The organism is Paenibacillus qinlingensis (assembly GCF_013204845.1).
Taxonomy (GTDB): Bacteria; Bacillota; Bacilli; order Paenibacillales; family NBRC-103111; genus Paenibacillus_E; species Paenibacillus_E qinlingensis.
In genome coordinates this window covers 56,875-172,217 of record NZ_JABMKY010000001.1, presented here as the reverse complement: position 1 = coordinate 172,217, position 115,343 = coordinate 56,875, and the positions used below count along the sequence as shown (strand labels likewise).

At 41.8% G+C, this 115,343-nt stretch carries 114 protein-coding genes (2 of these 114 only partly in view); 113 read left to right on the top strand and 1 reads right to left on the bottom strand.

Translation table 11 applies throughout. The features are described 5' to 3' along the window. From sucD to HQN88_RS00355, 103 genes are all read left to right on the top strand, one after another. Nucleotides 1–6, top strand: partial view of a succinate--CoA ligase subunit alpha gene (sucD, locus tag HQN88_RS00865; protein ID WP_173108403.1) — the end only. Its footprint begins 927 nt before the window's first position; 6 of the gene's 933 nt are visible here — the last part of the coding sequence; its start codon lies beyond the left edge, outside the window; the stop codon is at nucleotides 4–6. 116 nt (nucleotides 7–122) lie between these two features. After that, nucleotides 123–1,214: a DNA-processing protein DprA gene (dprA, locus tag HQN88_RS00860; RefSeq protein WP_173108402.1), complete on the top strand. Its 1,092-nt coding sequence runs from the start codon at nucleotides 123–125 to the stop codon at nucleotides 1,212–1,214. 70 nt (nucleotides 1,215–1,284) lie between these two features. Next, the gene (gene topA / locus HQN88_RS00855; protein ID WP_173108401.1) at nucleotides 1,285–3,393 is read left to right on the top strand and encodes a type I DNA topoisomerase; all 2,109 of its coding nucleotides are present in this window, start codon (nucleotides 1,285–1,287) and stop codon (nucleotides 3,391–3,393) included. Between the two features lie 12 nt (nucleotides 3,394–3,405). Continuing rightward, a complete protein-coding gene (trmFO, locus tag HQN88_RS00850; RefSeq protein WP_173108400.1) occupies nucleotides 3,406–4,722 on the top strand; it encodes an FADH(2)-oxidizing methylenetetrahydrofolate--tRNA-(uracil(54)-C(5))-methyltransferase TrmFO in 1,317 nt (438 codons plus the stop codon). 195 nt (nucleotides 4,723–4,917) lie between these two features. Further along, the gene (hslV, locus tag HQN88_RS00845) at nucleotides 4,918–5,472 is read left to right on the top strand and encodes an ATP-dependent protease subunit HslV (protein WP_173108399.1); all 555 of its coding nucleotides are present in this window, start codon (nucleotides 4,918–4,920) and stop codon (nucleotides 5,470–5,472) included. Nucleotides 5,473–5,559: 87 nt separating this feature from the next. Beyond that, nucleotides 5,560–6,957 carry an ATP-dependent protease ATPase subunit HslU gene (gene hslU / locus HQN88_RS00840; protein ID WP_173108398.1) on the top strand — a complete coding sequence of 466 codons (1,398 nt, stop codon included), beginning with the start codon at nucleotides 5,560–5,562 and terminating at the stop codon, nucleotides 6,955–6,957. A 36-nt stretch (nucleotides 6,958–6,993) separates the two neighbouring features. After that, entirely contained in the window at nucleotides 6,994–7,779 is a 786-nt protein-coding gene (gene codY, locus HQN88_RS00835; protein ID WP_056624907.1) for a GTP-sensing pleiotropic transcriptional regulator CodY, read from the top strand. A 221-nt stretch (nucleotides 7,780–8,000) separates the two neighbouring features. Further along, a complete protein-coding gene (gene flgB, locus HQN88_RS00830) occupies nucleotides 8,001–8,408 on the top strand; it encodes a flagellar basal body rod protein FlgB (RefSeq protein WP_173108397.1) in 408 nt (135 codons plus the stop codon). 6 nt (nucleotides 8,409–8,414) lie between these two features. Continuing rightward, nucleotides 8,415–8,864, top strand: coding sequence for a flagellar basal body rod protein FlgC (gene flgC, locus HQN88_RS00825; RefSeq protein ID WP_173108396.1), 450 nt, complete (start codon nucleotides 8,415–8,417; stop codon nucleotides 8,862–8,864). Between the two features lie 11 nt (nucleotides 8,865–8,875). Further along, nucleotides 8,876–9,184, top strand: coding sequence for a flagellar hook-basal body complex protein FliE (gene fliE / locus HQN88_RS00820; protein ID WP_173108395.1), 309 nt, complete (start codon nucleotides 8,876–8,878; stop codon nucleotides 9,182–9,184). Nucleotides 9,185–9,225: 41 nt separating this feature from the next. Continuing rightward, a complete protein-coding gene (gene fliF, locus HQN88_RS00815) occupies nucleotides 9,226–10,797 on the top strand; it encodes a flagellar basal-body MS-ring/collar protein FliF (RefSeq protein ID WP_173108394.1) in 1,572 nt (523 codons plus the stop codon). 12 nt (nucleotides 10,798–10,809) lie between these two features. After that, nucleotides 10,810–11,826, top strand: a complete 1,017-nt coding sequence (fliG, locus tag HQN88_RS00810; protein WP_173108393.1) for a flagellar motor switch protein FliG — start codon at nucleotides 10,810–10,812, stop codon at nucleotides 11,824–11,826. After that, nucleotides 11,819–12,643 carry a FliH/SctL family protein gene (locus HQN88_RS00805; protein WP_173108392.1) on the top strand — a complete coding sequence of 275 codons (825 nt, stop codon included), beginning with the start codon at nucleotides 11,819–11,821 and terminating at the stop codon, nucleotides 12,641–12,643. Before fliG ends, HQN88_RS00805 begins: the two co-directional genes overlap by 8 nt. Continuing rightward, the gene (gene fliI, locus HQN88_RS00800) at nucleotides 12,643–13,971 is read left to right on the top strand and encodes a flagellar protein export ATPase FliI (protein WP_173108391.1); all 1,329 of its coding nucleotides are present in this window, start codon (nucleotides 12,643–12,645) and stop codon (nucleotides 13,969–13,971) included. The genes HQN88_RS00805 and fliI overlap by 1 nt, the downstream gene beginning before the upstream one ends. Before the next feature lie 9 nt (nucleotides 13,972–13,980). Next, nucleotides 13,981–14,424 (top strand): flagellar export protein FliJ, encoded by a 444-nt coding sequence (fliJ, locus tag HQN88_RS00795; protein ID WP_173108390.1) that lies wholly within the window; start codon nucleotides 13,981–13,983, stop codon nucleotides 14,422–14,424. 23 nt (nucleotides 14,425–14,447) lie between these two features. Continuing rightward, nucleotides 14,448–15,365: a MotE family protein gene (locus tag HQN88_RS00790; RefSeq protein WP_173108389.1), complete on the top strand. Its 918-nt coding sequence runs from the start codon at nucleotides 14,448–14,450 to the stop codon at nucleotides 15,363–15,365. Nucleotides 15,366–15,397: 32 nt separating this feature from the next. Continuing rightward, nucleotides 15,398–16,852, top strand: a complete 1,455-nt coding sequence (locus HQN88_RS00785) for a flagellar hook-length control protein FliK (protein WP_173108388.1) — start codon at nucleotides 15,398–15,400, stop codon at nucleotides 16,850–16,852. Nucleotides 16,853–16,885: 33 nt separating this feature from the next. Continuing rightward, nucleotides 16,886–17,329 carry a flagellar hook capping FlgD N-terminal domain-containing protein gene (locus tag HQN88_RS00780; protein WP_173108387.1) on the top strand — a complete coding sequence of 148 codons (444 nt, stop codon included), beginning with the start codon at nucleotides 16,886–16,888 and terminating at the stop codon, nucleotides 17,327–17,329. Further along, entirely contained in the window at nucleotides 17,326–17,718 is a 393-nt protein-coding gene (locus HQN88_RS00775; RefSeq protein ID WP_173108386.1) for a TIGR02530 family flagellar biosynthesis protein, read from the top strand. The genes HQN88_RS00780 and HQN88_RS00775 overlap by 4 nt, the downstream gene beginning before the upstream one ends. A gap of 95 nt (nucleotides 17,719–17,813) precedes the next feature. Then, on the top strand, nucleotides 17,814–18,635 hold the full coding sequence (flgG, locus tag HQN88_RS00770) for a flagellar basal body rod protein FlgG (RefSeq protein WP_173108385.1): 822 nt from the start codon (nucleotides 17,814–17,816) through the stop codon (nucleotides 18,633–18,635). A 61-nt stretch (nucleotides 18,636–18,696) separates the two neighbouring features. Continuing rightward, a complete protein-coding gene (locus HQN88_RS00765) occupies nucleotides 18,697–18,918 on the top strand; it encodes a flagellar FlbD family protein (RefSeq protein ID WP_056624951.1) in 222 nt (73 codons plus the stop codon). After that, complete coding sequence (locus HQN88_RS00760; RefSeq protein WP_068662570.1) at nucleotides 18,919–19,404, top strand: flagellar basal body-associated FliL family protein; 486 nt, start codon at nucleotides 18,919–18,921, stop codon at nucleotides 19,402–19,404. A 34-nt stretch (nucleotides 19,405–19,438) separates the two neighbouring features. Beyond that, nucleotides 19,439–20,437: a flagellar motor switch protein FliM gene (gene fliM, locus HQN88_RS00755; RefSeq protein ID WP_173108384.1), complete on the top strand. Its 999-nt coding sequence runs from the start codon at nucleotides 19,439–19,441 to the stop codon at nucleotides 20,435–20,437. Beyond that, the gene (fliY, locus tag HQN88_RS00750) at nucleotides 20,430–21,698 is read left to right on the top strand and encodes a flagellar motor switch phosphatase FliY (protein WP_173108850.1); all 1,269 of its coding nucleotides are present in this window, start codon (nucleotides 20,430–20,432) and stop codon (nucleotides 21,696–21,698) included. Before fliM ends, fliY begins: the two co-directional genes overlap by 8 nt. A 24-nt stretch (nucleotides 21,699–21,722) precedes the next feature. Continuing rightward, a complete protein-coding gene (locus tag HQN88_RS00745) occupies nucleotides 21,723–22,085 on the top strand; it encodes a response regulator (RefSeq protein WP_028558282.1) in 363 nt (120 codons plus the stop codon). Nucleotides 22,086–22,133: 48 nt separating this feature from the next. Then, nucleotides 22,134–22,766 carry a flagellar biosynthetic protein FliO gene (locus HQN88_RS00740; protein ID WP_173108383.1) on the top strand — a complete coding sequence of 211 codons (633 nt, stop codon included), beginning with the start codon at nucleotides 22,134–22,136 and terminating at the stop codon, nucleotides 22,764–22,766. Then, entirely contained in the window at nucleotides 22,763–23,536 is a 774-nt protein-coding gene (gene fliP, locus HQN88_RS00735) for a flagellar type III secretion system pore protein FliP (protein ID WP_173108382.1), read from the top strand. Before HQN88_RS00740 ends, fliP begins: the two co-directional genes overlap by 4 nt. A 26-nt stretch (nucleotides 23,537–23,562) precedes the next feature. Further along, nucleotides 23,563–23,832: a flagellar biosynthesis protein FliQ gene (gene fliQ / locus HQN88_RS00730; protein WP_028558285.1), complete on the top strand. Its 270-nt coding sequence runs from the start codon at nucleotides 23,563–23,565 to the stop codon at nucleotides 23,830–23,832. A gap of 12 nt (nucleotides 23,833–23,844) precedes the next feature. Further along, the gene (gene fliR / locus HQN88_RS00725) at nucleotides 23,845–24,645 is read left to right on the top strand and encodes a flagellar biosynthetic protein FliR (RefSeq protein ID WP_173108381.1); all 801 of its coding nucleotides are present in this window, start codon (nucleotides 23,845–23,847) and stop codon (nucleotides 24,643–24,645) included. A gap of 10 nt (nucleotides 24,646–24,655) precedes the next feature. After that, a complete protein-coding gene (gene flhB / locus HQN88_RS00720; protein ID WP_173108380.1) occupies nucleotides 24,656–25,750 on the top strand; it encodes a flagellar biosynthesis protein FlhB in 1,095 nt (364 codons plus the stop codon). Nucleotides 25,751–25,771: 21 nt separating this feature from the next. Next, nucleotides 25,772–27,805: a flagellar biosynthesis protein FlhA gene (flhA, locus tag HQN88_RS00715; RefSeq protein ID WP_173108379.1), complete on the top strand. Its 2,034-nt coding sequence runs from the start codon at nucleotides 25,772–25,774 to the stop codon at nucleotides 27,803–27,805. Next, the gene (gene flhF / locus HQN88_RS00710) at nucleotides 27,802–29,109 is read left to right on the top strand and encodes a flagellar biosynthesis GTPase FlhF (RefSeq protein ID WP_173108378.1); all 1,308 of its coding nucleotides are present in this window, start codon (nucleotides 27,802–27,804) and stop codon (nucleotides 29,107–29,109) included. The genes flhA and flhF overlap by 4 nt, the downstream gene beginning before the upstream one ends. Continuing rightward, entirely contained in the window at nucleotides 29,106–29,975 is an 870-nt protein-coding gene (locus HQN88_RS00705) for a MinD/ParA family protein (protein WP_173108377.1), read from the top strand. Before flhF ends, HQN88_RS00705 begins: the two co-directional genes overlap by 4 nt. A 47-nt stretch (nucleotides 29,976–30,022) precedes the next feature. Further along, on the top strand, nucleotides 30,023–31,147 hold the full coding sequence (locus HQN88_RS00700) for a protein-glutamate methylesterase/protein-glutamine glutaminase (protein WP_173108376.1): 1,125 nt from the start codon (nucleotides 30,023–30,025) through the stop codon (nucleotides 31,145–31,147). 44 nt (nucleotides 31,148–31,191) lie between these two features. Continuing rightward, nucleotides 31,192–33,264 carry a chemotaxis protein CheA gene (locus HQN88_RS00695; RefSeq protein ID WP_173108375.1) on the top strand — a complete coding sequence of 691 codons (2,073 nt, stop codon included), beginning with the start codon at nucleotides 31,192–31,194 and terminating at the stop codon, nucleotides 33,262–33,264. 69 nt (nucleotides 33,265–33,333) lie between these two features. Continuing rightward, the gene (locus HQN88_RS00690; protein ID WP_173108374.1) at nucleotides 33,334–33,795 is read left to right on the top strand and encodes a chemotaxis protein CheW; all 462 of its coding nucleotides are present in this window, start codon (nucleotides 33,334–33,336) and stop codon (nucleotides 33,793–33,795) included. Nucleotides 33,796–33,798: 3 nt separating this feature from the next. Continuing rightward, nucleotides 33,799–34,419, top strand: coding sequence for a chemotaxis protein CheC (locus tag HQN88_RS00685; protein WP_173108373.1), 621 nt, complete (start codon nucleotides 33,799–33,801; stop codon nucleotides 34,417–34,419). Continuing rightward, nucleotides 34,416–34,910 (top strand): chemotaxis protein CheD, encoded by a 495-nt coding sequence (locus HQN88_RS00680; RefSeq protein WP_173108372.1) that lies wholly within the window; start codon nucleotides 34,416–34,418, stop codon nucleotides 34,908–34,910. The genes HQN88_RS00685 and HQN88_RS00680 overlap by 4 nt, the downstream gene beginning before the upstream one ends. Continuing rightward, nucleotides 34,910–35,341: a hypothetical protein gene (locus HQN88_RS00675; protein WP_173108371.1), complete on the top strand. Its 432-nt coding sequence runs from the start codon at nucleotides 34,910–34,912 to the stop codon at nucleotides 35,339–35,341. The genes HQN88_RS00680 and HQN88_RS00675 overlap by 1 nt, the downstream gene beginning before the upstream one ends. 19 nt (nucleotides 35,342–35,360) lie before the next feature. After that, nucleotides 35,361–36,149, top strand: a complete 789-nt coding sequence (locus tag HQN88_RS00670; protein ID WP_173108370.1) for a FliA/WhiG family RNA polymerase sigma factor — start codon at nucleotides 35,361–35,363, stop codon at nucleotides 36,147–36,149. Between the two features lie 28 nt (nucleotides 36,150–36,177). Then, nucleotides 36,178–37,593 carry a DUF342 domain-containing protein gene (locus HQN88_RS00665; protein ID WP_173108369.1) on the top strand — a complete coding sequence of 472 codons (1,416 nt, stop codon included), beginning with the start codon at nucleotides 36,178–36,180 and terminating at the stop codon, nucleotides 37,591–37,593. 19 nt (nucleotides 37,594–37,612) lie between these two features. Next, complete coding sequence (locus HQN88_RS00660; RefSeq protein ID WP_173108368.1) at nucleotides 37,613–37,933, top strand: hypothetical protein; 321 nt, start codon at nucleotides 37,613–37,615, stop codon at nucleotides 37,931–37,933. A gap of 25 nt (nucleotides 37,934–37,958) precedes the next feature. Continuing rightward, nucleotides 37,959–38,540 (top strand): hypothetical protein, encoded by a 582-nt coding sequence (locus HQN88_RS00655; protein ID WP_173108367.1) that lies wholly within the window; start codon nucleotides 37,959–37,961, stop codon nucleotides 38,538–38,540. Beyond that, on the top strand, nucleotides 38,533–39,057 hold the full coding sequence (locus HQN88_RS00650; protein WP_173108366.1) for a hypothetical protein: 525 nt from the start codon (nucleotides 38,533–38,535) through the stop codon (nucleotides 39,055–39,057). Before HQN88_RS00655 ends, HQN88_RS00650 begins: the two co-directional genes overlap by 8 nt. Before the next feature lie 244 nt (nucleotides 39,058–39,301). Then, on the top strand, nucleotides 39,302–40,000 hold the full coding sequence (rpsB, locus tag HQN88_RS00645) for a 30S ribosomal protein S2 (RefSeq protein ID WP_056625008.1): 699 nt from the start codon (nucleotides 39,302–39,304) through the stop codon (nucleotides 39,998–40,000). Nucleotides 40,001–40,116: 116 nt separating this feature from the next. After that, on the top strand, nucleotides 40,117–40,767 hold the full coding sequence (gene tsf, locus HQN88_RS00640; RefSeq protein WP_173108365.1) for a translation elongation factor Ts: 651 nt from the start codon (nucleotides 40,117–40,119) through the stop codon (nucleotides 40,765–40,767). Between the two features lie 91 nt (nucleotides 40,768–40,858). After that, a complete protein-coding gene (gene pyrH, locus HQN88_RS00635; protein WP_056625013.1) occupies nucleotides 40,859–41,584 on the top strand; it encodes a UMP kinase in 726 nt (241 codons plus the stop codon). 3 nt (nucleotides 41,585–41,587) lie between these two features. Continuing rightward, nucleotides 41,588–42,142: a ribosome recycling factor gene (gene frr / locus HQN88_RS00630; protein ID WP_056625017.1), complete on the top strand. Its 555-nt coding sequence runs from the start codon at nucleotides 41,588–41,590 to the stop codon at nucleotides 42,140–42,142. A 68-nt stretch (nucleotides 42,143–42,210) separates the two neighbouring features. Beyond that, nucleotides 42,211–42,984 carry an isoprenyl transferase gene (locus HQN88_RS00625; RefSeq protein WP_173108364.1) on the top strand — a complete coding sequence of 258 codons (774 nt, stop codon included), beginning with the start codon at nucleotides 42,211–42,213 and terminating at the stop codon, nucleotides 42,982–42,984. 74 nt (nucleotides 42,985–43,058) lie between these two features. Further along, nucleotides 43,059–43,853 (top strand): phosphatidate cytidylyltransferase, encoded by a 795-nt coding sequence (locus HQN88_RS00620; protein WP_173108363.1) that lies wholly within the window; start codon nucleotides 43,059–43,061, stop codon nucleotides 43,851–43,853. Between the two features lie 23 nt (nucleotides 43,854–43,876). After that, entirely contained in the window at nucleotides 43,877–45,022 is a 1,146-nt protein-coding gene (locus tag HQN88_RS00615) for a 1-deoxy-D-xylulose-5-phosphate reductoisomerase (protein WP_173108362.1), read from the top strand. Between the two features lie 273 nt (nucleotides 45,023–45,295). Then, nucleotides 45,296–46,555 (top strand): RIP metalloprotease RseP, encoded by a 1,260-nt coding sequence (rseP, locus tag HQN88_RS00610; RefSeq protein WP_173108361.1) that lies wholly within the window; start codon nucleotides 45,296–45,298, stop codon nucleotides 46,553–46,555. Between the two features lie 21 nt (nucleotides 46,556–46,576). Next, nucleotides 46,577–48,025 (top strand): proline--tRNA ligase, encoded by a 1,449-nt coding sequence (proS, locus tag HQN88_RS00605; protein ID WP_173108360.1) that lies wholly within the window; start codon nucleotides 46,577–46,579, stop codon nucleotides 48,023–48,025. 66 nt (nucleotides 48,026–48,091) lie between these two features. Beyond that, nucleotides 48,092–52,402, top strand: coding sequence for a PolC-type DNA polymerase III (locus HQN88_RS00600; RefSeq protein ID WP_173108359.1), 4,311 nt, complete (start codon nucleotides 48,092–48,094; stop codon nucleotides 52,400–52,402). 230 nt (nucleotides 52,403–52,632) lie between these two features. Then, entirely contained in the window at nucleotides 52,633–53,097 is a 465-nt protein-coding gene (rimP, locus tag HQN88_RS00595) for a ribosome maturation factor RimP (protein ID WP_274320005.1), read from the top strand. Between the two features lie 36 nt (nucleotides 53,098–53,133). After that, on the top strand, nucleotides 53,134–54,231 hold the full coding sequence (nusA, locus tag HQN88_RS00590; protein WP_028558311.1) for a transcription termination factor NusA: 1,098 nt from the start codon (nucleotides 53,134–53,136) through the stop codon (nucleotides 54,229–54,231). 29 nt (nucleotides 54,232–54,260) lie between these two features. After that, a complete protein-coding gene (gene rnpM / locus HQN88_RS00585; protein ID WP_057315666.1) occupies nucleotides 54,261–54,575 on the top strand; it encodes an RNase P modulator RnpM in 315 nt (104 codons plus the stop codon). After that, the gene (locus HQN88_RS00580; RefSeq protein ID WP_235550652.1) at nucleotides 54,565–54,894 is read left to right on the top strand and encodes a L7Ae/L30e/S12e/Gadd45 family ribosomal protein; all 330 of its coding nucleotides are present in this window, start codon (nucleotides 54,565–54,567) and stop codon (nucleotides 54,892–54,894) included. Before rnpM ends, HQN88_RS00580 begins: the two co-directional genes overlap by 11 nt. Beyond that, nucleotides 54,884–57,811 (top strand): translation initiation factor IF-2, encoded by a 2,928-nt coding sequence (infB, locus tag HQN88_RS00575; RefSeq protein ID WP_173108357.1) that lies wholly within the window; start codon nucleotides 54,884–54,886, stop codon nucleotides 57,809–57,811. Before HQN88_RS00580 ends, infB begins: the two co-directional genes overlap by 11 nt. A 6-nt stretch (nucleotides 57,812–57,817) precedes the next feature. Further along, nucleotides 57,818–58,177 (top strand): 30S ribosome-binding factor RbfA, encoded by a 360-nt coding sequence (gene rbfA / locus HQN88_RS00570; RefSeq protein ID WP_056625044.1) that lies wholly within the window; start codon nucleotides 57,818–57,820, stop codon nucleotides 58,175–58,177. After that, on the top strand, nucleotides 58,174–59,175 hold the full coding sequence (locus tag HQN88_RS00565) for a DHH family phosphoesterase (protein WP_246319993.1): 1,002 nt from the start codon (nucleotides 58,174–58,176) through the stop codon (nucleotides 59,173–59,175). The genes rbfA and HQN88_RS00565 overlap by 4 nt, the downstream gene beginning before the upstream one ends. Beyond that, entirely contained in the window at nucleotides 59,172–60,086 is a 915-nt protein-coding gene (gene truB / locus HQN88_RS00560; protein ID WP_173108356.1) for a tRNA pseudouridine(55) synthase TruB, read from the top strand. Before HQN88_RS00565 ends, truB begins: the two co-directional genes overlap by 4 nt. 47 nt (nucleotides 60,087–60,133) lie before the next feature. Continuing rightward, nucleotides 60,134–61,081 carry a bifunctional riboflavin kinase/FAD synthetase gene (locus HQN88_RS00555; RefSeq protein ID WP_173108355.1) on the top strand — a complete coding sequence of 316 codons (948 nt, stop codon included), beginning with the start codon at nucleotides 60,134–60,136 and terminating at the stop codon, nucleotides 61,079–61,081. 155 nt (nucleotides 61,082–61,236) lie between these two features. After that, complete coding sequence (rpsO, locus tag HQN88_RS00550) at nucleotides 61,237–61,506, top strand: 30S ribosomal protein S15 (RefSeq protein ID WP_028558319.1); 270 nt, start codon at nucleotides 61,237–61,239, stop codon at nucleotides 61,504–61,506. 266 nt (nucleotides 61,507–61,772) lie between these two features. Continuing rightward, on the top strand, nucleotides 61,773–63,875 hold the full coding sequence (gene pnp, locus HQN88_RS00545; RefSeq protein ID WP_173108354.1) for a polyribonucleotide nucleotidyltransferase: 2,103 nt from the start codon (nucleotides 61,773–61,775) through the stop codon (nucleotides 63,873–63,875). 151 nt (nucleotides 63,876–64,026) lie between these two features. Further along, nucleotides 64,027–65,046, top strand: coding sequence for a polysaccharide deacetylase family protein (locus HQN88_RS00540; protein ID WP_173108353.1), 1,020 nt, complete (start codon nucleotides 64,027–64,029; stop codon nucleotides 65,044–65,046). A 108-nt stretch (nucleotides 65,047–65,154) separates the two neighbouring features. Continuing rightward, entirely contained in the window at nucleotides 65,155–66,411 is a 1,257-nt protein-coding gene (locus tag HQN88_RS00535; RefSeq protein WP_173108352.1) for a M16 family metallopeptidase, read from the top strand. Then, nucleotides 66,398–66,853 carry a dUTP diphosphatase gene (gene dut / locus HQN88_RS00530; RefSeq protein WP_274319985.1) on the top strand — a complete coding sequence of 152 codons (456 nt, stop codon included), beginning with the start codon at nucleotides 66,398–66,400 and terminating at the stop codon, nucleotides 66,851–66,853. Before HQN88_RS00535 ends, dut begins: the two co-directional genes overlap by 14 nt. 152 nt (nucleotides 66,854–67,005) lie before the next feature. Next, nucleotides 67,006–67,905: a dipicolinate synthase subunit DpsA gene (gene dpsA, locus HQN88_RS00525; RefSeq protein WP_173108351.1), complete on the top strand. Its 900-nt coding sequence runs from the start codon at nucleotides 67,006–67,008 to the stop codon at nucleotides 67,903–67,905. Further along, nucleotides 67,902–68,495: a dipicolinate synthase subunit B gene (locus HQN88_RS00520; protein WP_056625070.1), complete on the top strand. Its 594-nt coding sequence runs from the start codon at nucleotides 67,902–67,904 to the stop codon at nucleotides 68,493–68,495. The genes dpsA and HQN88_RS00520 overlap by 4 nt, the downstream gene beginning before the upstream one ends. 36 nt (nucleotides 68,496–68,531) lie before the next feature. Beyond that, entirely contained in the window at nucleotides 68,532–69,572 is a 1,041-nt protein-coding gene (locus HQN88_RS00515) for an aspartate-semialdehyde dehydrogenase (RefSeq protein WP_173108350.1), read from the top strand. Between the two features lie 42 nt (nucleotides 69,573–69,614). Next, on the top strand, nucleotides 69,615–70,832 hold the full coding sequence (gene dapG / locus HQN88_RS00510) for an aspartate kinase (RefSeq protein WP_173108349.1): 1,218 nt from the start codon (nucleotides 69,615–69,617) through the stop codon (nucleotides 70,830–70,832). A 26-nt stretch (nucleotides 70,833–70,858) separates the two neighbouring features. After that, nucleotides 70,859–71,722, top strand: a complete 864-nt coding sequence (gene dapA, locus HQN88_RS00505; RefSeq protein WP_173108348.1) for a 4-hydroxy-tetrahydrodipicolinate synthase — start codon at nucleotides 70,859–70,861, stop codon at nucleotides 71,720–71,722. Nucleotides 71,723–71,893: 171 nt separating this feature from the next. After that, nucleotides 71,894–73,570, top strand: coding sequence for a ribonuclease J (locus HQN88_RS00500; RefSeq protein ID WP_068662532.1), 1,677 nt, complete (start codon nucleotides 71,894–71,896; stop codon nucleotides 73,568–73,570). A 173-nt stretch (nucleotides 73,571–73,743) separates the two neighbouring features. Continuing rightward, nucleotides 73,744–74,484 (top strand): ClpP family protease, encoded by a 741-nt coding sequence (locus HQN88_RS00495; RefSeq protein WP_173108347.1) that lies wholly within the window; start codon nucleotides 73,744–73,746, stop codon nucleotides 74,482–74,484. Then, complete coding sequence (locus tag HQN88_RS00490; RefSeq protein WP_173108346.1) at nucleotides 74,481–74,720, top strand: YlzJ-like family protein; 240 nt, start codon at nucleotides 74,481–74,483, stop codon at nucleotides 74,718–74,720. The genes HQN88_RS00495 and HQN88_RS00490 overlap by 4 nt, the downstream gene beginning before the upstream one ends. Before the next feature lie 63 nt (nucleotides 74,721–74,783). Continuing rightward, nucleotides 74,784–77,336 carry a DNA translocase FtsK gene (locus HQN88_RS00485; RefSeq protein WP_173108345.1) on the top strand — a complete coding sequence of 851 codons (2,553 nt, stop codon included), beginning with the start codon at nucleotides 74,784–74,786 and terminating at the stop codon, nucleotides 77,334–77,336. 115 nt (nucleotides 77,337–77,451) lie between these two features. After that, on the top strand, nucleotides 77,452–78,237 hold the full coding sequence (gene sleB, locus HQN88_RS00480; protein ID WP_173108344.1) for a spore cortex-lytic enzyme: 786 nt from the start codon (nucleotides 77,452–77,454) through the stop codon (nucleotides 78,235–78,237). Nucleotides 78,238–78,332: 95 nt separating this feature from the next. After that, on the top strand, nucleotides 78,333–79,613 hold the full coding sequence (gene yfmF / locus HQN88_RS00475; RefSeq protein WP_173108343.1) for an EF-P 5-aminopentanol modification-associated protein YfmF: 1,281 nt from the start codon (nucleotides 78,333–78,335) through the stop codon (nucleotides 79,611–79,613). A 3-nt stretch (nucleotides 79,614–79,616) separates the two neighbouring features. After that, nucleotides 79,617–80,906: an EF-P 5-aminopentanol modification-associated protein YfmH gene (gene yfmH, locus HQN88_RS00470; protein ID WP_173108341.1), complete on the top strand. Its 1,290-nt coding sequence runs from the start codon at nucleotides 79,617–79,619 to the stop codon at nucleotides 80,904–80,906. Further along, complete coding sequence (gene ymfI / locus HQN88_RS00465; protein WP_173108339.1) at nucleotides 80,903–81,658, top strand: elongation factor P 5-aminopentanone reductase; 756 nt, start codon at nucleotides 80,903–80,905, stop codon at nucleotides 81,656–81,658. Before yfmH ends, ymfI begins: the two co-directional genes overlap by 4 nt. A 105-nt stretch (nucleotides 81,659–81,763) precedes the next feature. Continuing rightward, nucleotides 81,764–82,015, top strand: a complete 252-nt coding sequence (locus tag HQN88_RS00460) for a DUF3243 domain-containing protein (RefSeq protein WP_068662524.1) — start codon at nucleotides 81,764–81,766, stop codon at nucleotides 82,013–82,015. A 93-nt stretch (nucleotides 82,016–82,108) separates the two neighbouring features. Further along, nucleotides 82,109–82,960, top strand: coding sequence for a hypothetical protein (locus tag HQN88_RS00455; protein WP_173108337.1), 852 nt, complete (start codon nucleotides 82,109–82,111; stop codon nucleotides 82,958–82,960). Nucleotides 82,961–83,104: 144 nt separating this feature from the next. Continuing rightward, entirely contained in the window at nucleotides 83,105–83,848 is a 744-nt protein-coding gene (locus tag HQN88_RS00450; RefSeq protein ID WP_376769543.1) for a DUF3388 domain-containing protein, read from the top strand. Between the two features lie 51 nt (nucleotides 83,849–83,899). Continuing rightward, complete coding sequence (locus tag HQN88_RS00445) at nucleotides 83,900–84,775, top strand: helix-turn-helix domain-containing protein (protein ID WP_173108335.1); 876 nt, start codon at nucleotides 83,900–83,902, stop codon at nucleotides 84,773–84,775. A 144-nt stretch (nucleotides 84,776–84,919) separates the two neighbouring features. Further along, nucleotides 84,920–85,411, top strand: a complete 492-nt coding sequence (locus tag HQN88_RS00440) for a YajQ family cyclic di-GMP-binding protein (protein WP_056625112.1) — start codon at nucleotides 84,920–84,922, stop codon at nucleotides 85,409–85,411. Nucleotides 85,412–85,539: 128 nt separating this feature from the next. Further along, complete coding sequence (gene rimO / locus HQN88_RS00435) at nucleotides 85,540–86,868, top strand: 30S ribosomal protein S12 methylthiotransferase RimO (RefSeq protein WP_171635878.1); 1,329 nt, start codon at nucleotides 85,540–85,542, stop codon at nucleotides 86,866–86,868. Next, on the top strand, nucleotides 86,865–87,449 hold the full coding sequence (pgsA, locus tag HQN88_RS00430; protein WP_056625118.1) for a CDP-diacylglycerol--glycerol-3-phosphate 3-phosphatidyltransferase: 585 nt from the start codon (nucleotides 86,865–86,867) through the stop codon (nucleotides 87,447–87,449). The genes rimO and pgsA overlap by 4 nt, the downstream gene beginning before the upstream one ends. A gap of 85 nt (nucleotides 87,450–87,534) precedes the next feature. Continuing rightward, complete coding sequence (locus tag HQN88_RS00425; RefSeq protein WP_173108333.1) at nucleotides 87,535–88,785, top strand: competence/damage-inducible protein A; 1,251 nt, start codon at nucleotides 87,535–87,537, stop codon at nucleotides 88,783–88,785. A gap of 170 nt (nucleotides 88,786–88,955) precedes the next feature. Then, the gene (recA, locus tag HQN88_RS00420; RefSeq protein WP_173108331.1) at nucleotides 88,956–89,999 is read left to right on the top strand and encodes a recombinase RecA; all 1,044 of its coding nucleotides are present in this window, start codon (nucleotides 88,956–88,958) and stop codon (nucleotides 89,997–89,999) included. Between the two features lie 75 nt (nucleotides 90,000–90,074). Continuing rightward, nucleotides 90,075–90,767, top strand: a complete 693-nt coding sequence (locus HQN88_RS00415) for a regulatory protein RecX (RefSeq protein WP_173108329.1) — start codon at nucleotides 90,075–90,077, stop codon at nucleotides 90,765–90,767. Nucleotides 90,768–91,148: 381 nt separating this feature from the next. Continuing rightward, entirely contained in the window at nucleotides 91,149–92,690 is a 1,542-nt protein-coding gene (gene rny, locus HQN88_RS00410; protein WP_056625130.1) for a ribonuclease Y, read from the top strand. Between the two features lie 118 nt (nucleotides 92,691–92,808). After that, nucleotides 92,809–93,603 (top strand): TIGR00282 family metallophosphoesterase, encoded by a 795-nt coding sequence (locus tag HQN88_RS00405; protein ID WP_173108327.1) that lies wholly within the window; start codon nucleotides 92,809–92,811, stop codon nucleotides 93,601–93,603. A gap of 113 nt (nucleotides 93,604–93,716) precedes the next feature. Beyond that, nucleotides 93,717–93,977, top strand: a complete 261-nt coding sequence (locus tag HQN88_RS00400; protein WP_028558349.1) for a stage V sporulation protein S — start codon at nucleotides 93,717–93,719, stop codon at nucleotides 93,975–93,977. Between the two features lie 141 nt (nucleotides 93,978–94,118). Next, complete coding sequence (locus HQN88_RS00395) at nucleotides 94,119–95,060, top strand: dipeptidase (protein ID WP_173108325.1); 942 nt, start codon at nucleotides 94,119–94,121, stop codon at nucleotides 95,058–95,060. A 208-nt stretch (nucleotides 95,061–95,268) separates the two neighbouring features. Next, nucleotides 95,269–97,017, top strand: a complete 1,749-nt coding sequence (locus tag HQN88_RS00390) for a 2-oxoacid:acceptor oxidoreductase subunit alpha (protein WP_173108323.1) — start codon at nucleotides 95,269–95,271, stop codon at nucleotides 97,015–97,017. After that, nucleotides 97,005–97,871: a 2-oxoacid:ferredoxin oxidoreductase subunit beta gene (locus tag HQN88_RS00385; RefSeq protein ID WP_173108321.1), complete on the top strand. Its 867-nt coding sequence runs from the start codon at nucleotides 97,005–97,007 to the stop codon at nucleotides 97,869–97,871. Before HQN88_RS00390 ends, HQN88_RS00385 begins: the two co-directional genes overlap by 13 nt. A 97-nt stretch (nucleotides 97,872–97,968) precedes the next feature. Next, a complete protein-coding gene (locus HQN88_RS00380; protein WP_246319991.1) occupies nucleotides 97,969–98,538 on the top strand; it encodes a phosphate propanoyltransferase in 570 nt (189 codons plus the stop codon). A gap of 284 nt (nucleotides 98,539–98,822) precedes the next feature. After that, complete coding sequence (locus HQN88_RS00375; protein WP_274319949.1) at nucleotides 98,823–101,261, top strand: bifunctional diguanylate cyclase/phosphodiesterase; 2,439 nt, start codon at nucleotides 98,823–98,825, stop codon at nucleotides 101,259–101,261. A gap of 148 nt (nucleotides 101,262–101,409) precedes the next feature. Then, nucleotides 101,410–102,996, top strand: a complete 1,587-nt coding sequence (miaB, locus tag HQN88_RS00370; RefSeq protein WP_173108317.1) for a tRNA (N6-isopentenyl adenosine(37)-C2)-methylthiotransferase MiaB — start codon at nucleotides 101,410–101,412, stop codon at nucleotides 102,994–102,996. 35 nt (nucleotides 102,997–103,031) lie between these two features. Continuing rightward, a complete protein-coding gene (locus HQN88_RS00365; protein WP_173108315.1) occupies nucleotides 103,032–103,496 on the top strand; it encodes a YlbF/YmcA family competence regulator in 465 nt (154 codons plus the stop codon). 116 nt (nucleotides 103,497–103,612) lie between these two features. Then, on the top strand, nucleotides 103,613–104,347 hold the full coding sequence (locus tag HQN88_RS00360) for a phosphonate ABC transporter ATP-binding protein (protein WP_173108313.1): 735 nt from the start codon (nucleotides 103,613–103,615) through the stop codon (nucleotides 104,345–104,347). Further along, a complete protein-coding gene (locus tag HQN88_RS00355) occupies nucleotides 104,344–104,832 on the top strand; it encodes a low molecular weight protein-tyrosine-phosphatase (protein WP_173108306.1) in 489 nt (162 codons plus the stop codon). Before HQN88_RS00360 ends, HQN88_RS00355 begins: the two co-directional genes overlap by 4 nt. 73 nt (nucleotides 104,833–104,905) lie before the next feature. Here HQN88_RS00355 and HQN88_RS00350 read toward each other — a convergent pair whose 3' ends face one another. Next, the gene (locus HQN88_RS00350; RefSeq protein WP_173108305.1) at nucleotides 104,906–106,153 is read right to left on the bottom strand and encodes a sensor histidine kinase; all 1,248 of its coding nucleotides are present in this window, start codon (nucleotides 106,151–106,153) and stop codon (nucleotides 104,906–104,908) included. A gap of 212 nt (nucleotides 106,154–106,365) precedes the next feature. On the opposite strand from HQN88_RS00350, the gene HQN88_RS00345 reads away from it, so the two are divergent. The 10 genes from HQN88_RS00345 to HQN88_RS00300 form a co-directional block, all read left to right on the top strand. Continuing rightward, complete coding sequence (locus HQN88_RS00345) at nucleotides 106,366–106,533, top strand: hypothetical protein (protein ID WP_173108304.1); 168 nt, start codon at nucleotides 106,366–106,368, stop codon at nucleotides 106,531–106,533. 113 nt (nucleotides 106,534–106,646) lie between these two features. Then, nucleotides 106,647–107,657: a 2-oxoacid:acceptor oxidoreductase family protein gene (locus tag HQN88_RS00340; protein ID WP_173108303.1), complete on the top strand. Its 1,011-nt coding sequence runs from the start codon at nucleotides 106,647–106,649 to the stop codon at nucleotides 107,655–107,657. A 34-nt stretch (nucleotides 107,658–107,691) separates the two neighbouring features. After that, on the top strand, nucleotides 107,692–109,995 hold the full coding sequence (locus tag HQN88_RS00335) for a thiamine pyrophosphate-dependent enzyme (protein ID WP_173108302.1): 2,304 nt from the start codon (nucleotides 107,692–107,694) through the stop codon (nucleotides 109,993–109,995). A 93-nt stretch (nucleotides 109,996–110,088) separates the two neighbouring features. After that, the gene (locus HQN88_RS00330) at nucleotides 110,089–110,385 is read left to right on the top strand and encodes a hypothetical protein (protein ID WP_173108301.1); all 297 of its coding nucleotides are present in this window, start codon (nucleotides 110,089–110,091) and stop codon (nucleotides 110,383–110,385) included. Between the two features lie 139 nt (nucleotides 110,386–110,524). After that, on the top strand, nucleotides 110,525–111,484 hold the full coding sequence (locus tag HQN88_RS00325) for a C40 family peptidase (protein WP_173108299.1): 960 nt from the start codon (nucleotides 110,525–110,527) through the stop codon (nucleotides 111,482–111,484). Between the two features lie 111 nt (nucleotides 111,485–111,595). After that, on the top strand, nucleotides 111,596–112,189 hold the full coding sequence (locus tag HQN88_RS00320; protein WP_246319990.1) for a ribonuclease H-like YkuK family protein: 594 nt from the start codon (nucleotides 111,596–111,598) through the stop codon (nucleotides 112,187–112,189). A gap of 163 nt (nucleotides 112,190–112,352) precedes the next feature. Beyond that, on the top strand, nucleotides 112,353–112,859 hold the full coding sequence (locus HQN88_RS00315; protein WP_173108297.1) for an ADP-heptose synthase: 507 nt from the start codon (nucleotides 112,353–112,355) through the stop codon (nucleotides 112,857–112,859). A 24-nt stretch (nucleotides 112,860–112,883) separates the two neighbouring features. Further along, on the top strand, nucleotides 112,884–113,909 hold the full coding sequence (locus HQN88_RS00310; RefSeq protein ID WP_173108295.1) for a phosphotransferase: 1,026 nt from the start codon (nucleotides 112,884–112,886) through the stop codon (nucleotides 113,907–113,909). A 181-nt stretch (nucleotides 113,910–114,090) separates the two neighbouring features. Further along, a complete protein-coding gene (gene mgrA / locus HQN88_RS00305) occupies nucleotides 114,091–115,080 on the top strand; it encodes an L-glyceraldehyde 3-phosphate reductase (protein WP_173108293.1) in 990 nt (329 codons plus the stop codon). Between the two features lie 183 nt (nucleotides 115,081–115,263). Beyond that, nucleotides 115,264–115,343: the start of a YjgB family protein gene (locus HQN88_RS00300; RefSeq protein WP_173108291.1), read on the top strand. The gene runs 595 nt beyond the window's last position; 80 of the gene's 675 nt are visible here — the first part of the coding sequence; its start codon is at nucleotides 115,264–115,266; its stop codon lies off the right edge, out of view.

The window sequence follows — 115,343 nt, the reverse complement described above, 5'->3', positions numbered from 1 at the left end:
AAATAAGCTTCGTTTCACGAAGGTAAGCAACCTTCCATTTCCCTTAATTGGGATTTGGGAGGTTTTTTTTATTTTCAGCTAGATGCATAGATTTGTCATTCTTGGAAGGAGTGTATATACTAATGGATAATCGCAACTGTTTAATTGGCTTGCACGAGCTTGAGGGGATTGGCTGGAAAACCATTTACCAACTCCTGAGTCGTTTCCCTGAACTTCATGTTTTAATCGGGATGACAGCAGGTGAGATCGCATCAAGTGGGATCCGAAGGGCAATAGCAGAAACCATTGCAATGCGGCTGACCCCTGCGTTTATTGAACAAAAGATACACCAATATAGAAGTCAATCCATTCGGATAATGACTCGACTTGATGTGGATTATCCGTTAATTCTGCAAGAAATTGCTCAACCACCATGGGTCTTATATGTGAAAGGAGATCCATCATTCTTACATGGGCGCTTGCTTGGAATTGTGGGTACTCGAACACCTACGCTGTATGGGAAGAAAATTGCTGAGGAGTGGGCAGCTTCACTTTCAAGAGCAGGCTTTGGGATTGTAAGTGGGTTAGCTAGAGGAATCGACAGCAAGGCGCATATTGGAGCACTTCAGGGAAAAGCGAAAACCATTGCTGTTCTTGGCTGTGCGATTAATACCATTTACCCACGTGAGAATGCGTTGTTGTACCGTCGTATTGAACAAGAAGGTGTAATTATTTCAGAGTACCCGATTGGTACAGGTATGCATCCAGGGATGTTTCCGCAGAGGAATCGAATTATCGCTGGATTATCTTTGGGTGTTACGGTTGTAGAAGCAGCAGAGGATAGTGGATCATTGATAACGGTTGAGTGTGCATTAGATTCTTCTCGGGATGTTTTCGCGGTACCGGGTCCAATTAACTCACGACAAAGCAGTGGTGTACACAAGCTTTTGCAGGATGGCGCGAAATTAGTCACATGTGCCCAAGAGATTGTCGAAGAATATAAACACATGATAAATCTAGATGAAATAAAGGTTGCTTTGAAGCAAAAAACGACGTTCATTTTCTCAGAAGATGAGGTCGAAATTGTTCGAAAGTTGTCAGATGATCCAGTCTCAATTGACACTCTATTAGAAGAGACGCAATTTACGTTTGGACATTTGCATGGAGTTCTGTTATCTTTGGTATTGAAAAAGGCGATTAAACAGCTTCCGGGTTCAACATACATTCGAGCATAGGCTAATCACGAAGTTTTGCTTCTCGCCAAGTAAACTTACCTTGAAACCAAGAGGGGAGGAAGGACGAACCATGGCAGATTCGTTAGTCATTGTAGAGTCACCAGCAAAAGCCAAAACCATCGGCAAATATTTAGGCAGTAAGTTCATCGTGAAAGCATCGATGGGTCATATTCGCGACCTTCCGAAAAGCCAAATTGGCGTAGAAGTCGATCGTAACTTTGAGCCTAAATACATAACGATACGTGGAAAAGGTTCTATCCTTAAAGAACTTAAAGACGCAAGTAAAAAAGTGAAAAAAATATATCTAGCGGCGGATCCGGATCGCGAAGGTGAAGCGATTGCTTGGCATTTAGCCCATTATCTAGACGTGGGACCAGATGAACTTTGTCGTGTTGTGTTTAATGAGATTACGAAAGAAGCCGTTAAAGATGCATTTAAAACGCCTAGACGCATCAATCAAGATTTAGTAAATGCTCAACAAGCACGCCGAATTCTGGATCGACTTGTTGGTTACAAAATCAGTCCTTTGCTTTGGAAAAAAGTAAAGAAAGGACTGTCAGCTGGTCGTGTACAATCGGTAGCGGTTAAGTTAATTCAAGACCGTGAGAATGAAATTAAAGCGTTTGAACCAGAAGAGTACTGGTCCATTACAGCAGTTCTTGATGCAGGCAAAACTGTATTTGAAGCTAAGTATCATAGTCATAATGGTGAGAAAAAAGAACTGCACTCACAAGAAGATGTGGATTTGATTCTTGCCGCAATGGGCAACGAAGCGTTTACCGTGAAAGAAGTAAAAGAGAAAGAACGTCAACGTAACCCTTCCCCGCCTTTTATTACAAGCTCCATGCAACAGGAAGCGGCACGTAAACTGAATTTCCGTGCTTCCAAAACGATGTCTGTGGCGCAGCAATTATATGAAGGTATCGATTTAGGAAAAGAAGGCACCGTCGGTTTAATTACCTATATGCGTACGGATTCTACGCGGATTTCTCCGATTGCCCAAGAAGAAGCCAAAGACTTTATTATGACGAAATACGGTCCGACTTTTTACCCTGAAACGCCTCGTCAGTATTTGAAGAAAAATGCGAATGCACAAGATGCGCATGAAGGGATTCGACCAACTTCCGTGCTTCGAGAACCTGATCAAATGAAAGCGTTCTTGAGTAAAGATCAGTACCGATTGTACAAGCTCGTATGGGATCGCTTTGTTGCAAGCCAAATGGCGTCCGCGATTCTGGATACAATGACGATTGATTTGAACGCAGGAGAGACCATATTTAGAGCGAATGGTTCCAAAATGAAATTCGCTGGCTTCATGAAAGTATATGTCGAAAGCAATGATGACGGGACAACAGAAGAAGATAAACTGCTGCCTCCACTGTCAAAAGGCGATTCATTGCCGAAGCAAAGCGTAGAACCGAAGCAGCACTTTACACAACCACCCCCAAGGTATACAGAGGCACGTTTAGTTCGTGCTCTTGAGGAAATGGGTATTGGGCGACCAAGTACGTACGCACCAACGTTAGAAACGATACAGAAGCGTGGCTATGTGGCGATCGAAGAGAAGAAATTCGTGCCGACAGAGCTAGGTGAACTCGTGATCCAATTGATGCAAGAGTTTTTCCCTGAAATTCTAGATATTGAGTTCACAGCACATATGGAAGAAGAGTTGGACTTTGTTGAAGAAGGGAAAGAGGATTGGGTTCGAGTCCTGGATACCTTCTATACTTCCTTTGAAAAGCGTTTAGAGTTTGCAGAAGAAGAAATGAAAGAAATTGAGATTCAAGATGAAGTTTCGGATGAAATATGCGAGAAATGCGGAAAGCATCTTGTATATAAAATGGGTCGTTTCGGTAAATTCCTAGCATGTTCTGGTTTCCCAGACTGCCGGAATACGAAACCAATCATTAAGGATATCGGCGTTACTTGCCCAACTTGTCACACTGGTAAAATAGTCGAGCGCAGAAGCAAAAAGGGGCGCGTATTCTACGGTTGTGATCAGTATCCAACTTGTGATTTTGTTTCCTGGGATAAACCGGTCAATCGGCCATGTCCAGTTTGCAGCTCAATGATGATTGAGAAGCGAAGCAAGAACGGGGTTATGATTCAATGTACACAATGTGATCATAAGGAAGAGGCTGTTGACGAATCCGATCACACAGATGATATGAAAGATTAGAGGTGTCTGATTTTGCCAGAAAATCAAAGAGTAACAGTCATCGGCGCAGGATTGGCAGGTAGTGAAGCCGCATGGCAAATTGCCCGTCAAGGCGTGCCTGTTACTTTATATGAAATGCGTAATGTAAGGAAAACTCCTGCTCATATAACGGATCAGTTCGCTGAACTTGTATGCAGCAACTCTCTACGGTCTAATGGACTGACGAATGCAGTTGGTGTTCTAAAAGAAGAGATGAGACGGATGGACTCTCTCATTCTAGCTTGTGCTGACGAGCATGCCGTACCTGCTGGAGGCGCTTTGGCGGTTGATCGTGATGGGTTCTCTCAAGCAGTAACCAACACATTACGCAATCACCCACTAATTGAAGTTCGCAATGAGGAGCTTCAAACACTGCCTGAGGGAATCACAGTAGTTGCCACAGGGCCACTGACATCACCTGATTTAGCTGCAGAACTCAAAGCTTTAATGGGTGAAGAGTATTTATACTTTTATGATGCGGCTGCACCTATTGTGGAGAAAGATTCCATAGATATGAATAAGGTATACCTAGCTTCTCGATATGACAAAGGGGAAGCGGCATACTTGAACTGTCCGATGACGGAAGAAGAGTTCAATGTGTTCTACGAGGCTCTTATTACAGCTGAAGTTGCAGAATTAAAGGAATTTGAGAAAGAGATTTATTTTGAAGGATGTATGCCATTAGAAGTAATGGCGAAACGCGGTAAACAAACTGTGTTGTTCGGACCGATGAAGCCTGTGGGCTTAATCAATCCGCATACGGGTAAAATGCCGCACGCCGTTGTGCAGCTTCGTCAAGATAATGCAGCTGGTACTCTATACAACTTGGTAGGTTTCCAAACGCATTTGAAGTGGGGAGAGCAGAAACGTGTGCTGCAGCTAATCCCTGGTTTAGAACAGGCTGAATTCGTCCGTTATGGCGTTATGCATCGTAATACGTTCATTAACTCGCCTAGGCTGTTAGAACCTACCTATCAATACAAGCGTCGTGAAAATCTTTTCTTTGCTGGTCAAATGACAGGTGTTGAGGGGTATGTTGAATCGGCTGCTTCGGGCTTGATTGCTGGACTAAATGCAGGTCGAATGGCGAAAGGACAAGATTGTGTAATCTTGCCAGCTGAAACGACATTAGGAAGTATGGCACAGTATATTACAACCGCAGACTTTAAACATTTCCAGCCGATGAATGCAAATTTTGGTTTGCTACCTGCTCTGCCAGAACGTATTCGGAATAAAAAAGAAAAATACGAAAAGCTGGCTAACCGTGCTTTGGAGAGTATTCAGAATTTTGAGAAAACAATCGCTGAATAAGTTGTCATGAGATGATGCACTGTGTTACTATAAATTAATGTTTTATTGCATTTTTCATTCGTTTAATCATACATTTACCTCTAGATGCGGTCTACTCAACCTTTAGACCTCGCTAGAGGTTTCTCTCATTTTTGCGACCCATAGGCATGGAGAGATCTCTTAACGGAACTGATTCTTATAGAGGGGTGAATCGAAATGGAACCCAATCAAGCAACGTTTCATGCGACAACGATTTTTGCAATTCGTCATCAAGGTAAGGGAGCTATAGCCGGTGATGGTCAAGTGACATTCGGCAATAGCATGATCATGAAGAGCACGGCCAAAAAAGTACGGCGTTTACATAGAGGGAAAGTCATTGCTGGTTTCGCCGGTTCGGTTGCGGATGCGATAACACTCTTTGAGAAGTTTGAAGGCAAGCTGGAAGAACACCATGGTAATCTTCAGCGTGCTGCAGTTGAGCTAACGAAAGATTGGCGTCAAGATCGTGTGTTGCGGAGACTGGAAGCCATGATGATCGTCATGGATGCTTCGGGACTTTTGCTGCTGTCCGGTAATGGAGAAGTTATTGAACCAGATGATGGCATCCTGGCCATTGGCTCTGGCGGTAGTTTTGCACTATCAGCAGGTAGAGCGCTCTATCGACATGCACCGCAACTGAGTGCGAAGGAAATTGCTCATGCAGCGTTGACGACAGCAGCTGAAATTTGTGTGTTTACCAACCATAATATTATTGTTGAAGAGATTGAATAGACTAGAACGTATGTTTACATAGGAAGATTAGCACACGCTCTCAATTGATCAATGAACTTTAGCCTACATTTAAGGAGGGTATCACATATGGCAAATAGCTCTCTTACCCCTAAGCAAATTGTCCAAGAACTGGATCGATACATTGTGGGGCAGAAAAAAGCAAAGAAATCTGTTGCGATCGCACTGCGGAACCGTTATCGGAGAAATCTGGTTGACGAAAGCATGAGAGATGAAATTGTACCGAAAAACATCCTCATGATTGGACCTACTGGAGTTGGGAAAACAGAAATTGCGCGGAGACTTGCGAAGCTGGTTGGCGCACCTTTTATTAAAGTTGAAGCGACGAAATTCACAGAAGTGGGCTATGTGGGCCGTGATGTAGAATCGATGGTACGTGACTTGGTTGAGACATCAGTACGTATGGTTAAAGCGGAACGAATGGAAAAGGTCAAGGATCGTGCAGAGAAGCTTGCTAATGAGCGATTAGTTACTTTACTTGCTCCGAGTCCTACACGTGCCAAAACACAGCGTAACCCGCTTGAGATGTTGTTTGGCGGGCAAAATAAAGATGAGCAAGAAGAGACGCCGCCTGATTCAAATCTGGCTTCTAAAAGAGCTCAAGTCGCCGAGCAATTATCCAATGGTAAATTAGAAAATGATCATGTGGAAATTGAAGTGGAAGACGCAACACCATCGATGCTTGATATGCTTGGCGGTCAAGGTAATGAACAAGCAGGAATGAATATGCAAGAAATGTTCGGAAGTCTGCTGCCCAAAAAGATGAAAAAACGAAAATTGCTTGTGAAAGAAGCTAGGAAAGTTCTAACACAAGAGGAAGCGCAGAAGTTAATTGATATGGATGATGTCATTCAGGAATCGATTAACCGTGCTGAGCAAAGTGGTATTATTTTTATAGATGAAATTGATAAAATAGCAAGCAGCAGCCGCGGCGGTAGTGGACCGGATATTTCGCGTGAGGGCGTTCAAAGGGACATCTTACCTATCGTAGAGGGTTCCACGGTTGTGACGAAGTACGGTTCTGTAAAAACGGATTATGTGTTATTTATTGGGGCAGGAGCTTTTCATATTGCCAAGCCATCTGATCTCATTCCGGAACTACAGGGCAGATTCCCAATTCGAGTCGAGCTAAGCGATTTAACATTAGAAGACTTTGTTTCAATTTTAACGGAGCCTAAAAATGCCTTGACTAAACAATATACAGCTTTGTTGCAAACTGAAGGTATAACGGTTGAGTTTGCAGAGGAAGCTATTTATGAAATTGCTCGTATTGCGGTTGAAGTAAATCAACAAACAGAAAATATTGGAGCTCGTCGTTTACATACAATTTTAGAAAAATTGCTGGAAGATTTATCTTTCGAAGCACCCGAAATCACATTAGAGTCACTAGTGATCAATCCAGCTTATGTACGCGAGAAACTAAGCAGTATTGTTCAAAATAGAGATTTAAGTCAGTATATCTTATAAGAAATAAGCAGGTTGCAGTTAGTAGGAGGCAGTTACATGAGTTTATTAAATAAAACAAGAAGGCTGAATCGTTTGCTCCAAAAAGAAGCGGGCAATGCGGTTAGCTTTATGGATATGGCAGAAGTACTAAGAGATGTCGTTATCGCAAATATATATGTGGTTAGCCGTAAAGGGAAAATTTTAGGCTACGCGGTTACGAATGATCCTGTATCTCCAGAAATGAATCAAACGATTCTAATCGAACGCAGATTTCCGATTGAATCTAATAATTTATTGCTGAAAATTGAAGAAACTTCATCTACATCAGAGCCAGACAGCCCGTATTTTTATTATACAGACCAGATGAAAGATATGTTTCCAGCGACGCATACAACTTTAGTGCCGATTATTGGTGGGGGCGATCGTTTGGGCACTTTGATTCTAAGTCGAAGCGAAGGTCACTTTATTGATGATGATCTGGTTCTTGCAGAATATGGTTCAACGGTAATTGCTATGGAGATATTGAGAGAACGCGCGGAAGAAATTGAAGAGGAAGCTCGCAGTAAAGCAGTGGTTCAAGTTGCCATTGGCTCATTGTCTTTCAGTGAAATGGAAGCTGTTGAACATATTTTTGAAGAGCTGGACGGCAAGGAAGGATTGCTGGTGGCGAGTAAAATTGCAGATCGTGTGGGTATAACTCGTTCTGTTATTGTAAATGCACTGCGTAAACTGGAAAGTGCTGGCGTGATTGAAACGCGATCACTAGGTATGAAAGGCACTTATATCCGTATTTTAAATGAACAACTGATGCAGAGTATCGAACAAATGAAGTCAAAATTATAATGTTAAATGGGAAAGCCCTATCTGGTAAAAAGATAGGGCTTTTTTCTTATTGTAACTTATCGTAATATCTTAGATGATAAAGAGTATAAGTCAAAGGTTTACAAAATTCTACATATAGAACTATTTTGTATCGGAATTCGAGAATAATGTCGAAATAAGAAGGAATCAAATCTTAGTCTGTTGAAGTACTTACTAACTATTATAAGTGAGGGGAATCGTTCATGTCTTTATTGGACAAGCCAAGTTGGAAATTAATGGAGCGTTCGCTGGATGCATCGACGCTAAGACAAAAGGTGGTAGCGAATAACATTGCCAATGTGGATACCCCTAACTTTAAACGTGCTGATGTTGTGTTTGAAGAGCTATTGCAAAATCAGATGAGTGCGGGAACTCCTGCTATATCAGGATATCGCACTGACCCCAGGCATTTCGTTATAGGTAATACATCAAAGTTACCGAATTCCGAAGTGAAAACAGACGATTCGACAGCAATCAACACAAACATGAATAATGTCGATATGGACTATGAAATGTCATTAATGGCTAAAAACCAGCTTAAATACAATGCAATGATTCAACAATTGAACAGCGACTTCAAAAAAATGCACACAGTCTTAGGGGGTAAGTAATAAGAAATGAGACTTACTAACGGATTTGACATAAGTTCATCAGCATTAACTGCACAACGATTGCGTATGGATGTTGTATCCTCCAATATAGCCAATGCCGATACTACGAGAGCGAAATTTGTAGATGGTAAATGGGTGCCATATACGAGAAAGTTAGTCTCATTTGAAACGAAGTCCCAACCCAGCTTTGCACAATCGCTTAACTCTGCAATGGCGGATGGAACGGGTGAGGGTGTAAGAGTAAATAAAATATTTGAAGATAACTCTCCATTAAAGCAAGTTTATAATCCTTCACATCCCGATGCAGATACGAATGGGTTTGTATATATGCCAAACGTAGATATTGCCAAAGAAATGGTTGATATGATCTCTGCAACGCGATCTTATGAAGCCAATGTAACAGCATTAAATGCAAGTAAATCGATGATTACTAAAGCATTGGAAATTGGTAGATAGGAGGTTACATAATGATTGACAAAATTAATTACAGTCCAATTAATATAATGAGTTCTATTACTCCCAAGGATAATACGGGTGAGGGAGCAGATGAGCTTGGTAAGAAATTTGGTTCATTTCTGAATGATGCTATGACTAATTTGAATGTGCAGCAAAAGCAGGTTGATCAGTTGAACGAAAGCTTCATTAAAGGTGAACTTTCCGATGTGCATCAATTGACAATTGCCTCTGAGAAAGCTTCATTGGGACTTGAACTTACAGTACAAGTCAGAAATAAGGTTTTAGAGGCGTACCAAGAAATCATGAGAATGCAGCTTTAAGTATAGAGATGCTGCTAAATTTGGGTCAATGAGGTGACTGAGTGAACGAGAACCTGCTCCAGTACTGGGAAAAGGTGAAGCAATACTGGAATCGTTATAATCAAACAACGAAAATTATTTTTATAGCTACTGTTTTCCTATTGATACTAACAGCTGCAATTATCAGTATTAATTTATCCAAGACTGACTATTCATTGGCCTATACAGAATTGCAACCGAGTGATGCTGCAAATATTAAATCATATCTGGATACAGCTAAAATCCCCTATCATTTGAGTGCGGATGGCAAAAGTATCGAAGTACCGACTAGTGAAGTCGCTAACGTAAAGCTTGCTGTCGAGTCGCAAGGATTGAATAAGAACGGCTCCTTGGGTTTTGAAGTTTTTAGCGGTAGCAGTTCATTCGGTATCACGGATAATGAATTTAAAGTGAAATACTTAAGTGCTATTCAAGGAGAGCTTCAACAACTTATTAATGCGAACCAAGCCATATCAAGTTCTAAGGTGAATATTTCGCTTCCAGAGGAAGGTCCTTTCTTACAACAACAAGCTGAGAAAGCGACTGCATCTGTTGTCCTGCAAATCAAACAGGGATATTCATTGGATCAACCTAAAGTAGATACGATTTACAATTTGGTCTCACACAGCATTAAAAATCTTCCGATTGAGAACATTTCCATATCTGATCAAAATTTACTCTCCTATAAGTTTAGTGGAGAATCTAATAATACTCAGGTGGGAAATACGGATATTAATACGCAGTTCAGAAATGATTTGCAGAAGAATATCAACTCTATGCTTGGCATGATGTTTGGTCGAGATAAAGTCAGCGTTAGCGTATTTACAACTATGAATTTTGATCAAAAGAAAACGAAGGAACAACTTGTCCGCGCACCTAATCAAGTTGATCAAAAGGGAATAGAAATCTCTCTGCAGGAAGCGAATGAGTCCTATCAAAACAAAGGTGCGGATAATGGCGGTGTACCTGGTACAGGCGAAACGGACGTTCCTGGCTATCCAGGAGCATCCAACTCAGGGAATTCCAATTCAGAGAAAAACAGTAAAACCGTCAATTATGAAGTGGACCGTATCACAAATGACATTATTTCAACACCTTATGTAGTGAAAGATGTAAGTATTAATGTCGGTATCGAGCCTCCAGTAAGAGATGATCCGAATTCGTTAACAGCAGAAACAAAAACAGCCATTCAGAATGCACTTGTGAATATCGTTAGAACTGCCCTTGCTGATAATAAGACTACTTATACAGACGATGAATTACAAAAAAAAGTTACTGTATTTGCACATTCTTTTGCTAGAACTTCGGATGCAAGTGCGACTAAGACATCAACGTACTTGACCTATGGAGCATTAGCTCTAGCAGCATTAGCTATAGGTGCTATCATCGGATTAGCAATTAGAAAACGTAAGAAAGCAGCGCAACAACTTCTAGACCAGGAAATGAATCTTGCCTCTCAGAAGGCTGAGCTTCCAACAATCGATATCGAGAATGTAACGAATGACAATCAAGTGCGCAAACAGCTTGAGACGCTTGCGAGAAAGCGGCCGGAAGAATTTGTTAACTTGCTGCGCACTTGGTTAGTAGACGAATAGAGGTGCACTTGTATGGCCAGAGCCGCTTTGCAAGGGTTGACCGGACGACAAAAGGCAGCTATTCTTTTGATCAGTTTAGGCCCTGAGGTTTCTGCACAAATTTTCAAACATTTACGTGAAGAAGAAATTGAACAATTAACGCTCGAGATAGCGAATGTGCGTAAAGTAGACACGTTGGAAAAGGACTCAATTCTAGCCGAGTTTCACCAAATTTGTTTGGCACAAGAATTTATTTCTCAAGGTGGTATTGCCTATGCCAAGGATATTTTGGAAAAGGCACTAGGTTCTCAAAAAGCGTTTGATATCATCAATCGCTTGACAGCTACACTTCAAGTAAGGCCTTTTGATTTTGCACGAAAAGCAGATCCAGCACAAATTCTTAATTTCATTCAAAATGAGAATTCGCAGACGATTGCACTCGTTTTATCCTATCTGCAACCTGAGCAAGCATCTATTATCTTGTCGTCACTCCAACAAGAGAAGCAGGCTGATGTTGCTAAGCGGATTGCACTCATGGACAGTACGTCACCGGAAGTTATTTCACAAGTTGAACGCGTATTAGAACAGAAGCTTTCATCGACTGTTACGCAGGATTACACAAATGCTGGTGGTATTGCTTCTATCGTTCAAATCTTGAATGGTGTAGACCGAGGAACGGAACGTACGATTCTCGACTCATTAGAAATACAAGATCCAGAACTTGCTGAAGAAATCAAGAAACGGATGTTCGTATTCGAGGATATCGTCAATATCGACAATCGTTCCATTCAACGAATTATCCGCGACATTGAAAATGCGGATTTGCAGCTATCTCTTAAAGTTGCAAGTGAAGAGGTGCGCGATGTGTTATTCAAAAACATGTCCAAGCGTATGGCGGATACTTTCAAAGAAGAAATGGAATTTATGGGACCTGTTCGATTGCGTGATGTCGAAGAAGCACAAACCCGTATTGTTGCTACGATTCGTCGTTTAGAAGAATCGGGTGAAATCATCATCGCACGTGGTGGAGGAGATGATATTATTGTCTAATGTCATTAAATCATTCGCGTATTATCCGCTTGAAGAAAAAAAGATTGTTGAATCGCTTGCAGCTTTTACTACAGTTAATTCGGACTCGCCACCTGCCGATGAAGGTTTTACTGAGGAAATGCAACTTGAGATTAATGATGCAACCTCATTAAAGAAACAAATTCTAGATGATGCAGAAGCATTTGCCAGTGAACAGATTGAAGAGGCAAAGCGAGAATGTGCATTAATTCGCCAAGAAACAGAATCCGACATTGCGAGTTGGTGGGAAAGTAAGCGAGCTGAAGATGTGGAGATAGCGAACGCATCAAAGCAAGTAGGATTTGATGAAGGTTATCGTGAAGGTGTTGCTCAAGCGGAGAGTGCTTTGCGAAAAGAATATGATGATATGTTGGCTGAAGCTAGATCTATACTTGAATCATCCTATAAGCTGAAACAACAAATTATCCAAGAATCGGAACCTTTTCTAATTGATTTAAGCACATCTATCGCAGAAAAAATTATTGTTCGTCAACTTTCTCTCGAGCCTGGTTGGGTAATTGAGTTCATTCAGAAAATACTCTCTCGCCGTCGTGAAAAGGGAATTATTACTTTATGTGTAGCGCCTTCACAGTTCGCGTTTATTCAGGATGCCAGAGAAGAATTGATTACGTCGATTGATTCACAAGCCGAACTCGAAATTATTCCGGATTCTTCTGTGCAAGATCAAGGTTGCGTAATTCGTTCATCATACGGAAGCATAGACGCAAGAATCGATACTCAGCTGAAAGAGATTAAGTCCGTGCTCCAGCAACTGGCCTTACAAAGTGAGGAATCATAATGGCACAGACATCGATCCCGAAGGTGGATAAATACAAAGAAGTCTTACAGACGATTGATCCAATTAGGGTAAACGGCAAAGTGACGCAAGTTATTGGACTTACAGTTGAATCTGAAGGTCCTGATGTAAGTATAGGTGATCTATGTTATATCTATCCGCATAAATCGAATAAGCCTTTAAAAGCGGAAGTGGTTGGTTTTCGAAGCAACAAAGTGATTCTAATGCCTCTTGGTGATCTCGATGCGATTGGGCCAGGTTGCGATGTTGTTGGTACAGGTAAACCATTAACAGTCCAGGTTGGACATGAGTTATTAGGAAAAGTTTTAGACGGCCTAGGTCAACCATTAGATGGTTCCTATTTACCGTCAAGGATGGCGCAGTATTCGACTAATAATTTACCAAGTAATCCGCTAACACGTCCGCGTGTACTCAATCCAATTTCTGTTGGTGTTCGTTGTATTGATGGATTATTAACAATTGGTAAAGGGCAGCGTGTTGGTATTTTTGCCGGGTCTGGTGTTGGGAAAAGTACTTTAATGGGTATGATAGCCCGCAATACTTCAGCCGATGTCAATGTTATTGCACTCATTGGAGAGCGTGGCAGGGAAGTGTTGGATTTCATTGAGCGTGATTTAGGTCCTGAAGGTTTGGCGAGATCGGTTGTCATTGTGGCAACATCTGACCAACCCGCATTAATTCGTATTAAAGGCGCTATGATTGCGACAAGTATTGCTGAGTATTTTAGAGATCGCGGTTTAAATGTCATGATGATGATGGATTCCGTAACACGATTTGCGATGGCACAACGTGAGGTGGGACTAGCCGTTGGTGAACCTCCAGCTACACGAGGATACACACCATCCGTATTCGCTATGTTGCCTAGGCTTCTAGAGCGCTCAGGTACAGGTGCGAAGGGCTCCATTACGGCATTTTACACGGTACTTGTCGACGGTGATGATATGAACGAGCCAATCGCAGATGCGGTCAGAGGGATTTTGGATGGTCATATCGTTTTGAATCGAAGTATTGCGAATAAAGGGCATTATCCTGCGATCGATGTCTTATCAAGTGTAAGCCGGGTTATGAAAGAAATTGTACCATCAGAACATATGGAAGCTGCCGACCAACTTAAGCGTCTTCTCTCTATTTATAAAGATTCGGAAGATCTTATCAATATAGGGGCGTATCAGAAAGGTTCTAATCCAAATATTGATATAGCGATGGAAAACATCGAAGCCATTTGGAATTTCACGAAACAACGAACAAGTGAAAAACTAACATACGAAGAAGCGCAAGAACGATTAATCCAAGAATTTTATAAGGGATGAGGGTCCTAGATGAGTTTTCGCTACTCTTTCCAGCAAATTGTCGATTTGAAAAATAATGAACGAACTCAAGCAGAATGGATTTTATCTGAGGCAATGGGGCAATTAAGGAATGAAGAAACGAGCTTAAATGGATTATTCGAGGAGAAGGAAAGCTTACACAATGAAATGATTCAAGCAACTAGCCATTCAGTGTCAATATCGAACATGCTTCTCATGCAGGGTTATATGAATCATGTGGATAAACAAATTGCTCGTAAGCATCAAGATGTTAAACAAGCAAAACATATCGTAACGGAGAAGCAAGAACATTTGTCAGTGAAAATGATAGATGAAAAAGTATGGACCAAAGCCAGAGAAAAAGCACATAACCAATTCCAAGTCATGATTGCAAAAAAAGAGCAGGATGCTCTTGATGAAATGGCTACGAATCGCTTCAGGCGGTTATCGTATTAAGCTAGAAAAGGAGGGACGAAGAGATGGCCGATACAAGCGTAGAGGGTGCATCTTATAGTGCACTGGAGCGATTTTTGATTTGGTTTGTCATCCCCTTTGTGTTTACGGCGGTTTTACTCTTCGTGCTGCTTTCAATTTTTGATTATGATATCAAAAGTAGTATTCAAAAAGCATTGCACAACACGCCTGTCGTTGGGTTAATAGTTCCTGCACCAAAAGAAGCTGCACCAGTGACGGCTGAAGGTAAAGCTGTATCATCTGAGCAAAGCGTAAAGCTTAAGGAAGATGAGATAGCAAAGCTAAATGCTCGTGTTAATGAATTAACAGCAGCATTGCAAAAAGCGGATTCGACGACTGAGAATAAAGACGTTTCGCTAAAAGCTTCAGTTGCGAAGGTTGCCGAACTTGAAGAGAAGTTAAAAGATAAAACGCAATCGGAAGAAGAATATACGAATCAAATCACACAGCTTGCCAATATGTACGCCAAGATGACTCCAAGTAAAGTTGCACCTATCATTGAGGCATTAACGCCTAGTGAGATGGTACTGGTGTTCTCTATGATGAAAGCAGATAACAGAGGAGCGATTCTTGAAAAAATGGATGCTGCAAAAGCAGCCGCTGCTTCCATCGGCTTGAAAGATATTGTGCCAGTTCGTGACAAACAAATTGCTGCTTTACAAGAAAGACTAGCCACGAATAACACGAAGGATGCCAAGTCAGCGACTAGCACGGTGAGTACTTCGGATCTTGGACAAACTTTTGCCAATATGACACCAAAAAGCGCTTCGAATGTTCTGCTAGAGATGAATAAATCAAATCCAGCAAAAGTTGTATCCATTTTAAGTGGAATGGATAATTCATCACGTTCTAAGGTTATGTCTGCCCTCTCAGATGCTAACAAGGAAATTGCAGCATCGATTGCTGCAAAGCTTGCTCCGTAACTAGCAAGTAATTACGAAGGGAGGTGAATACAATGGACGTACAGATGACTTCAGCACCGGTTGCGCAATCAGGAACAGCAACCACAACTGCTGCAGGCAGTAAAGCAGCTTCTAAAGGGAATGGAACGACAGATAGCTTTTCAGCACTTCTTTCAGACCAAACTGCACAAGAAAATGCAGCAATGGCTGAAGGGCAACCATCAGAAACTGAGCTTTCAATGAGTATGATGTTGCAAATGCTTCAAAGCTTGGTAATGCCGATTCAAACGGATGTAGCTCTAGAATCAAAAATGACTTCGTCCGATGGTACTTTGCCTGAATTGCTTCTAGAAGCAATGAATAGTAATCCTGAACTTGCTGACAAATTATTGCAAGATCCTAAAGTGAAAAAGTGGTTTGATAATGCAGAAGATTTGTTAGCTGCACTTAGTAATACACCAAACCCACTCGCGGCAGGAAATCTTGCCATGTGGCAACAGTCAACAACTAATTCAATGAGTCTGAAAGCACAGAATACTTTGTTAATACTGTCCACTTTATCCAAGCAGCAGCCAGACAATCCGATTCTAAACTTTTTGAATACAGAACTTGCTAGTGCAATCCAACCATTACTTCCAGAGATTTTAGCAGGAGTTGGAAATGCCAAGAAGATAACTAACAGTGATGTTTCCACGAGTTCAATTGAATCTAATGTGCCTTTCACAGGAGCTAAGGAACACACTTCACCGAATGGGAGAATTTCTTCCAACAAGTACATAAACAATCGTGATAATGACTCATCGCTTAATAACAATCTTTCCGTAAATCTGCAATCTCTACAACCTAAGCAAGAGAAATTTGCAATTAAGCATATTCCATTAGTTGTAACTGAACTGTCAAATGATATTTCGGAATCGACCATTCGACCACTCGTTGACTTGCCAATTGAGACAACTACGGGAACAAATACCGTCGTTACGATTGGTGATTTACAGAAAACTCAGCAAGTGACGCTTACAACTGATAAGACGCCAGTACCGGTATTAACTGCAGATAACTTCACGGAAGAGATGACTACACATGTATTGAAAAACATGAAGATTACGATGTCCGAAGGATTCTCAGAGGCTAAACTATCTTTGTTTCCTAAAAATTTAGGACATGTAGACGTGAAAATTTCCATGCATGATGGACAGTTATTTGCCCAGTTTGCAGCAGATACTTTAGCCGGCAAACAAATGTTAGAAAGCCAGTTGCCTCAATTACGTCAAGCACTACTTACGCAGGGCTTACAAGTTGAGAAATTGGAAGTTACACAAAGTCAAAACATGGCTTCAAATATGTTCCAAGAACAACGGCAACCGCAATCCTTTAATCAATCACAACGACAACCGAAAAATCGCTCGGGAGAACTTGAAGTGGATGCTATTGAGTTTAAAGAAGATATGGAGCAAATCGCACAGCTTCGCAATCAGGCAAACGGTAATTCCTTCGATGTCATTGCCTAAATTGAAGTAGAATGAATTGTTGGAGGTGAACGTATGGCTACAAATCCAATCGTTGGTAATGTTGCTGACCTGATTAATAAAGGGACTAGCGCGAAAACCAAGGAGAAGGACAGCACAACCCTGGGTAAGGATGATTTCCTGAAAATATTAATTACACAGCTTCAGAATCAGGATCCTACACAGCCTTTACAGGACAAAGAGTTTATCGCTCAAATGGCTCAATTTACATCTGTTGAGCAATTGACGAATATGGCTAGTGAAATGAAACTAATGAGACAATCATTAGGATTCGTGTCCGGATTAATTGGTAAGTCAATTTCATGGACGGGAACAGATGCATCAGGTGTTACAACTGAGATGTCTGGCGTAGTAGATTCAATAACTTTTAAAGATGGAAATCAATTTGCCACTGTGAATGGTGTGGAAGTTTCCCTTGATAAGTTAAAGAAAATTGAAAACGCTGGAGAAACAGAATGACAGAGCGAATATCCATAGGTCAACTTTATCCTAGCGCGGTTTCTCCCACTTCAACGAGAAGAACACCAACGCAGCAAGTAGTACCTAACGGGAATAACGTAAATCCTACTTTTCAGAAAATTTTCCAAGATCAATTTGTAAGGTTTAGTCATCATGCTGAGGTCAGATTAAAAGAACGCGGCATACAACTCAAACCGGAGCAAATTGAGAAAATGAACAATGCCATTGATAAAGCGGCATCCAAAGGTGCTAAAGACGCACTACTGATCTTAGCGGGGAATGGATATATTGTTAATGTGCCCAATCGAACCGTAGTGACTGCTTTAGATGGCCAAGCAATGAATGATCATGTGTTTACTCAGATCGATAGCGCCATGATAATTTCATAGGTTTACAGGGCTCGACCGTTTAGGAAGCCTGGAGTTGTGGATCGAAAGAAGCAACTCAATTTTTATACTTACATCCGATTTAGGAGGCCTATTTCATGTTAAGATCTTTGTACTCAGGCGTTTCAGGTATGCGTGGTTTTCAAACGAAGTTAGACGTTATTGGAAATAATATCGCTAACGTAAATACCATCGGATTTAAAGGTAGCCGTGTGATGTTTAAAGATATTCTTAGTCAGACGGTTTCAGGTGTAAGTGCGCCAGACGAGAACCGTGGTGGTGTGAATGCACAGCAAGTTGGTTTAGGTGTTAGTTTGGCGGCCATTGATACTGTGCATACAGCTGGTAGCGCAATGACAACAAATGTTCCAACTGATCTGCGTGTGAACGGCGATGGCTTCTTCGCTGTTGGAACGCTAGAGCAAGTAGATGCACCTTATTTGACAAGAGCAGGTAACTTTACAGTGGATCCTTCACGAAATCTTGTTAACGCTGAGGGGCTTCATGTTATGGGCCCTGATGGAGCAGGTCCGGTTGTCATTCCAGAGGATATCGTATCGTTCTCGATTGCTCAAAATGGTGAAATTATTGGCGTAAATGCGGATGGAGAAACGATTAATACAGGGCAACGAATTGGCGTTGTGAAAGTAACTAACCCAGCTGGTCTTGAGAAAATCGGTGGAAACTTGTATCAAATGACCGCAAACGCTAATACAGATGGTGAGATTGTAATTGGCGCTGCTGGTGATCCAGAAACGGGTACAGGTACACTCATTTCTGGGCAACTAGAAATGTCCAATGTTGACTTAACTGGAGAATTTACAGAGATGATTATTGCTCAGCGTGGTTTCCAAGCAAATTCCAGAATTATTACAACATCAGATGAAGTGCTTCAAGAAGTTGTTAATCTGAAGCGTTAATCAGTAGTTGAATGATAAAGGGGGAGCTGAGCTCCCCTTACTCTGATTCAGGAGGAGAACGATGATTTCTCTCACTCGTTTAAATGGCAGGCCGCTTATTTTGAATGCAATCCTAATTGAGCTTATCGAAGAAACTCCGGATACGATGATTACGTTGACGACAGGCAAGAAAATCACAGTTCTCGAAAAGGCAGAGGTTGTGGTAAGCTTAGTGCGGACCTACATGCAAGAAATTGGTTCCGTCCGAGCGACAATACAGTCCAGGGATACGGAGGGTTCATAAGTGTTTAAGAACAAAATATTTATACTCATTGTTTCCATCCTTATTGCTATCACACTAATTCTCACTGCAGCGTTCGTGTTGTGGAACTTTATGGAGAAGAATAATGAATCTACAGATCCTGCTGTGAAGGCTCAGGATGCTGTTGCGAGTGTGAAACCAACGAAAGCGCCATCAGCGGAGACCGTTAAGGCGAATACTTCAATCATTAAGGATATCTTAACAAACTTATCAGGTAGTCAGAATTTCATTAAAATAAGCTTCGCGTTTGAAATGGAAAATTCAAAGGCTAAGGTTGAGTTCGATAGTTTGCTCGATTCTGCTGTTAAGGGAACGATTGTCCAGATTCTTGGTGATATGACGAAAGAGCAAATTGAAGGAAGTAAAGGTTCAGATAGTTTAACTTCTACAATAATGAACAAACTAAACCCATTATTGCATGAAGGTAAAATTAAGCAAATTTGGATAACTGATAAAGTGCTGCAATAACTCATAATGATTTTGCTTAAAGGAGGTGACTCGAATGGTTGATGTTTTATCGCAAAATGAGATCGATGCCTTGCTGGCTGCGTTGTCCTCTGGGGAAATGGATGCCGATGAACTTAAGAAGGAGGATACTCAGAAGAAGGTAAGGGCTTATGATTTTAAGAGAGCTGTACGCTTCTCGAAAGATCATATTCGTAGCTTAACTCGGATTCATGAAAATTTCGCGAGATTTTTAACAACCTATTTCTCAGCGCAGCTGCGTACTTTCGTGCAAATCAGTGTAGTTCAGGTTGAACAATTGCCCTATGATGAATTTATTCGTTCGATCCCGAAAATGACCATTTTGAACATCTTTGAAGCAGAGCCTTTAGAGGGTCGAATGGTACTTGAGGTTCATCCGAATGTTGCCTTTGCTATGTTAGATCGATTACTAGGCGGAGCAGGTACGACGCCAACTAAAATTAATGCGTTAACTGAGATTGAAACAATTGTTATGGAGCGAATTTTCAGTCGAGCATTTGATAGCTTGCAGGAAGCATGGAAGTCCGTTATTGATATTCAACCTCGTTTAGAGGCACTAGAAACGAATCCGCAGTTTATGCAAATTGTTTCTCCCAATGAAACAATTGCATTAATATCGCTGAGCACCAAAATCGGGGACACAACAGGTATGATCAACTTATGTATTCCTCATGTTGTTATTGAACCTATCATGCCTCGGCTTTCTGTACATCACTGGTTTGTTTCCCAGAAGAAAACGAGAGCACCTGAAGAAGTGGAAGCACTTCAATCACGCTTGGAGAAAACCAAGCTACCTCTCATTGCAGAATTGGGATCGTCTGAAATTTCTATCCATGATTTCTTAGGTTTAACAATAGGCGATGTAATCCCTCTGCATAAATCCGTCGAAGATTCGCTTCAAGTCAAAGTGGGCGAGAAGCTGAAATATCTCGGAAGCCCTGGTACCGTAAAAGGGAAGATGGCTGTACAAATTACAGAAATCGTGAATGAAGGAGAAGAAGAATATGATGAATAACAGAGATTATTTGTCGCAGGAAGAGATCGACGCTTTATTGAGACAATCATCTGAAGAAAGTTCTGTCTCTTCATTTCATGGGCCTCCGCAAGTAGAAGATTTTTTATCCCCACTTGAGCAGGATGCATTAGGGGAAATTGGTAATATTACGTTCGGCAGCGCGGCGACAGCGTTATCGACGTTACTGGGCAAAAAAGTAGATATTACGACACCTAAAGTGTCTGTCATCGGTAAAGAAGAATTGGAAGAACAATTTCCAAGACCTCATGTTGCCGTACATGTGAACTATGTTGACGGCTTCGATGGTATTAACTTACTCGTTATCCAAACCAAAGATGCTCAAGTTATCGCCGATCTTATGATGGGTGGAGACGGCACTGGCGGTGATGAAAACCTTAGTGAAATTCACATCAGCGCGGTGCAAGAAGCTATGAATCAGATGATGGGTTCATCAGCTACATCCATGTCTACCATCTTTAATCGATTTGTCAATATCTCTCCACCAGGAATCGACATATTAAATTTGTCGAAAGGAGAAGGAAAACTGCCTGACGAGGACGTATTTATAAAGATATCGTTCCGACTTGCGATTGGCGATCTTATTGATTCCAATATTATGCAGTTATTGCCTGTTCCTTTCGCCAAAGAAATGGTATCGATTTTAATGGGTGGTGGTGATACTGAATCAGCAATGGAAGCTGCACCGGCGGCGCAAGCACCACCAGTAGTAGCTCCACCTGTGCAAGAAGCTCCTAAATCGCAACCAGCACCAGTGTATGAGCAACCTGTTTACCAACAACCGATGTATGAACAGCCGATGTATCAGCAGCCTCCAATGGGTCAGCCGATGTATCCACCACAACAACCGATGTATCCACCGCAGCAGCCAATGTATCAACAACAGCCTCCAGCTGCATTTGGCGGCATGCCAAATCGTAATGTGAATGTTCAACCTGTTCAGTTTGGTAGCTTGCAATCAGGCTCATATTCACAAGCAGATGATACAAACCTGAATTTACTTCTCGATATACCACTTAAGGTAACCGTAGAGTTAGGCAGAACGAATAAGGTGATTAAAGACATCTTAGAACTGTCTCAAGGGTCTATCATTGAATTGGACAAGCTTGCTGGTGAGCCGGTAGACATTTTGGTGAATAATAAGTTGATTGCCAAAGGTGAAGTTGTAGTTATCGATGAGAATTTTGGGGTTCGTGTTACCGACATTGTTAATCAATGGGAACGAATTCAAAAATTACAATAATTTAATTTTAGGGGGATATTTTCAATGGCTAACCGTATTCTAATTGTGGATGATGCAGCTTTTATGAGAATGATGATTCGTGATATTTTATCTAAAAATGGGTATGAAGTGTGTGGCGAGGCGAATGATGGCGCACAAGCTATCGAAAAATATAAAGAATTGAAACCTGATCTCATTACGATGGATATCACAATGCCTGAAATGGATGGGATTCAAGCTTTGAAAGAAATCAAGAAAATTGAACCAAACGCGAAAGTAATTATGTGTTCTGCGATGGGGCAACAAGCCATGGTTATTGATGCGATTCAAGCAGGGGCGAAAGACTTCATTGTTAAACCATTCCAAGCTGACCGTGTAATCGAAGCTATCAAAAAGACTCTAGGTTAAACCGTCCGGATTCGGTTGAGTCTTACATAAACCGAAAGGGTTGTTCTTATGAAAAGACTTCAATCGAATAAAGCATACTTAACGTTTCTCAGTTTAATTGCCATGCTCTACACTAGTAATAACGTACATGCGGAAACTGAACCCAATAAAGTTGATCCCATAACTGACTATCCAGATTCATTGGGCTCAGGGGACTCACTTTTGATGGTTGTTAAGGTGATTTTAGTACTTGCATTTATAATTATTCTTTTTTATGTGCTGATGAGATATGTGGCAAAGAAAAATAAAGGCACTATGTTTGGGAACTCGATTCGTTCTTTAGGTGGAGTTCCCCTTGGCCAAAACAAATCCATACAAATTGTGGAGATCGGGCGTTCCCTCTTCGTTGTTGGCGTCGGTGAGAATATTCAATTATTGGATAAAATCATTGACGCTGATGAAGTGGCTTATATCACAGATCTCTTACAATCCTCACAGGATGATCGAATGGGATTTGGCACAATAAGCAAGTGGATCAACAAGCTGCCACGAAAGAAGAACGATATAGAAGAGGAAGTAGAGATTACGACTTCGTTTCAACAAGTATTCCATGACAAATTAAAGCGTGTAACAGATCGAAATAAGCATGTAGAAGAATGGTTGTCTGATCAAAAACAAACAGATCGGTTGAATGAAGAATGAAAAGAAATAAATTAATTGGCTTATTACTGCTCACTGTGATATCCATGTTCCTACTGTCATTAACTGCTTCTGCTGCCGAAACTGATCTTACGAATCCGATTCCTGGATTAAACGTGAATATTGGGACGAGCACGGCAACAGGGGGTTCTTCGAATACTGTAACTCTCCTTTTGTTGTTAACAGTATTAAGTCTAGCTCCTTCAATTCTTATTTTAATGACAAGTTTTACACGTATTGTTATCGTATTGGGTTTTGTTCGAACGTCATTAGGAACTCAACAAATGCCACCTAATCAGGTTTTAATCGGACTCGCTCTGTTTTTAACCTTTTTTATTATGTCTCCAACTTTAGGGGAAGTTAATCAAACAGCACTTCAACCTTACTTAAAAGGTGAAATCAATCAAACGCAAGCTTTTCAGACGGCATCACTGCCCATGAAGAAGTTTATGTTTAAACATACGCGCCAGAAAGATTTGAAGTTGTTTCTTGACTATTCCAAAGCAAAAGCACCGACTGGTGTTGAAGATATACCTCTCACTTCATTAGTACCTGCCTATGCCATCAGTGAATTAAAATCTGCATTCCAGATGGGATTCATGATATTTATTCCGTTTTTGGTTATAGATATGGTGGTATCTAGTACATTAATGGCGATGGGGATGATGATGCTCCCGCCCGTGATGATTTCACTTCCATTCAAAATCCTTCTTTTTATTCTTGTAGATGGTTGGTATCTTGTGGTGAGATCGTTACTCTTAAGCTACGGTTAAAGACCAAGATATCGGAGGTAATCTAGATGGGATCGGAGTTTGTAATACGAATTGCTGGTGAGGCTGTTTATACCGTTCTTAAGGCTAGTGCGCCAATGCTGCTTATTGGATTAATCGTTGGTTTGGCCATCAGTATTTTTCAAGCCACGACACAGATTCAAGAGCAGACACTTGCCTTTGTTCCGAAAATTGTTGCTGTATTGCTTTCCATCCTTATTTTCGGATCATGGATTATGAATACATTAGTTGATTTTACCTTTAATCTACTCAACAATCTTTACAAATTCGTTGGTTAGGTTGTGAGTGAAATGCCAACTATTATTCAAGCGATCCCTATTTTTCTGCTTATTTTTTGTCGAATTACATCATTTTTTGTCGTGGTGCCTATTCTTTCTTCCAGAAATATTCCAATGATGTTCAAAGTAGGGCTCTCCGTATTTATATCATTGATTATTTTCGCGACATTGGGGATGGAGAAGTCCATGCCGATTGATGGTGTATATGTACTGTTAATTATTCGCGAGATGCTAATAGGTATCATATTAGGTTTTCTCGCTTATCTGTTTTTCACCGTTGTTCAAACGGCTGGTTCATTTATGGATATGCAAATTGGTTTCAGTATGGCGAGCGTTATTGATCCTTTATCGGGTGCTTCAACACCGATGCTCGGTAATTTAAAATATATGATTGCTGTCCTTTTGTTTCTATCGTTTGACGGTCATCATTACTTGATTAGAGCGATCATTGACAGTTATAAATGGGTGCCAATTGATAACGCACTATTTAGTCGCATTTACGAAGGGCAAATATCGGATTTCTTGTTTAAATCGCTCTCCAAAATGTTTTACCTGTCATTCCAACTCGCTGCTCCCATAGTAGCAGCATTGTTTCTAACTGATTTAGGTCTAGGACTTCTGACAAGGGTTGCACCGCAATTCAATATTTTTGTTATCGGCGCACCTCTTAAAATGATTCTAGGATTTTTCCTGCTCGTTATTATATTCCCAGGTTTAATTTCACAATTCCAGCAATTGTTCGGAACTATGTTTGACTATATGGAGCAAATGTTACATATTATGGGCGGTTCGCCGCAGACAACACCTAAGTAGGAGGAGTACCGTGTCCCAACAACTTCGTTTACAGCTTGATTTACAATGGTTTGCTGGGGAAAAAACGGAGCCTGCTACTGCCAAGAAAAGACAGGATGCCAGAAAAAAGGGTCAAGTTGCAAAAAGTATGGACTTGCCCGCGGCTTCCATTTTACTTTTTTCATTCGTGGCTTTTCTCATGTTTGGTTCTTTTATGAAAGGAAGGATTATTCATATCTTTCGGGATGTATATGAGAATCAATTAGGCATGGATGTAACCGTAGGGAACGTACAAGTGTTATTCACGGATTTAACGGTACAAGGCTTGATCATTTTGGCTCCAATCTTTATATTGGTAGTTTTAATCGCTTTTATATCGAACTACGCACAGGTTGGTTTTATGTTTATCGGTGAGCCCTTGATGATGAAGTTTGATAAGATAAATCCAATTAGTGGGTTTAAACGAATTTTTTCGATGCGAACAGTGGTGGACTTTTTAAAGTCGACTTTGAAAATGTTGATTATTGGTTATGCGGTTTATACCACTTTGATGGGGCAAAAAGCAAGGTTGTTAGGGTTAGGCCACACACCTTTAGAGAGCACATTTTCATTTATTGCTTCGGTTACGCTAACTTTGGGAATAAAAATCGGTGCTATTTTGATCGTACTAGCTATTTTTGATTTTATTTATCAGAAATACGAACATGAGAAAAGTCTCAAAATGTCCAAACAGGATATTAAGGATGAGTATAAGAAAAGTGAAGGCGATCCTCTCATCAAAGGGAAGATCCGTGCCAAACAACGTCAAATGGCCATGCAACGTATGATGCAGGAAGTTCCTAAGGCCGACGTTATTATTACCAACCCAACTCACTTCGCAGTTGCTTTGAAATATGATGCCCAAAATATGCAGGCCCCTACAGTAATTGCAAAAGGGGCAGATTATGTTGCATTAAAAATTAAGGAAGTCGCCAAACAGAATGGCGTCATGACGATGGAAAATAAGCCGCTTGCTCGAGCGATTTTTGCACAGGTGGAAATTGGTGATGCCATTCCAGCCGATCTATTCCAAGCTGTGGCAGAAGTACTAGCGTATGTATATAAGATGAAGGGTAAGACGAATTAATGTAGGGGGAGGTGCAATCTGATGAAAATCAAGGATTTATTAGTTCTAGTCGGTATTATTGGCATCGTGTTGATGATGATTGTGCCGGTTCCGATCCCTTTGCTGGACTTTTTACTTATTATTAATATTTCCATAGCATTAATGATTATATTGGTTGCTATGAATACACAGGAAGCACTCCAGTTCTCGATTTTCCCTTCCTTGTTATTGATTACAACACTCTTTCGATTGGCATTAAACGTGTCAACTACTCGTAATATTTTGGCGCATGCTGAAGCAGGCGACGTGGTCAGAACTTTTGGTTCGTTCGTTGCGCAGGGCAATATCGTCGTGGGATTCGTTGTGTTTCTCATCCTTGTCTTAGTGCAATTCATTGTTATTACCAAAGGTTCTGAGCGCGTGGCCGAGGTAGCGGCAAGGTTTACCTTAGACGCAATGCCTGGGAAGCAAATGAGTATTGATGCCGATTTGAATGCTGGTTTAATCAATGAGGTTCAAGCAAGAGAGAGACGACAAAAAATTGAGCGTGAGGCAGATTTCTATGGAGCCATGGATGGTGCCAGTAAATTTGTCAAAGGTGATGCGATTGCCGGGATTATTATCCTCGTTATCAACTTAATTGGCGGATTCATTATTGGGATGACCATGAAGGGGATGGATTTTGCAGAAGCTTTGCAAACGTTCTCGATATTAACTATCGGTGATGGATTGGTTAGCCAAATTCCAGCATTATTAATCTCAACAGCTGCAGGTATTATTGTTACTCGCGCATCATCTGAGGGTAACTTAGGCCATGATATTACAAAACAATTAACTGCACAACCGAAATTGATGTACATCGTTGCCGGTACATTAGTTATATTAGGTACGTTTACCCCAATCCATTGGTTTACAACATATCCGATTGCAGCCTTACTAGTGTATGCGGGATTCAAAATGCAAAAGAATTTGGAACGTGAAGCGATTAAAGAAGAACAATTGGTTGAAGAACAGCAGATCGAGGAAGTACGAAGTCCAGAAAGTGTTATTTCCTTATTACAAGTTGATCCGATCGAGTTTGAGTTTGGTTATGGATTAATCCCTCTTGCAGATACACAGCAAGGCGGGGATTTATTAGATCGGATTATTCTAATACGTCGTCAATGTGCATTAGAGCTCGGAGTTGTGGTTCCTGTCATTCGAATTCGTGACAATATCCAATTAAGGCCCAATGAGTATATCATCAAAATTAAAGGCAATACGGTTGCACGCGGCGAACTACTTTTAAATCACTATCTAGCCATGAGTCCTGGATTTGATGATGATTCGATATCAGGTATTGAAACTACGGAACCGGCATTCGGTTTACCCGCAATTTGGATTGATGAAGTAAACAAAGAGAGAGCAGAACTATCTGGTTATACAGTCGTAGATCCACCGTCAGTTGTGGCTACGCATTTAACTGAAATTATTAAGAAACACATTCACGAACTGCTGGGTCGTCAGGAAACGAAGGCACTTATCGAAAATGTAAGAGAATCGTACCCTGCGCTTGTTGATGATCTAATCCCTTCCGTTCTAGTTATTGGAGATATTCAGAAAGTTCTGTCCAAACTCCTGCGTGAGAAAATATCGGTTCGTGATTTGGTCACTATCTTAGAAACACTTGCGGATTATGGTACGTACACGAAAGATCCTGAGATTTTAACGGAATATGTGAGGCAGTCACTTTCACGACAAATCACACAGCAGTTCACTTCACATGGTGATTCACTCAAAGTAATTACAGTAGGCCCGTCGGTGGAGAAGAAAATTGCAGATTCCGTGCAACAATCAGATCAAGGTAGCTATTTGGCGTTAGATCCTTCATCATCACAAATTATTTATCATCGTGTAACAGAGCAAGTTACGAAATTAATCCAATCGGGACAGCAACCAGTCATTTTAACTTCACCAACGATTCGGATGTATGTTAGACAGCTTCTAGAACGAACTCTGCAAGATATACCGGTACTTTCGTATAGCGAATTAGAGCCTAGCGTTGAAATCCAGAGCATGGGGGTAGTCAATTTATGAGAGTAAAAAGATATGTTGTTGATTCCATGCCTGACGCTTTGCAAAAAATTCGGACGGATCTTGGTAAAGATGCGGTGATTCTAAATACGAAAGAAATTCGGACTGGCGGTTTTCTTGGTATGTTTGGCAAAAAGAAAATAGAAGTCATTGCGGCAATTGACGCTGCTAATGAGAAACCTGCGCCTGCTCCCCAACGAGTAGCACAGCAGATGCCACCGCAACCCAAGGTGAATAGTCAGGTAACTCAAATTAAAACTAGTTATCAATCGGATTTTCCAGATGTACCTGATGTATTAGCACCAGTAGCTATGAAGAGTGAACCAGTAGCGGTAGGTGCCGTTCCTCAACCGGACAGGCTTATGAATCCTGTAGCTGCGCATCAAGCTTATTCACCCTCGTCTGTTCAATCAACAGCCAGATCGTCGATCAAAGATGAACAAGTGATGGATGAGCTCAAACAAATGAAAGAAATGATGAAGAAGCTTACGCAAGCGACTGACGGAGATAAGCTTCCAGAAGCGTTGCAAAAGCTTGAGCAGAGACTGTATGACCAAGAAGTGAATCCAACACTTGTGAGACAGATTATGGATGAAGTTATGGCAGATTTTCAACTTGCAGATGAACCTGTTACAGAAGAAGCAGCGCATCAACTTGTTCGTTCGAAATTGGGCGAGATTCTACAAATAGATCATAGTAAGCATATATCTACTCAAACTCGCGTTGTTCATTTTGTTGGCCCTACGGGTGTTGGTAAAACGACTACGATAGCGAAATTAGCCGCGGAGCAAGTGTTGAAATACCATCGTAAAGTGGGATTTATTACTTCAGACACTTATCGAATTGCTGCGATTGAGCAGCTGAAAACATATGCTACTATTTTAAATGTGCCACTTGAAGTTGTATTTTCTCCGCAGGATTTGACAAAAGCCTTTCAAAATTTAGCCCAATGCGACATTATTTTCATGGATACGGCTGGACGTAATTTCCGTAATGAAATGTATGTTTCAGAGTTGAATTCTTTACTGAAAACGCAAGGAAATAGTGAAACCATACTCGTGTTAAGCTTAACGACCAAATATCGTGATCTACGAGCCATTACGAATAATTTTAGTAAATTCAAATTGGACAAAGTTCTCTTTACCAAAATGGATGAAACGGATTCCTATGGCGCCATTTTGAATGTTGTTCATGAGTTTTCTCTTAAGCTTTCGTATGTGACAACTGGGCAAAGTGTGCCTGATGATATTGCGGAAATGAACGAGTGGCAAATCATTGATTTGTTATTGGAGGAGCCTAGAACATGAAGGATCAAGCAGAAGGGTTGCGGAATCTGGTTCAAACACAAGTTGATAAAGGCACAAGAACAACCAGGATTATTACCGTAACCAGTGGAAAAGGTGGTGTAGGTAAATCCAATTTTACGCTAAACTTCGCTTTATCACTACAGTCTCTGGGTTATAAAGTGCTTGTTTTCGATGCAGATATAGGACTCGCAAACATTGATGTATTAATGGGTGTATCTTCAACGTATAGTCTATATCACCTTTTAAAGAAAGATAAGACGATTTGGGAAATTATCCAAAAGGGGTCTAATGGTTTAGAGTTCATCGCTGGTGGTTCTGGTTTTAATGACTTATTGCGATTAACGGAAGAAGAATTAGACTATTTTGCGGAACAAGTTATGCAATTAAACGGTTATGTGGATTTTATTATTTTCGATACGGGTGCAGGCCTATCCAAAGAAACGCTTAAATTCATACTTGCGGCAGAAGAAGCCATTGTGGTTACCACTCCTGAGCCAACATCTATTACAGATGCATATGCCATTATCAAGATGGTGAACTCAATGGGCCATGACGTTTCCTTTAAATTAGTTATTAATCGAGTTACAGATGAGCGAGAAGGAAAGCAAACAGCTGACAAAATTTCTTTAGTTGCTAAACAATTTTTGAATATTCATATTCCTACCGTAGGGTTTGTTGAGGATGATCCGGTTGTTTCTAAAGCAGTGAAGAGGCAAATTCCTTTCTCAATTGCATTTCCTTATTCAACGGCAACCAAGAGCATCAAAACGCTTACTGACAATTATATTAAGGGATATCGCGTTATTGAAACGCCTTCAACCGGTGTCAAGAGCTTTTTAAATAAAATGTTGAGACTTTTGAAATAGGATTTTTGAAAAACGTGTCGAATAAGCAAATAGAGGGGGGATGCAGCTTGGCAATATATAACATTCTTGTCGTAGATGACTCCGTCTTTATGCGAAAAATAGTAAGTGATTTAATTTCAGAGAATCCGCAACTTAAAGTCATTGGAACTGCTAAGAATGGTCAAGAAGCAATTGAACAAGTTAAGCTGCTTCGACCGGATGCTGTCACAATGGATATTGAAATGCCAGTCATGAATGGATTGGATGCGCTTAAACACATCATGGAAGAGCAGCCAACACCCGTTATTATGCTGAGCTCTTTAACACAAGAGGGAGCTTCTGAGACGATTAATGCATTGGAGTTGGGAGCAGTAGACTTTATTCGAAAGCCATCGGGTTCCATCTCTCTGGATTTGTATAAAGTTAAGCTATTGTTGCATGAGAAATTGCTAATTGCTGTACGTTCCAAAATGAGTGTCAGCCAATCTGCAAGTGTTCAATCACCTGTAACAAAGGTTAATCCCTTGTCTTTGAGATCCAAAATGATGAAAGACAATTTGAAACAGTCCGATTCCATTGCTCAGACTATCCCAACTACGACACATTTTAATCATGTAGTAGCCATAGGGACTTCAACTGGTGGTCCGAGAGCGTTACATCAAGTTATCTCCAATATTCCTGCAGGATTTCCAGCACCAATTTTAATAGTTCAGCATATGCCGCCAAACTTCACCAAATCACTAGCTCAACGTTTGAATGATATCTCTCAAATTAGTGTTGTGGAAGCTGCAGATGGAGATGTTCTTCAGACGGCTACTGCTTATGTGGCACCGGGTGGATGGCATATGGTTATTCACAAAGATCCGAACCGAACGTACAAAATTCGATTAACCAAAGATGAACCTGTTTCAGGTCATCGACCCTCAGTAGATGTGATGTTTGAATCCTTACTAAGCATGAATGAGTTGAAACGACATGTTGTTTTGATGACCGGAATGGGAAGTGATGGAGCCAAAGGAATGCTTGCGTTGAAACAATCGGGGGCAATCACAACTATTGCTGAAGCGGAAGAAACTTGCGTCGTATATGGGATGCCTAGAGCCGCTGTAGAAAATCAAGCTGCAATGCATGTATTACCTCAGCAGGAAATTGCGGTTCGTTTATCTAGGTGCGTACAGAATGAAATGATTTGAAGCAAACATAGGGTACTGGATGATTCTATTGGAGGTGTGTGGTAGTGGAACTTAGTCAATATCTATCGATGTTTATCGATGAATCAAAAGAGCATTTGCAATCATTGAATGAAAATCTTCTAAATTTAGAAAGTAATCCGAAAGATATAAGTATTGTACATAACATTTTTCGTTCAGCTCATACGTTAAAAGGGATGTCTGCAACAATGGGCTTCGAGGACATCGCAGCACTTACACATGAGATGGAGAATGTGCTTGACCTTGTCCGTAACAGCAAAATTGATATGGATCCTTACATTTTTGATTGTATTTTTAAAAGTTTGGATTCCTTGGAATCCATGGTTGAAGATATCATACAGGGTGGGACAGGTAAAGCGGATGTAAGTCCAATTGTTACCTCGCTCAGATCCATTGTAACAGGCGACTACAAAAAAGGCCAAGCCGCTGCAACTGTGGTTGCAGTAAAGGAACCAGCTAAAGGTATTGAAGTGGATGAGTTCCAATACTCAATTCTTCAACAGTCGATCGATTCAGGCTTTCTAGTTTTTTATATTGAAGTTAGTGTCAATGAAAACTGTGTGTTAAAAGCTGCACGTGCTTACATGGTTTTCGATGCTATGGAAAGAATGGGAGAAATTATTAAGTCGACGCCTTCTGTTCAAGAAATTGAGCAAGAGAAGTTTGACCGTTCGTTTTCATTGTACTTTATCTCCAAAGTTGATCAAGCAACACTTGAGAAAGAAATTCTAAATGTTTCTGAAATTGCTTCTGCTGTCATTATAACCGTGGATACGGAATCTCTTGCAGAATTATCCCGACCAATTGCAGAGATTGAAACAGCTCGTCAAGAAATTGCAGCTGCTGTTGCTGCTACAGTTTCAAGCCAAGAAGTAGCTGCGCCTAAAGCTTCAGAATTAGCTGCAAATGCCGGTGCTGTTAAACCAGCAGCAGGCGGAGCTCCTGTTGCAAGTCGCACGATTCGTGTCGATATTGAGCGTTTAGATACACTGATGAATTTATTCAGTGAGCTATTGATTGATCGTGTGCGACTCGAACAATTAGCGAGTGAAGTAAAACGAAATGACTTAACCGAGACCGTAGAGCATATGTCGCGTGTCAGCAGTGATTTGCAAAATATCGTTCTGAAGCTTCGCATGGTTCCAGTGGATTCCGTATTTAATAGATTCCCACGTATGATCAGAGATCTAGCTAAATCCTTAGACAAAAAAGTGGATCTTGTGATTACAGGTGCAGATACAGAACTAGATCGAACAGTTATTGATGAAATTGGTGATCCGTTAGTCCATTTATTACGAAATGCAGTTGATCACGGTATTGAATCGATCAGCGATCGTGTAGCCGTTGGTAAACCAGAACAAGGTACGATTCAACTTCGCGCATTCCACAGCGGGAATCATGTATTTATTGAAATCGAAGAAGATGGCAAAGGGATTTACCGAGATAAAGTTTTGAAAACTGCATTGAAAAATGGTCTCGTTACAGCGGAACAAGCAGCTAAATTAACAGATCATGAAGTGTATAACCTGCTCTTCGCATCAGGCTTTAGTACAGCGGAGAAAATTTCAGATATTTCTGGTCGTGGGGTTGGGTTAGATGTTGTTAAGACGAAGATTCAGATGCTTGGCGGTCATGTCCAAGTAGATTCTAAACCTGGCTTTGGAAGCAAGTTTTCCGTTCAGCTACCATTGACACTCTCGATTATCTCGGCGATGTTGGTGCGTTTGGGCAGCGAGAAATATGCGATTCCATTATCATCAATAGTTGAAACGTCAGCTATTCAGAAGTCGCAAATTCGCAGCATCCAAGGTACCAAAATGATCGATTACCGCAAAACGGTTATCCCTTTATTATCCTTGAGCACTTTATTCCAAGTGCCTGATTTTAACGAAGATTTGGAAGAAGAAACAGAAATTGTTGTTGTTCGCAAAGGCGATAAGCAAGTAGCACTTATGGTGGATGAATTTATTGGTCAACAAGAAATCGTGTTAAAAACATTAGGTAAGTATTTAACGGGTATTTTCGCAATTTCTGGAGCAACTATCTTGGGGGATGGGCAAGTTGCTTTGATTATTGATCCTAATGCATTGATTAAATAAACCATATTCGTTTAAAGCTGATGCTTACAAAGTCAGTTTTCTGACGAAAACTTTGAGGAGGATTTGACAATGGGAGAAGAAAAGAAAGTAATTGTCTTCGCGCTTGGATCGGAAGAGTATGGTGTAGAAGTAGAAAAGGTTAGAACGATCGAAAGAATGCAACCAATGACACGTGTACCTAAAGCACCAGAATTTATTAAAGGTGTTATTAATTTGCGTGGTATCGTAATTCCAATTATTGATCTACGTGCTAGATTTGGTCTTGAAGAGGTAGCTAGTACGGATGCAACACGTATTATTATCGTTTCTGCAGCTGAATTTGAAGTAGGTTTGATTGTTGATTCGGCCAATGATGTTATTGATGTCGATACAGATAATATTGATACACCGCCAGAAGTTGTTGGTGGCATTAAAGCGAAATACTTGGATGGAATTGCGCGTGTTGGCGAGAGTCGACTATTGGTACTTCTAAACCTAGAGCAAGTTTTGAATCGTAGTGAAATTCAGCAGCTAGAAAGATTTGAGGAATAGCTTGTGGATGTTTTTAGTCAATTAGAGGATTTTCAATTAGATGTGCTTAAGGAAGTAGGTAATATTGGTGCAGGGCATGCAGCGACTGCGCTTTCTACCTTACTAGATAAGCCAATCGATATGTTGGTTCCAAAAGTAAGAATGTTGCCTTTCGAAGAAATTTGCGAAAGCGTCGGCGGGGCTGAGACAGTTGTACTAGCCATTTTCTTACGTGTTGAAGGGGATGCCCCGGGAAATATGTTCTTCATTCTTGACCTAGATGCTGCCAAAAACATGCTTCTTGATTTGGTTGGTTTATCGATTACAGATCAAGAAGAGTATTCAGAGTTAGAATTATCAGCACTGAATGAAATTGGAAACATACTTGCCGGTTCTTATTTATCCTCACTTGCTGATTTTACGAATTTAAATATGCAGCCGACGGTTCCAGCGCTGGCGATCGACATGGCTGGTGCAATTTTAAGCTATGGTTTATTGCAATTTGGTCAAATGGGAGACCAGGCTCTTCTCATTGATACTAAATTTTTGGAAGGGGAGAATGAAGTGCAAGGGCACTTTTTCTTAATCCCTGATCCGGAATCGTTTGGTAAAATCTTTTCGGCATTAGGGGTAGTCTCTCCATGACGCTAGAAAACTTAATTAAAGTAGGTATGGCTGACTTGAATGTTGTTCATCAAATTGGTGTTTTGAAGACAACAGGATTAGGATCATGTGTAGGTGTCACCCTATACGACAGCCGATCAAAAGTAGCAGGAATGGCTCACGTCATGCTGCCTTCATCTGAAATAGCACGAGAAGGTTCATTAAATATAGCTAAGTATGCAGATACGGCTATTCCAGAGCTTATTTCGAGAATGGAAAAGCTAGGAGCCAATATAAGTAAGCTTGAAGCCAAGCTGGCTGGTGGTGCTCAAATGTTTGCATTTGCCGGAAATAATGATACGATGAGAATCGGACCGAGGAATGTAGAATCTTGTAAAGAAATGTTGAATCGTTACAAGATTCCAATTCTGGCAGAGGATACAGGAGCTAATTATGGTCGTACGATTGAATTCTTTAGTGCGACAGGAATCCTCCAGATCCGTAGTGTTCAATTGGGAGTAAAGGAAATTTAATGATGATTGGTACTATAAGAATAAATCTCATCGTAGCTTTGTTGGCTGGAATATTTACGTTTGCCTTATCAATAGGGAACAATCTATTTTTGTCATCCTGCATCAAAGCAGGATACAGCTTTCTCATTCTATTCGTTGTAACATTTGGTTTTAGATGGGTCTTAGGGTTGTTAATTGGACCTGTTTCTTCACTTGAGGATACACCACTCGAGAATTCCTCATCCGGGGTTGGTCAAAACTTAGATTTAAGTACACCCGATGAGGATGAGGAAACACGACAAATGATGAAGTCGATCCACGGGAATCAGACAAAAGATGCACATTCGAATGACATGCAATTTTCACCATTGAATCCACCTAAGCTAGTCACCAAGAATAATTTGGACCCTGAACAACTGGCGGGTGCCTTGAGGCGAATGTCTGAAGATTAAGGATGGTGTATCATAAATCATGATTGATCAGAAGCAAGTTCAACTTGCGAATATTGAATTGTGGAAGCAGTGGAAGGAACAAGGCCTAATTGCTGCGAGACAAGCACTCATTGAGAACTATTTACCATTAGTTGAGTATGTTTCAAGTAGATTAGCTATTGGTCTTCCTAAAAGTGTTTCCAAAGACGACCTGTCCAGCTTTGGCGTTATGGGTTTAATTGATGCTATTGAGAAGTTTGATTATGCACGTGGGTTGCAATTTGAAACCTATGCTTCTTGGAGAATTCGTGGGTCAATCATTGATGGATTACGACAAGGTGATTGGGTTCCAAGGTCTGTAAGAGAAAAAGCGAAAAAAGTAGAAGATGCTTATCAAAAGCTTGAACAGCAGTATCTTCGATCTGTAACGGATACGGAGATAAGCAATTTTTTGCAAATTAGCGAACAAGATTTTCAGCAAATGTTGCAAGACATCTCCGTGACGACGATTTGTTCCATTGATGATCCCATACGCGAAGAAGAGTCAGAGACCAGATTATCTCTTATCGTTGATGAGAAAGCCAAGAACCCAGAGTCGCAAGTGAACGAGTTTTATTTGAAAGAATCATTGGCGAAAGCAATAGATCGCTTGACAGAAAAAGAAAGAACCGTTGTTTCACTATTTTATTTCGAAGAGTTATCATTAAGTGAAATTGCTGAGGTCATGTGTTTATCACCATCTCGCATTTCTCAATTGCATTCAAAAGCGATCTTAAGACTTAAAGGTGTACTCGGACGATTTAAAAATCAACTTTTTCAAGATAATTAAACTTATTCTGAAAGTATGGAAAGGTGGTATGTCCGTGAGTGAAGGGAACATGCCTTTGGATTTCTTCATTGATATTACTGTATCAGATGATAAGTTATCTGCTCATCTACTTATCAGTAATACGGATGATGCGTTTAAAGTCTCGATTGGGCAATTATTAGACATGGTTCAAAAAAATCGTATTATACATGGAGTAAATCAAGTTGTGCTTGCAGAAATTGCAGCAAATCCAAAATCGTTTCTACTTAAGAAGACATTGATTGCGACGGGAACTAAACAGGTAGATGGTCAAAATGGGTATATTAAATTATCTTTTGACTTCGATGACAATGAAAAAAAACCTTTGGAGCTAGAAGACGGCCGGGTCAATTATAAAGAAGTCGTATCTATTCATAATGTTAGAAAAGGACAATTGATTGGTCAACGGTTTTTAGCTACTGCTGGTTCGCCTGGACGTGCAGTTACTGGTGAAACGCTTTTTTCCAAATCAGGAAAAGAAGCTAGATTCAAAGTAGGTAAAAATGTTGTTACAGATGCGGATCAGATGGGGCTATACGCAACAATTGATGGCATGGTTGTCCGAACGGATCGTGATAAAATAAATGTATTCCCTGTTTACGAGATTAATGGGGATATCGATTATAATATCGGAAACATTGATTTTATCGGTACAGTTGTTGTTAGAGGCAATGTTTTACCAGGGTTCAAAATTCGGGCAGCTGGAGACATTCGTGTTACCGGTGGTGTTGAAGCCGCGGAGCTTGAAGCAGAAGGATCGATTGAAATCTCAGCAGGTATTGTAGGGCAAAATAAAGCTTTTATCAAGGCTGGCAAGAATGTGAAGAGTTCTTTCATCCAAGATGCCACAATTGAAGTTATAGGCGAACTAAACGTTTCTCAAAGTATCATGCATTCGACGGTGAGAGCGGGCAAAAGTGTCAACTGTGTAGGGGCAAAAGGTTTAATCGTAGGCGGGACAATTCAAGCTGGAGAACGCGTTACGGCTCGAACAATTGGGAATTCAATGTCAACTGCAACGGTTATTGAAGTAGGAGTTCTGCCAGAATTGCGTAATGAAATGATTCAACTTCGTAATCAACTAAAGTCACTGTATGAGAATATGGAGAAGACGAGTAAAGCGCTTACTTTGTTGGATCAATTAGCTGCTGCGGGTCAGCTCAGTCCTGATAAACTAGCTATGCGTATTAAACTTAACAATACGAAGAAACAGTCGGTGGACGAACAAGTATCGATTAAGGAACGGATTTTGGAGATCGAGAAATCTCTAGAGGATTCTGAGAATGCCAAGGTTCAAGTTATTTCGACGATTTATGGTGGTACCAAAATTGTCATTGGTCGTTACACGAAATTTATTAAAGATCCAACTAATCGAATGACATTCCGATTAAGTGATGGCGATATTGTTATGAGCGCAAATGTGTAAGTGTGGGAGGGAGTAGACGATGAGTTTTAAAGCCATCGATTTACAATTCGCTGTACACAAGAACGATGAGGCTGGTATTAAGCAGAATCAATTGATGCAGAAGCCGCGGCAAGATGGAACGAATTTAGAAAATCAAGCCATACAAACCACGGAACGTGACCGAGGACGGGCGAGCAAACTTGAAGAGAGTGGGCGAGCTGATATCTTGGATCGTCGTGAACAGAAAAAAACGCAAATAGGTAAAAGTAAGACAAGAGGGCAATTAAACAACCTTTCTACGGATCCGGAACACCAACCGGACCATCCTTATAAAGGTCATCATATTGACTACTCCCTCTAACTTGCTATAGGAAAAGGTGAACTTTATGGTTATGCAGCCGGTGCTCTATGTCATCCTTCTTGGACTTGTGATGGTTGTTTATGCAAGATTTATACCGAAGGAACAAACGACGGCTTCATCCGCAAATGCTACGGTTGTACAGGAAATCGAAGATACGATAGAACATTTCGCGGCTGAGATGGATGAACAAAATCAAGCAATGCTTGATCTATTTTCAAAGACAAAGCAAGATTATGAAGTGGAGCTTGCTAAGCTAGCTGGCCGTTTGGAAACCTTGGAGCGTCAGAAGCATGAGCTGTCCAAAGAACTTACGACTCTACATGTGAATCAGCCACAAGTTCTTTCTCCGGCTGAGATGCTTAGTGCACTGAACACGCCTAATCATGGGATTCCTGCATCCGTGAACGTAACCGAGATTGATCCTGAACCTGTTCCTGTGGAGCCAGTCTATGTAGGATTAAGTATGAAGAGTAGATATTCCGAACTATTTACTTTACATGATCAAGGGAAAAGCGTGGAGGCTATTGCCAAAAAACTTACTATGAATAAAGGCGAGGTCAGTTTGATCCTTCAGCTTTCAAGACAGGAGGAACGGACCCGTGTTTAAAAATAGAGCTTTAGTTACTGGCATTGGGATAGGTATTATAGTTGGCGCTATTCTTCTTCAAGTGATGCTTACTCGTCCAAGCAGCCCGAGCAAGTCAGGTATATCCTTGGAGGAGATGGACCCACAGAAGCTCAAAGAAGAGGCCTCAAAATACTATTTAGTGCTTGAGAAAAATGTGAAAATGTACACGCAAGCGGAATTAGATTCAGCCATCCAGAAGAAGATAAAAGAGGAAACAGACAAGCTAGCTGCGGCTAAACCACAGCCACAAGATCAACCCAAAGCAACTGCACCCGCGGCGCCTTCCAAGATCGTCATTTATGTGCAGCCTCATCTCGATGCAACTGCTGTAGCAGATTTGCTTGTTAATTCAGGTGTCATTACGGATCGTAAAGCATTTATTTCGGAGCTGGATAAGCAAGGCGGAAGCACCAAAATTCAAGTTGGCTACCATGAGTTCGTAGGTGTTCTGGATGTACAAGCGATTGTAACGAACATCATAACCAAACAATCATAAGTTTGTTAAAAGGATCTTCTTTTTGAGATCTTTTTTGTTTGTTTCTACATAAACTATCCAATTCAAGGGAAGAATGACTTTCAGGATAAAAGGTTGCACCTTGTTTTCAGTTGTGGTATATTTATTCACGGTGTTAAAAACTCACGCCCGTCAATTTGCATAATGGTGCTTACTTCGGTAGGTTTTATGCAAAGATGCGAGGGGCGGCGGATACCAAATAAACCATTTAGAGGAGGGATTGGGGATGGCAGTTATCTCCATGAAACAGCTTTTAGAAGCTGGCGTACATTTCGGTCACCAAACACGTCGTTGGAACCCGAAAATGGACAAGTATATCTTTACTGAAAGAAACGGTATTTACATCATCGATCTTCAAAAAACGGTTAAAAAAGTTGAGGAAGCTTACAACTTTGTTAAATCCGTATCCGAAGACAATGGTACAATCCTTTTCGTAGGAACTAAAAAACAAGCCCAAGATTCAGTTGCTGAAGAAGCAGAACGTTGTGGCATGTACTTCATCAACCAACGTTGGTTGGGTGGTACATTGACTAACTTCCAAACCATTCAAAAACGTATCGATCGCTTGAAAACTCTTGAAAGATGGGAAGAGGACGGCACTTTCGAAGTTCTTCCTAAGAAAGAAGTTATCATTCTTCGCAAAGAAAAAGAGCGTCTTGAGAAATTCCTAGGCGGAATCAAGAACATGAAAGGTTTGCCAAGTGCACTTTTCATTATCGATCCTCGCAAAGAGCGTATTGCTGTAGCAGAAGCTCGTAAATTGGGTATCCCAATCGTTGGTATCGTTGATACAAACTGCGATCCAGACGAGATTGATTATGTGATTCCTGGTAACGATGATGCGATTCGCGCAGTTAAATTGTTAACAGCGAAAATTGCTGATGCAGTTATCGAAGCACACCAAGGCGAGCAAACAACAGCTTAAATTATAGCAATGTGAAAAGGGTGGTTGGAAGGTGTAACAGCCTGTCACCACCCTTTTTTTAAAGAATAAACTAGTGTTACATATAAACAATAACATTTAACAGGAGGTTTCTTCTAATGGCAGTTACAGCAGCACAAGTAAAAGAGTTACGTGAAAAAACAGGTGCAGGGATGTTAGATTGCAAGAAAGCACTTGAAGAAGCAAACGGCGATATCACTAAAGCAGGCGAACTTCTTCGTGAGAAAGGTCTTTCTGCAGCAGCTAACAAAGCTGGACGTATTGCTACAGAAGGCGCTGTAGAATCCTACATTCACGCTGGTGGTAAAGTAGGCGTTCTTGTTGAGATCAACTGTGAGACTGACTTCGTTGGTAAAACAGAGCAATTCAGAACGTTTTGTAGAGACATTGCTATGCACATCGCAGCAGCAAACCCATCGTATGTTCGTCGTGAAGAAGTACCAACAGAAGCTTTGGAAAAAGAAAAAGAAATTCTTCGTAACCAAGCTTTGAACGAAGGTAAACCAGAGAAAATCATCGACAAAATGGTTGAAGGCCGTATTGGTAAATACTACGAAGAGTTCTGTTTAATGGAGCAAGCATTCGTTAAAGATCCAGACAAAACAATCGACCAATTGTTGAACGAGAAAGTCGCTGCAATCGGGGAGAACATCACCATTCGTCGTTTCGTTCGTTTCGGACTTGGTGAAGGTCTTGAGAAAAAACAAGAAAACTTTGCGGAAGAAGTTATGTCCCAAGTTAAACTATAATAGGCATTCAAAAAAGATGGAACACTTGGTGTTCCTTCTTTTTTAGCCCTTAAAGATATGGATTTATGCATGGAAACGGAGGTCATACAAGTTGGGTCAACCTTTTTATAAAAGAATAGTGCTTAAATTGAGCGGCGAAGCTTTAGCCGGACAGCAGGGATATGGCATTGATTCAGAAGTGATTACCTCCATTGCTCAACAAGTGAAGGATGTTGTAGAGTTAAATGTTGAAGTTGCTATCGTTGTTGGTGGCGGGAATATCTGGCGTGGAATTGCGGGTAGTGAGAAAGGAATGGATCGTGCAACAGCGGATTACATGGGGATGCTTGCTACTGTCATGAATTCACTTGCTTTGCAGGATGCATTGGAGAACCTAGAGGTGCCAACAAGAGTCCAGTCCTCCATTACGATGCAACAAGTTGCTGAACCTTACATACGTAGGAGAGCTATGCGCCATTTAGAAAAGGGTAGAGTAGTTATTTTCGCAGCGGGAACAGGTAATCCCTATTTCTCGACCGATACAACGGCTGCCTTGAGAGCTGCAGAAATTGAAGCAGAAGTCATTCTTATGGCCAAAAATAAAGTGGATGGCGTTTATTCAGCTGATCCGTTCAAAGATCCAACAGCAAAGAAATTCGAGACGTTAACCTATATGGAAGTTATAAGCAATAACCTTGGTGTCATGGACTCCACTGCATCTTCCCTTTGTATGGATAACAACATTCCGTTGGTTGTGTTTAATATCACGGAAAAAGGGAATATCAAACGAGTGGTCCTTGGCGATAAAATTGGGACTACAGTTAAAGGGAGCGTATAAACCATGCCTCAATCAGTGAAGAAGAACGCAGAAGATCGGATGGATAAAGCAATTGGAGCTCTAAGAAGAGATTTGACTTCTCTTCGTGCGGGTCGTGCAACGCCATCGTTATTAGATCGTATTCAAGTGGAATACTATGGCGCAATGACGCCTGTTAATCAATTAGCTAATTTGACAACACCAGATTCACGTACTCTTCTCATTCAACCATGGGATAAGAGCTCTATGTCTTCTATTGAGAAGGCGATTATGAAGTCCGATTTAGGCTTAACACCATCGAATGACGGAATCGTTATTCGTATCGTTATTCCTGCATTAACAGAAGAGCGTCGTAGTGACTTGGTGAAAATGACGAAGAAATTTGGCGAAGAAGCCAAAATTGCGATTCGTAATATTCGCCGTGATGCGAATGACGAAATTAAAAAGCTTGAGAAAGCAGGAATTTCTGAGGATGAGTCCCGTAAGCATCAAGAGGACATTCAGAAATTTACTGATAAATTCGTAGCTGAAGTTGAGAAAGTTTTGGCTGCTAAAGAAAAAGAAATCATGGAAGTATAAGATAGATATGCCCCCGGGTATTCATTTGCTGGGGGTTTTTCATCTTTCCCTAGTTGGGAGGAACAACTGTGCTCAAGCTATTTAAGAAATGGTTAAATCCAACACGTAAGCCTGTGAATACATCAGCAGCTGATATAGAGCTGGACAAAGTACCTGCGCACGTTGCGATAATTATGGATGGAAATGGTCGATGGGCCAAACAAAGAGGCTTGCCTCGTGTAGCTGGTCATCACTCTGGTATGAAAAATGTAAAGAAGATTACAATGGCAGCCAATGATATTGGAGTCAAAGTACTAACTATGTATGCTTTTTCAACTGAAAATTGGAAACGCCCCAAAGAAGAAGTTGAGTTTCTAATGAAGCTTCCTCAAGAGTTTTTTCCTTTGGAAATTGAAGAATTAATTCAGAACAATGTGCGTATTCGAATGACCGGTTGGAAAGATGGTCTACCTGACTATACGCTGAAAGCTATAGAAGGTGCGATCGAGCGAACAAAAGATAACACGGGTCTTATTTTGAATTTTGCTTTAAATTATGGCGGACGTAAGGAAATCATTGCAGGTGTCCAGGATATGATGAAGGATCTGCAAAACGGAAACTTGAACCCGGATGAGTTGAATGAATCACTCTTTTCATCCTATATGTTAACGTCAGATTTGCCTGATCCCGATTTGTTGATTCGTACGAGTGGAGAATTGCGATTGAGCAACTTTTTACTATGGCAACTAGCATATTCGGAATTATGGTTCACAGATGCCTATTGGCCAGAATTCACAGAGGACTTATTTATGCAAGCCATTGCTGAATATCAGCGCCGCGCCAGAAGATACGGTGGTATTTAACATCTGATTGTGTAATCGTTTTTCACTAAAAGGATGTCTTAGAGATAAACGTTGTTCATCTAGGGGGATTCAACTTGAAACAAAGGATCATAACAGGCGTTATTGCCGGTCTTGCATTTATTACTCTTCTAGTCCTTGGCGATTTGTGGTATGCAGGCTTAATCGTACTCGTTTCTATTATTGGTTATCGCGAGTACTTACAAATGAATGGGTATATGCCATTTAAACTCACAGCTGTTGCAGGACTTCTAGCACTTTTATGTCTGACAATTCCATGGGGGTTGTTAGGTATAACGTGGACATTCTCTTTTACAGCTGTTATTTGGTTGGCTATGTTTGTACTGCTTTTCATTACAGTTGCTTCCAAGAATAAAATAACGATTGACCAAGTATCTGTGATTTTACTAGGTGTCGTTTATATTGGATTTGGTTTCAACTATATGATCGAGGCTCGTTTGGCGGATAATGGGTTGTTTTGGACGATCATGGTGTTTGTTTGTATATGGGCATCGGATGCAGGTGCATATTTTGTCGGTTCGAAGTTAGGTAAGCACCCCCTATGGCCACAAATTAGCCCTAAAAAGTCGATTGAAGGAGCACTTGGTGGAGTAGTTATTGCAATGATATTAGCAGTATGTTTTGCCTTGTACGCACCCGATCTCTTAAGTGTAGGGAAATCACTCTTATTAGGATTTGTTATTGCAGTAGTAGGACAAATTGGTGATTTAATTCAATCCGCTTATAAGCGTGTTAAAGGAATTAAAGACACGGGAACTTTGTTGCCAGGTCATGGTGGCGTACTCGATCGGATGGATAGTTGGTTAATTGTTTTCCCCTTTATCTATCTGCTCAATTTAATTCCTAACTAATTCTCATAAGCGGGGTTGAACATATGAAGAAAATTGCTATCTTGGGATCGACAGGATCCATTGGTACTCAAACATTGGATCTTGTACAGCATTCGCCAGAAAAGTTTCAGGTTGAGGCGATATCTGCAGGGTATAACAGTGATCTTGTCATTGAGCAGGCTAATCAATTCCGACCTAAGCTCGTTTCTGTTGCTACGAAGGAACTAGCTGAAACTGTTGCTAGTCAAATTCCATCAAATATTAAAGTGCTTTATGGTGAAGCTGGATTGTTGGAGGTCGCTGCTGCTACAGAAGCGGATTTGCTTGTAAGTGCATTAGTTGGGAGCCAAGGATTAATACCCACTTTAGCCGCGATTGAAGCAGGTAAAGATATTGGACTAGCCAACAAGGAAACCTTGGTGAGTGCAGGTCACATTGTAACTGAAGCTGTAACGCGTAAAGGTGTTGCCTTATTACCTATTGATAGCGAGCATTCTGCGATTTTTCAATGTTTAAATGGTGAGAAGCGGTCTCAAATTGCCCAGATCACGATTACGGCTTCAGGTGGTTCATTCCGTGATCGTACTCGGGAACAACTAGTAGGTGTTACCGTGGAAGATGCACTTAAGCATCCGAATTGGTCGATGGGGGCCAAAATCACGATTGACTCTGCAACCATGGTGAATAAAGGTCTCGAAGTGATGGAAGCACATTGGCTCTTTGGATTGGCATATGAGGATATTAAAGTGTTGCTTCATCCTGAAAGTGTCATTCACTCTTTCGTTGAGTTTGTTGATCATAGTGTCATCGCTCAGTTAGGTAATCCCGATATGAGGGTTCCCATACAGTATGCGTTAACGTATCCAGATCGCTATCCAACACCAACAACACGATTAGATTTAGCAGCAATTGGTAAACTTCATTTCCGTGAGATGGATTATACACGATTCCCTTGCCTGCGCATGGCGTTTGAAAGTGGTAAACAAAGTGGAATTACGCCTACTGTGTATAATGCAGCTAATGAAATTGCGGTGGCTCGTTTCCTAAAAGGTGATATTTCATTCCTACAAATTGAGGATATTATCGAAGCTTCTCTGCAAAAACATGAGTCATACGCTAACCCTACAATTGAGGTTATTCACGAACAAGATCAATGGGCTAGATCGTTTGCAGCGTCTATCCGTTTCTAGATGTAAGGAAGAGATGAGGTCAGCTTGCATGGCTCAGCTCTTCTTTTCAATTTCCGACACCGAGATTGTAAAGCGAAGTCTATATATTTCACTTAGTTCGTATAATGACCTGTATGGGCATAGCTTGTATTCAGCCGTTCAATAGTGGTAATCTAAGAACAAGAACAGCTGATCTGAAGTAGAGGCTTAGAAGGTAGGCTCATTTACCGAAAGCGCCGGGTCATTGCTACATAAGGTAGTTTTCTGAAGAAAACCCGAAGGAGGAAATACGACTTGTCGGCTATTGAAGTTGGGTTAAAGGTAATTCTGTTGTTTTTCGTTCTCGTTACGATTCATGAATGGGGTCATTTTTACTTTGCAAAACGTGCAGGTATTTTAGTTCGTGAATTTGCGATTGGCTTCGGTCCCAAAATATTTTCATATAAAAAAGGGGAGACCCGTTATACATTACGGATTTTACCGATTGGTGGATTTGTTCGTATGGCAGGGGAAGACCCGGAAATTGTCCAAGTTAATCCTGGGCAGACGGTTGCTATTAAATTAAATAAACAAAATGAAGTCACATTTTTATATCTAGATCAATTAGATCGTCGTTCTAACGTCATCATGGGTGTCGTGGAACAAATTGATTTAGAGAGAGCACTTCGTATATCCCTTGATGTCGACGGTGAGAAAGTGACTTATCCGATTGATCCGCAAGCCATGATGGTCACGAAGGGAACAGAAACGCAAATAGCTCCATATGATCGTCAATTTGGTTCAAAATCCGTAGGGAAACGTGCCATTGCTATCGTTATGGGTCCAGTCATGAATTTTATCTTGGCCATTGTCTTGTTCTTCATTGTGGTGATAATGTCTGGTGTGTTCACGAATGTAAAGCTGGATTCCGTTCTTGCCGGTAAAGCGGGTGAGAAAGCTGGATTGCATAAAGGTGACGTTATCATTTCCATAGATAAGCAACCAATTGGTGATGATAGAGAGAAGATGGTTACGGCGATTCAATCTTCAGCAGGGAAACCAATGACTTGGGTCATTGACCGCGCTGGTAATCCGCTTACACTTCAGGTTACACCTGAAATGGAAGATGGAGCTGGTAAACTTGGCGTTGTTATTAGTGGAGATCGTAGGAGTGCTACCTTTGGTGAGGTTTTCACAGGTACCTACGATTCAGTCGTTGGTACTACGATTGGCATTGTAACAGGCTTACAAAAACTTGTTATGCTTCAGTTTAAACTCGATGATTTAGGTGGACCAGTTCGGACTGCACAGGTATCTGCTCAATTTGCCAAAATGGGACTTAGCTCCTTAATTGCATGGGCTGCCACTTTAAGTTTGTATCTTGGAATATTTAATTTATTGCCAATCCCTGCACTAGACGGAAGCCGTCTGCTTTTCATGGGCTTAGAAGCATTGAGAGGAAAACCGATAGACCCGAACCGAGAGAGTATGGTTCATTTTGTTGGTTTTGCACTACTGATGCTGTTGATGGTAGCTGTTACATACAATGATATTTTACGATTGATTAAGGGTTAGTCCTAATCTGTGGGAGGGTTTATGTCAAACGAGAAACAGTTTGTTAAAGAAATTACACCGCAAGGAGAAGATTTCTCCCGTTGGTACATAGATGTTATTAAGAAAGCAGATCTAATGAGCTACTCACCTGTTCGCGGGTGTATCGTATTTAAACCGGACGGGTATGAAATTTGGGAAAATATTCAGCGTGAGTTGGATAGTAAATTTAAAGAAACGGGACATCGCAATGCCTACTTCCCGTTGTTTATCCCAGAAAGCTTTTTCCAAAAGGAAAAAGAACATGTCGAGGGTTTTAATCCAGAACTTCCGTGGGTCACTGAGGCAGGGGGAGAGAAACTAGAAGAGCGTTTGGCTATCCGTCCTACATCCGAAACAATGATTGGACATATGTATTCGGAGTGGATTAACTCCTACCGTGATCTTCCGTTGTTGATCAACCAATGGGCGAACGTGGTTCGTTGGGAGAAACGGACGTTGCCATTCCTTCGTACGACTGAGTTTTTATGGCAGGAAGGCCATACCGCTCATGAAGATGAGCAGGATGCCCGTCGCGAAACGATGCAAATGCTTGACGTCTATCGTCAATTTGCTGAAGAGTTCCTTGCTATTCCAGTTATCGTAGGTCAAAAAACACCATCTGAAAGATTCGCCGGTGCGATTGATACTTTCTCTATTGAAGCAATGATGAAAGACGGTAAAGCCGTTCAAGCTGGCACTTCGCATTACCTAGGAACCAAATTCGCTGTTGCTTTTGATATCAAATTCTTGGATCGTGAGAATCAGCACCAATTTGCACATACAACTTCATGGGGAGTTAGTACGCGTTTAATTGGAGCCCTCATTATGGTTCACGGTGATGATCGCGGATTAGTGTTACCACCAAAGGTTGCACCTACGCAAGTCATCATGATTCCAATCGGACCTCCAAAAACGCGCGAGCAAGTAATTGGACGCGTTGACGAGTTGTTTGCGGATCTGAAGAAAGCTGGCGTGCGCGTTAAAGTGGATGATCGTGCTGATCAAAGTCCAGGGTGGAAATTTAACGAGTACGAAATGCGCGGCGTTCCTATTCGCGTAGAGTTAGGTCCTCGTGACATGGAAAATGGCGTAGTTGTTCTTGTTTCACGCGTTAGTGGGGAAAAGAAAATTGTTCAACAGTCCGACTTTGTGCAAGAAGTTCAAAATTTACTTGCTGAGATTCATCAGCAGATGTATGATAAAGCGAAGCAATTCCGTGATGAGCATTACATTGCGGTAGATACGATCGATGAGTTTAAGACATTCTTGGAGACGAAACGTGGATTTGCCTTGGCTGGCTGGTGTGGATCTGACGCTTGTGAAACGCAAGTGAAGGAAGAAACAGGAGCAACAAGTCGTAATATCCCGTTCACACCATCCGAAACCAAATCGACTTGCCTTGTGTGTGGCGATCCTGCCAAGCATACAGTTGTCTTTGGTCGAAGCTATTAATTACAATCAAGGGCATATGGAGGTCTAACTCCATTGCCCTTGGTATGTTTTATGGGGAGGCTGTTCATGAGTAATTTGGCTGATAAACGGAATCGCTTTGAGCTTTTGATGCAGCAAGCCGAGATTCCAGCCGATGTTGTACGGTCATATTTTACAGAAGGCTACATTGATCAAGTAGAGATTAGTCGGAAAAATCGTGACTGGACGTTCTATTTAGTGAAAAATGACCTTGTGCCTCTGCATATTTATCGCTCATTTTGTAAAATGATTCAAGAGAAGTTTACGCAGATCGCAAAAATTCGGTTTATTTGGAAATACGAACAAGCAGAACCTGCTGCTCTCGTTGAGGAGTATTGGGGCTTATTTCTGGAATGGTTGCAACGAGAAGTTCCCTCCATCAATGGTTGGATGTTGAAAGCTAGGTTCGAGGTACATGGAAATGCCCTTTCGTTGATTATGTTAGATGCGATTGGTCTAGAATTGGCGAAGAAAAAGAATATCGATATGTTTATTCGGAATTTTTTTCATAATTTTTTTCAAACAGAACTTTCTGTTAAGTATGCAATAAGTGACACTACAGAAATCGTTGCGGAATATGAGAAGTTTGCAAAGCAGCGTGAGCAAGGTGAAAAAACATATACACAAGAAATCATGATGTCCATTGACATGGAGGAAGAAGAGTCATCCTTACCTGAAGGTGATCTGAAGCTTGTCATGGGCATTGATATAAAAGATGTTCCTACGCCACTTAAGGATATTCAAGAAGAAGAGAAGAAAATTGCTGTACAAGGAACTGTATTTGGCTTGGATGTCAAAGAATTAAGAAATGGTAATACGTTATTTACTTTTAATATTACGGATTTCAGTGATTCATTGGCTATGAAAGTTTTTGCGAAAACCAAGGACGATGTGAAGATCATGAGTCTTCTTGCGAATGGAACGTGGATTCGAGCAAGAGGAAAAGTTGAGTATGATCGTTTCATGCAAATTCCTGAGCTTGTGATGATTCCGAATGATCTATACGAAGTAATGGCACCTAGGGATCGTATGGATGACGCTGCTGAGAAGCGTGTAGAGTTTCATTTGCACACGACGATGAGCACGATGGATGCACTGACACCGATAGATCAGTATGTGAAAATGGCGGCCAAATGGGGACATAAAGCAATCGCTGTAACCGACCATAGCAATATTCAATGTTTCCCTGATGCCGGTAAAGCAGCTAAGAAACATGGGATTAAAGTGATTTATGGTGTTGAAGCGAACGTGGTCAATGATTCTGTTCCTATTGTTATGAATGGTCGAGATCTTGACTTGAAACAAGCGACTTACGTGATTTTTGACGTAGAGACTACAGGGCTTTCTGTCATAAATAATCGCATCATCGAGTTAGCTGGCGTGAAGATGCAGGACGGTAAAGAGATTGATCGCTTCGCCACTTTCATTAATCCGCACGAGAAAATTCCTTATAACATTCAGCAGTTAACGAATATTAATGATGATATGGTCAAGGATGCACCTGATATTGAGGACGAGCTTCCTAAGTTTATAGAGTTTATTGGGGATTGCGTACTAGTTGCGCATAATGCGCGTTTCGATATGGGCTTCCTTCAAACAAATTTAAAGCGTATGGGCCTGCCTGAGGTTACTAATTCGGTAGTCGATACATTAGAGCTTGCCAGATTTCTCTTCCCATCTATGAAAAATCATCGATTAAATACGTTGTCTGATAAATTTAAAGTAGGTCTCGATAACCATCACCGTGCGATTGATGACTCCATTGCGTTAGGTTATGTCCTCTATCATTTAATTAATGAGGCTAATGATCGGCAAATTACGAGCCTTGCCAAATTGAACGACTATGTGGGGAAAGATTTATCTAATCAGCGTCCATTTCATTGTTGTATTTATGCTTTAAACGCGGTTGGAAAGAAAAATTTATTCAAATTGATCTCAATGTCTCATACAACGTACTTGCAACGTGCAGCTACGATGCCTAAAAGTGTGCTAGTCGAACATAGGGAAGGTCTCTTGATCACCTCAGGCTGCGAAAAGGGTGAGTTTTTCGAGGCTGTTCTGAACAAATCAATTGAAGAGGCTGAGCAAGTTTCGGAATTCTATGACATTCTCGAAATTCAACCAGTTAGCTATAATATGCATCTTGTAGAAAAAGGCTTGGTTGGTTCTAAAGAAGATCTAGAGGATGCGGTTCGGCGTGTATGCGAAATCGGTTATAAAACAGGTAAACCGGTCATAGCGACAGGGAACGTTCATTATCTGAATCCACGTGAGAAAGTATGTCGTGATATTACGATCAACGGGATCACTGGCTTTAGTCCGCTGAAAGCGATGAAGAAACCTGATGCACATTTCCGTACAACCAAAGAGATGCTCGAAGAGTTTAAGTTTTTGGGTGAAGAGAAGGCGATTGAAGTTGTCATTCGCAGTACGAATGATCTTGCAGATCGGTTTGAATCTATTGAACTTTTCCCGGATAAGTTATTCACACCTATTATCGAAGGTGCTGACGAAGAAATTCGAACAACTTGCTATGATACTGCGAAAAGTATGTATGGGGAAGAGCTTCCCGAAGTCATAATTGCGCGTTTAGAGAAAGAACTAGTTCCGATCATTAAATTCGGATTCTCTGCCAACTATTTGATTTCGGAACGTCTCGTGAAAAAATCGAATGCGGATGGCTATCTCGTAGGTTCTCGGGGATCCGTTGGTTCTTCTGTCGTTGCAATGATGTTAGGAATTTCTGAGGTTAATCCTCTGCCGCCTCACTATATATGCCTTTCCTGCAGGCACAGTGAATGGTTCCTTGACGGTAGTGTACCGAGCGGATTCGATTTGCCGAACAAAGTATGTCCTTCCTGCGGCGGGAATTTAAAAGGGGATGGGCATGACATCCCGTTCGAAACATTCCTAGGATTTAAAGGGGACAAAGTTCCCGATATCGATTTGAACTTCTCAGGGGTATATCAGCCGGTTGCCCATAACTTCACGAAGGAGATCTTTGGACCTAAGAATGTATTCCGGGCAGGGACTATCGGAACTGTTGCTGAGAAAACGGCTTTCGGATTCGTGAAGAAGTATGAAGAAGAACAAGGCCAGAAATGGCGCGGTGCAGAAATTGCTCGTTTGGCATCAGGTTGTACCGGGGTCAAAAGAAGTACCGGGCAGCATCCAGGTGGGATTGTTGTTGTTCCTGATTACATTGAGGTTGATGATATTACACCGGTTCAATTCCCTGCAGATGATAAAAATTCAGAATGGATGACGACACATTTTGACTATCATGCTTTCGATGCGAACTTGCTCAAATTAGATATTCTGGGACACGACGATCCGACGATGATGAGGATGCTTCAAGATTTGACGGGGATCGATCCAACAACGATTCCTATGAATGATGCCAAGGCCATGAGTATCTTTAATTCCACGGATGCATTAGGTGTAAGACCTGATCAAATTCGTTCACCAGTAGCTACGTACGGCGTTCCCGAAATGGGTACTAAATTCGTTCGACAGATGCTTCAAGAAACACAACCTTCTTCTTTTGCCGATTTATTGCAAATTTCAGGCTTGTCCCACGGAACGGGTGTTTGGTTGGGGAATGCACAAGAGCTTATCAAAAAAGGGATTTGTAACATTAAGACAGTTATTGGCTGTCGGGATGATATCATGCTGTATCTGATTTACAAAGCGGGAATGGATGCAGGTCTTGCTTTTAAAATTACGGAGAGTGTACGTAAAGGAAAGGGTCTTACCGACGAATGGAAAGATGAGATGAAACGCTGTAATGTTCCCGCTTGGTATATTGAATCCTGCGAACGGATTGAGTATATGTTTCCAAAAGCGCATGCTGCAGCTTACGTTATCTCCGCTGTTCGTACAGCTTACTTCAAGGTGTATCATCCGATAGCTTACTATGCTACTTATTTTAGTGTTCGTGCGGCTGATTTTGATCTTGAATTGCTTTGCCAAGGGTATGATGCGATTCTCAGACAATTAGTAGAGATTGAAGCAAAAGGGTTCCAAGCTCTACCGAAAGAGAAAGCCATGGTTTCAATTCTTGAAATGTCTCTGGAAATGACGTCACGTGGTTTTAGTTTCAAGCCGATTGATATTTATCGTTCCGATGCAACGAAGTTTATCATTGATGGCAATTCCTTGATTCCACCATTTGCCGCGATGTCAGGAATTGGTGAAAATGCTGCTAAGAACATTGCTGCTGCTAAAGAGGAAGGCGATTTCTTATCCGTTGAGGATTTCCAGAATAAATCTAAGGCTTCTAAAACCGTCATTGAACTACTGACTTCTATGGGGTGCTTCCGTGGTATGCCTGAATCTAATCAGCTGTCCTTGTTCTAAAAGTAGATGCTTCCGAAGAGAGTTTTCTGAAGAAAACTTTAAGCTGTCAAGTGAAAATGATTAACAAGTTTGCTATTGTAATGCAAAGAATGGTTATGGTATAATTTTTATTGGCAATAATGAGGATATCATCTTGTGATTAAAGAGTGGGGAAACCCACTCTTTACATTTTGATATAGGACTTTTCGGGATACGACAAGGAGAAGTCAATTTAGGAGGTACACATATCTGTGGCTACACAAGAACAAATCAAATCCATCATTGAGGACATGCTGAAGGATTTTGTTGAACAAAATGGATTTGAAATCGTGGATATTGAATATGTCAAAGAAGGCAGCAATTGGTTCCTTCGCGTCTATGCTGACAAAGAAGGCGGAATTGATATAGATGATTGCGGCCGCATCAGTGAATACTTAAGTGTTCAATTGGATGAGAAAGATCCGATCACTGATGCTTATTTCTTAGAAGTTTCTTCTCCTGGAGCAGAACGTCCACTTAAGAAAACTCAAGATTTTTATAAAGCCGTAAATAGTCACGTATTTGTTACTTCTTATGAACCGATTGACGGTTCTAAGGAATTTGAAGGGTTGTTGCAATCTTATGACGAGGAAGTACTCGTAATCGAGATTGGTAAAAAGAAAATCAGCATTCCGGTTGCTAAAATAGCTAGTGCACGTCTCGCTATCGTATTTTAGTAGTCGTTACTTATTGAAGGGGGGGACTCAGTTCAAATGAACACGGATTTTATTGAAGCGCTGTCGGAAATTGAACGAGAGAAGGGTATCTCCAAGGAGCTACTCATTGATGCTATTGAAGCGGCGATGATTTCAAGTTATAAACGTAATTTCAACACGGCACAGAACGTTCGTGTAGATATCAATCGACATACGGGTCTTATTAAGGTTTATGCACGGAAGACCGTAACAGAGGAAGTATTGGATCCAAGATTGGAAATTTCTGTTCATGCATCGCGTGAAATTAATCCTAACTACCAATTGGAAGATATTGTTGAAATTGAAGTGACGCCTCGTGATTTTGGACGTATTGCTGCACAAACCGCTAAACAGGTTGTAACGCAACGAATCCGCGAAGCCGAGCGTGGCTTAATTTATAATGCGTTTATCGATAAAGAAGAAGATATCGTAACGGGTATCCTACAACGTCAAGACCAACGTAATATTTATGTTGACCTTGGCAAAGTAGAAGCTGTTCTTCCACTCACGGAGCTTATGCCTACGGATAAGTTCAAACAGGGAGATCGTATCAAAGCTTATATTACGAAAGTCGAGAACACGACAAAGGGGCCTCAAATTATTTTATCGAGAACACATCCAGGGTTGTTGAAGCGTCTATTTGAGCTTGAAGTACCTGAAATTTTCGATGGCGTAGTAGAGATTCGTTCCGTTGCACGTGAAGCAGGCTTCCGTTCGAAGATTGCTGTTCATTCTCGTAACCCAGAGGTGGATCCAGTCGGATCATGCGTGGGTCCTAAAGGACTCCGCGTACAAACGATTGTAACCGAGTTGCGCGGAGAGAAAATTGATATCGTTCGCTGGATGGAGAGTGTAGAAGAGTATGTAGCGAATGCGCTAAGCCCTTCTAAAGTGCTTGAAGTTCAGATTCATGAAAATGAAAAAATGGCACGAGTCATTGTACCTGATTATCAGCTTTCTTTGGCTATTGGGATTAAAGGACAGAACGCTCGTTTAGCTGCTAAGCTAACAGGCTGGAAAATCGATATCAAGAGCGAAACACAAGCAGAACAAGAATATGGCAGAGTGAAAACATATTCGGAAGAAATGCATCAAGATTCAATTAGCATCGATTAAGTTTTTGTATGGAACAAGGGGTGATCGGAATGAAGCAGAGAAAAATCCCTCTGAGAAAATGCGTTGCCTGTCAGGAAATGATGCCAAAGAGGGAATTGATCCGCGTCGTCAAAACGCCTGAGGATGACATTCTCATTGATCTTAAAGGGAAGAAGTCTGGGCGCGGTGCCTACCTGTGCGGTAAAGTTTCTTGTTTTAAATTGGCAAAGAAAAGCAAAGCCCTGGATAGAGCTCTGAAGCATGCTGTAGGCGCAGACATTTATGACCAACTGGAGCAAGATTTCATTCGTGTAGAAGATGAATTCCTTTCTTCGAAAGAGGAGGAATCAGAAGATGAATCCTAAATTTTTAAATCAATTAGGATTAGCGATGAGAGCCGGGAAACTCGTTACGGGTGACGAAGGTGTTTTCAAAGCCATTCGCTCGGGTGAGGCCAAGCTAGTTATAATGGCGGAAGACGCTTCTGCTAATACACGTAAGAAATTTCAAGATAAATGCCTATTTTATGGGGTTAAACTCATGGAAGTCGGTACGAAGTATGAATTGGGCCGCAGCATTGGGAAAGAAATGCGTGTCACCATAGGTGTATTGGACGGAGGCTTCGCGCAGATGCTGCAGAAGAGTCAAGAAAATCCTGCGGAGGTGAAACATATTGACCAATAAACAAGATAATAAAGACAAGACACGCGTGTACGAATACGCGAAGCAGCTCAATATGAGCAGCAAAGAAATTATTACCATTCTCAAACGATTAAATATACCTGTTAACAACCATATGAGTGTAATGGAGAATGACGCAGTTAGCAGTGTGGAAAAGTTTTTTAGAGATATCAAAGCTAATGCAGCTGCCAAACGAGCAGCTACGGACGGAGGAAATGTGAGTTCATCTACGACGAATCAGAATCCTGCATCGCAGGCTCCAGCACAAGAGAATAAAGGTGCAGTAACCCCGGCGGCTAAGCCAGTTACTACTGAGCAACAATCCACTAGTCAACCGACTACATCAACAGGAGCTACGTCTCCTCAACAAAGTCAGTCTACACAAAATACGTCAAGTCGCCCACCACAGTCACGCCCAAGTGGTCAAAGCAGTAATTATCAAGGTGGAAATCGCCCTAGCAATAGTCAAGGCGGTCAACGTACGGGCTATCAAGGATCTAATCCAAACGGTGGACGTCCTAGTGGTCAAGGTTCCAGCCAAGGTGGACAACGTACAGGTTACCAAGGTTCCAATCCTGGTGGACAGCGTCCTGCCGGTCAAGGCTCTAGCCAAGGCGGCCAACGTACTGGTGGTTACCAAGGTTCCAATCCTGGTGGACAACGTCCTTCAGGTGGAAGCAGCGGTGGATACAACAGCAGTCGTCCAGCTAATCAAGGTTACAGCCAAGGCGGCCAAGGACAAGGCGGAGCACCTCGCACGAATAGTAACTATGCAGGCTCACGTCCGAATCCAGGCACAGGCGGCGCTGGCGCAAGCAGTGGTCAAAGTGCAAACAGCGGGCGTCCGCAATCGAGTCCGAATCGCAGTGCTGGCCCTAATCGTCAGTCCAAACCTTTCGAGAACCGCAACAATAACCAAAGTGGAAGACCGGTTGTTCAAGAAGCGAAACCGCAATTCCACGTTGGCGCAACAGCAGCTGAGTTGGATGATGCAGCAGCAAAAGCTGGCGTAATCACAACGAAGAAATCCAAACCAACACCTAAACGTTTTGACGATAATCGATCTGGTGGTAACCGTGGTCCTGGTGGCAACAACAGAGGCAACCAACGCGGAAACAACAGAGGTCGTTACCAACAAGACATGGTTAAGAAAGAAAAAGTGGATAACACACCTAAGAAGATCATCGTTCGTGGTAATATGACTGTTGGTGAAACAGCTAAATTACTTCACAAAGATGCTTCTGAAGTAATTAAAAAGCTTTTATTCCTTGGCACAATGGCTACAATCAACCAAGAGCTAGATTTGGAAACTATTCAACTGATTGCGACCGAATTTGGTGTAGAAGTTGAAATCAAAATCAAAGTCGAAGAAGATAACTTCGAAACATTCGAAGAAATCGATGATGAGGCTGATTTGCTTGAACGTCCACCAGTTGTTACAATCATGGGTCACGTCGATCACGGTAAAACAACATTGCTTGATGCTATTCGTAAAACGAGTGTTACGGAAGGCGAAGCAGGCGGTATCACGCAACACATTGGTGCTTATCAAGTCGAAGTTAATCATAAGAAAATTACTTTCTTGGATACACCTGGTCACGAAGCGTTTACAACGATGCGTGCCCGCGGTGCTCAAGTTACGGATATTACTATTATCGTTGTTGCAGCAGATGACGGTGTAATGCCACAAACTGTAGAAGCGATTAGTCATGCTAAAGCGGCTGGCGTACCGATCATTGTAGCTGTGAACAAGATTGATAAAGAAGGCGCTAATCCAGACCAAATCAAGCAAGCTCTAACGGCTTATGAGTTAGTTCCGGAAGAGTGGGGCGGCGATACGATTTTCTGCGAAATTTCGGCAAAACAACGTATTGGTCTTGAAAACTTGCTTGAAATGATTTTGCTAGTAGCTGAAGTGCAGGAGTACAAAGCTAACCCGAACAAGCGCGCAAGAGCGACTGTTATTGAGGCTGAGTTGGATAAAGGAAGAGGCCCAGTGGCTAGAATCCTAATTCAACACGGTACGTTAAAAGTTGGAGATAGCTTCGTTGCCGGTGTATGCTTCGGTCGTGTTCGTGCGATCGTTAATGATAAAGGTAAACGTTTGAAAGAAGCAGGTCCTTCAACTCCGGTTGAAATTACGGGTCTGACAGAAGTTCCACAAGCTGGGGATCCATTCTTGGCTTATGAAGATGAGCGTAAAGCAAGAGACATTGCAGATCGTCGTGCGATTGCACTTCGTCAATCCGAGATGACAGCTAATTCACGTGTCACATTGGAAGACCTCTTTAAGCATATTAAAGACGGTGAAGTGAAAGATCTGAATGTTATTATCAAAGGTGACGTTCAAGGTTCTGTAGAAGCACTGAAAAGCTCTCTTGAGAAGATCGAAGTTGAAGGTGTTCGCGTTAAGATTCTTCATAATGGGGTTGGCGCAGTTACGGAATCTGATATTATTCTGGCTTCTGCTTCCAATGCGATTATTATCGGATTTAACGTTCGTCCTGAGCCTGCTGCGAAAGCAACAGCTGATCAAGAGAAAGTTGATATCCGTCTGCATAACATCATTTACAACGTAATCGAAGAAATCGAGCAAGCAATGAAAGGCATGCTGGATCCAATCTTCAAAGAAGTTGTTCTTGGTCAAGCTGAAGTACGTAATGTTTTCAAAATTACAGGTTCAGGAACGATTGCAGGTTGTTATGTAACTTCGGGTAAAATTGCTCGTAATGCACAAACTCGCTTAGTTCGTAGCGGTATTGTTGTTCACGAAGGCAAAATTGATTCCTTGAAACGATTCAAGGATGATCAAAAAGAAGTTGCACAGGGCTATGAGTGTGGTATATCTCTTGAGCGTTATCATGATATTAAAGAGGGCGACATCATCGAAGCCTTTATCATGGAGTCCGTTGAGAGGTGATTATAAATGGCTAGAGTTCGTGTAGGTCGAGTTGGCGAACAGATTAAGAAAGAGCTTAGTCAAATCATTCAAGCTGAACTGAAGGATCCTCGTATTGGTTTCATGACCGTTACAGGTGTTGAAGTGACGAATGATTTGTCCCTTGCTCGTGTTTATTTAAGCGTAATGGGAACTGAAGAAGAGAAAGCTGCCACCCTAAAGGCACTTTCTGTTGCTTCAGGATATATTCGCTCTGAATTAGGCAAGCGAATTCGCTTGCGGAAGATTCCAGAGCTTCAGTTTAAATTTGATGCTTCTATCGACTATGGTAGTCACATTGACCAATTGTTGTATAAGCTCAATCAGGAAGGAAATACAAACGTATGAATAACGGAATGAACCATGCCACCGAATACTGTCAGCAGCTGGCAGCAGCAGCTGCATTTATCGAGCAGCATGATGATTTCTTGGTTGTATCTCACATCCAACCAGATGGAGATGCCGCCAGTTCAACGTATGCAACAGGTTGGATTTTAAGTCAGCTTGGGAAGTCATTCACAATGATCAATGAGGGCGCTATGCCCTCTAAATTTTCCTACTTAGCAGGTAGTAAACATATCATTGATTATAGTGAACAGGCACCCAATCGACTTTATCAAACCATCATAAGTGTTGATTGTGCTGATTTCTCCAGAATGGGTAGGATCAGCACTCTTTTTGATGAGCAGGTAAACCTGCTCAATATCGACCATCATCCAACGAATGATCAATTTGGGTCTTGTCATTTAATTAAGCATGATGCCGCGGCAACCGTTCAAATTTTGTATGATTTGGCGTTACATATGAAACTGCAACCTGATGTGTATTTCGGTGAATGCATTTATACTGGCTTGCTTACAGATACAGGCGGCTTCCGATATTCAAATACTTCATCAGAGGTTATGAAAATTGGAGCTTCTATGTTGGAGTTAGGGGTCAAGGGTGCTGAAATCGCAGAGCATGTACTTGAACGAATGACGTACGCGCAGATTGTGCTTCTCCAAAAAGCGTTATCCACACTTTCCTTTGCCTATGATCGAAAGTTAGCTTGGCTTGCTGTGTCACTCGCAGATTTAGAGTTAACGGGTGCGTCGAGCGATGATTTGGATGGCTTAGTGAATTATCCTCGTAATGTTGAGGGTGTTGAAGTGGGGATGCTAATTAAAGAGAAGGCACCTGGAGTCATTAAAGTAAGTTTACGCTCCTCAGGACTAGTCGATGTTGCTGCAGTAGCACAGTCACTAGGCGGTGGAGGTCATGTTCGAGCGTCGGGATGTACAATCCATGGCACGCTAGATGAAGCAATTGCTAGAATGGTTGAGGAAGTAGGGGACAAGCTGAAATGACGCTAGAAGGCATACTGCCTGTTTGGAAACCAGCGGGCTTTACATCACATGATGTTGTCGCCAAAGTTAGAAGGATTCTAAGTATTAAAAGAATTGGTCATACGGGGACGCTTGATCCGCAAGTGACAGGTGTACTGCCACTTTGTATTGGACGAGCTACACGGATGGTTGAATATATTCAAGAGCTGCCGAAGGAATATGAAGCTGTTTTACGTATTGGCTTATCTACAGATACCGAAGATATGACTGGGACTGTCTTGGAGGAAGTGCCACAAGTGGCACTTACCGAAAGCCAAGTGCGTGAAGTGCTGGAATCATTCGTAGGAGACATCGAGCAAATTCCTCCTATGTTCTCTGCTGTTAAAATTGATGGCAAACGACTCTACGAGTTGGCGAGAGAAGGTAAGGAAGTTGAACGAAAAGCTAGGAAAGCGACCATCCATGAACTTGAGATTCTCGAGCTCAATTTGGATCAGAAGCACCCTGAGATTCGTTTCCGAGCTGTTTGCTCCAAAGGTACCTACATCAGAACGTTGTGTGTAGATTTAGGGAAAGCACTCGGATATCCGGCTGTTATGGTAAGTTTGATACGTACGTCAACAGGGAATATTCGTAAAGAGCAATGTTTAACCTTTGAACAAATTGTTCAATTGTTGGATGAAGGATCATTGCAACAGCACATGATTCCGATGGACATTGCCATCTCACATATTCCATCGATTTCCCTCACAGATCAAGAAGCACTTCATTCCTTGCAAGGTAAGAAAATAGCTCTAGCTGCGAATCGAGTGGCTCATGCAGATGCATCACAAACCATATTTCGGGCCTATTCACCAGATGAACGATTTCTCGGTCTGTTTGAATGGAAAAGCACTAGCCACGTCTTGGTCCCGGCCAAAGTATTCCTTTAATCATAACGTCACGGGACGGGTTGAAATGGGTAGGTGAACGAACTTTTATGCAAATAATACCAATATCATATCCGATGGATTTGGATCAGCTAGCACAGTTTGTAGGGAAACAAGTCGTGGCCATTGGTGACTTTGATGGTGTTCATTTAGGGCACCGTGAGGTTATTGGACGGTCTTTGCTTACGGCTAAGAATCTTGGTCTTAAGTCTGCCATCATGACCTTCTATCCTCATCCTAGAGCGGTAATGGGTCAAGATAAATACGTGGATCTATTGACTCCCATGAAAAAGAAGATGGAGATTTTTGAAAGCATGGGTGTAAATCATGCTTACATCGTAACGTTTGATGCTTCTCTTATGCGATTATCTCCTGAACAATTCGTCGATCAAGTCCTTGATCGTCTTGGCGTGGATAGCGTCATATGTGGTTTTGACTTTACCTTTGGTTTTCAAGGTAAAGGTACTCCGGATTCACTCTGTGAGTTGAGTCACGGAAAATTCTCTGTTGAAGTGGTGAGACCTTTTCATATGAATGGTGAAAAAGTGAGCAGTACGCGTATACGTGAAGCATTGCAGCTTGGGGAATTGGAAACTGTGACAAGGCTGCTAGGACGTCCATATAGCATTAGTGGTACTGTCGTAGATGGGGCGAAGAGAGGGAGAACACTTGGTTTTCCTACAGCAAATCTCCAATTGGAAGAACCGTATGTCAGTCCAACGAACGGCGTTTATGCTATCAAAGCAACCGTCCGCGGGGAAGTGTATCAAGGTGTCATGAACATTGGTGTGAAACCAACATTTGATACTGGAGAACTAAAACCATCATTTGAAGCGCATTTATTCGAATTTTCCGAGCAAATCTATGGAGAAACCGTCATGGTTGAGCTAATTGCTTTTCTACGACCAGAACGTAAGTTTGCTTCACTAGAAGATTTAGTTGCGCAAATAAAACTTGATGCAGAAGAAGCAAGACAGAAATTGACGTTAGAGACGTAATCATACATTTACTTCTACTAGTCAATTGTGATATACTGAGTAACGTTGTCGAATGGACGTGTTCATTTGGCATGAACCTTAGCTTGGATTGACGTTTTCATCGGCGCTTTCTAGGCTAGCGGGGATACTAATTAGAATTTAGGAGATGAACGATTATGGCAATTACGCAAGAGCGCAAAACGCAACTGATTCAAACACACAAAGTACACGATACCGACACAGGTTCACCTGAGGTACAAGTAGCAATCCTTACAGAAAACATTGTTAACCTTACAGACCACCTACGTACACACAAGAAAGATCACCACTCCCGTCGTGGTTTGCTTAAAATGGTTGGACAACGTCGTAAGTTGCTAGCATATGTTAAAAACAAAGATGTAAGCCGCTATAGTGCTTTGATTGCAAAGCTTGGTTTGCGTCGATAAAACCGACAATGAGAAGCAACCTGTTGCTCCTTTGCTAGGCTTAATAAAGCTCTGGCGGAGAGCAGCAAAAGGTTGCTTTTTCTTGTATTTTTAAAACGGGAAAAGAAGGAAATACTAGACATAACGCAGAAATAGAGGATAACTCCATAGCTTGTCTATTTTGCATACATACGGAGTAGATTCGGATTGGTCTCTGGATCTTTTGATTTCTGTACATGTTTATCAACACATAATTTGAAATTCAAACCATGCCTTAGGAGGATATTATGGAGACAAGGGTACAAATGGAACTTGGCGGTAAGCCGTTCATTCTTGAAACAGGCCGACTAGCCAAACAAGCCAATGCAGCAGTAACTGTTCGTTATGGCGATACGGTTGTGCTTAGCACAGTAACGGCTTCCAGCGGACCGAAAGATTTAGATTTCTTTCCGTTAACAGTGAACTATGAAGAAAGATTATACGCGGTAGGTAAGATTCCTGGTGGTTTTATCAAGCGTGAAGGACGTCCTAGTGAGAAAGCGATTCTTGCGAGCCGTTTGACGGATCGTCCGATTCGCCCACTTTTCCCTGAAGGCTTCCGTAATGATGTTCAAATCGTGTCGATCGTCATGAGCGTAGATCAAGAATGCCCACCTGAAATGGCTGCAATGATTGGTACGTCAGCAGCACTTGCCATTTCGGATGTTCCGTTTAATGGTCCAGTTGGTGGTGTCATTGTTGGTCGTGTAGATGGACAATTCGTTATCAATCCAACTGGTGAAGTTGCGGAGAAGAGTGATCTTCACTTAACAGTTGCTGGTACCAAAGATGCGATTATGATGGTTGAAGCTGGAGCGAAAGAAGTTTCAGAGGAAGTTGTCCTTGAAGCAATCATGTTCGGTCATGATGAAATACGTAAAATTGTTGCGATCATCGAGGAATTGGTTGAGCAAGTAGGTAAGCCGAAAATGGAAGTTAAACTTCATGCTGTCGATGCTGAAGTAAATAGCGCGGTGCGTGAATTTGCACAAGCAAGATTAGTTGATGCGATCAAAATTCCTGAGAAACATGCTCGTCAAGAAGCGATCGATGTTGTCAATGCGGATGCTGTTGGACATTTCACTGCTTTATACGTAGAAACACCTGGTCTTCTAGGTGATGTGAAAGAAACGCTTTATGATATCGTGAAAGAGGAAGTACGTCGCTTGATCACGCATGATAAAGTAAGACCGGATGGACGTAAACCAGATGAAATTCGCCCAATTGAGTGCGATGTCAACTTGTTGCCGCGTACACACGGCTCTGGTTTATTCACTCGTGGACAAACGCAAGCGCTTAGTATCTGTACATTAGGTGCGCTTGGCGATGTTCAAATCTTGGATGGTCTAGATCTGACAGAAACAAAACGTTTCATGCATCATTATAACTTCCCGCCATTCAGCGTTGGGGAAGCAAGACCGTTGCGTCCTCCAGGCCGTCGCGAAATTGGACATGGTGCATTAGGTGAACGAGCTATTGAGGCGATCATCCCGAATGAAATTGAGTTCCCTTACACAATTCGTCTTGTGTCTGAAGTGTTGGAATCGAATGGTTCAACTTCGCAAGCAAGTATTTGTGCAAGTATACTTGCACTTATGGATGCGGGTGTTCCGATTAAAGCACCAGTTGCAGGAATTGCAATGGGTCTTATCAAAGACGGCGATCATTTCTCCATTCTATCCGATATTCAAGGTATGGAAGATCACCTTGGCGATATGGATTTCAAGGTTGCAGGTACGGCTGAGGGCATCACAGCTTTACAAATGGATATCAAAATTGACGGCATCGACCGCAGCATTTTGCAACAATCGTTGCAACAAGCCAAAGAAGGCCGTTTGCACATCTTGAGCAAAATGGTATCTCGTATTTCTACACCTAACAAGAATCTTTCTCAATATGCGCCTAAAATTCTTACAATGAACATTAACCCGGATAAGATCCGTGATGTCATTGGAGCTGGTGGTAAAATCATCAATAAAATTATTGAGGAAACTGGCGTGAAGATCGACATCGAGCAAGACGGTCGCGTATTCATTGCATCGTCGAATCAAGAAATGAACGAGAAAGCTCGTTCCATTATTGAAGGTATCGTGCGTGAAGTCATCGTTGGCGAAACTTACCTAGGTACTGTAAAACGCGTAGAGAAATTCGGTGCATTCGTTGAGATTCTACCTGGTAAAGAAGGTCTTGTACACATTTCACAAATCTCTACTGAGCGTGTAGCAAAAGTAGAAGACGTTGTGAACGTTGGAGATCAAATTACAGTTAAAGTTACTGAGATTGATCAACAAGGAAGAGTTAATCTTTCTCGCAAAGCAACGTTAACTTCACAGGTCTCTGCACAAAGCTAGAGATTTGTGAGTGCGTTTCATTCATAGTTCAGGATAAAGAGTCAGATCTATCTGTCTCTTTTTTTGCTTTTCATAGTTGCGAGGACATGCACGGGTTCTACTCTTGTCCCAACCTTCATACAATCAGGAGATGAAGAAAGGGGACCTGTGTATGCTCCACAAAAAATGGATGTTGCTTGGGAGTTTTTTTGCTATGGTTCTATTTAGTGTGAATTCGATCCCAAGTGTTGAAACCTATATACAAAGTGTAAAGATTAACGAACTTCATGAAGGTCGTGATCATGTTGATACAAGAGTTGACATACGTCCAGTATTTGCTGCTTCCAATAAATCTACTTTATTAGAAACAATAACCAAAGAAGCAGAGAACCGTAAGGTCGCTCCAATTAATGCGAAAGTTGATTCCGTTTGGAAAGCTATCCCTGGCTATAATGGTCTTGAAGTGGATATTGAAGAGACATTGAAGTTAGCGGAACATCAATTGACACCAAATCAAATTAATTATGTGATGAAGGAAGTAGAGCCAAGAATTCAATTAGACGATCTTGCTCCTAATCCTGTATATAAAGGTAATTCGAAGAAACCAATGGTTTCTTTTATGATTAATGTCGCATGGGGTAATGAATTTTTGCCTAGCATGTTAGAAACACTGCGTAAAGAAAATGTTCACGCGACATTTTTCTTTGATGGTTCTTGGTTAAAGAAAAATACAGAAATGGCCAAACGTATTCTAAGTGAAGGACACGAGATATCGAATCACGCCTATTCACATAAAGACATGCGCACAATTTCACGGACTAAAGCAGTTGAAGAAATTTCGAAAACAGAAGAGTTGTTGAAGCAACTCGGTGTTAAAAACACATTATTTGCTCCTCCCTCAGGATACTTCAATCAAGAAACGATCCAAGTTGCCTCAGAATATAAGCTGCAAACAGTGTTGTGGACCTTTGATACGATAGATTGGAAAAATCCCGGAGCAGGTCGTATTCTAGAACGGTTATCTAATAATGTTGAACCTGGGACACTAATCCTAATGCACCCAACCGTTTCATCTCGAGATGCGTTGCCAGGAATGATCAGTATCATTAAGAAAAAAGGGTTGGTATTAGGTACAGTATCAGATCTTCTTTCTTCCAAAAGGATCACTGGACAAGGGCAAATCATGAATTAGTCATGATTTACTGGAGCTAATTTGAGTCCTAGGCACATTTTTGTTAGACTGAGGAAGTATAATAGGAGAATTGGACTTTTAGGTGTACCATTTCGAGGAGGAACCTTGGTGATCAAATATCGCTTACATAATGGCTTGAGAGTGGTTATGGAACAAATCCCCACATTTCGATCAGTAACATTTGGAATTTGGGTAAAAACAGGCTCACGTAATGAATCGCAAACGAACAATGGTATTTCTCATTTTATCGAGCACATGTTGTTCAAAGGTACGGAACGTCATTCAGCGAAAGATATCGCAGAAATCTTTGATGGCATCGGCGGTAATGTGAATGCTTTCACGTCCAAAGAATATACGTGCTATTATGCGAAGGTTCTAGATGAACATTTACCTTTAGCGATGGATGTACTTTCGGATATGTTCTTCAATTCAACCTTTGATGAAGGTGAGTTGGAAAAAGAGAAGAACGTCATTTACGAAGAAATCTCTATGTATGAAGATACACCGGATGATCTCGTACATGATTTGTTAGCGAAAGCTTCGTATGGCACGCATGCTCTGGGGTATACGATACTAGGCACGCAAGACAACTTGTCCAAAATGAAGTCTGACGATCTTCGTTCTCATCTCAAACAAAATTACAATACTGAGAATACTGTGCTGAGTATTGCTGGGAATATTGATGATAGTGTAAAGGATTTAATTGAAAAGCATTTTGGCGATTTCTCACAATCGGGTGTTGAAACAAGCTATGATGCACCTGATTTCCTTAGCGAGTTGATTTTCCATGCGAAGAAAACAGAACAAAATCATATTTGCCTGTCGTTACCTGGATTATCGCTGCAAGAGGAAAATTTGTATCCGATGGTTTTATTGAATAATGCCATTGGCGGGGGTATGAGTTCAAGGCTTTTCCAAGAAATTCGTGAGAAACGTGGATTAGCTTATTCCGTTTATTCCTATCACTCTTCTCATATTGATAGCGGGATGTTTACCATTTACACAGGAACGGCGCCTAAGCAAACAGAAGAGGTATTGAAAGTGACGATGGAGTTGCTTCATGATATTGCCATAAACGGAATGACTGATAATGAACTCAAGAAGGGCAAAGAGCAACTGAAAGGCAGCCTTATTCTGAGTTTAGAAAGCACTAGCAGCAGGATGAACCGTTTTGGTAAAAATGAATTGATGACAGGAAAACATTATAGCTTAGATGAAATGATTGAACGTATTGAAAGTGTGAACATGGACCATATTCGCCAACTGACGAAAAATTTATTTGCAACACCGTTTGCTCTGTCCATGGTCGGAAATGCGGATGATGTCATTAGCGGATTCAGGAGGGATCAGCTTGTCTCTCTTTGATTTTGAAGTACAAGTGAAAAGAATCGAAGGTCAAGAAGACATTCTCTTGCCTCAGAAAATGTCTGAAGCTGCTAGCGGCTATGATTTGCATGCTGCAGTTAGAGATCCAATTGTATTGGCACCTGGTGAGCGTCAATTGATTCCAACTGGCTTCGCACTTAGCATGCCTCCTGAATTAGAAGCACAGATTCGTCCAAGAAGCGGTCTTGCTTATAAACACGGTATTACAACGCTTAATTCACCTGGAACCATTGATGCGGATTACCGCGGTGAGGTTAAAGTGTTGCTGATTAATCATGGCCAAGAGCCATTCGTTATTCAGCGGAATGAACGAATTGCGCAGATGGTATTCCAACGTGTACCACAAATACAATTGACCGTTGTCAATGAGCTTTCAGAAACAGTACGTGGTTCAGGTGGTTTCGGTCACACAGGTCGCTAATCTACAGGTTACATAATACGGACAAGAAAGAACCTCTTCTTAGGAAGGGGTTCTTTCTTGTTTTAGAGGATACAAAGACGGAAGTCACCCATCCTTAGGCGAACGCATACTATAACGTATCGAAACGGACCGAGGAAGGGGTGTAAGCAAGAATGCTTACTGGGATTTCGGTTGCTATTATGGGGGGAGACGCCCGGCAACTTGAAGTAATTCAGAAATTTACTGAGCTAGACGCTACCGTTATATTACTCGGATTTGACAATCTCGGGAGGCAATTTCACGGTGTTACGAATGTGAAGTTAGATCCGGAATTGTTTGGGCATGTGGATGCACTTATATTGCCAGTTGTAGGTACGGATGAGACAGGACAAGTGGAATCTATTTTCTCAAGTGAAGAGATGATTTTGACAGATGAGCATATATCTTCATTGCCGAAACATGCCAAGGTATATACAGGTATGGCAAAGAGCTATTTGAAGAAGCTCGTTTTGGCACATAACATTGAGCTTGTAGAGTTATTAGATCGCGATGATATTGCCATCTATAACTCCATTCCAACTGCCGAGGGTGCGCTTATGATGGCCATCCAGAACACCGATATTACAATTCATGGATCCATATGTATGGTTTTGGGGTTTGGTCGTACAGGGTTTACAATGGCCAAAACTTTGCAAGGATTAGGGGCAACCGTCAAGGTTGGCGTCAGGAAACCGGAGCACTATGCAAGGGCGTGGGAGATGGGTTTTCAGCCTTTTTATACGAAGGATCTGTACCCGGAAGTGGGGAATATTGACTTGCTTTTTAACACAATTCCGACTATGATAGTCACAGCGCAAGTTATTACCAATATCCCACATCGCGCGCTTATTATCGATTTAGCTTCAAGACCCGGCGGAACGGACTTTCGATTTGCCGAGAAGAGAGGCATTAAAGCGATGCTAGCGCCCGGTTTACCTGGAATCGTCGCCCCCAAAACAGCTGGCCGTATTATGGCTAACACCTTAAGTCAGCTGATCGAGGAAGACTTCAAAGACAGGAGCGATGTGGAATGAATTGGCAAGGGAAAACAGTCGGTTATGCATTAACCGGTTCTCACTGTACACTTGAAGAGGTCATGCCTCAAATTAAGAGATTTGTAGATGCGGGTGCTCGTGTCATTCCGATTGTATCGAATACAATTATGACGACCGACACGCGTTTTGGTAAGTCTGCTGACTGGCAGCAAATGCTGAAAGATATTACGGGTAACGAAATTATTTCTACCATTGTAGATGCTGAACCGCTAGGTCCATCCAAGTTATTGGATGTGATGGTGATTGCTCCTTGTACGGGGAATACAACTAGCAAACTAGCAAATGCGATGACAGAAAGTCCCGTTCTTATGGCAGCTAAAGCACAAATGAGAAATTTGAGACCGCTCGTATTAGCGATTTCAACGAATGACGGTTTGGGTTTAAATGCAATGAATATTGCGAAACTTTTGATTACCAAAAATATTTACTTTGTGCCTTACGGTCAAGATGCGCCAGGAGCTAAACCAAATTCGTTGGTGGCTAGGATGGACTTGATTATGGAAGCTTGTGAAGCTGCGCTGGAAGGTAAACAATTGCAGCCTATGATTATTGAGAGATTTCAATACTAACAGATAGATGTCAACTTGAGGGGGAGAAACCAGCACATGTCCAACCAGAAGCTTTTCAACGTTGCAGTTGTAGGCGCTACAGGCGCTGTCGGCGAGCAAATCATCCGTCTACTAGAAGCACGGAATTTCCCCATCAAGGAATTGAAATTACTCTCTTCTGCACGTTCTGCTGGCGTAAAGATTGCATTTAAAGGCCAAGAAGTAGTTGTGCAAGAAGCAACTCCGGATAGCTTTCAAGGTGTAGATCTTGCGCTCTTTAGTGCAGGAGGCGATGTCACGAAAGCATTGGCTCCGCATGCAGTAGAAGCGGGTGCGATTTGTATTGATAATACAAGTGCATACCGAATGGACCCAGACACACCACTTGTTGTTCCTGAAGTAAATGTTGAGAAAATCAATGAACACAAAGGAATTATAGCGAACCCGAATTGTTCTACAATTCAAATGGTTGCAGCTCTGAAGCCGCTATATGACCGTTACGGGATTTCACGCATTATCGTTTCCACGTACCAAGCCGTTTCGGGTGCAGGTGCTAAAGCCATTAATGAAATGCTTAGACAGTCCAAAGAAGTACTAGCAGGTAATGAGGCAAAACCAGATATTTTACCAGTTGGGTCTTTGCCAGTAAAGCATCAAATTGCTTTCAATGCAATTCCGCAAATTGATAAATTTCTAGATAATGGATTTACAAACGAAGAAATGAAAATGATCCTTGAAACGAAGAAAATTATGGGCGATGAGTCCATTGAGGTTACAGCTACATGCGTTCGTATTCCAGTTGTTTACGGGCATTCTGAATCCGTGTATGTCGAATTGAAAGAAGATTTCGACATGGAAGACGTGAGAACACTACTCGCAAATGCTCCTGGAATTGTACTTGTTGACAATCCGGCAGAACAACAATATCCACTTGCTACAGATGCTGCAGGTAAGCTTGACACTTTTGTCGGGCGTGTGCGCCGCGATTTAAGTAACGCTAAAGCGCTTAACATGTGGATTGTTTCAGATAATTTGTTAAAAGGTGCTGCTTGGAATGCAGTGCAAATTGCTGAATATATTGCTATAGAGCAACAGTAATCAGCAAACTGCTTATTTGAGCAGTGAAAATGGGGGAAACTCATGCGAATTCTTGTTCAGAAATTCGGAGGTACTTCACTTTCCACCGCACAAGCTAGAGAACACGTTATTGGACATATTCAAGACGCACTAATTCAACATTATAAACTAGTTGTTGTTGTATCTGCGATGGGAAGAAAAGGGGAACCCTATGCGACTGATACGCTCTTAGACCTCGTTCGGAAGAATGGGGAGGGGCTACCCGAACGGGAACTCGATATGCTTATGGGCTGCGGAGAACTAATATCTGCGGTACTTTTGTGTAGTTTATTGAACAAAACAGGAATTCGATCCACGGTTTTGACGGGTGGGCAAGCAGGTCTGATCACGAATGAGAATCATGGTAATGCTCAGATCATTGCGATGAAGCCTAATCGGATACTTGAATTGTTAGAGCAAGATCAGGTTGTTATTGTTACTGGTTTTCAAGGGAAAACAAGTCATGATGAGTTGACTACATTAGGCCGCGGGGGCAGTGACACGTCAGCAACGGCACTTGGCGCTGCGCTTAAAGCAGAGATTGTGGATATCTTCACAGATGTTAATGGCATTTTGACAGCGGATCCAAGAATCGTTGAAGATGCTAAACCCTTACAACGTGTGAGCTTTAGTGAGATTTGCAATATGGCACACAATGGTGCCAAAGTGATTCACCCACGAGCTGTAGAAGTTGCTATGCAAGCGAATATCCCTATTCGTGTGAGATCAACTTTCACCAAGGAAGAAGGAACGCTAGTCACAGCTTCTGACAACACCTCAACAGATGTTAATCATGTTAAAGATCGCTTTGTTACGGGGATTGCACATTTCACGAATATTACACAGATCCAGGTTGCTGCCGTTGATGGCGAATTTGATCTTCAGCTTCGTGTATTCAAGACGATGGCGCAGCATCAGATTAGTGTTGATTTTATTAATGTGAATCCTTCAGGCGTTGTATATACGGTCTTTGATCATGAAGCTGAACGTGCAGTTCAATTACTTAAAGCGCAGGGTTACGAGCCCAAGTTTACGAGTGGCTGTGCGAAGGTGTCCGTGATTGGTGGCGGAATGAATGGTGTACCTGGTATTATGGCGCATATTGTTGAAGCATTAACTGTGGAAGATATTCGAATTCTGCAATCAGCTGATTCGAACACAACCATTTGGGTGCTTGTCCAAGGTGTCGACATGATCAAGTCTGTGCGTGCACTTCATCGAAAATTCAATTTATTTAAATAATTTAAGAAAGTCAGGAGGCGTACCAAGTGAGTTTTGGAAGAGTAGTCACGGCAATGGTTACTCCATTTGATGATCAGTTGCAGGTCAACTGGGACCAAGTAGAGCCATTAATTAATTATTTAATTGAAGAACAACATTCGGATAGCCTAGTGATTTGTGGGACGACAGGGGAGTCGCCAACATTATCTGAAGATGAAAAGTTGCGACTTATTGAACTTTCCGTTCATGTAGCGGCTGGTCGTTGCAAAATCATTGCAGGTACTGGAAGCAACGACACTGCTCATACAATCGCTTTTTCCCGCAAAGTAGAACAACTTGGTGTGGATGCACTTCTTCTCGTTGCACCTTATTACAACCGTCCTTCACAGGAAGGGTTATATCAGCATTTCAAAGCAATTGCTGAGGCTGTGAAGGCTCCAGTTGTAATTTATAACGTGCCTGGCCGAGCTGGTGTGAACCTGGATGCGGATACAACGATCCGTCTTTCCCAAATACCGAATATCGTGGCGACGAAAGATTGCTCGAATACGGATCAAATGACACGTATACTTACGCATGCTGCCCCTAATTTCCTCGTATATAGTGGAGATGATAGTAATACTCTGCCTTCTTTAGCTATTGGATGTGAAGGGATTATCAGCGTAGCGAGTCATGTGATTGGAAAAGAAATGCAAACTATGATAAAGTATTATCTAGAAGGCAACATTCAGCAAGCTGCTGAGCTTCATCGTAAGCTTCATCCTGTATTCACTGGAATCTTCTGTGCGCCGAGCCCTGCACCAATTAAGTATGCTTTGGCACTTAAGGGCATTGAAACAGGCGGCGTTCGACTTCCGTTAGTTCGTGTATCCGAGCAAGAAGGACAATTCATTCAATCACTTTTTGTATGATCATGCCTAATGAATCGGTGCTTCCGGCATCGGTTTTCTTTTTTTGGGAAATCTAAACGTATTCAGTATTAACTTGTATTTGCTGTTTTTTTTCATGTATAATGGTTGCAAGTGACTAGTTCGGTTTTTTCATTTAAAATTCGTCGTCCAATCTATGAAGGAGGTATATTCTTGTCCAAAAAAAATATTGATAAACTTTTGATCTTCGCTCTTGGCGGCGTGGGCGAAATCGGAAAAAATATGTATTGCGTTCAGTATGCGAACGATATTATTGTCATTGACAGTGGTTTGAAATTTCCAGAGGAGGACATGCTCGGAATTGACATTGTCATCCCAGATATCGGGTACTTGACAGAGAATCGGGATAAAGTACGCGGCATCATCATCACTCACGGCCATGAGGATCACATTGGTGGCTTACCTTACGTGCTTAAACACCTTAATGTTCCCCTCTATGCTACGAAGTTAACGATGGGTCTTATTGAAGCTAAGCTGAAGGAAGCGAACTTGCTCGGAACGACGAATCGAATTCTAATCAATTCGGAATCTGTTCTCCCCCTAGGCGTTCTTACGGCAACTTTCTTCAAAACCAATCATAGTATTCCGGATTCTGTAGGTGTCGCACTTGATACGCCAGAAGGTGTTGTTGTTCATACGGGAGATTTCAAGTTTGATCAGACTCCGGTGAATGAGCAATATGCAGATTTGCATCGTATGGCTGAGATCGGAAAGAAAGGCGTTCTTGCCTTGCTTTCAGATAGTACGAATGCAGAACGTCCTGGCTACACGGGCTCTGAGCGCGGCGTAGGGATTGAGATTGAAGAAGTGTTTCGTAAAGCGAAGCAAAGAGTTGTCATTGCGACATTTGCATCGAACATTCACCGTGTTCAACAGGTGTTTGATGCAGCTGCAGCAACGAACCGCAAAGTGACAGTAATTGGTCGCAGTATGGTCAACGTAGTTTCGATTGCTAGCGAGTTAGGCTACTTGCACATTCCAGATGGTATGCTAATTGAGCCAGAGGAAGTTAATAAGCTTGCAGCTGATCGTGTAGTTATCCTTTCTACGGGTAGCCAAGGCGAACCGATGTCTGCTCTAACAAGAATGGCACGTTCAACCCATCGTAAGATTGATATTTTACCAGGGGATACGGTTATTATTGCGGCAACTCCGATTCCAGGAAATGAGCGTTACGTTGGCAGAACGGTTGATGAGCTTATGCGCATCGGTGCCCACGTGATTTATGGACCAGGATCAGTAACTGGTGTTCACGTTTCAGGTCACGGTAGTCAGGAAGAATTAAAGCTAATGCTTAACCTGATGAAGCCTAAATACTTTATTCCAATTCATGGCGAATATCGCATGCTGCGTCAACACGCTATCCTTGCCGAAACTGTCGGCATTCCTAAAGAAGACATTTTCATGTGCGATATTGGTGATACGGTAGAAATTCAAAATGGATCTGCTCGCAAAGGATCAAAAGTCCAAAGCGGCAACATCCTAATTGATGGACTAGGTGTAGGGGATGTAGGCAATATCGTATTGCGTGATCGTAAATTACTGTCGCAAGATGGAATTCTAGTTGTCGTGGTTACACTTAGTAAACAAGATGGCAAAATTTTGTCCGGCCCAGATATTATTTCACGCGGATTTGTTTATGTTCGTGAATCCGAAGGACTTCTTGAAGAAGCCAATCGAATCGTAACAAATACGTTAACTAAACTTATGAATGAAAATGTAAATGAATGGGCATCTTTAAAAACAAATGTGAAAGATGTTCTCGGACGCTTTTTATATGAACAAACCAGAAGAAGACCAATGATTCTTCCTATCATTATGGAAGTTTAGGTACTCGAACAAGTCACTTGAGCCTATGCAAATAGTAAAGCTCTCTCCAATTGGAGGGAGCTTTTTCTTGTTGTCGCAATGAGAAGTATGCATGAAAGCGTACAAGTTTATTCATACTATGGGAGACATGGAAAGAACTTCAGTTCTACCATAATTTGAAAGGGGATAATGAAGTGGCATCAGCACCAGGCTCGAAAGAACAGGAACAAGAACCGGGGACAGAGGAAGTCAAGAAAAATGCGGTTCTCGAAAATATTCAACAATTAGGACAAACGAACACGGTTTCTGGTGAATCCAATATATTTTGTCTAACGATAATAGGACAGATTGAGGGACATATTGTGCTGCCACCTCAGAATAAAACGACCAAGTATGAACATCTGATTCCTCAACTTGTAGCCGCCGAGCAGAATTCCAAAATTGAAGGTGTCATGATCATATTAAACACGGTAGGGGGCGATGTGGAGGCTGGATTAGCTATTGCTGAAATGATCGCGACGTTATCGAAACCAACGATTGCATTAGTTTTGGGTGGTGGACATAGTATAGGCGTTCCAATCGCCGTATCAGCGGACTATTCGATCATCGCAGAAACAGCGACCATGACGATTCATCCTATTCGAATGAATGGCTTGGTAATCGGAGTGCCGCAAACCTTTGAATATTTAGATAAGATGCAAGAACGCGTTGTAAGGTTCGTAACGAAGCATTCTAACGTAACGGAAGAGAAGTTTAAAGAGCTGATGTTTAAGACGGGTGAACTAACGAGAGATATTGGCACAACGGTAATTGGTATTGATGCTGTTAAATATGGACTAATCAATCAAGTAGGTGGCATAGGTGATGCCATTCGTGAGCTGAACAGCCGGATCGAAGCAAAGAAAGCGTCTAGCTCTGGGGGGCTTGTTCAGTGATCCATTATTCTGTGATTCCGATGGAGGTTATATTTGAAGGATTCGATGCGTTTAGCCCACAATATTTAGATATTGAAGTAGACGGTATGATGATGCAGATTGAGCCGTTAAGTGGCTATCAAGCACGTATTGTAAGGTTGTATAGCTGTAATCCGCAAGATTATTTGAATGAACACTATATGCCTGGCAGTCTCATTTCCTATCAACCTCAACTAGCGGTCAATTCAGCTCATTAGGTCTTGTTCCCGTATCATCCCTCGAGTCAAATATGGTATAATGTGGACTTGGGGGTGACAATCTTGGCGAAACGCAGGAAAAAGACGAAGGCTGTAAAAACTAGCTTATTATTTGAGCTGTATGGAATCCTCATCTTGATTTTCTCGGTCATTGCCCTTGCACATCAAGGTCATGTCGGAAATTCATTGATTTATTTGTTTCGTTTTTTTGTGGGGACTTGGTATTCACTTATACCACTCATTTTCATTTACGTGGCTTTATACGCAATGATTAAGCGAGCTTGGCCACAAATGGTAACTCCCAAGAAAGCCGGCATTTTGTTGTTCATTCTTGGCTTATTAATCAAGAATCATATTGATTTATTTGCGCAGTTGTATCCTAACAACGATTTTACATCGGGTAAAGTCATTTCTTCGACATGGTCTGCGATGCTTGAAGGTTTGCACCCTACTGAAGCTGGAAGAGCTGCTTTAGAACATGGAATAGGCGGAGGAATGGTAGGCGCTTTTTTGTACAGTATCCTCTATTTCTTGTTTGATTACCTTGGAGCCAGGTTAATCCAATATATGCTTTTTGTTATGGGATTTATTCTAGCGACTGGTGTTTCTTATGTGGATCTAGGTAATATCGTGAAAGGTCGTTTCAGTAATGTAGGACAAAATTTTAAAGACAGAATGAAGGAATGGCTGCAAGATCGAGAAGGGCGTCAACCACAGGCCCAAGCAGTTTCAGCGGGAACTGCACCAACTAAGGTGAAGAAGCCAGCCTATGTACCTGTTGATGATGAATTTGATGAAGAAGTTTTTCAACCAGTTAAGCGGGCGAAGAAAACGCCATTGTTTATGGAACTCCTCCGACCCATTAAGGAGAACAGGAAGAAATCTGCAGCAAGAGAACGAGATGACATTGATGAGAATTTGTCAAATGGCGAAGTTGATGTGGTTGGGGAGGAAGTTGTTTATTCGAACAATGTACATCCAACGGCTGAACCCATACATAATCCAGGTGAACCCACTGGAGCACCGATTATTCGTGATTTTCAAGAACAAGTTATTCAAGAAGCACAACAAGTTGTTAGACCTGCAGCTCCTTCAGTATCCAATAGTACAACAACAGTTCCAACTAGTGTGGATGGAGATGAGAATGAGCCTGTAACAATTGAGTTTCAAGATGCTCCAGTCATCGTAACTCGTCCATATGAAATACCGTCACTTGATTTACTGGCAAGGCCCGCTCTAGGCAAAGGAAGCGAAATGGCGGATTACAAAGCCAATGCAAGGAAGCTGGAGGCAACATTAGAGAGCTTCGGAGTTCGAGCTAAGGTTCTTGAGGTAGTAAGAGGTCCTGCGGTAACGCGATATGAAATCCAACCTGATGTGGGTGTGAAGGTTAGCAGAATTGTGTCTTTAACCGATGATATTGCACTAGCACTTGCAGCAAAGGATATTCGGATGGAGGCACCTATACCAGGGAAATCTGCGATAGGTATCGAGGTACCAAACCTAGAAGTTTCGATTGTTACGATGCGAGAAGTCATGGAAACGACTGCTTTTCAGGAGTCAAGTTCACGACTATCCGTAGTTCTTGGGCGAGATATTTCGGGTCAGCCGATTGTTGGAAATCTGGCAAGAATGCCCCATTTACTAGTTGCTGGTGCGACAGGATCAGGTAAATCGGTTTGTATCAACGGGATTATCACAAGCATTTTGTATAAAGCAAAGCCAAATGAAGTGAAGTTCTTAATGATCGATCCAAAGATGGTTGAGTTGAATGTGTATAATGGCATTCCGCATCTATTAGCACCTGTAGTTACGGATCCGCGTCGAGCATCCTTAGCGCTTAAGAAAATCGTTGTCGAGATGGAGAAGCGCTATGAGCTATTCTCTAAGAGTGGGACGCGAAATATCGAAGGCTATAACGCAATGTTGACAGAGAGTGGCACTGCAGCACCGCTGCCATACTATGTGATTATTGTGGATGAGTTAGCAGATCTCATGATGGTAGCAGCTAATGACGTCGAGGATTCCATCTGTCGTCTTGCTCAGATGGCGCGAGCTGCGGGGATTCACTTAATTATTGCAACACAGCGTCCTTCCGTTGACGTTATTACTGGTGTTATCAAGGCCAACATTCCTTCGCGTATTGCTTTTGGTGTTTCGTCGCAAGTGGATTCGCGAACGATTTTGGATATGGTAGGAGCAGAGAAATTACTAGGGCGTGGTGATATGCTTTACTTGCCAGTTGGAGCATCCAAGCCTGTACGTATTCAAGGGGCATTCCTCTCCGATGGTGAAGTAGAACAAGTTGTTGGGTTCGTACGAACGCAGGAACAAGCAAATTATCGGGAAGAACTCGTTCCACAAGTTGAAGAAATGCCGGAGCAGCAGAATGAATTTGAGGACGAGCTATACGATCAAGCAGTTCAAATTGTTTTGGAAGCGAAGCAAGCATCCGTTTCCTTACTTCAACGGCGAATGAGAGTCGGTTATACACGTGCTGCTAGGCTTGTCGATGCGATGGAAGCTAAAGGGGTTGTTGGCCCCTATGAAGGCAGTAAACCGCGTGAAGTACTGATCTCACTTGAACAATATCATCATAACCGGATTAGCTCATAATCCACGTTAGACAAACACTCCCTTAGGGGAGTGTTTTATTTGTATAATCATGGACTCACTTTCTCATAATAAGCAAGAAAAGGTTGTAATTTGAAAAGTGAGGTTGAGAAGGGGAATGAATAAAAGACTAATTGTCATTACATTTTGTATCGTATTTGTCTTGGTAGTTTCTTTTCAATTGAAGGGCAAATTCAATCCGCCGACGGAAGAAACATTTAGTAAGAATGAAGTGCGTTATGGAGCCACTGGATCAGATGTTTATGAACTTCAAGGTAGGTTGAAATTCATTGGCTTTTATAATGGTGGTGTAGACGGCGACTATGGGTACAAGACATTAACCGCAGTTAAGCGATTCCAAGGAGAGTTTGGCATGAAGGTTGACGGTATCGTTGGACCGAAAACCAAACTGAAACTCTGGGAAGCAACGAAGAGCTGGAAACCTTCAGCGGGGGAAACGGCAAATGCTAATCAGGGTGCTAGCAATCCAGGTTCAGGAACGGGAACAGATACCCCAGCCAATCTAACTCCCTCCAACAATCTCGGTTATTCGGAACAGGATATTAACTTAATGGCTAATGCTGTCAATGGTGAAGCGCGTGGAGAACCATTCATAGGACAAGTTGCTGTAGCGGCAGTTATTTTAAATCGAGTGAAGTCGGCTAGTTTTCCGAACACTGTTTCTGGTGTTATTTTTCAACCAGGAGCCTTCACAGCTGTTGCTGATGGTCAAATATGGTTAACACCGAATGAATCATCCAAAAAAGCAGTGAGGGACGCTTTGAATGGACTAGACCCAACAGGTGGTTGTATCTATTACTTCAACCCAGAAACGGCAACATCCAAATGGATTTGGACAAGAAAACAAATTAAAAAAATTGGTAAACACATTTTCTGTGTGTAAAATGGACAAGGAGAAGGAACCACATGTGGTTGCTTCTCCTCTTCGTATAGGAATATAATGGATTTATTACACGGACATAGAAGGGAGACTGACCTTTGAAGCCTATTCAATTTGAACGTAGCAGTTGGAAACATATCCGAATACACGTTCTACCGACAGATCGTTTCAAAACATTTGCCATTTCTGTATACATAGGACGTCAATTAGATGAAGAGACGGTCACGAGTACCGCGGTAACACCTTTTATCCTTCGCAGAGGTACAGAGCTTCGTCCTGAAACGAAGCAATTCCGAGAGCATTTAGATGATTTGTACGGTGCAGGGTTTGGCTTTGATATTTATAAGCGAGGCGACTATCAAATTGTTCAATTACGAATGGATATTATCAATGATCGATTCGTGAAATCGGCGGATTCTTTGCTGAAACAAGGACTTGAATTTGTCGGAGAAACGTTAACTCGTCCAGCATTAGAGGATCAACATTTTCGTACTAAATATGTAGACGCAGAAAAACAAACACTTCGTAAACGAATTGAATCGGTCATAAATGATAAAATTCGCTATGCTGCTGAACGTTGTATGGAAGAAATGTGCAGTGGAGAACCTTATAGACTTCATCCATTAGGCAAAATAGAAGATCTCGACGGTATGAATGCGGAGCAGCTTTACGAACAATATAAAGAATGGCTCCAAACTTCGCCGATGGACATCTATGTTGTTGGAAACACAACGCTTAGCGAGGTAGAAGAAATTGTGAAGCAATCGTTTGCCATTGAGCGGAATACAGATGCTAACTATGTCACATCTGCTCCGCGCGGTGTAACAGGAGAAGTGAAAACGATCGTAGAACGATTGGATGTTAACCAAGGTAAGCTGAATATGGGGCTTCGTACAAACCTTTCATACAGCGACGATCAGTATCCGGCTGCACTTATGTATAATGGTGTCCTTGGCGGATATCCGCATTCCAAATTATTTACGAATGTTCGGGAGAAAGCGAGCTTAGCTTATTATGCTTCTTCTCGTTTTGATGGACATAAAGGCATTTTGACGATTCAGTCTGGTATTGAGATGGCTAACTATGAGAAAGCCGTTGATATCATACGTAAACAACTGAAAGCTTTGGAACAAGGAGAAATCACCGACATTGAATGGAGTCAAACGAGAGCGATGATTTCCAATCAATTGCGCGAAATACAAGATTCAGCGTTTGAGCTGATATCGTTTGATTTTAACGCTATTTTGTCAGGAAAAGAACGGACGGTTGCTGGGTTAATTTCTGCAGTCGAGCAAGTAGATATTCCAGCGATAGCAGAAGTAGCGAAACGAGTTCAATTGGACACGATATACTTTTTACGGGATCAGAAGGGGGAGTAAACCATGCAGAGTATGCCATATCCACATCTTGATGAAACCATTTATCATGAAAAACTTGATAATGGGCTGCATGTGTACGTGTTACCCAAACCAGGTTTCCAGAAAACGTATGCAACGTTTACAACCCAATATGGTTCTATTGATAACCATTTTCAAGTTCGAGGTAAAGATGAAGTGCGAGTACCTGATGGTATTGCGCATTTCTTAGAGCACAAAATGTTCGAGGAACCCGAAGGAGACATTTTTGCAACGTTTGCAACGAATGGCGCATCGGCCAATGCCTTTACAAGCTTTGACCGGACTGCTTATTTATTTTCATCGACAGATCGCTATTTAGAAAACTTAACGACATTAATTAATTTCGTACAAAACCCTTATTTTACGGATGAGAATGTTGAAAAGGAAAAAGGGATTATTGGGCAAGAGATTAAAATGTACGAGGACAATGCTGACTGGAGAAGTTACTACGGCTTAATTGAATCCTTGTATGCGAAGCATCCGATTCATATTGATATTGCGGGAACTGTTGCATCAATCGCAGAAATCACCAAAGAGACGTTATATGAGTGCTATAACACGTTCTATCACCCGAGCAACATGAGTTTATTCGTTGTAGGCGGGGTAGATCCGCAAGAAGTTATTACATTAGTCAAAGACAATCAAGCGGCCAAAACTTTTCCGCCACAAGGTGAGATCCAGAGGTTCTTCCCTGATGAGCCGATTGACGTCAAGGAATCCCGCAGGCTTATCTTACTTCCAGTTTCGTTGCCAAAATGTTTAATGGGCTTCAAGGAAGCCGCACCAGCGGTTACAGGTAAACCTTTGTTGGTAAGAGAATTGACGACCAAATTGATGTTGGATATCTTATTTAGCTCCAGCTCCGATATTTATCAAACGCTCTACGATGATCAGTTAATTTCTGATAATTTCGGTCATGAATACAACTGTAGTGATGGGTATGCTTTCTCCATAGTTGGGGGAGATACCAAGGATCCAGAACAACTTATTGCACGGATTCGTGACGAGGTTGAAAAAAGAAAAGAAGCGGGACTCGATAGTGTTACTTTCGAACGCAGTCGGAAGAAGAAGATTGGCAGTTTCCTGCGAATGATGAACTCACCTGAATCGATTGCGAACGAGTATACCAAATATCGGTTCAAAGGGATCGATCTTTTCGATATACTGCCGGTGTATGAACAGCTAACGCTTGAAGATGTGAATCGTCGTTTCCGTGAGCATTTTGATTGGAGTAAGCTTGCAGTTTCCATCGTACAGAGTCGTGAACCATCGTGAGTGTTGGTAAACCGTTTAGTGAACAGACCGTGCTGATTACGGGAGCTAGCAGGGGAATTGGCGCTGCAATAGCTCAACGTTTCGCCGCGGTAGGCATGCAGATTATCATTCATTATCGGGATTCACATGAAGCAGCTAATGAAATTGCCCGTTCTTGCATGAAGCAAGGGGCAACGGTATTAACGGTTTCCGCGGATATTCAATCGCATGAGCAGATTCTTAAAATGAGAGATAAGCTAGAACAAATGAATATGGTACCAGACATTATCGTTAATAATGCAGGTATTTCTCACTATGGGATGCTAGCTGATGTGACGGAAGAAGATTGGGATCGTGTCATGAATGTTAATCTCAAGGGTTCTTTCCTTTGTACGCAAGCTTTTATGTCCGCTATGGTTAAACAAAAGTATGGTCGAATCATTAACGTATCCTCGATATGGGGCATCTCAGGTGCTTCGTGCGAGGTCCTATATTCAACGGCCAAGGGTGGCCTTAATGCGTTTACGAAAGCGCTAGCCAAAGAACTCGCTCCATCAGGTGTTACGGTAAACGCCGTAGCACCTGGGGCAGTTCAGACCGATATGATGGCTGGTTTTCAGGCTGACGAAATCGATGCCATTACCAACGAAATTCCTGCTGGACGGCTCGCGTCTCCACATGAGGTCGCATCGCTTGTTTATTTTTTGGCCTTGCCTGAATCGGGATATATTACAGGTCAAATCATCTCACCCAACGGAGGCTGGCTTACGTAAGTACAAGAAATCGATGGCATAGAAGCCCACGCATAATTTTGTTTTGAGAAGTGCATATTACGTATGTAATGACCATTTCTCATAACTCAAAGGAGGCTTCTTACAATGGCTACTGTACTTAAGGTGTTCGACAAATGGAAAGAGTTTTTGGCTGAACGCGTGAGTCAGGCTGGACATGCAGGGATGAGTGATGAAACCATCTCCAAGCTGGCTTTTCAAATTGGGGAGTTTTTGGCAAACAAGGTGGATCCTCAAAATGAGCAAGAACGAGTTCTCAAAGAGTTGTGGGATGCTGGGGATGAACAGGAAAAACATACTCTTGCGCGCCTCATGGTAAAATTAGTAGACAAAGGTTAATAACCGTTTTACAATTCAATAGGGTATGATGTGAAAGCCTCCTCTTTCGGAGGCTTTTGCATGCTTTAGAAGCTGGAAAGGAATTATCAATGTATGCATAAGACGCGATTATTACTTATTTTTATCCTATTGTTATCAATTCTTACTGGTTGCGGGAATCGTGGTATCCCAGTTATTAAGCAAGAACTACTTGACCAGAAAATGTCTGTTCTGATGCTTTCTAGTAGCGGGTTATCTGCATCAGCAAAAGACGTGCTAGCTCAAACATTAAAAAATTGGCGAGACGGAAATTCGATTGCTTATGAGTGGGTTAAAGATTTGAATGCGCTGGATGATAATGTGGTTTCGAAACTAACATCGAAATCATATGATTACATATACGTTGTTGGAAATGAACTATTCCCTTCAGCCAACGAGAAGATAGCATTAGGTCTTACTACGAGCAAATGGACTTTTCTACAAAGTCAGCCATGGGCAGCGGGCAGCGCAGTTACTGTTAATGAGCAGGCATCTTTGTTCCAATTGGACCTACAACAGATGGAAACCATGAAGAATAAGGCGATTCAAGATCTTCTGTTTCAAAATGTGGTCATCGAATGGGTGACGCAAAGTGACCGTCCAATTCCATCTGCATGGGCGCCTTCAGAGGAAGCCGATCACATAGTTTTGCTAACCAACAACAACCAATGGTTCCAGCAGTTGACTTTCCAAGTACATCAACATCACGCAGCATGGGTTGTTTTTTACAGCCCAGTGAGTGAAGAGCAACTCCAGAAAGCGAAATCCTTAGGTGTGTCGGTAATGGATTTTTCAGGGGCGTTGACTGCGGATCTCAACTGGACGCAAATATTTGATAACCGTCTTGCTATGATGAAAACACATGCTTGGCAAAAAGGTACTCAAAACTACAATCCGCAAGAGCTAAAGGAACTAAAAATGAAATAATATCAGGGTTATTCGCTTTTCGAGAAGGATTATGGCGGAATTTGTAGAAATTAATTATAAGAACATGACAAGTCTGGTTCATTTGCAGATATGTGTGACAGAGATGATGATGAGGTGGAAGAATTGGACGTTAAAGAATGGTATATGGAATACAAAATTCACAAGAACCGTCCCGGTTTATTAGGTGATATAGCTTCATTAATGGGGATGCTTGATATTAACATCGTGACGATTAATGGGGTTGAAGATCGTACACGTGGCATGCTTCTACAAACAAATGATGAAGAAAAAATTGATTTAATGGGTAAAATGTTGAGAAAAGTAGATAATATTACTATTACTGCTTTGAGACCTCCTAAATTAGTGGATATTCTGGCTGTTCGCCATGGCAGGTATATAGAGCGCGACTCGGACGATCGCAAAACTTTTCGTTTTACGCGAGACGAGTTAGGCTTGTTAGTTGATTTCCTAGGTGAAATATTCAAACGTGAAGGAAATCAAGTTGTTGGACTTCGTGGCATGCCGCGTGTTGGTAAAACGGAATCTATTATTGCAGGCAGTGTTTGTGCGAACAAACGTTGGACTTTTGTTTCTTCGACTTTATTGAGACAAACCGTTCGCAGTCAGCTTTCTGAGGATGAAATGGCCCCAAACAATGTCTACATTATTGACGGTATTGTGTCGACGATTCGTTCCAACGAGAAGCATTACAGTCTTTTGCAAGATATTATGGGTCTGCCTTCAACAAAGGTTATCGAGCATCCAGACATTTTTATTCGTGAATCCGAATACACCTATAATCACTTCGATTATATTATTGAGCTCCGGAACAGCCCGGATGAAGAAATTAACTACGATTCATTTACGTATACGTCCGAACCTTTTTAATGTTTCAAACGTCAATAACAGGATGAATAATTCCTTCGGGGAGGTGACCATATGTCTGACTTAGGCTACATTTTGCGCAAAACTCGACTGGAAAAAAAGATTTCACTGGATGATCTCCAGGAAGTTACTAAGATCCGCAAGCGCTATCTAGAAGCCATTGAAGAAGGAAACTACAAAGTGCTGCCTGGAAGTTTCTATGTGAGGGCTTTTATTAAAAGTTATGCGGAAGCATTAGGGCTTGATCCGAATGAAGTTCTGAATATGTATCAGTCAACGCTTCCTGCCCCAACGATTGAGAAGCCTGTTGTGGAAGCGATTCGCAAGAATAGATCAAGTGTTCGCAACACAGAGAAGATGAGCCGCTGGGCTTCCAGCCTCATGTTTGTCTGTTTTATTTTGCTCATATTCGGGATCGTATACTATTATACATACAAGAATTATAAGGGAACGCCAGCGGATGAGAAGCCCGCGCAAACGCAATCGCCGCGAATTACAGATTCGACGAACCCTTCACCGAGTACGTCTGTTAACGCTACTGGGGATGGTAAAGCAACCGTGCTTTCAACGTCAACCCCTACACCAGCTCCGACGCCTACACCGCCTGCTGTGCAGGTGAAATTTAGTGCTACTGAGAAAGGTGTAGATAATTACATCATTACAGGTACTGCAAATTTGAATATTCAATTCAAAATTACTGGATCTTGTTGGATCGCTGTGAATGCACTTAGCCCTGAGGGTGAGAAGGGGACATTGCTAAGACAGAAGTTGTATAATAGCGGTGATACAGATACATTTGATTTAGCAAGTTCAGCATTTTTGAATGTTGGAGCAGCTAGTGCATTGCAGCTCATGGTCAATGGCACTCTCGTACCTGTTGGCGATACGCCGAATCCGAAGCGGGTTCAACTGAATTTGCAGAAAAGCTAGCAATTTGCCAGTTCCTGCGCTTTCCCGGGTAATGAAAATAGTTTGATGGGAAATATTCGATGCCATTGGCGGTTGGATATTTCCTTTTTTATGTGTTCTTGCTATAATGCTATTGTAATTTGATGGAAGGGATGTTGGGATGTAATGAGTTCAGAGAGTTCATTTGATATTGTATCCAAAGTGGATATGCAAGAACTAAATAATGCGATTCAACAAGCGGAGAAAGAGATGTTGACCCGTTTTGATTTTAAAGGAAGTAAAAGTAGTATTAAATTAGATAAAGATCAGCTTGTTGTCACTTCGGATGATGAGTTTAAGCTTCAGAACGTTCTTGATATTATGCATGCAAAAATGACCAAACGTGGAATTTCGATTAAAAATCTCGAATATTCCAAAGTAGAGCCAGCTGCTGGTTCCACCGTTAGACAGAAAATCAGTATGAAACAAGGTGTCGATCAAGACAACTCCAAGAAAATTAACATACTGATTCGTGATTCGAAATTGAAAGTGAAAACTCAAATTCAAGGGGATCAAATCCGTGTAACCGGGAAGAGCCGCGACGATTTACAGGCTGTTATCGCGTTGCTTCGGAAAGCAGATATTCCTTTGGATTTGCAGTTTGTTAATATGAAATAATCAGGAATATTAGGTTACTTGAAGGAAAACCCCCTAGATGCAGGGGGTTTTTACATTTTGACACCCCTATTAGCTTGTATTATACTGGTAGGGAGTGTTTTTTAGGACTATTGGAGGTTGTTTCTTTCATGACAGAAAAGGTTAAAGTAGTTACTCTCGGATGCGAGAAGAATTTAGTTGATTCCGAGATTATGTCAGGTTTAATTCATGGCCGTGGTTTCCAACTTGTTGACAACAAGGAAGATGCTACAGTCATTATCGTGAACACTTGCGGGTTCATTGATGCTGCTAAAGAAGAATCCGTAAATACAATTTTGGATATGGCAGAACTGAAGCAAACAGCGAATCTCAAGGCTTTAATCGTTTCAGGCTGTTTAACACAACGATACAAAAAGCAGTTAATGGAAGAAATGCCTGAGATCGATGGCATTGTTGGTACAGGTGATTTTGATAAAATTAATCACATTGTGGACGAAGCGCTTAGAGGGAAGAAACCGGTTCTAGTTGGGAATCCGGTATTTAACTATGACGCTGACCTGCCTAGATTGATGACGACACCTCGTTACACAGCCTATGTGAAAATTGCAGAAGGCTGCGATAACGCTTGTACATTCTGTTCCATTCCAATCATGCGCGGTGCTTTTAAAAGCAGAAGCATGGAATCGGTCGTTGCAGAGGTTGCTAACCTTGCGGCTCAAGGCGTTAAAGAAATAAGCTTAATTGCGCAAGATTCCACAAACTATGGAACGGATATCTATGATAGCTTCATGCTTCCTACTTTGCTGAACAAAGTAAGTGAAGTAGAAGGTATTGAGTGGGTGCGTCTGCACTATGCATACCCAGGCTTCTTCAGTGATGAATTGATTGAAGTCATGGCAACGAATCCTAAAGTGTGCAAGTACATTGATATGCCTTTGCAACATAGTGAAGATTCCATTCTTAAACGCATGCGCAGACCAGGTCGCCAGAAAGATACGCGCGAACTCGTTCGTAAAATTCGTGAATCCATTCCGGATGTTGCCCTGCGTACTTCTTTGATTGTTGGTTTCCCCGGTGAGACTGAACAAGATTTTGAGAATTTGAAACAATTCGTGCGTGATGTTCAGTTCGATCGCCTTGGTGTGTTTGCCTACTCCAAAGAGGATGATACGCCTGCAGCAAGATTGCCAGATCAAGTGCCGGATGATGTGAAAGAATACCGTGCGAATGCGATTATGGAAATTCAACGTGAAATTTCGAATATCCGTGGTGGTCGCCGAATTGGGCAAGAAATCGACGTGCTTATCGAAAGATACGATGGCAGAAGCGACGTTTATATCGGTCGTTCGCAATTCGACGCACCAGAAATCGATGGTGAAGTATTCGTTTCAAATGCCAAATTGAACATTGGTGAACTTGCGAAGGTTCGTGTTACCCACTCCTATGAGTTTGACTTATCCGGGGAGGTAATTGCATGAACTTAGCTAACCGCATCACCGTAGCGAGAATTTTATTAGTACCCATCATCATGTTCTTTTTGTTGATAAAGGTAAAATTTCCTCAAATACGGATAGAGGAGTTTAGCATAACGTATAATCAAATTATTGCTGCTTTAATTTTTATTATTGCTGCGAGTACAGATAGCTTAGATGGTTACATTGCTAGGAAACGTAATCTTGTTACGAATTTGGGCAAGCTTTTGGATCCTTTGGCAGACAAGCTGCTTGTTACCGCTGTACTTGTTTCACTAGTAGAAATGGATAAAGTTGATGCTTGGATCGTTATTGTCATTATTAGCAGAGAATGGGCTGTGACTGGACTTCGTCAAATTGCCCTCTTAGAGGGTACGGTTATGGCGGCCAGCAAATGGGGTAAAGCGAAGACCGCGGCTCAGATTACAGCCATTATCGCACTGCTGATTAATAATTTTCCATTTACGTTTCTAGATTTTCCCTTTGATGTTATAGCTAGTTGGGCTGCAGCAATTATTACCGTTTATTCTGGTGTGGAATATTTCGTTAAAAACAAACACGTCATAGACTTTTCAGAAAAGTCATAGTTCCATGTAACTTACCTCTAAACGCGGTCGATCAATAACAAGCGATCACGTTAGGGGTTTTCTCAATTTAAGGAGGACCCAGTCGATGAAAGCTGAAATCATTGCAGTAGGAACAGAGTTACTACTTGGACAAATCGTGAATACCAATGCGCAGTTTATTTCTAGGGAATGTGCAGCACTAGGGATTGATATGTACTTTCAAACGGTTGTTGGGGATAATGAACAGCGCTTGTTGGACAGCCTTCGATTAGCTGCATCTCGAGCTGATGTTGTGATTTGTACAGGAGGTTTAGGTCCAACGCAGGATGATCTGACTAAGGATGTATTAGCTACACTGACGGGACGTAATTTGGTGCTTCACGAGCCTTCTATGGAGGCTATTTCTGAGATGTTTGCTTCTAGAGGGATTCATATGGTGGAAAGCAATCGTCGTCAAGCACTTATGCTAGAAGGAAGCGATCCCTTACATAATGAGACTGGTCTGGCAGTGGGAAATGCGCTATCTTTCGAGGGGACACATTTCGTACTGTTACCGGGACCTCCTAAAGAAATGAAGCCAATGTTTACTAAATATGCGGTGCCATGGCTTCAAGTACGAATGACAGATGAAGTTCCTCTTTATTCGAAAATGTTAAAGTTTGCAGGTATAGGCGAGTCCAATTTGGAGCATCAGCTGCTAGATTTGATTCAATCGCAGTCCGACCCGACAATTGCCCCTTACGCCAAAGAAGGCGAAGTAACTATACGATTAACAACACGTGCTCATACAGCAGCAGAAGGTGAGTCGAAGTTACAAGCAACGGAGGCTGAAATCGCGAATCGCCTAAGTGAATATCTGTATGCAGATCAGGACGTCCCCATAGAGACAATTGTTTTGCAATTGCTGACAGCAAGTAAAAAGACTCTAACGGTTGCTGAAAGCTGCACAGGAGGTTTACTCAGTGATTTAATAACGACAGTACCCGGGAGCTCAGAATCTTTCTTAGGCGGCACTATCGTTTACTCAAACGCTTTAAAACATAACTTACTCGGTGTGCCAATGGATATTTTGGAGGGAGAAGGTGCTCCAGGTGCTGTTAGCAGCGAAACAGCAGTCATTCTAGCCGAACAGTTGCTAGTTAGGACAGGTAGTGACTTTGGTATCTCTGTGACCGGTGTGGCCGGTCCAAGCCCGTCTGAGGGGAAGCCTGTAGGGTTGGTCTATGTGGGATTAGCACAAAAACATGCAAAAACGGAAGTATTTACTCTCCAACTATCAGGCAATAGAGAGTCAATTAAACTAAGGGCTGCTAAGCGTGCACTCTATCAATTGTGGAAACAGTTGAAAGAAAACTAGAAATCCTCTATAATCAGAAATAGTTAACGGAAGAACCGTAGCAAAGCGATAACTTTGTTACGGTTTTTTGTTTGTTCGCAAAAAAAACGAATGTATGTTCGAAAAAATGCTTGGCAAACATGCCAAAACAAGTTATCATATACCTATAATGATAGAAGGAAGTGGTCGTTTTGTCAGATCGTCGTGCCGCGCTAGATAATGCATTACGTCAAATTGAGAAACAGTTCGGAAAAGGCTCCATTATGAAACTTGGAGAATCTACTCATATGCAAGTTGAAACGATCTCTTCGGGCGCACTTGCTCTGGATATCGCACTTGGAATAGGTGGATTCCCACGCGGAAGAATTATTGAAGTTTACGGACCAGAGTCATCAGGTAAAACGACTGTAGCTTTACATGCGATCGCTGAAGTTCAACGAGTGGGCGGACAAGCTGCCTTTATCGATGCTGAGCATGCGTTGGATCCTGCTTATGCAAGCAAGCTTGGTATTAATATAGATGAATTATTGCTTTCCCAACCAGATACAGGTGAGCAAGCACTTGAGATCGCGGAAGCGCTTGTTCGTAGTGGCGCGGTAGATATTATTGTTATTGACTCCGTTGCAGCCCTAGTACCGAAAGCAGAAATTGAAGGCGATATGGGGGATTCTCACGTAGGTCTTCAAGCCCGTTTGATGTCACAAGCGCTTCGTAAGCTATCTGGTGCGATCAATAAATCTAAAGTTATCGCTATTTTCATCAACCAATTGCGTGAAAAAGTTGGTGTTATGTTCGGGAATCCTGAGACAACTCCGGGTGGTCGTGCATTGAAATTCTATTCCTCCGTTCGATTGGATGTACGTCGTATTGAAACCATCAAACAAGGCAATGACATGGTTGGTAACCGTACGAGAATTAAGGTTGTTAAGAATAAAGTAGCACCTCCATTTAAACAAGCGGAAGTCGATATTATGTACGGAGAAGGTATCTCACGCGAAGGTAGCATTATTGATATCGGAACTGAGTTGGATATCGTGAATAAGAGCGGCGCTTGGTATTCTTATGAGGGTGAGCGTCTTGGCCAAGGACGTGAGAACGCGAAACAATTCTTGAAAGATAACAAAGCGATATCAGAAACGATTGAGCTAAGAATTAGAGAAAACAGCAACTTGATTAAAGTAGTTGGTCCGAACACGGATGAAGAAGAAGACGAGTTGGAAACAGCTTTTGAATAGGTTTGAAAAATAGGATGGATGAAGCACCTTAACCTTGTGTTGGGGTGTTTTTTTCCCATTTGGGGGATTTTTGAGATGAGTCACGAAGAGGAAGAATTACAAGTAATTACCAAAGTGGAAAAACAAAAGCAAGGTAGACATCGCTATAATATTTATCTGAATGAGGAGTATGCTTTCTCTGTTCATGAGGACATTCTGATCAAGCATCGTTTGAATAAAGGAGAATCCCTATACCAGCAAGCGATTGAAGCCATCATTTTAGATGAAGAACGAAATTTAGCCTATGTGAAGGCTCTCCATATGGTAGGAAGACGTCCTCATTCACTTTCAGAGATAAAACGTAAATTGAAAGAGAAGGGGTTTGAAGCACCTATTATTGATTGGGCGAGTGACAAACTTATTGAAAATAAATACGTTAATGATGAGGAATTCGCAAAGATGTGGACAGACAACCGAGTGATTTCTCAACGCAAAGGACGTAATCTGATTCGACAAGAACTTCAAAAAAAAGGGATTCATCAAGATGTGGTTAAAAGTACCATGGAGTCGATTAATCCGGAAGATGAGTACGTAGGTGCACTGAAAATAGCGCGAACAAAATGGAAACAAACCTCAGGGAAACTAATGGATAGAAAACGTAAGACTGCGGCATTTCTAATGCGAAGAGGTTACACAGGTGCCATTGTTACTAAGGTATTGGGGCTCATTAGCAATGAAACGGATGAGGAAGAGTTGGAATTTATGGATGATGAATTTGCAGATAATTAATGACATTAATTAATTTTCGATAAACTTAATGGCATTAATTATCGGAGCTTGGGGTTTGGGTCTAAATAATCAACTCTTGGACAATCGCTTGACAAGCTTCTTCGACAAAAGATAAAATAACAGTGTATATTTTCATAATGTATTCAAAATCATACTAATTTCATTGATTTTGAGAAGACAGATGTAAAAACCGCCAATTTTTACACTGTTGATTATGGATTATTAGCACTATAGTGCCCTAACGCACTGTGCGCATTCATTTAAAAGCCATACTCTTACATTTTAAGGGTATGTATGACTAGTCAAACAATTGAATCGGATTAAAAAACCGAAGGTACCCCAGGCTAACACCTTGGAGAAACCAACGAGGAGGTGAACAAGATGATGACTGCCATCTGGATCGCGATCATTCTCGTTGTTGGAGCTGCATGCTTAGGGATTGGTTATTTTATCCGTAAATCTCTTGCAGAAGCGAAAATTTCCAGTGCTGAAACAGCCGCTGAGCAGATAAAAGAATCTGCCAAAAAGGAAGCAGAAGCACTGAAAAAAGAAACGGTTCTGGAAGCAAAGGACGAAGTGCACAAACTACGATCCGAAGCTGAAAAAGACATTCGTGAACGTCGGAATGAAATTCAACGACAAGAAAGACGATTGTTGCAAAAAGAGGAATCGCTGGATAAAAAATTAGAGTCCCTCGAGCGTAAAGAAGAGCTAGTAGCCAACAAAGAGAAGCGAATCGAGGATACACAAACACAAATTGATCAGCTCTATAAAAGCCAAGTTTCCGAATTGGAACGAATTTCTGGTCTTACAATGGAAGAAGCTAAGAGTATTATTCTTACTAATGTAGAGCAAGAAGTACGTCATGAAACTGCGCAGCTAATTAAAGAGATTGAACAACAAGCCAAAGAAGAAGGCGATAAGAAAGCACGTGAAATCATCACACTCGCTATTCAGCGTTGTGCAGCAGATCACGTAGCGGAAACCACGGTATCCGTTGTCTCGTTGCCTAATGAAGAAATGAAAGGTCGCATTATCGGTCGTGAAGGTAGAAATATCCGAGCTTTGGAAACTTTGACCGGTATTGACCTTATTATTGATGATACGCCTGAAGCAGTAATCTTATCTGGTTTTGACCCAATCCGTCGTGAAATTGCTCGCACATCACTTGAGAAACTTGTGGCGGATGGACGTATTCATCCCGCACGTATCGAAGAGATGGTTGAGAAGTCTCGCAAAGAAGTGGACGAACGTATCCGCGAATATGGGGAACAAGCGACGTTTGAAGTTGGGGTACACGGTTTGCATCCTGACCTGATCAAAATTTTGGGGCGCCTAAAGTTCAGAACAAGTTACGGACAAAACGTGTTGAAACATTCCATGGAAGTAGCGTATCTGGCTGGTTTAATGGCCGGAGAGCTCGGGGTAGACGTAACTTTGGCGAAACGTGCCGGGCTGCTTCATGACATTGGTAAAGCGTTAGACCATGAAGTGGAAGGGTCTCACGTCGAAATCGGTGTTGAGATAGGCAAGAAATACAAAGAGCATCCAATCGTAATTAATAGTATTGCCTCACATCACGGTGATGTGGAAGCAACTTCCGTAATTGCTATGTTGGTCGGTGCTGCAGATGCATTGTCAGCGGCAAGACCTGGTGCTCGAAGAGAAACGCTAGAAACGTATATTAAGCGTCTGGAGAAGCTGGAAGAAATTTCAGAATCATTTGAAGGTGTTGAGAAGTCATACGCCATTCAAGCAGGTCGTGAAGTACGTGTCATGGTGCAGCCAGAGAAAGTGGATGACACTGAAGCGTTCCGTTTAGCCCGTGATATTACGAAGAAAATCGAGGGTGAACTCGATTATCCAGGACATATTAAGGTAACGGTTATTCGTGAAACTAGAGCAGTAGAATACGCTAAATAAGAACCAAATGCGAAAAGTGGCTATTATAGCCACTTTTCCTTATTTTCAAGGCTGAATGGAATAGTTCAGTAAGATAACCTAGTTAAATTGGGTCATATAAAGGAGCTCGTTTTACGTTATGAAAATTGTGTTTATTGGTGATATCGTAGGTTCTGTAGGAAGAAAAGCTTTGAAAAATATCATGCCAAGACTTAAACAGTTACATCCGCACGCGGTATTCATTGCTAACGGGGAAAATGCAGCTGCTGGTAAAGGGATTACGCAAGCAATTGCCAAAGAAATATATGAGATGGGCATTCAGGCCATTACGATGGGAAACCACACATGGGATCAGAAAGAAATCTTCGATTTTATAGATCGTGACGATAAAATGGTACGTCCTGCGAATTTCCCGCCAGGTACGCCGGGCAGAGGTCACACAGTGATTAAAGTGAAGGACCAAGAACTTCTTATTATTAATTTGCAAGGACGCACATTCTTGCCGCCAATTGACTGTCCATTCCGTAAAGTGGATGAAATCTTGGAAGCTGATAAGAAAAAACATAAATTTGTTTTTGTGGATTTCCACGCGGAAGCAACTTCGGAGAAAATCGCAATGGGTTGGCATTTGGATGGGAAGGTGTCTGCGGTCGTAGGAACCCATACACACGTTCAAACAAATGATAATCGTGTATTGCCTCAAGGTACTGCATATGTGACCGATGTAGGGATGGTAGGGCCTCGTGATGGCATTCTAGGGGTTGAACGTAACGCAGTGCTTCAGAAGTTTAAGACACAACTTCCCGTTCGCTTCATTACAGATGAAGGAAAATGGCATTTCCATGCCGTTGTTATAGAATTAAACGATCAGACTGGTCTAGCCAAAGGAATTAACTTGATTAGATATGATGAAGATCAGGTATTTATGGATTAGTTGTAAGAATCCTGCTGCTATCCGTATATATGGGATGAGGTAGCATGTTTCGTGTACCTGGTGAATATGATGGGTATTGGAAGCTATCCATCATTTCCGAGGAGGTACTATTCATGGATGTGTTAAAAGTTTCAGCAAAATCCAATCCAAACTCCGTAGCAGGTGCATTGGCAGGCGTATTGCGTGAGCGTGGAGCCGCTGAGCTTCAAGCGATAGGTGCAGGCGCATTGAACCAAGCCATCAAAGCAGTAGCTATCGCAAGAGGATTTGTGGCGCCTAGTGGAGTCGACTTAATATGTGTACCAGCCTTCACGGATATTGTTATTGATGGGGAGGACCGGACAGCTATTAAATTGATTGTCGAGCCTCGGTAGACGGTAAGGCAACTGTATAAGTGTTGACTTTCATGACTGACAGCCAGTTAAATCGAAATGTTATCACAGTACCTATGAAACCTCTGTATAGAGGTTTTTGTGCTGTTTGGACATAAAGTGCGATGCCAGGAGGCGGTTATAATGAAAATTGTAGATGGACATTGTGACGCATTAACGAAGCTATATCAGAATGACAAACTGGAATTTAACCAGGATGTATTAGAATTGGATGTTAGCTTTCCCAAACTTAAGCAGGCTGGTGTTAAAATCCAATGTTTTGCGATCTATCTTTCGGAATCAATCGCCAACCCTAACTTTGAACATATTCTGCAAATGGTAGATATTTTTCATCGAAAGATTATTAGCCACCCGCAAATGAGATTTGTTCGCTCGGCTTCAGATTGGTTAGATGTGGAGCAAACACAGGAGATTGGAGCTATTTTGACATTGGAAGGTATGGATGCGCTTGCTGGTAATCTAACCAACTTACGAATTCTCGATTACTTAGGTGTTCGTTGTGCAGGACTCACTTGGAATTACGCGAATTGGGCGGCAGATGGCATAATGGAACAGAGAAAAGGTGGGTTTACAAAAAAAGGGAAGCTCATGTTAAAAGAAATAGAAACTATGGGTATAATAGTAGATGTGTCCCATCTTTCCGTTGCGGGCTTCTGGGAGCTTGCAGAGGTTTACAAAAAACCGTTTATTGCCTCGCACTCAAACGCATATGAGTTATGCCCTCATCCAAGAAATTTATCAGACGATCAAATTAAAGCTATCATACAATGTAAAGGTTTAATGGGGATTACCTTTGTTCCATACTTTCTGGAGAACTTGAAAACAACAGTAGAGATTTCAGCAATTCTGAAACATATTGATCATATCTGTGCATTAGGCGGAGAGTCCCAAATAGGTTTTGGATCCGATTTTGATGGAATTGAGCAATGGGTAAAAGATTTAAGACATGTTGGAGATTACGGAAATATTATAGAAGCTTTGTGTAAAAACTATACAGAGTCGCAAGTGGAGGCGTTTTTGTATGGGAACTGGCGAAATTTCATGTTGCGGAACCTTCCGCAATGAATTAGTGAAAATCAATCTAATATTGATATGGATACAATCTAAAAACTCTATCTTTTAGAAACGGTGAAACCTCTTGCAATTTACTCTGTAAAGGCATAGAATTTGGATGACAAGTGAAAGAAATTTTTTATTGCAACATCTTAAATTACTAAACAATCAGCTATCAAATTTTCTTCACGCAGCTACAATTAAAAGGAGTGGACGTACGGTGATTAGTCAGTTATCTTGGAAAATCGGAGGTCAGCAGGGTGAAGGGGTCGAAAGTACAGACCGCATTTTCTCTACTGCATTGAACCGTCTCGGTTACTATTTGTATGGGTACCGTCATTTCTCTTCACGGATTAAGGGGGGGCATACAAATAACAAGATTCGCATCAGCACCAAACCGATTCGCGCAATTTCAGACGATTTGGATATTCTTGTTGCTTTCGACCAAGAAAGTATCGATTTCAATGCACACGAACTTCGCGACAATGGTGTTATCGTTGCGGACGCTAAATTTAACCCTGTTTTACCAGAAGGAATCAAAGCTAGATTGTTCCCAGTACCGATCACTGCAATTGCAGAGGAATTAGGAACGTCCCTATTTAAGAACATGGCCGCGTCAGGCGCTTCATGGGCTCTACTTGGCTTGCCGATTGACGTGTTTAATAAAGCTGTTGAAGAGGAATTTGGCCGTAAAGGCGCAGCAGTTGTTGAGAAGAATATTGAAGCAGTTCGCAAAGGTGCAGAATCCGTACTTGAACTTGCTGGCGGACCTATCGCTGACTTCCAACTTGAGCCTGCTGACGGACAACAAAAGTTGTTCATGATCGGAAATGATGCAATCGCTCTTGGGGCAGTTGCTGCAGGTTGCCGCTTCATGCCGGCTTATCCAATTACGCCAGCATCCGAAGTTATGGAGTATTTGCAAAAAGTACTTCCTAAATTGGGTGGAACTGTTATTCAAACGGAAGATGAAATTGCAGCATGTACAATGGCAATCGGCGCTAACTACGCTGGTGCTCGTGCGCTTACAGCTTCAGCAGGTCCAGGTTTGTCACTAATGATGGAAGCTATTGGCCTTGCAGGTATGACAGAGACTCCAGTAGTAATCGTTGATACGCAACGTGGTGGTCCAAGTACAGGACTTCCGACTAAACAAGAGCAATCTGACTTGAACGCAATGGTATACGGAACTCACGGTGAGATCCCGAAAATCGTATTGTCCCCAAGCACGATTGAAGAGTGTTTCTACGATACAATCGAAGCTTTCAACCTAGCTGAGCAATACCAAGTACCAGTTATCTTGATGACAGATCTTCAACTTTCACTAGGTAAACAATCCGCAGAAATGTTGGATTACAACCGCATCGTCATTGACCGCGGCGCACTAGTAACTGAAGCACCTGAACAAGAGCCTAATCAGTTATTCAAACGTTATGAGTTCACGGAGAAAGGTGTTTCTCCTCGTGTAATCCCAGGTGTTAAGAATGGTATTCACCATGTTACAGGTGTAGAGCATGACCAAACAGGTCGTCCTTCCGAGAGCACTGAAAATCGTCAACGTATGATGGATAAGCGTCTTGAGAAGTTGAAACATATTCAAGTAACTGACGCTATCAAATTTGATGCTCCTCACGAGAATCCAGATCTTCTTATTATCGGTATGGGTTCCACTGGTGGAACAATTGATGAAGCGAGAAGTCGTGTTGAATTGGAAGGTATCAAAACCAACCATGCAACTGTGCGCTTGATTCATCCGTTCCCAGCTGACCAACTTCGCCCGCTTGTTGAAAAAGCGAAACAAGTAATCGTTGTAGAAAACAACGCTACAGGTCAATTGGCAGATCAAATTAAATTGCATGTTGGCCACGCAGATAAAATCAAAAATGTACTTAAATACAACGGTAACCCGTTCTTACCAGCAGAAATCGAACAAAAATGTAAGGAGTTGACTTTAGCATGGCAACATTAAAAGACTTTCGTAACAATGTAAAGCCTAACTGGTGTCCTGGATGCGGAGATTTCTCCGTACAAGCGGCTATTCAGCGTGCTTCAGCTAACGTTGGTTTAGAGCCAGAAAACTTAGCAATCGTTTCAGGTATCGGATGTTCCGGACGTATTTCTGGTTACATCAATGCATACGGATTCCATGGTATTCACGGAAGATCCCTGCCAATCGCACAAGGCGTGAAAATGGCTAACCGCGATTTGACAGTTATTGCATCTGGTGGAGACGGAGACGGTTTTGCAATTGGTATGGGGCACACTGTTCATGCTATTCGCCGTAACATTGATGTTACTTACATTGTAATGGACAACCAAATCTACGGTTTGACAAAAGGTCAAGCATCTCCACGTAGTGCGGAAGGCTTCAAAACGAAAAGTGTACCATCCGGTACGATTGAGTCCGCAATTTCACCACTTGAAATTGCAATGGCTGCTGGTGCTTCTTTCGTAGCACAATCATTCTCCAGTAACTTGAAACAGTTAACAGCAGTAATTGAAGCTGGTTTGAATCACAAAGGTTTCTCCTTGATCAACGTATTCAGCCCTTGTGTTACTTTTAACAAAGTAAACACATATGACTGGTTCAAAGAGAATATCGTTGATTTGGATGAGATTCCAGATTATGATTACACGAACCGCGTGATGGCGATGACAAAGATCATGGAAACAAACTCCATGTTGACAGGTATCATCTACCAAAACAAAGATAAAAAGAGCTATGAAGATTCCATTCCTAGCTTTGCTAAAGAAGGTCTAACGAAACAAGAGCTTAAACTTTCCGAAGCTGAGTTCAGTAAACTACTTACTGAATTTAAATAACAATTTCTAAAAAAGGCATACGGTGAATTTCCGTATGCCTTTTTTGCTGAGCGGTAATACTGACAAATAGGATCGAAATGAGAGGATGAGTACTACCATGCCCATGATACCAATTGGAGTTTCAGCAAGACATATACATCTTTCACAAACCGATTTATTTTCACTTTTCGGCGAGGGGTATGAGCTTTCCAGTTTCAAGGATCTTTCGCAGCCTGGTCAATTCGCAGCACAAGAAACGGTTGCTATACTAGGGCCGAAAGGACAGTTCGATAAGGTGCGGATTCTTGGTCCGGTTCGACCGCAAACGCAAATCGAGGTCTCGCGCACAGATGCTTTCACACTGGGCATCCATCCACCAGTACGCGAATCAGGTCATATTGAAGGAACACCTGGATTGCGCGTCTTTGGCCCTAAAGGGGAAGTTACATTGGAGCAGGGAGTCATTGTTGCAGCTAGACATATTCACTTCCATACCTCTGATGCAAATCAATGGGGGATTCAAGATAAACAGCTTCTACGCGTTCAGTTGCGGGGAGAGAGGCCATTAATATTTGAAGATGTGATTGCCCGAGTGTCGGACCAATTTGCGTTGGATATGCATATTGATACAGACGAAGGAAATGCAGCAGGTGTGAAGACAGGTGACAATGCGGAGCTCTTATTATAATATTAATGACATTAATTATTAATGAGGCTAATGTTTACAAATAAACATCCTTTACACATCTATGTAAAGGATGTTTATTTGTGCATTTTATGCATGAAAATTACGTTGAGATGTAAGTTTTTCATTTTTCGAGTATATTCGACGTAAACGTATAGAGGCACTAAGAAAATCATGGTAAAATGGATGTTAATAGATTCAAATATAAATATTTGTAAAGCTCATCGATCTGATTCAATGGCTCCTGTAGATATCATAATCATTGCCTTAAGTTAGGAGACATCACTGTGGAAATTATCTCAAGTACGTATCACATCCCCTTTGTCATTTTTTCTATTCTCATTGCTATCATCGCATCATTTGCTGCATTGGATCTCGGAATTCGAATTCATAAAGCCAAAAGTTCAGCTAGGCAAGCGTGGTTGGCTGGCGGTGCATTTGCAATGGGAATGGGTATATGGTCGATGCATTTTGTTGCGATGTTAGCTTTTCATTTACCTATATCTGTCTCGTACCAATTATCAACTGTGATTTATTCAATCGTTCCAGCGTTGCTTGCATCTTGGTTAGCTTTATATATTATCAGTAGACCGATTATGCGCAAACCACATGTGTTTATTGGAGCTACTTTTATTGCTACCGGGGTCGTATCCATGCATTACATCGGCATGGAAGCCATGGTGATGGGTGCGACGATTGAATATAATCCCTATCTATGGGCTCTTTCTGCCATCATTGCATACGTTGTCTCTTTAGTTGCACTCCTATTGCTATTCTCGGTAAAACAAAACGCGAGCTCACCTCGTATTATGCTAAGGAAGCTAGTTAGTTCTTTGGTCATGGGAATAGCAATAAGTGGTATGCACTATACAGGTATGGCAGCAGCAACCTTCAAGCATGATCATGCGCATATCGCCTCAGACCTTACGTTTGATTCGAAACTGTTGGCCTATTTGATAGGTTTTGGCATTTTATTCATTTTAGGGCTAGCCTTCATCAGTACATTCATTGATAGACGATTTGAATCACAGATGATGATGTCCGAGAAAAGATTCCGTTCCGTTGTAGAGTCAGCACATGATGCCATTATCTTAGCTGATCATAATAGAACCATTATCTCTTGGAATAAAGGTGCACAACTCATTTTTGGCTATGAAGAACTAGAGCTTATTGGAGAAAGATTGCATCGTATTTTCCCAGAACGGTTTATAGCATCTCATAAAGAACGTTTGGAGAAATTCCTAGCCACTGCCACAGTTGATGCGAATGAGATTGGAATGACTTATGAATTACTAGGGTTACGCAAAGATCAAACCGAGTTTCCGATGGAACTTTCACTGGCAGTTTGGAAAGAAGAAGATGGCATGTGTTTTAGCTGTATCATTCGAGATATCTCTGAAAGAAAAAGGACAGAGGAACGAATTAATCGGATGGTATATCGAGATCCATTAACGGGTCTACCTAATCGGCTTTTATTAAATGACCGTCTTGAGCTAGCGTTAGACCAAGCACATGAAAACCAACAAAGCATGGGAATCATGTTCATTGATTTAGATCGATTTAAATTTATTAATGACACGCTTGGCCATGCGATGGGAGATAAATTATTGATCGAGGTGGCTAAACGGTTCGAAGCATGTATTGGTAAAGGTGACACTGTTTCTCGACAGGGTGGCGACGAATTTATTATCCTTTGGGCGCATACAACGGCTGATGAGATGATAAAAAATGCGACTAAAATTGTGCGTATTTTCTCGCAATCCTTTACCATTCTTGAACACGAGTTGTTCGTTACGCCTTCCATTGGTATTAGTCTCTATCCATCTGATGGAGGCGATATAGAGACACTAATTAAAAATGCAGATACCGCGATGTATCGTGTAAAAGAACAAGGTAAAAATAATTTTCAGTTCTATACACCAGAGATGAATGTAGCAGTCACCAAAAAAATGCAAATGGAAATTGGGCTGCGCAAAGCGTTAGAGCGAAATGAATTTAAAGTATTTTATCAACCTCAGATTGATGTGAATACGGGAAAGATTACTGGTGCAGAAGCATTAATTCGTTGGCAGCACCCCGAGTGGGGGCCGATATCACCAGCCGAATTTATTCCACTAGCTGAAGAAACCGGATTAATTATTCCGATTGGAGAATGGGTTCTAAATGAGGCTTGCCGCCAAAATAAAGAATGGCAGAATCAAGGCCATGCACCATTTCGTATTGCTGTAAATATTTCTTCTAGACAATTTAAGCAAAGTAATTTAATTGAAATGGTGAGTAATGCGTTAGACGAGTCTGGGCTAGATAATCAGTATCTAGAACTTGAACTAACCGAAAGTATTATTCAAGATTCCAAATACGCTATTGAGACAATGCATAGGCTAAAAGCTATGGGTATCTTTTTATCGATCGACGATTTTGGAACGGGATATTCATCTTTGAATTATTTGAAATTGTTCCCAATTGATAGTTTAAAGATTGACCAATCGTTTACGCGAAATATGTTTGAAGATGCGAAAGATGCTGCACTCGTACATACGATCATTTCAATGGCACATAATTTGGATCTGAAGGTAATAGCAGAAGGGGTAGAAACGAAGGAACAACTTCAATTTTTGCTACTCAAAGAATGCAACGAAGCGCAAGGGTACTTATTTAGCCGCCCAATTCCTGCTCAGGAGATGACGGGTATCATTAAGCAGCAATATTCATTTGGGAAACATTGATTTTAGAGCCTTCTCTTAGGAGAAGGTTTTTCTGTTTATTCTGAAACGGAAGCCAATATGGATATACAGGTATCTTTTGTGCTATAATTTGATATTGGGTTAATACAAGTTAGAGCTATATTTATAGATAAAGGGAAGTGAATTCACCATGTCAAAGGAGAACCAAAATACATCGGACTTAAAATCCGACAAGGTTAAGGATTACTCCAAATACTTTGACTTCTCGGATGCGAAAGTGTTAAGCCAAGAAGAGGGTAAAACGACGTATCGAATTAAAGGTAGAAACATCCAAATTAATTCTGCGCCGAACTACAAGGACGAGAAGCAACGTGGTAAAGAGGACATTCAGGTTCACTACGATTTTGCGATTCCAGAAGATATGCAGGAATTTGGTAAGGACAAATATTATTTGATCACGACATACGGATGTCAGATGAATGAACATGATACCGAAGTCATGAGAGGTCTTTTTGAGCAAATGGGCTATACGGCTACGGATGACAAGCAGATCGCAGATGTGATCCTTCTCAATACGTGTGCGATTCGTGAGAATGCCGAAGACAAGGTGTTCGGAGAACTTGGTCATTTGAAAACGTTGAAAGCACAGAAGCCAGGACTTATTCTTGGTGTATGTGGTTGTATGTCCCAAGAGGAATCCGTGGTACATCGTATTATGCAGAAACATGCTTTTGTCGATATGATTTTCGGAACACACAATATTCATCGTTTGCCAAGCCTATTGAAGGATGCCTTCTTCAACAAAGAAATGGTTGTGGAGGTATGGTCAAAGGAAGGCGATATCGTAGAAAATCTCCCCAAAAAACGGGAAGGTATCCGTGCTTGGGTTAACATTATGTACGGCTGTGATAAGTTCTGTACTTACTGTATTGTTCCCTATACACGTGGCAAGGAACGAAGCCGTAGACCGCAGGACGTCCTGGCAGAAGTCAGAGATTTGGCTCGTCAAGGCTTTCAGGAAATTACGCTACTTGGACAGAATGTCAATGCCTATGGCAAAGACTTTGATGATATAACGTACACTTTCGCTGATCTGATGGACGATATTCGTAAGATTGATGTTCCACGTATCCGGTTTACAACCTCACATCCGCGAGATTTCGATGATCGTTTGATTGAGGTATTAGGGAAGCGTGGTAATCTCGTCGAGCACATCCATTTACCTGTGCAAGCTGGTAACACAGATGTCTTAAAACGAATGAGCCGGAAGTACTCGAGAGATCATTATTTGCAGCTAGCGAGTAAAATCAAGGCTACGATGCCTGATGTCGTATTAACGACAGATATTATCGTTGGTTTTCCCGGTGAGACCGATGAGCAATTCGAGGATACGATGACGCTGTACGAGGAAGTTGGATTCGATTTTGCATTTACTTTTATCTATTCACCGCGAGTAGGTACGCCTGCAGCTGAGATGGAAGATAATGTTCCGATGGAAGTGAAGAAACAGCGTTTGTATAGGCTGAATGAGCTTGTTAATAAGCTGAGTAAAGACAGCAATGAACGTTTGCTAGATCAAACTGTTGAAGTCTTAGTAGAAGGCGAAAGTAAGAACAATACAGATGTACTTGCTGGCCGAACACGGACGAATAAGCTGATTCACTTCACTGGAAATCCATCCTTAATAGGTCAAATGGTTCATGTCAAAGTTACTCATGCACAAACTTGGATTTTGAAGGGTGAAATTGTTCATCAACCTCTTCAGATGTCTGTATAAATTTACGAACATGATAAATAGGAGCGTGTTAAGAAATGTCCCAATGTGATCATGCACATGATGATAACCAACCTCATGCCTTTAAAGTAGAGGAATTTACGAATACAGAAATGATCGTACGCGATGATATTCTGGCGAAAGCGAAGGAACTAGCTGCTTTGCTTACAACTTCCAATGAAGTTCAATTCTATCAAAAAGCTGAAAAGCAAATTGCAACGAATCCTGATATTCAAGGGTTGATTAGTTCGATTAAGAAGAAGCAAAAAGAGATTGTTGCTTTTGAAACGTTCCAAAATAAGAAAATGGTGGAAAAAATTGAGAATGAAATCGAAGTTCTGCAAGATGAATTAGATGGAATTCCCATCGTTAATGAGTTCAAGCAAACCCAAGAAGATATCAATTATTTACTTCAGCTTGTTATGTCCGTAGTTAGAGACACGATTTCGGACAAAATTAATGTTGAAGCTGGCGCGGCAGAAGCACCAACTTCATGCGATTAATTTTGACATGTAAATGAGAAGGGATCGCCCTCAACGAGCAGGTCAATGGCCCTCGTTGAGCGGCGATTTACTATTTCTTATGAATGACCACTAGGCTTACGTGAAGGAGAGTTGTCATGCTGACAGTTCGAAATTTGAGTAAAGTATTCCCTCCGGACAATCAAGTCCTATCGCAAATTAGCTTTCAAGTAGATGCAGGAGAGTTTATCGCGGTAATCGGCAGCAGTGGTAGTGGGAAAACAACGCTGCTTCGTTGTATTAGTCATCAAGAGAAATGGACAAGCGGTCAGCTCATTTATAACTCGAATGATATAACGAAGCCAGGTCCGTGGGACCGGTTCAAATTGGGTAAGGATTTTGCTTACCTGGAAGAGAAGCCTTTTCTAAATCGGAATAAAAGCGCTGTCAAAAATGTGTTGATGGGTAGGGTATATCAGGCTCCACTTCGGATGGTTACAGGCTTATCGTCAAGAAATGAGAAAATCGATAGCATGGAGTTCTTGGAGAAAGTTGGTCTGCTAGATAAAGGTGAAAAGAAAGTTGGTCAGCTTAGCGGTGGGGAGCAGCAACGTGTCGCCATTGCCAAAGCGCTGATTCTTGGGCCCAAAGTTCTAGTAGCTGATGAACCTGTATCTGGTCTTGATCCTAAATCAACAGAATATATCCTCCAAGATTTGAAATCGTTATGCAAAGAACGGAACATGAGCGTGATAGCGACGCTTCATAAGGTCGAACTCGCCGAGCGGTTTGCCACACGTATTTGGGGGGTATCGGAAGGTCGGATCGTTTTGGACATTCCAGCTAGACCGCTCACGTTGAACGAGAAAATGCTTGTTTTTGGTCAAATATGATTAAGGTCTTATTCGTTTGTTTGGGTAACATTTGCCGATCACCAATGGCGGAAGCGGTGTTTCGTCATCAAGTGAAGGAAGCCGGTCTTGAAGATATCATTTCAATTGATTCTGCGGGTACTGGGGATTGGCATATCGGCCATCCTCCTCATCAAGGTACACGGGATATTCTTGACCGCTATCAAATTGCTTATGAGGGGCTAAAAGCTAGACAGGTTCGCCCAGATGATTTCTATCAATTTACGTATATTATCGCTATGGATGAAAGTAATCTCGTGAACTTAGCTGCATTCGCTCCAGAATTTGCGGGTAACGAGAACCGTGCATCGATATATAAATTGTTGGACTTTTCAAGTAATCAGACAATTACTGAAGTACCTGATCCGTACTATACGGGGAAATTTCAAGAAGTATATGAGATGGTCGAGGAAAGTTGTAGTCGGTTGCTTGCGCATATCGTGGAACAACATGGATTAATTAAGTAAGTGGCATACAACACAATAAAAAGCAAGTTAGCTAAGAGCGTACCTCTTGTCTAGCTTGCTTTTTTGGGTTTGTTCAGTATTGCTGAAAAATAATAGAACATTGCGTGCCACAATTGAGGCTGCTAGTGAATGAAATTTTGCCATTCATTTTCTTGATTAGACTCATGACGACGACAAGTCCAAGTCCAGTGCCGTGTTGTTTGGTCGTGTAGAAAGGCTTGCCCAGTGAATTCAATTGTTTGCTAGTCATACCAACTCCGGTGTCTGTAATCGAGATTTGAACGGCACTAGGATGTTTGTAAGTACGTAAGGATAGCTTTCCGCCATTGGGCATGGATTCAATAGCATTCTTAATCAGATTAAGTAAACATTGGCGAAGCTTCTGAGACTCTCCAAGAATATAAAGAGGTGTATCACATTCATGTGAAATATCAATCGTAATTTGAAAATCAATTGCATAGGGTGTAATAAATCGAATCGTATGTTCCAGTTCTTCCTTAATATCAAGTTGCTCTTTCCTGTCAACGGAGGGTTTCGCATAATTAAGGAAATCCGTCAATATCGTTATGGCTTGATCCACGCCTGATAACGCATGATCGACATAACGCCGACGATCCAGAGGAGTAAGATCCGATCTTGCCAGTAATTGCAGAAATCCACGAGTTGACGTAAGCGGATTGCGAATTTCATGTGAAACTGTAGCCGACAATTCGGCAAGCATGCGATTTTTTTCTAGATGAGCGATATGAGTTCTTTGAATTTCATATTTATTAATAAAAAAAAGTAATGATATCATAATCCAAAGTGAGATAAAAGCAAGGGCTAAAACAAAGCCAGTATATAAGGAAAATGGTGCTAAGACATAAGGAGCAAGTGGTGCATACAATAGTTCATATATGATCAGGATTCCGGTTGCATACATGAGTTTCACTATCAAAACGGCATTAGCTACGCGATTTCGAACTAGAATTCCTAACATCAGTAAGAACGTACTGCTTAGTAGCGCGGGCTCCCAATAATAGTTCAAGACGAACATACAACCGATATTAAATATGATCCAAGTCATGATCGAAGGCGCAATGCCAACACCTAGTGTCACAAAAAGCAAGCAGACAGGGACTAATTGTAAGGAGTAGATTAAGGGATCAATATCCGCAAAGTTCCAATAGAGGAGGATGAAACTTCCTAGAATTAAAGAGAAGAAGATATTTAAGTGCTTTTCTTTATGCATGAAATGAGGAGCAAGAATAAGATGGAGCAGAGCAGCGCTCATGATGTAGAACAGGTTTTGAAGTTCATTGGCAATAATGAAATGAAGCAATGCTATGCATCCTTTCCATATTTCGACAATCTGGCAATTATTTCTACATTATCTCATAAATGTAGTTTGAATCAAGTGAATTGGTCAATTCGGAATGCTAAAGATTTCATAAAGACTTATAGTCATTGAAGTATAAACCGCTGTATAATAAAGAAAACATAGTTTGCAAACGTTTACAATATTGAGGGATTTGAAGCCGAGGAGAGATGTGAATGCGGTTGTGCTCACAGGTGTGCGGTGTTGTGTTTAATCCGATTGAAGACGATTATGTAGACGTTTGTGAAGATTGTGAGTCAAGGGAGAATGACATTGAAGTGGAACGGGAATCGTTAAGTTTCTATTTGGGCAAATGCGGACTCATCATTGATTATTTACTTTGAATGGCTGATTTAAAAAAAGGTTGATTACCAGCCATTTCTTGTTACAATAATAGTAGATTTATTATTCACACTATTCACTCTATATGCGGTTCATTTTTGAAAGGAGACCAAGCATGGTAACTTTACCTAAATTGAACGATCTCGGATTTTTCGAGATAAGACTGGAATCCATCGGCGGTCTAGGCGCGAATCTGGCAGGTAAAATGCTGGCTGAAGCAGGAGTCGTTGGCGTTGGTTTGAACGGTGTCAGTTTCTCATCCTATGGGTCTGAGAAGAAAGGATCGGCAGTAAAAGCACATATTCGCTTTTGTGACATGGATACGAAGATTCGGGATACATCACCCGTTGAACGACCGCATGTTGTAGGTGTTTTTCATGAGTCTCTTTCCAAAACTGTAAACGTTATCAGTGGCATCTATGAGGATAGTACCGTGTTAGTAAATTCAACGAAAACGCCTGATGAATTAAAGGAGAAGATGAAACTCAGGGGGGGAACGATTGCAGTCATTGACGCAATTGGTATCTCGCTCGAGGAGAAGAATCGTGTTAATATGGCCATGCTTGGAGCCATGTTCCGGTTATGTGATTTTTTGGATCCAGATGTCATGCGTGGTGTCATTAGAAAGTCTTTAGAGAAGAAATACCCGCTTGCAGTCGCACCAGCGTTACGTACATTTGATCGTGGATATAACGAAGTCGTTTTCCAAACGTATGCGCTTCCAGAAGGGGAATCCATGCCAGATTTTGTGCGGTATGATACTCCAGTACTGGGCTTTGCTACACAACCTATCGGTGGTGTCGTTACGAACCCTGGTAATAGTATACTTAAAGATTTAAGTATTTCCCGTGCTGGGATGATGCCTCATTTCCATGAAGATTCCTGTATTCATTGCGCTTCATGCGATAATGTGTGTCCTGACTTTTGTTTCGTATGGGATGAGTTCCCTGACAAAAAAGGGCGTCCCCAAATGTTCCTGCAAGGCATAGACTATCAATACTGTAAAGGTTGCCTTAAATGTGTACAAGCTTGTCCAACCGATGCGCTCTCCAGTGAGCGTGAAGAAGATGGTTATGCAGATTTAAATCGCATGCCTCATCGTTTCAATCTAGCTATAAACTCTTAGAGAGTATTTATGGGAGAAGGGTGGAACTACACGCATGTCCATTGATATCAAGCAGGAATTTGGGGTAGCGAAAGTCGAACAGCGCATCGTGTATGAATCAGGGAATGAAATGGCTGCCTATGCCGCACATCAAATAAATTATCATGTCATGGGATACTTCCCAATTTCACCATCCACGGAAGTAGCTCAGTTTCTAGATCTCATGAAGTCCAATGGACAACATGACATTGTATTAATTCCTGCCGACGGTGAACATGGTTCAGCGGGTATATGTTATGGCGCATCAACTGCTGGCGGCCGCGTATTTAACGCGACAAGCGCCAACGGTTATTTGTATATGTTGGAGCAAATGCCGGTACAATCAGGCACACGTTTTCCGATGGTTATGAATTTGGTTTGCCGTTCCGTTTCGGGACCGCTGAATATTCATGGTGATCATTCAGATCTTTATTATGCTCTAAATACAGGTTGGCCGATTGTTATGTGTCGTGATCCGCAAGCTGTATATGATATGAATATTATGGCGCTGAAATTAGCAGAGGATCCTGAGGTGCGTTTGCCGGTAATGGTCGCATCCGATGGGTATTTCACCTCTCACCAAAAGCGCAGAGTGCAAACCTTCGCACATCGGGCTGATGTGCAGGCATTCGTAGGTGAGAAGCCACAGGGCTTCCCAGATACCTTAGATCGTAATAATCCGATTACCGTCGGACCTTATATGAATGAGCCGGATTACATTAATAATTGTTATCAACAGTCGATGGCGATGTATAACGCCGAAGGTGTATATGACCGTATTCGGCAGGAGTATGCCGAATTGACGGGCCGTGACTATCCGATTCTAGAGCTATATCGGATGGAGGACGCGGAAGTCGCGGTATTCCTGATGAATTCGGCTTCCGAAATCATCAAGGATGTCGTCGACCAGCTCCGCGAGAAGGGCATTAAAGCAGGTTCGATTGCACCGAACCTGATCCGACCTTTCCCAGCGAAGCAGATTGCAGAGGCGCTGAAGAACGTGAAAGCGATCACCGTAGGCGATCGCGCGGATTCCTATGGCGGACATGGCGGCAACATGGTCAATGAAATTAAAGCGGCGCTGTTCACAAACGGGAACAGAGACACGCTTGTCATAAGCCGAATCTATGGCTTAGGTGGCAAAGACTTTTATGCCGAGGATGGGCATAATCTGTTCCAATTCGCCATTGACGCGATGGAGAGCGGCAAGGTGGAAGTGCCTTTCGATTACTACGGCCATACGCCGGGGGATCCCTCGAAAGCACCGAAGCGAGTATTGACGCCGATGAAGTATGAAGATCTGAAGACGGGTCTCATCACCGTTACCCCTGATGAGAATACAGGGAAATTAAATGTACGCATCCCACCGCTTCGATCCTTGACGAAAAAGCCGAAGCGGATTGCACCAGGTCATGGCGCTTGTCCTGGCTGCGGTATTTTCTCAGGACTCGAATTGTTTTTCAAAGGAATTGAGGGAGATATTGTCTCTATTTTCCATACAGGCTGTGCGATGGTTGTAACAACGGGTTATCCGTACTCGGCGCATAAAGCTACTTACATCCACAATCTGTTCCAGAATGGCGCAGCAACGTTGTCAGGTGTTGTAGAGATGTTCTGGGAGCGGAAGCGCCGTGGAGAACTTGATCATCTAGGATTGAAGGATGATTTCACTTTCGTCATGATTACTGGCGATGGCGGTATGGATATCGGAATGGGGCCGGCCATCGGTGCTGCACTTCGAAATCATAAAATGATTATTCTAGAGTACGATAATGAAGGTTATATGAACACTGGTGCACAGTTGTCGTATTCAACGCCGATGGGACACCGGACTTCGACCTCTAATGTCGGTAAACATCAAGGTGGGAAAGTATTCCATCATAAAGATACGGCACAAATTATGGCAGCGACGCATATTCCATATGTCTTTACGGGATCTGAAGCGTATCCGCAAGATCTGGTCAAGAAAGCGGCGAAGGCGCAATGGTATGCGCAGCATGAGGGCTTGGTGTATGGCAAAATTCTCATTGCATGCCCATTGAACTGGCTGTCTGATGACCAAGAGGGCTCCAACATCGTTGGTGCTGCTGTGGATTCCTGTTTCTTCCCACTTTATGAGGTGGAGCATGGGGTTACTTCAATTACCTACAATCCGGAAGATAAGAGTAAGAAGATTCCGTTATCCGACTGGTTGAAAACGATGGGGAAAACGAAACATCTTACGAAACCCGAGTATGAAGGTTCACTGAAATCGTTCGAGACGGAAGTTGAGCGTCGTTGGAATATGCTTAAAGCTAAGCATGAGAATGCTTATTTATAAGTTGGCGTGACCGTTATCTGATAAGCTTGTTCTACAAACGAAGGCCCATTCCCGTTATGGCGAATGGGCCTTCTCAACAGGAGGTATAGGGAAATGCCTTATGTACTGCAGCAGAAAGAGTCCGAGCAAATTTATACAACTACACTGGTTAACCACTATGGACTCGCTTACTATGGTGTGAAGTTCTGGAATGAGCAAGAGGAAGCGAACGAGCACGCTTTGGCCTTTTTAGAATCGCAAGCCGTTCAAGATCCTGGCAGTTGGCAAGTTATTGAATTGGAAGAGAATGAGATGAAAATAGGGAATGTAAAACTTAAGAATTCCCATCAGTGGCGCCTCTTTTGGTCAACAATAACGCGCAAAGCTGAAGTACGGAAATTGGAAAATTAAACCTAGCCGTCAATAGGCTGATCGCCACGCATGGAATGGCAATAATCGCTACCATTCACCTATATTCGCGTTAGACCCCCACAATCTATAATAAGGTTACGAAAGAAAATTTTAACATCAAGAGGTGGAGGGTAAGACGATGAATAAGTTGGCAATGGTTATCGCGGTATTGATGGTATCATTCATGGCTCTACTTCCTAAAGATACACAAGCTGAAGAGAGTGTCATAACGAAAGCTCAGATTGTAGCAGGTGTAAGCTTTCGAGATCAACCAAGTACATCGAGTAATGTCATACGCATGTTGAAAACAGGCGAAGTGGTCAAGGTGACTGACTACACGACAGCAAATTGGTTCAAAATTAAGGATGCGCAAGGTGTAAGTGGATACGTATCGACAAATAGTAAATACATAACGATTGTAAGTAATGCACAAATCAATTATGGCGTTAATTTCCGTACATTGCCGTCATCAGATGCAAGTTCAGGTTCGAAGGTGATTCGAATGCTGAGCAAAGGGGAAGAAGTTCTCGTCACCGATAAAGTGAATGATAGTTGGTACAAAGTAAAAGATGCTGATGGTGTCAGTGGCTATATGAGCTCTAGTTCCAAATACATTACAGCGGATTTCACTGTTATCAAGCCTAATAGGCCTGTAGCTGATGAGATCGAAGCGGTGATTGATGCGGGAGAAGTATACATAGGGACTCCATATGAATTTGGTTCTGAGCGTAATGATCCCACTACTTTCGATTGCTCAGACTTTGTGCAAACAATGTACTGGGATGCGCTCCGTCTATCCTTGCCAAGTGATTCTGCTGCGCAAGGCAGTTATGTGAGATCATTGGGGTCGATTGTGAAGGATTGGACGAAGCTAAAACGCGGGGATCTTCTATTTTTCAGCAGTTATAAAGGTTCGAAACCATCTGATTACGATGGTATTAATGTATTGACAGAGCCGATTACCCATGTTGGTTTATACTTAGGCAACGGTCAAATGCTGCATACCTATTCCGTTGAATCAGGCGGCGTTCGTGTGGATACGATTGATGGAAAGCAGTGGGAAAATCGATTTTTGTACGGTGGCCCTGTTTTAAAATAAGTTGATGGTTCGAACAGGCAAGGTTTGCCATATACTATAGAAGAGGCGGGTGCTGCCCTCAGCATCCGCCTTTTTTTCTCACAGTTTATGGAGAAAGGGAGAGCCTTATCTTTGAAACCTTCTGCGACGAACCAACCACTGGAATTTAGGAACACAACGGAAAGAGGACTTAACCTGGATACCGTACACGAGCGTATTCTTCATTTCATGCGTCTTGACCCCGTTGCAACCTATAAATTCATTATAGGGACGGATTGTCAGGTACACACAGGTCATACGAAATTCATTACCGGCGTAGTGATCCAGCGGCTAGGGAAAGGAGCGTGGGCATGTTATCGTCAAGTCATCGTACCAAGGGCACTTCACTCGATCAAAGAAAAGCTTTCGATGGAAACGACGTTAAGTGAAGAGATTGCGATGTATTTTGACGAAAACAAGCGATTAGATATGGAAAATATTGTTCTTCCTCATCTGTATCAAGGTGCCACTTTCGATATGTTCATTCATATTGATGCGGGAGATGACGAGAATAGAAATCGGACGGCAAAATTCGTCCAAGAAATGGTGAGACGTGTGGAATCTGTCGGTATGGTTCCGGTCATTAAGCCTGATTGCTATGTGGCATCCGCCTATGCGAATCGCTTTTCTAAGAAACCCTATCGACCTCTTTATGAAGACAATGAGGTGTTCGATGGCAGTTTATAAGCTTGGATTATCAACCGTTAGCTCGAATGGTCAAAGTGATCTTAGGGGCTAACGGTTTAGTTTTTATGGCAAGGGTAGGATGTGTTTCTATTTAAAAAAAGGGTTTCCGAGTATTCTTAGCGAAGTATTGCTGAATGATGATTGTAGCATTAGGGGGGACTCCATGAGCAAAACATTTATTATCGAAGCGGTGATGTTAGCCGTGCATGGCCAGCTCATGCTGCCATCAAAGCCTGTGACTTATTTGATTCCTTATACAACTATTCAAGAATTATATGAACTGCATAGCAGCCCTGAACCAATTATGTTAGAGCAAGAAGATGATGGCTTTGTCAAACAAATGATAGGGGAACTCATTGCCTTTTTTGAAGAATCTTTTAATAAGAAAAAAATAGAAAAAGCGTTGTCTATTCCATGGGGAAAAAGCCCTCCGTTACCCATTAATGAGCATGTGACATTGAAAATTGTGTATGCAATAGATAATGAAGCTTATGGAGATCAATTTGACCCTATTGAAACGGAATTAATTTTGACCTCGTTGAAGGAACAAGCTGTATTATTAACGGATCAGTTCGATTTTATTGAGCGATTAGTGGAATATGCCATACCTGTTGAGGCTTTCGATGTAGAGGATTTTGAATTCGCGGTTGAAGGCGACAACCAAGTATAAGAAGAGGAGCTGGGTCAGGGTATTATGCGAGTCATTGAAAAAGAGGAACAATTAGCAGAACTACCAGCTAATTGGTTCGGGGACCAAACATGGACGCTTCGTGTTGGTGCAGGCGGGATGAATAATACAACACGATTCGTTGAGGTTGAGGATCGTACATATGTTCTACGACTGTATGAGACGCATCGTGACCGGAACAAAATTAAGTTTGAGCATAGTGTATTGCTTCGTTTAGCAGAAATGAAGGAGGAGCTTCCTTTTGAAATTCCAATGCCACTAGAACTGCCAACTGGGGGAACTGTGGTGACGTTAGGGGATGATGATGGGAAGCTTGCTGCTTTGTTTACTTTTACAGAAGGTCATAATCCTATCGAATTAGGTTTACATCAACTGAAAGAGATGGGGAGATCAGCAGGACAACTATCGGTTTCCTTAGCCCAAATTGCAATTGCAGATAAACCGGAGTACGCTCCTTACTATGAAATAGAACATATTCATCCTAGCTGCAAGCCAGATGCGATTCGAGCGTTCGCGATGCAACCGCCAGAGCCGTTCATCGCACAGCAGGACGAACTTGCTTATATATTTGATCGATACATGGCCCTGTACAGCGCAATTCCAACCATTCGTCAGTTGCCGCATCAACTGGTTCATGGCGATATTAACGGATCTAACATGCTGGTAGATGACGAGGGACGCTTTGTAGCTATTCTCGATTTTGAGTTTGTAACGACCGATGCGAGAGTTATGGAACTTGCCGTTTGTTTATCCGATCTCATAGATCCTATGCTTTCCGAGGATAGACTCAGCAGGAATTGCAAAGCATTTTATGAAGGTTATCGTGAATTTGTCCAATTATCTCCAGAAGAAATCAAGATTTTACCTTTGTTAATTGAGCTTCGTAGGTTAGATGTTTTCATTCATTTCCTTGGACGTTACTTGGATGGGGTAGATCCGCAAGGTGTGTTGGTCGATATTATTGGCAATACCTATGAGAAAACGAAATGGCTCCAAGAGCACAATACCTTACTACATTTTGATCTGAATTAATCACTAAAGCGTGCCATACTAACCTCAAGGTTAGTAAGACACGTTTTTTTCAGTTCTTTTTTTGTTGTTAGGCTTGAACTATACTGTTACATAGGAAGCAGGGTATTTGTGAAAACTTTAGTGAATACATATGTTTCTCGCCTAATAACAACGTTACTTAGAAATATGGAGGAGGACAATCATGGTCTATCAAGCAAGTTCAACACGCTATGCAGAAATGAAATATAATCGTACAGGGAAATCGGGGCTAAAGTTGCCGGCTATTTCACTTGGCATGTGGCATAATTTCGGAGGTTTAGATTTACATGAGAACGGCAGAGCTATGCTGCTTCGTTCATTTGATTTAGGTATTACTCACTTTGACTTAGCGAACAACTATGGTCCGCCGCCAGGATCAGCAGAAGAATTGATGGGGCGTGTGCTGAAAAGTGACCTAGGAGCATATCGCGATGAATTGATCATCTCGACAAAGTCTGGTTACCACATGTGGGAAGGTCCTTATGGCGAGTGGGGATCCAAGAAAAACATGGTGTCCAGCTTAGATCAAAGCTTGAAAAGAATGGGTCTAGAGTATGTAGATATTTTCTACTCTCACCGTCCAGATCCGAACACACCGTTCGAAGAAACAATGGCGACATTGGATCTTATCGTCCGTCAAGGAAAGGCACTCTATGTCGGTCTGTCTAATTACTCAGCTGAGCAAACGAAAGAAGCGGCTACGATTCTCAAAGGATTGGGAACACCTCTTCTTATACATCAACCCGCCTACAGCATGATGAATCGCTGGATTGAGGATGGCTTACAAGATGTATTGGATGATTTTGGTACAGGTAGTATCGCGTTCTGTCCACTTGCCCAAGGCTTGTTGACGAACAAATACGTCAACGGAATTCCAGCAGATTCGAGAGCTGGCGGAAAGAGCCAATTCTTGAAAGAAAAAGACATTACAGAAGAAAAGCTTAACCAAATTATCCTACTGAACGAATTGGCGAGTTCACGTGGTCAAAGCTTAGCGCAGATGTCGCTGGCTTGGGTACTACGCGGCGAGCGTGTTACGTCAGCATTGATCGGTGCAAGCCGCGTATCCCAAATTGAGGAGAATGTGGCCGCACTCAAAAATCTGGAGTTCGCTCCGGAAGAGTTGGCTGCTATCGAAAAAATCTTGAAGTAATCTTTCTGAAACTAGGGATGATTTGAAAAGATTTGAACCATACTACATAGTAGATTGAATCGTGTGGAACGAAGTAAACCATAGGGGATTATTCCCTTATGGTTTATTTTATTTCGTGATTGCAACTTTTCATCTGGTTTCTTCGTTACTAAACTGTAACTAAATCGATTAAAGGAGATTAATATGAAAACATACAAAAGAAAAACAACCATATATACGTTGATTTTGTCAACAATGCTCTTAGCGACGGCTTGTTCTTCAAC

Bases quoted from the DNA above. Each gene is read 5' to 3' on its own strand.
- HQN88_RS00540 (WP_173108353.1), top strand. From the start codon at position 64,027: ATGCTCCACAAAAAATGGATGTTGCTTGGGAGTTTTTTTGCTATGGTT.
- mgrA (WP_173108293.1), top strand. From the start codon at position 114,091: ATGGTCTATCAAGCAAGTTCAACACGCTATGCAGAAATGAAATATAAT.
- HQN88_RS00385 (WP_173108321.1), top strand. From the start codon at position 97,005: ATGGCAACATTAAAAGACTTTCGTAACAATGTAAAGCCTAACTGGTGT.
- fliR (WP_173108381.1), top strand. From the start codon at position 23,845: ATGCCAACTATTATTCAAGCGATCCCTATTTTTCTGCTTATTTTTTGT.
- HQN88_RS00745 (WP_028558282.1), top strand. From the start codon at position 21,723: ATGGCTAACCGTATTCTAATTGTGGATGATGCAGCTTTTATGAGAATG.
- HQN88_RS00395 (WP_173108325.1), top strand. From the start codon at position 94,119: ATGAAAATTGTAGATGGACATTGTGACGCATTAACGAAGCTATATCAG.
- HQN88_RS00340 (WP_173108303.1), top strand. From the start codon at position 106,647: ATGGTAACTTTACCTAAATTGAACGATCTCGGATTTTTCGAGATAAGA.
- rbfA (WP_056625044.1), top strand. From the start codon at position 57,818: ATGGCTAGAGTTCGTGTAGGTCGAGTTGGCGAACAGATTAAGAAAGAG.
- HQN88_RS00675 (WP_173108371.1), top strand. From the start codon at position 34,910: ATGATGATTGGTACTATAAGAATAAATCTCATCGTAGCTTTGTTGGCT.
- HQN88_RS00460 (WP_068662524.1), top strand. From the start codon at position 81,764: ATGGCTACTGTACTTAAGGTGTTCGACAAATGGAAAGAGTTTTTGGCT.
- HQN88_RS00690 (WP_173108374.1), top strand. From the start codon at position 33,334: ATGGGAGAAGAAAAGAAAGTAATTGTCTTCGCGCTTGGATCGGAAGAG.
- nusA (WP_028558311.1), top strand. From the start codon at position 53,134: ATGAACACGGATTTTATTGAAGCGCTGTCGGAAATTGAACGAGAGAAG.
- HQN88_RS00520 (WP_056625070.1), top strand. From the start codon at position 67,902: ATGAATTGGCAAGGGAAAACAGTCGGTTATGCATTAACCGGTTCTCAC.
- fliI (WP_173108391.1), top strand. From the start codon at position 12,643: ATGGCACAGACATCGATCCCGAAGGTGGATAAATACAAAGAAGTCTTA.
- rnpM (WP_057315666.1), top strand. From the start codon at position 54,261: ATGAAGCAGAGAAAAATCCCTCTGAGAAAATGCGTTGCCTGTCAGGAA.
- rpsO (WP_028558319.1), top strand. From the start codon at position 61,237: ATGGCAATTACGCAAGAGCGCAAAACGCAACTGATTCAAACACACAAA.
- HQN88_RS00565 (WP_246319993.1), top strand. From the start codon at position 58,174: ATGAATAACGGAATGAACCATGCCACCGAATACTGTCAGCAGCTGGCA.
- HQN88_RS00455 (WP_173108337.1), top strand. From the start codon at position 82,109: ATGCATAAGACGCGATTATTACTTATTTTTATCCTATTGTTATCAATT.
- proS (WP_173108360.1), top strand. From the start codon at position 46,577: ATGTCAAACGAGAAACAGTTTGTTAAAGAAATTACACCGCAAGGAGAA.
- fliG (WP_173108393.1), top strand. From the start codon at position 10,810: ATGGCCAGAGCCGCTTTGCAAGGGTTGACCGGACGACAAAAGGCAGCT.
- HQN88_RS00555 (WP_173108355.1), top strand. From the start codon at position 60,134: ATGCAAATAATACCAATATCATATCCGATGGATTTGGATCAGCTAGCA.
- flhA (WP_173108379.1), top strand. From the start codon at position 25,772: ATGAAAATCAAGGATTTATTAGTTCTAGTCGGTATTATTGGCATCGTG.
- flgG (WP_173108385.1), top strand. From the start codon at position 17,814: ATGTTAAGATCTTTGTACTCAGGCGTTTCAGGTATGCGTGGTTTTCAA.
- rpsB (WP_056625008.1), top strand. From the start codon at position 39,302: ATGGCAGTTATCTCCATGAAACAGCTTTTAGAAGCTGGCGTACATTTC.
- HQN88_RS00670 (WP_173108370.1), top strand. From the start codon at position 35,361: ATGATTGATCAGAAGCAAGTTCAACTTGCGAATATTGAATTGTGGAAG.
- HQN88_RS00740 (WP_173108383.1), top strand. From the start codon at position 22,134: ATGAAAAGACTTCAATCGAATAAAGCATACTTAACGTTTCTCAGTTTA.
- HQN88_RS00445 (WP_173108335.1), top strand. From the start codon at position 83,900: ATGTCTGACTTAGGCTACATTTTGCGCAAAACTCGACTGGAAAAAAAG.
- HQN88_RS00330 (WP_173108301.1), top strand. From the start codon at position 110,089: ATGCCTTATGTACTGCAGCAGAAAGAGTCCGAGCAAATTTATACAACT.
- sleB (WP_173108344.1), top strand. From the start codon at position 77,452: ATGAATAAAAGACTAATTGTCATTACATTTTGTATCGTATTTGTCTTG.
- fliQ (WP_028558285.1), top strand. From the start codon at position 23,563: ATGGGATCGGAGTTTGTAATACGAATTGCTGGTGAGGCTGTTTATACC.
- dapG (WP_173108349.1), top strand. From the start codon at position 69,615: ATGCGAATTCTTGTTCAGAAATTCGGAGGTACTTCACTTTCCACCGCA.
- HQN88_RS00615 (WP_173108362.1), top strand. From the start codon at position 43,877: ATGAAGAAAATTGCTATCTTGGGATCGACAGGATCCATTGGTACTCAA.
- hslU (WP_173108398.1), top strand. From the start codon at position 5,560: ATGGCAAATAGCTCTCTTACCCCTAAGCAAATTGTCCAAGAACTGGAT.
- HQN88_RS00415 (WP_173108329.1), top strand. From the start codon at position 90,075: ATGAGTCACGAAGAGGAAGAATTACAAGTAATTACCAAAGTGGAAAAA.
- miaB (WP_173108317.1), top strand. From the start codon at position 101,410: ATGTCAAAGGAGAACCAAAATACATCGGACTTAAAATCCGACAAGGTT.
- flgB (WP_173108397.1), top strand. From the start codon at position 8,001: ATGTCTTTATTGGACAAGCCAAGTTGGAAATTAATGGAGCGTTCGCTG.
- HQN88_RS00380 (WP_246319991.1), top strand. From the start codon at position 97,969: ATGCCCATGATACCAATTGGAGTTTCAGCAAGACATATACATCTTTCA.
- HQN88_RS00580 (WP_235550652.1), top strand. From the start codon at position 54,565: ATGAATCCTAAATTTTTAAATCAATTAGGATTAGCGATGAGAGCCGGG.
- HQN88_RS00355 (WP_173108306.1), top strand. From the start codon at position 104,344: ATGATTAAGGTCTTATTCGTTTGTTTGGGTAACATTTGCCGATCACCA.
- HQN88_RS00655 (WP_173108367.1), top strand. From the start codon at position 37,959: ATGGTTATGCAGCCGGTGCTCTATGTCATCCTTCTTGGACTTGTGATG.
- rimO (WP_171635878.1), top strand. From the start codon at position 85,540: ATGACAGAAAAGGTTAAAGTAGTTACTCTCGGATGCGAGAAGAATTTA.
- HQN88_RS00360 (WP_173108313.1), top strand. From the start codon at position 103,613: ATGCTGACAGTTCGAAATTTGAGTAAAGTATTCCCTCCGGACAATCAA.
- truB (WP_173108356.1), top strand. From the start codon at position 59,172: ATGACGCTAGAAGGCATACTGCCTGTTTGGAAACCAGCGGGCTTTACA.
- HQN88_RS00515 (WP_173108350.1), top strand. From the start codon at position 68,532: ATGTCCAACCAGAAGCTTTTCAACGTTGCAGTTGTAGGCGCTACAGGC.
- HQN88_RS00335 (WP_173108302.1), top strand. From the start codon at position 107,692: ATGTCCATTGATATCAAGCAGGAATTTGGGGTAGCGAAAGTCGAACAG.
- HQN88_RS00450 (WP_376769543.1), top strand. From the start codon at position 83,105: ATGGAATACAAAATTCACAAGAACCGTCCCGGTTTATTAGGTGATATA.
- HQN88_RS00660 (WP_173108368.1), top strand. From the start codon at position 37,613: ATGAGTTTTAAAGCCATCGATTTACAATTCGCTGTACACAAGAACGAT.
- HQN88_RS00440 (WP_056625112.1), top strand. From the start codon at position 84,920: ATGAGTTCAGAGAGTTCATTTGATATTGTATCCAAAGTGGATATGCAA.
- dpsA (WP_173108351.1), top strand. From the start codon at position 67,006: ATGCTTACTGGGATTTCGGTTGCTATTATGGGGGGAGACGCCCGGCAA.
- fliJ (WP_173108390.1), top strand. From the start codon at position 13,981: ATGAGTTTTCGCTACTCTTTCCAGCAAATTGTCGATTTGAAAAATAAT.
- HQN88_RS00315 (WP_173108297.1), top strand. From the start codon at position 112,353: ATGAGCAAAACATTTATTATCGAAGCGGTGATGTTAGCCGTGCATGGC.
- HQN88_RS00785 (WP_173108388.1), top strand. From the start codon at position 15,398: ATGGACGTACAGATGACTTCAGCACCGGTTGCGCAATCAGGAACAGCA.
- HQN88_RS00310 (WP_173108295.1), top strand. From the start codon at position 112,884: ATGCGAGTCATTGAAAAAGAGGAACAATTAGCAGAACTACCAGCTAAT.
- flhF (WP_173108378.1), top strand. From the start codon at position 27,802: ATGAGAGTAAAAAGATATGTTGTTGATTCCATGCCTGACGCTTTGCAA.
- fliY (WP_173108850.1), top strand. From the start codon at position 20,430: ATGAATAACAGAGATTATTTGTCGCAGGAAGAGATCGACGCTTTATTG.
- frr (WP_056625017.1), top strand. From the start codon at position 41,588: ATGCCTCAATCAGTGAAGAAGAACGCAGAAGATCGGATGGATAAAGCA.
- topA (WP_173108401.1), top strand. From the start codon at position 1,285: ATGGCAGATTCGTTAGTCATTGTAGAGTCACCAGCAAAAGCCAAAACC.
- flgC (WP_173108396.1), top strand. From the start codon at position 8,415: ATGAGACTTACTAACGGATTTGACATAAGTTCATCAGCATTAACTGCA.
- HQN88_RS00780 (WP_173108387.1), top strand. From the start codon at position 16,886: ATGGCTACAAATCCAATCGTTGGTAATGTTGCTGACCTGATTAATAAA.
- yfmH (WP_173108341.1), top strand. From the start codon at position 79,617: ATGCAGAGTATGCCATATCCACATCTTGATGAAACCATTTATCATGAA.
- HQN88_RS00665 (WP_173108369.1), top strand. From the start codon at position 36,178: ATGTCCGTGAGTGAAGGGAACATGCCTTTGGATTTCTTCATTGATATT.
- HQN88_RS00775 (WP_173108386.1), top strand. From the start codon at position 17,326: ATGACAGAGCGAATATCCATAGGTCAACTTTATCCTAGCGCGGTTTCT.
- rny (WP_056625130.1), top strand. From the start codon at position 91,149: ATGATGACTGCCATCTGGATCGCGATCATTCTCGTTGTTGGAGCTGCA.
- pgsA (WP_056625118.1), top strand. From the start codon at position 86,865: ATGAACTTAGCTAACCGCATCACCGTAGCGAGAATTTTATTAGTACCC.
- hslV (WP_173108399.1), top strand. From the start codon at position 4,918: ATGGAACCCAATCAAGCAACGTTTCATGCGACAACGATTTTTGCAATT.
- fliP (WP_173108382.1), top strand. From the start codon at position 22,763: ATGAAAAGAAATAAATTAATTGGCTTATTACTGCTCACTGTGATATCC.
- dprA (WP_173108402.1), top strand. From the start codon at position 123: ATGGATAATCGCAACTGTTTAATTGGCTTGCACGAGCTTGAGGGGATT.
- HQN88_RS00405 (WP_173108327.1), top strand. From the start codon at position 92,809: ATGAAAATTGTGTTTATTGGTGATATCGTAGGTTCTGTAGGAAGAAAA.
- HQN88_RS00400 (WP_028558349.1), top strand. From the start codon at position 93,717: ATGGATGTGTTAAAAGTTTCAGCAAAATCCAATCCAAACTCCGTAGCA.
- HQN88_RS00765 (WP_056624951.1), top strand. From the start codon at position 18,697: ATGATTTCTCTCACTCGTTTAAATGGCAGGCCGCTTATTTTGAATGCA.
- pnp (WP_173108354.1), top strand. From the start codon at position 61,773: ATGGAGACAAGGGTACAAATGGAACTTGGCGGTAAGCCGTTCATTCTT.
- HQN88_RS00345 (WP_173108304.1), top strand. From the start codon at position 106,366: ATGCGGTTGTGCTCACAGGTGTGCGGTGTTGTGTTTAATCCGATTGAA.
- HQN88_RS00705 (WP_173108377.1), top strand. From the start codon at position 29,106: ATGAAGGATCAAGCAGAAGGGTTGCGGAATCTGGTTCAAACACAAGTT.
- HQN88_RS00425 (WP_173108333.1), top strand. From the start codon at position 87,535: ATGAAAGCTGAAATCATTGCAGTAGGAACAGAGTTACTACTTGGACAA.
- tsf (WP_173108365.1), top strand. From the start codon at position 40,117: ATGGCAGTTACAGCAGCACAAGTAAAAGAGTTACGTGAAAAAACAGGT.
- HQN88_RS00790 (WP_173108389.1), top strand. From the start codon at position 14,448: ATGGCCGATACAAGCGTAGAGGGTGCATCTTATAGTGCACTGGAGCGA.
- HQN88_RS00680 (WP_173108372.1), top strand. From the start codon at position 34,416: ATGACGCTAGAAAACTTAATTAAAGTAGGTATGGCTGACTTGAATGTT.
- HQN88_RS00365 (WP_173108315.1), top strand. From the start codon at position 103,032: ATGTCCCAATGTGATCATGCACATGATGATAACCAACCTCATGCCTTT.
- HQN88_RS00325 (WP_173108299.1), top strand. From the start codon at position 110,525: ATGAATAAGTTGGCAATGGTTATCGCGGTATTGATGGTATCATTCATG.
- fliM (WP_173108384.1), top strand. From the start codon at position 19,439: ATGGTTGATGTTTTATCGCAAAATGAGATCGATGCCTTGCTGGCTGCG.
- fliE (WP_173108395.1), top strand. From the start codon at position 8,876: ATGATTGACAAAATTAATTACAGTCCAATTAATATAATGAGTTCTATT.
- HQN88_RS00600 (WP_173108359.1), top strand. From the start codon at position 48,092: ATGAGTAATTTGGCTGATAAACGGAATCGCTTTGAGCTTTTGATGCAG.
- codY (WP_056624907.1), top strand. From the start codon at position 6,994: ATGAGTTTATTAAATAAAACAAGAAGGCTGAATCGTTTGCTCCAAAAA.